Annotated in this window: 101 protein-coding genes and 2 pseudogenes (1 of these 103 cut by a window edge); 52 read left to right on the forward strand and 51 right to left on the reverse strand. The window is 66.3% G+C overall.

Annotated elements, in window-relative coordinates:
- Positions 1-113 precede the first annotated feature (113 nt).
- Positions 114-710: an exopolysaccharide biosynthesis protein gene (locus tag OCW50_RS03045; protein WP_262270603.1), complete on the reverse strand. Its 597-nt coding sequence runs from the start codon at positions 708-710 to the stop codon at positions 114-116.
- Positions 711-844: 134 nt separating this feature from the next.
- A complete protein-coding gene (locus OCW50_RS03050) occupies positions 845-1,114 on the reverse strand; it encodes an usg protein (protein ID WP_210806483.1) in 270 nt (89 codons plus the stop codon).
- Positions 1,115-1,310: 196 nt separating this feature from the next.
- Here OCW50_RS03050 and OCW50_RS03055 point away from each other — a divergent pair, with 196 nt between their 5' ends.
- Entirely contained in the window at positions 1,311-2,159 is an 849-nt protein-coding gene (locus tag OCW50_RS03055) for a methionyl-tRNA formyltransferase (protein ID WP_262296399.1), read from the forward strand.
- A 185-nt stretch (positions 2,160-2,344) separates the two neighbouring features.
- On the opposite strand, the gene OCW50_RS03060 is transcribed toward OCW50_RS03055, so the two are convergent.
- Together OCW50_RS03060 and OCW50_RS03065 are read right to left on the reverse strand one after the other, a co-directional pair.
- Positions 2,345-4,717 carry a PAS domain-containing sensor histidine kinase gene (locus OCW50_RS03060; protein WP_262296400.1) on the reverse strand — a complete coding sequence of 791 codons (2,373 nt, stop codon included), beginning with the start codon at positions 4,715-4,717 and terminating at the stop codon, positions 2,345-2,347.
- 544 nt (positions 4,718-5,261) lie between these two features.
- Complete coding sequence (locus OCW50_RS03065) at positions 5,262-5,789, reverse strand: flavin reductase family protein (RefSeq protein ID WP_262296401.1); 528 nt, start codon at positions 5,787-5,789, stop codon at positions 5,262-5,264.
- A 302-nt stretch (positions 5,790-6,091) separates the two neighbouring features.
- Here OCW50_RS03065 and OCW50_RS03070 point away from each other — a divergent pair, with 302 nt between their 5' ends.
- The 7 genes from OCW50_RS03070 to OCW50_RS03100 all read left to right on the forward strand — a co-directional run bounded on the left by OCW50_RS03070 (position 6,092) and on the right by OCW50_RS03100 (position 12,563).
- Positions 6,092-7,012 carry a branched-chain amino acid ABC transporter permease gene (locus OCW50_RS03070; RefSeq protein WP_262270599.1) on the forward strand — a complete coding sequence of 307 codons (921 nt, stop codon included), beginning with the start codon at positions 6,092-6,094 and terminating at the stop codon, positions 7,010-7,012.
- Between the two features lie 14 nt (positions 7,013-7,026).
- Positions 7,027-8,439 carry a high-affinity branched-chain amino acid ABC transporter permease LivM gene (gene livM, locus OCW50_RS03075; protein ID WP_262296402.1) on the forward strand — a complete coding sequence of 471 codons (1,413 nt, stop codon included), beginning with the start codon at positions 7,027-7,029 and terminating at the stop codon, positions 8,437-8,439.
- Positions 8,439-9,281: an ABC transporter ATP-binding protein gene (locus tag OCW50_RS03080; RefSeq protein ID WP_315974390.1), complete on the forward strand. Its 843-nt coding sequence runs from the start codon at positions 8,439-8,441 to the stop codon at positions 9,279-9,281. The genes livM and OCW50_RS03080 overlap by 1 nt, the downstream gene beginning before the upstream one ends.
- Positions 9,278-10,051, forward strand: a complete 774-nt coding sequence (locus tag OCW50_RS03085) for an ABC transporter ATP-binding protein (protein ID WP_262296403.1) — start codon at positions 9,278-9,280, stop codon at positions 10,049-10,051. Before OCW50_RS03080 ends, OCW50_RS03085 begins: the two co-directional genes overlap by 4 nt.
- Positions 10,051-10,413, forward strand: coding sequence for a DUF6867 family protein (locus OCW50_RS03090; protein WP_262296404.1), 363 nt, complete (start codon positions 10,051-10,053; stop codon positions 10,411-10,413). The genes OCW50_RS03085 and OCW50_RS03090 overlap by 1 nt, the downstream gene beginning before the upstream one ends.
- 240 nt (positions 10,414-10,653) lie before the next feature.
- Positions 10,654-11,781, forward strand: coding sequence for a branched-chain amino acid ABC transporter substrate-binding protein (locus OCW50_RS03095; RefSeq protein WP_262296405.1), 1,128 nt, complete (start codon positions 10,654-10,656; stop codon positions 11,779-11,781).
- Positions 11,782-12,176: 395 nt separating this feature from the next.
- On the forward strand, positions 12,177-12,563 hold the full coding sequence (locus OCW50_RS03100) for an ACT domain-containing protein (protein ID WP_262296406.1): 387 nt from the start codon (positions 12,177-12,179) through the stop codon (positions 12,561-12,563).
- On the opposite strand, the gene OCW50_RS03105 is transcribed toward OCW50_RS03100, so the two are convergent.
- On the reverse strand, positions 12,564-13,031 hold the full coding sequence (locus OCW50_RS03105; protein ID WP_262296407.1) for a DUF1203 domain-containing protein: 468 nt from the start codon (positions 13,029-13,031) through the stop codon (positions 12,564-12,566).
- Between the two features lie 269 nt (positions 13,032-13,300).
- Positions 13,301-14,029, reverse strand: a complete 729-nt coding sequence (locus tag OCW50_RS03110) for a cytochrome c biogenesis CcdA family protein (protein WP_262270591.1) — start codon at positions 14,027-14,029, stop codon at positions 13,301-13,303.
- A gap of 95 nt (positions 14,030-14,124) precedes the next feature.
- On the opposite strand from OCW50_RS03110, the gene OCW50_RS03115 reads away from it, so the two are divergent.
- Positions 14,125-15,126 carry a P1 family peptidase gene (locus tag OCW50_RS03115; protein WP_262296408.1) on the forward strand — a complete coding sequence of 334 codons (1,002 nt, stop codon included), beginning with the start codon at positions 14,125-14,127 and terminating at the stop codon, positions 15,124-15,126.
- A 149-nt stretch (positions 15,127-15,275) separates the two neighbouring features.
- Here OCW50_RS03115 and OCW50_RS03120 read toward each other — a convergent pair whose 3' ends face one another.
- Entirely contained in the window at positions 15,276-16,517 is a 1,242-nt protein-coding gene (locus OCW50_RS03120; RefSeq protein WP_262296409.1) for an NAD(P)/FAD-dependent oxidoreductase, read from the reverse strand.
- 211 nt (positions 16,518-16,728) lie between these two features.
- On the opposite strand from OCW50_RS03120, the gene rpe reads away from it, so the two are divergent.
- The 5 genes from rpe to OCW50_RS03145 all read left to right on the forward strand — a co-directional run bounded on the left by rpe (position 16,729) and on the right by OCW50_RS03145 (position 21,361).
- Complete coding sequence (rpe, locus tag OCW50_RS03125; RefSeq protein ID WP_262270588.1) at positions 16,729-17,400, forward strand: ribulose-phosphate 3-epimerase; 672 nt, start codon at positions 16,729-16,731, stop codon at positions 17,398-17,400.
- A gap of 58 nt (positions 17,401-17,458) precedes the next feature.
- Positions 17,459-18,772, forward strand: coding sequence for an adenylosuccinate lyase (gene purB / locus OCW50_RS03130; RefSeq protein ID WP_262296410.1), 1,314 nt, complete (start codon positions 17,459-17,461; stop codon positions 18,770-18,772).
- A 74-nt stretch (positions 18,773-18,846) separates the two neighbouring features.
- Positions 18,847-20,100 (forward strand): cyclopropane fatty acid synthase, encoded by a 1,254-nt coding sequence (locus OCW50_RS03135; protein ID WP_315974391.1) that lies wholly within the window; start codon positions 18,847-18,849, stop codon positions 20,098-20,100.
- A gap of 31 nt (positions 20,101-20,131) precedes the next feature.
- The gene (locus tag OCW50_RS03140) at positions 20,132-20,683 is read left to right on the forward strand and encodes an RBBP9/YdeN family alpha/beta hydrolase (protein ID WP_262270586.1); all 552 of its coding nucleotides are present in this window, start codon (positions 20,132-20,134) and stop codon (positions 20,681-20,683) included.
- 102 nt (positions 20,684-20,785) lie between these two features.
- Positions 20,786-21,361 carry a Spy/CpxP family protein refolding chaperone gene (locus OCW50_RS03145; RefSeq protein ID WP_262296411.1) on the forward strand — a complete coding sequence of 192 codons (576 nt, stop codon included), beginning with the start codon at positions 20,786-20,788 and terminating at the stop codon, positions 21,359-21,361.
- Positions 21,362-21,467: 106 nt separating this feature from the next.
- On the opposite strand, the gene rpsD is transcribed toward OCW50_RS03145, so the two are convergent.
- The 6 genes from rpsD to OCW50_RS03175 form a co-directional block, all read right to left on the reverse strand.
- Positions 21,468-22,085: a 30S ribosomal protein S4 gene (gene rpsD / locus OCW50_RS03150; RefSeq protein ID WP_009494134.1), complete on the reverse strand. Its 618-nt coding sequence runs from the start codon at positions 22,083-22,085 to the stop codon at positions 21,468-21,470.
- Between the two features lie 217 nt (positions 22,086-22,302).
- On the reverse strand, positions 22,303-23,175 hold the full coding sequence (murI, locus tag OCW50_RS03155) for a glutamate racemase (protein WP_262296412.1): 873 nt from the start codon (positions 23,173-23,175) through the stop codon (positions 22,303-22,305).
- Between the two features lie 171 nt (positions 23,176-23,346).
- Entirely contained in the window at positions 23,347-24,522 is a 1,176-nt protein-coding gene (locus tag OCW50_RS03160) for an alpha/beta hydrolase family protein (RefSeq protein WP_262296413.1), read from the reverse strand.
- A 65-nt stretch (positions 24,523-24,587) separates the two neighbouring features.
- Positions 24,588-25,334 carry an RNA methyltransferase gene (locus OCW50_RS03165; protein WP_262270582.1) on the reverse strand — a complete coding sequence of 249 codons (747 nt, stop codon included), beginning with the start codon at positions 25,332-25,334 and terminating at the stop codon, positions 24,588-24,590.
- A 20-nt stretch (positions 25,335-25,354) separates the two neighbouring features.
- Positions 25,355-26,251: an alpha/beta hydrolase gene (locus OCW50_RS03170; protein ID WP_262270581.1), complete on the reverse strand. Its 897-nt coding sequence runs from the start codon at positions 26,249-26,251 to the stop codon at positions 25,355-25,357.
- A 225-nt stretch (positions 26,252-26,476) separates the two neighbouring features.
- Complete coding sequence (locus OCW50_RS03175) at positions 26,477-26,764, reverse strand: hypothetical protein (RefSeq protein ID WP_262296414.1); 288 nt, start codon at positions 26,762-26,764, stop codon at positions 26,477-26,479.
- A gap of 256 nt (positions 26,765-27,020) precedes the next feature.
- Here OCW50_RS03175 and OCW50_RS03180 point away from each other — a divergent pair, with 256 nt between their 5' ends.
- Positions 27,021-27,401 carry a phospholipase A2 family protein gene (locus tag OCW50_RS03180; RefSeq protein WP_262296415.1) on the forward strand — a complete coding sequence of 127 codons (381 nt, stop codon included), beginning with the start codon at positions 27,021-27,023 and terminating at the stop codon, positions 27,399-27,401.
- Between the two features lie 110 nt (positions 27,402-27,511).
- Positions 27,512-28,726 (forward strand): NADP-dependent isocitrate dehydrogenase, encoded by a 1,215-nt coding sequence (locus OCW50_RS03185; RefSeq protein ID WP_262296416.1) that lies wholly within the window; start codon positions 27,512-27,514, stop codon positions 28,724-28,726.
- Between the two features lie 120 nt (positions 28,727-28,846).
- On the opposite strand, the gene OCW50_RS03190 is transcribed toward OCW50_RS03185, so the two are convergent.
- Positions 28,847-29,776 carry a diacylglycerol/lipid kinase family protein gene (locus tag OCW50_RS03190; RefSeq protein WP_262296417.1) on the reverse strand — a complete coding sequence of 310 codons (930 nt, stop codon included), beginning with the start codon at positions 29,774-29,776 and terminating at the stop codon, positions 28,847-28,849.
- Positions 29,777-30,166: 390 nt separating this feature from the next.
- Here OCW50_RS03190 and OCW50_RS03195 point away from each other — a divergent pair, with 390 nt between their 5' ends.
- The 3 genes from OCW50_RS03195 to OCW50_RS03205 all read left to right on the forward strand — a co-directional run bounded on the left by OCW50_RS03195 (position 30,167) and on the right by OCW50_RS03205 (position 32,401).
- Complete coding sequence (locus OCW50_RS03195; RefSeq protein WP_262296418.1) at positions 30,167-30,847, forward strand: response regulator transcription factor; 681 nt, start codon at positions 30,167-30,169, stop codon at positions 30,845-30,847.
- A 395-nt stretch (positions 30,848-31,242) separates the two neighbouring features.
- Positions 31,243-31,833, forward strand: coding sequence for a PAS domain-containing protein (locus OCW50_RS03200; protein WP_262296419.1), 591 nt, complete (start codon positions 31,243-31,245; stop codon positions 31,831-31,833).
- A gap of 103 nt (positions 31,834-31,936) precedes the next feature.
- Positions 31,937-32,401, forward strand: coding sequence for a GFA family protein (locus tag OCW50_RS03205; RefSeq protein WP_262296420.1), 465 nt, complete (start codon positions 31,937-31,939; stop codon positions 32,399-32,401).
- A 141-nt stretch (positions 32,402-32,542) separates the two neighbouring features.
- Here the strand turns inward: OCW50_RS03205 and alaS are convergent, their stop codons facing one another.
- The 3 genes from alaS to cckA form a co-directional block, all read right to left on the reverse strand.
- Positions 32,543-35,191, reverse strand: a complete 2,649-nt coding sequence (alaS, locus tag OCW50_RS03210; protein WP_262296694.1) for an alanine--tRNA ligase — start codon at positions 35,189-35,191, stop codon at positions 32,543-32,545.
- Between the two features lie 250 nt (positions 35,192-35,441).
- Positions 35,442-36,536, reverse strand: a complete 1,095-nt coding sequence (recA, locus tag OCW50_RS03215) for a recombinase RecA (RefSeq protein WP_009489491.1) — start codon at positions 36,534-36,536, stop codon at positions 35,442-35,444.
- A 172-nt stretch (positions 36,537-36,708) separates the two neighbouring features.
- A complete protein-coding gene (cckA, locus tag OCW50_RS03220; protein ID WP_262296421.1) occupies positions 36,709-39,240 on the reverse strand; it encodes a cell cycle histidine kinase CckA in 2,532 nt (843 codons plus the stop codon).
- A 388-nt stretch (positions 39,241-39,628) separates the two neighbouring features.
- Here cckA and OCW50_RS03225 point away from each other — a divergent pair, with 388 nt between their 5' ends.
- Positions 39,629-40,858: a hypothetical protein gene (locus OCW50_RS03225; RefSeq protein ID WP_262296422.1), complete on the forward strand. Its 1,230-nt coding sequence runs from the start codon at positions 39,629-39,631 to the stop codon at positions 40,856-40,858.
- A 76-nt stretch (positions 40,859-40,934) separates the two neighbouring features.
- Here the strand turns inward: OCW50_RS03225 and dksA are convergent, their stop codons facing one another.
- The 6 genes from dksA to OCW50_RS03255 all read right to left on the reverse strand — a co-directional run bounded on the left by dksA (position 40,935) and on the right by OCW50_RS03255 (position 47,027).
- Positions 40,935-41,354 (reverse strand): RNA polymerase-binding protein DksA, encoded by a 420-nt coding sequence (gene dksA / locus OCW50_RS03230; RefSeq protein WP_009489488.1) that lies wholly within the window; start codon positions 41,352-41,354, stop codon positions 40,935-40,937.
- 152 nt (positions 41,355-41,506) lie between these two features.
- Complete coding sequence (locus OCW50_RS03235; protein ID WP_262296423.1) at positions 41,507-42,493, reverse strand: YcjF family protein; 987 nt, start codon at positions 42,491-42,493, stop codon at positions 41,507-41,509.
- A complete protein-coding gene (locus OCW50_RS03240; RefSeq protein WP_262269756.1) occupies positions 42,490-43,938 on the reverse strand; it encodes a YcjX family GTP-binding protein in 1,449 nt (482 codons plus the stop codon). Before OCW50_RS03240 ends, OCW50_RS03235 begins: the two co-directional genes overlap by 4 nt.
- A gap of 69 nt (positions 43,939-44,007) precedes the next feature.
- Positions 44,008-45,069, reverse strand: a complete 1,062-nt coding sequence (locus tag OCW50_RS03245; protein WP_262296424.1) for a hypothetical protein — start codon at positions 45,067-45,069, stop codon at positions 44,008-44,010.
- 585 nt (positions 45,070-45,654) lie between these two features.
- The gene (locus OCW50_RS03250; RefSeq protein WP_262269754.1) at positions 45,655-46,179 is read right to left on the reverse strand and encodes a SixA phosphatase family protein; all 525 of its coding nucleotides are present in this window, start codon (positions 46,177-46,179) and stop codon (positions 45,655-45,657) included.
- Positions 46,179-47,027, reverse strand: coding sequence for an AAA family ATPase (locus OCW50_RS03255; protein WP_262296425.1), 849 nt, complete (start codon positions 47,025-47,027; stop codon positions 46,179-46,181). Before OCW50_RS03255 ends, OCW50_RS03250 begins: the two co-directional genes overlap by 1 nt.
- A 107-nt stretch (positions 47,028-47,134) precedes the next feature.
- On the opposite strand from OCW50_RS03255, the gene OCW50_RS03260 reads away from it, so the two are divergent.
- The 4 genes from OCW50_RS03260 to OCW50_RS03275 all read left to right on the forward strand — a co-directional run bounded on the left by OCW50_RS03260 (position 47,135) and on the right by OCW50_RS03275 (position 52,381).
- The gene (locus tag OCW50_RS03260; protein ID WP_262269752.1) at positions 47,135-48,421 is read left to right on the forward strand and encodes a cystathionine gamma-synthase family protein; all 1,287 of its coding nucleotides are present in this window, start codon (positions 47,135-47,137) and stop codon (positions 48,419-48,421) included.
- Between the two features lie 155 nt (positions 48,422-48,576).
- Positions 48,577-50,370, forward strand: coding sequence for a cation:proton antiporter domain-containing protein (locus OCW50_RS03265; protein ID WP_262296426.1), 1,794 nt, complete (start codon positions 48,577-48,579; stop codon positions 50,368-50,370).
- A 61-nt stretch (positions 50,371-50,431) separates the two neighbouring features.
- A complete protein-coding gene (locus OCW50_RS03270) occupies positions 50,432-51,607 on the forward strand; it encodes a vWA domain-containing protein (protein ID WP_262296427.1) in 1,176 nt (391 codons plus the stop codon).
- Between the two features lie 204 nt (positions 51,608-51,811).
- The gene (locus OCW50_RS03275; RefSeq protein ID WP_262296428.1) at positions 51,812-52,381 is read left to right on the forward strand and encodes a hypothetical protein; all 570 of its coding nucleotides are present in this window, start codon (positions 51,812-51,814) and stop codon (positions 52,379-52,381) included.
- A 414-nt stretch (positions 52,382-52,795) separates the two neighbouring features.
- On the opposite strand, the gene OCW50_RS03280 is transcribed toward OCW50_RS03275, so the two are convergent.
- Positions 52,796-53,221 (reverse strand): universal stress protein, encoded by a 426-nt coding sequence (locus OCW50_RS03280; RefSeq protein ID WP_262296429.1) that lies wholly within the window; start codon positions 53,219-53,221, stop codon positions 52,796-52,798.
- A 15-nt stretch (positions 53,222-53,236) separates the two neighbouring features.
- Positions 53,237-53,557 carry a 2Fe-2S iron-sulfur cluster-binding protein gene (locus tag OCW50_RS03285; RefSeq protein WP_262296430.1) on the reverse strand — a complete coding sequence of 107 codons (321 nt, stop codon included), beginning with the start codon at positions 53,555-53,557 and terminating at the stop codon, positions 53,237-53,239.
- 318 nt (positions 53,558-53,875) lie between these two features.
- Here OCW50_RS03285 and OCW50_RS03290 point away from each other — a divergent pair, with 318 nt between their 5' ends.
- Positions 53,876-58,507: an apolipoprotein A-IV repeat region-like domain-containing protein gene (locus OCW50_RS03290; RefSeq protein ID WP_262296431.1), complete on the forward strand. Its 4,632-nt coding sequence runs from the start codon at positions 53,876-53,878 to the stop codon at positions 58,505-58,507.
- A gap of 260 nt (positions 58,508-58,767) precedes the next feature.
- On the opposite strand, the gene OCW50_RS03295 is transcribed toward OCW50_RS03290, so the two are convergent.
- The 5 genes from OCW50_RS03295 to OCW50_RS03315 all read right to left on the reverse strand — a co-directional run bounded on the left by OCW50_RS03295 (position 58,768) and on the right by OCW50_RS03315 (position 65,331).
- Positions 58,768-59,523 (reverse strand): outer membrane protein, encoded by a 756-nt coding sequence (locus tag OCW50_RS03295; RefSeq protein WP_262296432.1) that lies wholly within the window; start codon positions 59,521-59,523, stop codon positions 58,768-58,770.
- Between the two features lie 1,569 nt (positions 59,524-61,092).
- Positions 61,093-61,767 (reverse strand): ABC-type transport auxiliary lipoprotein family protein, encoded by a 675-nt coding sequence (locus OCW50_RS03300; RefSeq protein ID WP_262296433.1) that lies wholly within the window; start codon positions 61,765-61,767, stop codon positions 61,093-61,095.
- Between the two features lie 24 nt (positions 61,768-61,791).
- Positions 61,792-63,369, reverse strand: coding sequence for an MlaD family protein (locus OCW50_RS03305; protein WP_262269742.1), 1,578 nt, complete (start codon positions 63,367-63,369; stop codon positions 61,792-61,794).
- Positions 63,370-63,377: 8 nt separating this feature from the next.
- The gene (locus tag OCW50_RS03310) at positions 63,378-64,181 is read right to left on the reverse strand and encodes an ABC transporter ATP-binding protein (RefSeq protein ID WP_262296434.1); all 804 of its coding nucleotides are present in this window, start codon (positions 64,179-64,181) and stop codon (positions 63,378-63,380) included.
- Between the two features lies 1 nt (position 64,182).
- Positions 64,183-65,331 carry an ABC transporter permease gene (locus OCW50_RS03315; RefSeq protein WP_262296435.1) on the reverse strand — a complete coding sequence of 383 codons (1,149 nt, stop codon included), beginning with the start codon at positions 65,329-65,331 and terminating at the stop codon, positions 64,183-64,185.
- 80 nt (positions 65,332-65,411) lie between these two features.
- Here OCW50_RS03315 and dgcA point away from each other — a divergent pair, with 80 nt between their 5' ends.
- Complete coding sequence (gene dgcA, locus OCW50_RS03320; protein WP_262296436.1) at positions 65,412-66,395, forward strand: N-acetyl-D-Glu racemase DgcA; 984 nt, start codon at positions 65,412-65,414, stop codon at positions 66,393-66,395.
- Here dgcA and OCW50_RS03325 read toward each other — a convergent pair.
- Positions 66,365-67,546: an MFS transporter gene (locus OCW50_RS03325; protein WP_262296437.1), complete on the reverse strand. Its 1,182-nt coding sequence runs from the start codon at positions 67,544-67,546 to the stop codon at positions 66,365-66,367. The genes dgcA and OCW50_RS03325 overlap by 31 nt on opposite strands.
- Positions 67,547-67,704: 158 nt before the next feature.
- On the opposite strand from OCW50_RS03325, the gene OCW50_RS03330 reads away from it, so the two are divergent.
- On the forward strand, positions 67,705-68,205 hold the full coding sequence (locus OCW50_RS03330; RefSeq protein WP_262296438.1) for a hypothetical protein: 501 nt from the start codon (positions 67,705-67,707) through the stop codon (positions 68,203-68,205).
- A gap of 6 nt (positions 68,206-68,211) precedes the next feature.
- Here OCW50_RS03330 and OCW50_RS03335 read toward each other — a convergent pair whose 3' ends face one another.
- Positions 68,212-69,219, reverse strand: a complete 1,008-nt coding sequence (locus tag OCW50_RS03335; protein ID WP_315974392.1) for a glycosyltransferase family 4 protein — start codon at positions 69,217-69,219, stop codon at positions 68,212-68,214.
- Positions 69,219-70,031 (reverse strand): UDP-2,3-diacylglucosamine diphosphatase, encoded by an 813-nt coding sequence (locus OCW50_RS03340; RefSeq protein ID WP_262296439.1) that lies wholly within the window; start codon positions 70,029-70,031, stop codon positions 69,219-69,221. Before OCW50_RS03340 ends, OCW50_RS03335 begins: the two co-directional genes overlap by 1 nt.
- A 615-nt stretch (positions 70,032-70,646) precedes the next feature.
- Between OCW50_RS03340 and OCW50_RS03345 the strand changes: the two genes are divergently transcribed.
- The 3 genes from OCW50_RS03345 to OCW50_RS03355 all read left to right on the forward strand — a co-directional run bounded on the left by OCW50_RS03345 (position 70,647) and on the right by OCW50_RS03355 (position 72,710).
- Positions 70,647-70,904 carry a CBU_0592 family membrane protein gene (locus OCW50_RS03345; protein ID WP_262269735.1) on the forward strand — a complete coding sequence of 86 codons (258 nt, stop codon included), beginning with the start codon at positions 70,647-70,649 and terminating at the stop codon, positions 70,902-70,904.
- 149 nt (positions 70,905-71,053) lie between these two features.
- Complete coding sequence (locus OCW50_RS03350; RefSeq protein ID WP_262269734.1) at positions 71,054-71,986, forward strand: DMT family transporter; 933 nt, start codon at positions 71,054-71,056, stop codon at positions 71,984-71,986.
- A gap of 106 nt (positions 71,987-72,092) precedes the next feature.
- The gene (locus OCW50_RS03355; RefSeq protein ID WP_262269733.1) at positions 72,093-72,710 is read left to right on the forward strand and encodes a helix-turn-helix domain-containing protein; all 618 of its coding nucleotides are present in this window, start codon (positions 72,093-72,095) and stop codon (positions 72,708-72,710) included.
- A 193-nt stretch (positions 72,711-72,903) separates the two neighbouring features.
- Here OCW50_RS03355 and OCW50_RS03360 read toward each other — a convergent pair whose 3' ends face one another.
- The 6 genes from OCW50_RS03360 to uraH form a co-directional block, all read right to left on the reverse strand.
- Complete coding sequence (locus OCW50_RS03360; protein WP_262269732.1) at positions 72,904-73,851, reverse strand: cytochrome c; 948 nt, start codon at positions 73,849-73,851, stop codon at positions 72,904-72,906.
- Positions 73,852-73,909: 58 nt separating this feature from the next.
- Positions 73,910-74,347, reverse strand: coding sequence for a c-type cytochrome (locus tag OCW50_RS03365; protein WP_262269731.1), 438 nt, complete (start codon positions 74,345-74,347; stop codon positions 73,910-73,912).
- Positions 74,348-74,483: 136 nt separating this feature from the next.
- A complete protein-coding gene (locus OCW50_RS03370; protein ID WP_262269730.1) occupies positions 74,484-74,801 on the reverse strand; it encodes a rhodanese-like domain-containing protein in 318 nt (105 codons plus the stop codon).
- A 70-nt stretch (positions 74,802-74,871) separates the two neighbouring features.
- On the reverse strand, positions 74,872-75,318 hold the full coding sequence (lysM, locus tag OCW50_RS03375; protein ID WP_262269729.1) for a peptidoglycan-binding protein LysM: 447 nt from the start codon (positions 75,316-75,318) through the stop codon (positions 74,872-74,874).
- Between the two features lie 78 nt (positions 75,319-75,396).
- Positions 75,397-76,839, reverse strand: a complete 1,443-nt coding sequence (puuE, locus tag OCW50_RS03380; RefSeq protein WP_262296440.1) for an allantoinase PuuE — start codon at positions 76,837-76,839, stop codon at positions 75,397-75,399.
- 2 nt (positions 76,840-76,841) lie between these two features.
- Entirely contained in the window at positions 76,842-77,195 is a 354-nt protein-coding gene (gene uraH, locus OCW50_RS03385; RefSeq protein WP_262269727.1) for a hydroxyisourate hydrolase, read from the reverse strand.
- Positions 77,196-77,397: 202 nt separating this feature from the next.
- On the opposite strand from uraH, the gene OCW50_RS03390 reads away from it, so the two are divergent.
- The 8 genes and pseudogenes from OCW50_RS03390 to ligD all read left to right on the forward strand — a co-directional run.
- Positions 77,398-78,624 carry a urate hydroxylase PuuD gene (locus OCW50_RS03390; protein ID WP_262296441.1) on the forward strand — a complete coding sequence of 409 codons (1,227 nt, stop codon included), beginning with the start codon at positions 77,398-77,400 and terminating at the stop codon, positions 78,622-78,624.
- Positions 78,625-78,666: 42 nt separating this feature from the next.
- A complete protein-coding gene (locus OCW50_RS03395) occupies positions 78,667-79,101 on the forward strand; it encodes a GlcG/HbpS family heme-binding protein (protein WP_262296442.1) in 435 nt (144 codons plus the stop codon).
- A gap of 171 nt (positions 79,102-79,272) precedes the next feature.
- On the forward strand, positions 79,273-80,859 hold the full coding sequence (locus OCW50_RS03400; RefSeq protein WP_262296443.1) for a peptide ABC transporter substrate-binding protein: 1,587 nt from the start codon (positions 79,273-79,275) through the stop codon (positions 80,857-80,859).
- An 85-nt stretch (positions 80,860-80,944) separates the two neighbouring features.
- On the forward strand, positions 80,945-81,865 hold the full coding sequence (gene oppB, locus OCW50_RS03405; protein ID WP_262269723.1) for an oligopeptide ABC transporter permease OppB: 921 nt from the start codon (positions 80,945-80,947) through the stop codon (positions 81,863-81,865).
- An 8-nt stretch (positions 81,866-81,873) separates the two neighbouring features.
- The gene (locus OCW50_RS03410; protein WP_262296444.1) at positions 81,874-83,016 is read left to right on the forward strand and encodes an ABC transporter permease subunit; all 1,143 of its coding nucleotides are present in this window, start codon (positions 81,874-81,876) and stop codon (positions 83,014-83,016) included.
- A 1-nt stretch (position 83,017) separates the two neighbouring features.
- Complete coding sequence (locus OCW50_RS03415) at positions 83,018-84,667, forward strand: ABC transporter ATP-binding protein (protein ID WP_262269721.1); 1,650 nt, start codon at positions 83,018-83,020, stop codon at positions 84,665-84,667.
- A gap of 214 nt (positions 84,668-84,881) precedes the next feature.
- A pseudogene (locus OCW50_RS33640) lies at positions 84,882-85,484 on the forward strand (DNA polymerase ligase N-terminal domain-containing protein); the annotation flags it as partial.
- 108 nt (positions 85,485-85,592) lie between these two features.
- Positions 85,593-86,462: pseudogene (gene ligD / locus OCW50_RS33645) on the forward strand (non-homologous end-joining DNA ligase); the annotation flags it as partial.
- Positions 86,463-86,464: 2 nt separating this feature from the next.
- Here ligD and OCW50_RS03425 read toward each other — a convergent pair.
- Positions 86,465-87,100: a glutathione S-transferase family protein gene (locus tag OCW50_RS03425; RefSeq protein ID WP_262296446.1), complete on the reverse strand. Its 636-nt coding sequence runs from the start codon at positions 87,098-87,100 to the stop codon at positions 86,465-86,467.
- 139 nt (positions 87,101-87,239) lie between these two features.
- Here OCW50_RS03425 and OCW50_RS03430 point away from each other — a divergent pair, with 139 nt between their 5' ends.
- Complete coding sequence (locus OCW50_RS03430) at positions 87,240-88,064, forward strand: polyphosphate kinase 2 family protein (protein ID WP_262296447.1); 825 nt, start codon at positions 87,240-87,242, stop codon at positions 88,062-88,064.
- 74 nt (positions 88,065-88,138) lie between these two features.
- Here the strand turns inward: OCW50_RS03430 and OCW50_RS03435 are convergent, their stop codons facing one another.
- A complete protein-coding gene (locus tag OCW50_RS03435) occupies positions 88,139-89,191 on the reverse strand; it encodes an ElyC/SanA/YdcF family protein (RefSeq protein ID WP_262296448.1) in 1,053 nt (350 codons plus the stop codon).
- Positions 89,192-89,329: 138 nt separating this feature from the next.
- Here OCW50_RS03435 and OCW50_RS03440 point away from each other — a divergent pair, with 138 nt between their 5' ends.
- Together OCW50_RS03440 and OCW50_RS03445 are read left to right on the forward strand one after the other, a co-directional pair.
- Positions 89,330-90,166 carry a universal stress protein gene (locus OCW50_RS03440; protein WP_262269716.1) on the forward strand — a complete coding sequence of 279 codons (837 nt, stop codon included), beginning with the start codon at positions 89,330-89,332 and terminating at the stop codon, positions 90,164-90,166.
- A gap of 18 nt (positions 90,167-90,184) precedes the next feature.
- The gene (locus OCW50_RS03445; protein ID WP_262296449.1) at positions 90,185-91,099 is read left to right on the forward strand and encodes an SMP-30/gluconolactonase/LRE family protein; all 915 of its coding nucleotides are present in this window, start codon (positions 90,185-90,187) and stop codon (positions 91,097-91,099) included.
- 110 nt (positions 91,100-91,209) lie between these two features.
- On the opposite strand, the gene OCW50_RS03450 is transcribed toward OCW50_RS03445, so the two are convergent.
- Together OCW50_RS03450 and OCW50_RS03455 are read right to left on the reverse strand one after the other, a co-directional pair.
- Complete coding sequence (locus OCW50_RS03450; RefSeq protein ID WP_262296450.1) at positions 91,210-91,608, reverse strand: ester cyclase; 399 nt, start codon at positions 91,606-91,608, stop codon at positions 91,210-91,212.
- A gap of 211 nt (positions 91,609-91,819) precedes the next feature.
- On the reverse strand, positions 91,820-92,275 hold the full coding sequence (locus tag OCW50_RS03455) for a PaaI family thioesterase (RefSeq protein ID WP_262296451.1): 456 nt from the start codon (positions 92,273-92,275) through the stop codon (positions 91,820-91,822).
- Between the two features lie 80 nt (positions 92,276-92,355).
- On the opposite strand from OCW50_RS03455, the gene OCW50_RS03460 reads away from it, so the two are divergent.
- From OCW50_RS03460 to greA, 7 genes are all read left to right on the forward strand, one after another.
- Entirely contained in the window at positions 92,356-93,291 is a 936-nt protein-coding gene (locus OCW50_RS03460; RefSeq protein ID WP_262269712.1) for a DMT family transporter, read from the forward strand.
- 221 nt (positions 93,292-93,512) lie between these two features.
- Positions 93,513-94,703, forward strand: a complete 1,191-nt coding sequence (locus OCW50_RS03465; protein WP_262296452.1) for a substrate-binding domain-containing protein — start codon at positions 93,513-93,515, stop codon at positions 94,701-94,703.
- Positions 94,704-94,709: 6 nt separating this feature from the next.
- The gene (locus OCW50_RS03470) at positions 94,710-95,489 is read left to right on the forward strand and encodes an ABC transporter ATP-binding protein (protein WP_262296453.1); all 780 of its coding nucleotides are present in this window, start codon (positions 94,710-94,712) and stop codon (positions 95,487-95,489) included.
- Positions 95,482-96,207 carry an ABC transporter ATP-binding protein gene (locus OCW50_RS03475; protein ID WP_262296454.1) on the forward strand — a complete coding sequence of 242 codons (726 nt, stop codon included), beginning with the start codon at positions 95,482-95,484 and terminating at the stop codon, positions 96,205-96,207. The genes OCW50_RS03470 and OCW50_RS03475 overlap by 8 nt, the downstream gene beginning before the upstream one ends.
- Complete coding sequence (locus OCW50_RS03480; protein ID WP_262296455.1) at positions 96,204-97,223, forward strand: branched-chain amino acid ABC transporter permease; 1,020 nt, start codon at positions 96,204-96,206, stop codon at positions 97,221-97,223. The genes OCW50_RS03475 and OCW50_RS03480 overlap by 4 nt, the downstream gene beginning before the upstream one ends.
- Entirely contained in the window at positions 97,220-98,338 is a 1,119-nt protein-coding gene (locus OCW50_RS03485; protein WP_262296456.1) for a branched-chain amino acid ABC transporter permease, read from the forward strand. Before OCW50_RS03480 ends, OCW50_RS03485 begins: the two co-directional genes overlap by 4 nt.
- A gap of 65 nt (positions 98,339-98,403) precedes the next feature.
- Positions 98,404-98,871 (forward strand): transcription elongation factor GreA, encoded by a 468-nt coding sequence (gene greA, locus OCW50_RS03490; RefSeq protein WP_262269706.1) that lies wholly within the window; start codon positions 98,404-98,406, stop codon positions 98,869-98,871.
- A gap of 145 nt (positions 98,872-99,016) precedes the next feature.
- Here greA and OCW50_RS03495 read toward each other — a convergent pair whose 3' ends face one another.
- From OCW50_RS03495 to OCW50_RS03530, 8 genes are all read right to left on the reverse strand, one after another.
- Positions 99,017-100,492: a sensor domain-containing diguanylate cyclase gene (locus OCW50_RS03495; protein WP_262296457.1), complete on the reverse strand. Its 1,476-nt coding sequence runs from the start codon at positions 100,490-100,492 to the stop codon at positions 99,017-99,019.
- A 186-nt stretch (positions 100,493-100,678) separates the two neighbouring features.
- Positions 100,679-101,122, reverse strand: coding sequence for a RidA family protein (locus tag OCW50_RS03500; RefSeq protein ID WP_373371298.1), 444 nt, complete (start codon positions 101,120-101,122; stop codon positions 100,679-100,681).
- Positions 101,119-102,345: an acyl-CoA dehydrogenase family protein gene (locus tag OCW50_RS03505; protein ID WP_262296458.1), complete on the reverse strand. Its 1,227-nt coding sequence runs from the start codon at positions 102,343-102,345 to the stop codon at positions 101,119-101,121. The genes OCW50_RS03500 and OCW50_RS03505 overlap by 4 nt, the downstream gene beginning before the upstream one ends.
- A 1-nt stretch (position 102,346) precedes the next feature.
- The gene (locus tag OCW50_RS03510) at positions 102,347-103,183 is read right to left on the reverse strand and encodes an enoyl-CoA hydratase family protein (RefSeq protein WP_262296459.1); all 837 of its coding nucleotides are present in this window, start codon (positions 103,181-103,183) and stop codon (positions 102,347-102,349) included.
- Positions 103,180-103,689, reverse strand: coding sequence for a MarR family winged helix-turn-helix transcriptional regulator (locus OCW50_RS03515; RefSeq protein WP_262296460.1), 510 nt, complete (start codon positions 103,687-103,689; stop codon positions 103,180-103,182). Before OCW50_RS03515 ends, OCW50_RS03510 begins: the two co-directional genes overlap by 4 nt.
- A 2-nt stretch (positions 103,690-103,691) precedes the next feature.
- The gene (locus OCW50_RS03520) at positions 103,692-104,459 is read right to left on the reverse strand and encodes an SDR family NAD(P)-dependent oxidoreductase (protein ID WP_262296461.1); all 768 of its coding nucleotides are present in this window, start codon (positions 104,457-104,459) and stop codon (positions 103,692-103,694) included.
- A gap of 1 nt (position 104,460) precedes the next feature.
- Positions 104,461-106,815 carry a bifunctional salicylyl-CoA 5-hydroxylase/oxidoreductase gene (locus OCW50_RS03525; RefSeq protein ID WP_262296462.1) on the reverse strand — a complete coding sequence of 785 codons (2,355 nt, stop codon included), beginning with the start codon at positions 106,813-106,815 and terminating at the stop codon, positions 104,461-104,463.
- 99 nt (positions 106,816-106,914) lie between these two features.
- Positions 106,915-108,564: a benzoate-CoA ligase family protein gene (locus OCW50_RS03530; RefSeq protein ID WP_262296463.1), complete on the reverse strand. Its 1,650-nt coding sequence runs from the start codon at positions 108,562-108,564 to the stop codon at positions 106,915-106,917.
- Between the two features lie 398 nt (positions 108,565-108,962).
- On the opposite strand from OCW50_RS03530, the gene OCW50_RS03535 reads away from it, so the two are divergent.
- From OCW50_RS03535 to OCW50_RS03550, 4 genes are all read left to right on the forward strand, one after another.
- Positions 108,963-110,138, forward strand: coding sequence for an ABC transporter substrate-binding protein (locus OCW50_RS03535; protein WP_262269546.1), 1,176 nt, complete (start codon positions 108,963-108,965; stop codon positions 110,136-110,138).
- Between the two features lie 138 nt (positions 110,139-110,276).
- Entirely contained in the window at positions 110,277-111,197 is a 921-nt protein-coding gene (locus OCW50_RS03540; RefSeq protein WP_262269545.1) for a branched-chain amino acid ABC transporter permease, read from the forward strand.
- Positions 111,198-111,206: 9 nt separating this feature from the next.
- Positions 111,207-112,238 carry a branched-chain amino acid ABC transporter permease gene (locus OCW50_RS03545; RefSeq protein ID WP_262296464.1) on the forward strand — a complete coding sequence of 344 codons (1,032 nt, stop codon included), beginning with the start codon at positions 111,207-111,209 and terminating at the stop codon, positions 112,236-112,238.
- Positions 112,231-112,586: the 5' portion of an ABC transporter ATP-binding protein gene (locus OCW50_RS03550; RefSeq protein WP_262296465.1), read on the forward strand. The gene runs 400 nt beyond the window's last position; only the first 356 of its 756 coding nucleotides appear in the window; the start codon lies at positions 112,231-112,233; the stop codon falls past the right edge of the window. The genes OCW50_RS03545 and OCW50_RS03550 overlap by 8 nt, the downstream gene beginning before the upstream one ends.

Consider the following 112,586-nt stretch of genomic DNA (forward strand, 5'->3'; position numbering starts at 1 on the left):
CCGCCGGGCGCCTCGTACCCCACCTGGCACACCACTTTGGGGACCGAGGCTCAAGTCTTTGAGCGGCGCACCGTTCGAGGCGAAAAACCGGGTCCACTTTTCCGCACGGTGCGCTAGATCAGCTTCTCGATCCCGGCGAAGATCGCGTAGACGAAGCCGAGGCTCAAGGTGAGGCCGATGGAGCCGATCACCAGGCCTCCCAGGATCACGAGGCCGTCGCGCTCCACCAAGCCCAATCCGACCAGGCACACGGCCAGGCCCAAGGGGATCTGCCCCACGAAAGGCGGCGCGAAGAGAAGCCCCAGGGCCAGGACCAGGATGACTGCGCCCATCAGACGCATGGTGAAGGGCGTGTCGAGGAAGGTCATCCGGGGCCGCGAGATGCGCTCCAGCCGACGGAAGACCGGAATGGCGCGCCCCACGGCGCGCTCCACGTCGGTCCGGGCGACCGACCTGTTCATGAGCTGGCGCGGCAGCCAGGGCGCGTCGCGGCCGAAGACGATCTGGATGGCGACCAGGGTCAGGAGCAGGCCGCAGACCAGCGGGATCGGCGGCGGCATGGGGAGGCAGTTCGGCAGGCCGAGCAGCACGATGAGAAGGGCGAAGGCCCTGTCCTGGAGCACTGCCATGATCTCGCGCACGGTCAGGCGTTCGCCGGGCTGGGAGGCAAGGGCGAGGAGGATTTGAGAAGTGCGCGCGTTGGAAAACAAGGAGCCCTGGCAGGTTCGGGGATGCTCAGGGCGCCTCTCTACCCGAGTTAGGGTCCGGGGCCAAGGCTCTGGGTCAAGGCTCTGGGTCAAGGCTCTGGGTCAAGGCTCTGGGTCAAGGCTCTCGGCTTCCGGCCTCAGTGGATGTTGATTTCTCCCTGAACGGCCCGGAACTCGGCGGGCTTGATGAGCTGCGCATGGGTGATCGTGACGGAATGCAGAGGACCGGCAAGCTCACGCTTCCAGAAGTCCAGGAAGTCGATCAGGACCGGAAACCGGGGGGCTAGGTCGTATTCCTGCCAGATATAGGTCTGCAGGAAGGACGGGTGATCGGGCATCCGGTAAAGGATCTTGGCGGTCGTCAGCCCGTAGCCTTCCATCTGGCGGATGAAGTCCTTCGATACCATGCGAACTCCTTCTCTCAAGCTCAAGCGAGCCGTTCCGACAGGTGTCCGCCCCGGTGGCACAGGCGGTTCCCTGCCCTATGCTCAAGGCTAAATCTTGAGTGCACACCGAAGTTCCTGCAAGGGGACGGGGTTGCACATCCACGCGATCTTGCGTTGATTGCCTGAACGGAACCACGAGACGAGGAGATCACCGGGAATGCGCTTTGCCTTCGCGGGAATCGATTTTCTCGGAGACGTTTTCGAGACGCTGCTCGCCAGGGGTTGGGAGCCTGTCAAACTCTTCAGCCGTCCCTGCGACGGGATCTACGATTTCAACGACGTGACGGTCGCCCGCGCCCGCGCCCTGCGGCTGCCGATCCAGATGTCGCGGATCCACTCGGCCGATCTCGCCGGGCTGAGAGCTCTGGGGTGCGAGGCCCTCGTGGTGGCGGGCTATCCCTGGCTGATCACCGGCTGGGAGCGCCACCTTCCCTATGCGGTCAACTTCCATCCCTCGCCTTTACCCGTCGGACGCGGGCCCTACCCGCTCTTCCAGGCCATCCTGGACGACCTGCCCGAATGGGGCATGACCGCCCATGTGCTGGAGCCCGCCTTCGATACCGGGGCCATCGTGGTCCGGAGGCGGTTCCCTCTGAGTCCGACGGAAACGCACGATACGCTGCTCGCCAAGTGCCAGATCGCCGCCAAGGAGATCTCCCAGGAGCTGGCCGACGACCTTCCCCGGCTCTGCGCCGAGGCGCGGCCGCAAGGCCCCGGATCCTACTGGCCGCGGATCACCCAGGCCCAGAGGACCGTCGATTGGACGGGGGGGATCCGGGACGTGCTGCGCACCATCCGGGCGTTCGGGTCCATCGAGACCTTCGCGCAGATCGATTCGCGCTACGTCTATGTTTGGGAAGCGGCCGGCTGGGAGGAGCCGCACGGGTACCGGCCCGGGACCCTGGTCCACAAGCATCGTCGGCACATGGTCGTCGCCGCCCGAGACGGCTTCATCCAGGTGACCGGCTGGAGCCCGTATGCGCCGGGGCCCGCCCGGGGAAAATAGCCGCTCGCTCCCGGGGGACGCGGCTCCTTCGTCACCGGCGGCGCTTCACCATCTTCCAGGCCTGGCGGAGGATGAGGAGGTTTCGGATCAGCTTGAACATCGGGTTTCCCTGAAGAACGACCTGCCCGTCAAGGAGAGTGCAGGCCCGAAGGTTCCGGCCCGATCCGGACCGGGAGCCGTCCGCCTCACGCCAGCGGCGCATCCACCGAGCAGACGATTCCCGCCGGCCGAAACGCGATCTGGGCGACCCCGTTGAGCTCCTGCGACAGACTGCGCTCGATGAGCCGGGAACCGAACCCGCGGCGGCCCGGGGGCTGGACCGGCGGCCCTCCGGTCTCCTCCCAGCGCAGATGAAGGCGAGGCGAAGGCGACACCTGCTCGACGTCCCAGGAAACCCTGACCTCTCCCGTGGCGTTCGCCAGCGCGCCGTACTTGACCGCATTGGTGGCGAGCTCCTGAAGCGCCATGGCCAAGGCCAGCGCCATGCGCGGCGACAGCCGGACCTCCGGGCCGCTCAGGTGGAGACGATCCTCTCCCCGGCTCGCATAGGGGGCCACCGCCTGGGCGACGATCTCCTGAAGTTCGGCGCCTTCCCAGCTTTCCCGCGTCAGCACGTCGTGGGCGCGGGCCAGGGCGATCAACCGCCCCTCCAGGGCTTCCTTGGCATCGCGCATGCTCGCCGCATTGCGAAGGGTCTGGGAGGCGATCGACTGCACGGTGGCCAGGGTGTTCTTGACCCGGTGGTTCAGCTCGTGAATGAGCAGGGTGCGCTGCTCCTCCGCGCGCCTGCGCTCGCTGATGTCGCGCTGGATCCCCCAGAGCCGCCGCAACTCGCCGTTCTCCACGATCCCCGTCATGCTGTTGTCGAAGAACTTGCGGTTCCCGGCAGCGTCGCGCTCGACGGATTCGACCCCGGTCAAGCTGTATCCGGAACGGATGACCTCGGCGAGGAAAGCCCGGGCCTGGGGATCGGACGACGGCAGCGGGAACTCGAGCGAACGGCCGATCATGTCCTCGGCCCGCGAGAGCCCGTACATCGCCGCCATGGCGTCGTTGCACTCGACGAAGCGTCCCCGGCGGTAGGCGAGTTCGACCTGCTCGTCCACCGGCAGAGACGTGTCGAGGGGAGGATCGAACTCGAGAAGCCAGATGCCCTCGGAGCTGTGCGCGATGAAGGTGCGGTAGCGGTCCTCGCTCTCGCGCAGGGCGGCCTCGGCGTCCTTCTCGGCCGTCACGTCCCACTGGGCGCCGAGCGAACGGACGAACCGCCCGTTGGCGTCCCGGATGAGCTTGGTCCGCGCGGTGACCCAGCGCAGCTCGCCGGTATCCGCCCGGAAGATCCGGAACTCGTAGTCGAGCTGGCGGCGCCCGGGATCGGCGACGGCCGCTCGCGTTTCCGCCTCGATCCGCGACCGGTCCTCGGGATGCACGAGGGCGATCCAGTCCTCATACGAGAAGAAGCCGGAGAGGTCTTCGTGCAGGCCGTAGAGGTCCAGATATTCCGGCGATGCGATCGCCTTGTTGGTTCTGCGGTCGAACTCGAAGCTGCCGATCCTGGCGGCCTCCTGGACCTGACGGAGCCGCTCCTCGCTTTCCCGGCGGGCATCCTCGGCCACCTTGCGCTCGGTGATGTCATCGAAGAGAACGGCGATCAGACGGCGCTCCGGATCGTCGATCCGATAGGCGAAGACATCGTACCACCGCCCCTGGGCGGGCGCCTCGTGCTCGAACCGCGCCGGTTCCCCGTTCAGCGCGACCCTGCTGTAGACGTCGTACCAGTACTCCTCGTGGGCGGGGCTCAGCGAGCGCATGCTCCTGCCCGCCACGTCGTGCAGGCCGGTCTGCGCCTCGAACACGGGATTGACCTCGATGAAGACGTAATCGACCGGACGGCCCTGCTTGTCGAAAACGGGCTCCAGGATGCAGAAGCCCTGATCCAGCGCTTCGAAGAGGGCGCGATAGCGCGTTCCCGTCTCGCGGAGCGCAGGCTCCCGGCTCGCACGAGGGCCATCTTCGGCAATAATCCTGCCGGTCGTCTCGGTGGCCGCGCAGTAGAAGCCGGCAACGCCCCCCGTCTCGTCCCGGATCGGGGTCCAGGAGAAGGTGAGCCATCGCGCGGGCCGGTCGGCACGGGCCGCCAGGACGACCGGACGATCGGTGACATGCTGCGCCTCGCCGGCCATCGTGGCCGCGATGACGGCGCGGTACTCGTCCCAGATTTCCGGCCATGCGGTCCGATACGGCTTCGCCAGCGCCGCCGGATGCCTGGTGCCGAGGATCGGCACGAAACCGTCGTTGTAGAGCGACGTGCATTCCGCCCCCCAGGCGATGCAGGCGGGTTGCCGGGACGCCAGCATGAGGTCGACGAGGGTCCGGAGGCTCTGCGGCCAGGCCTGGATGGGTCCCAGGGGCGTGCAGGCCCAGTCGTAGGCCCGGATGCGCTCCCCCATCTCGCCGCCGATCGCGGGCCAATGGGATCGGTCGGGCGTCGGGTGGGCCGGCACCTCCCGGTGCCCGGATGGCCGGGGGGTTCCCCCCTCGAGGGCGCCGTCGTTCATCGGGCGGCTGCCCGGGAGTGCGGCAGGCGACCGACCGTGGAAGAGCGAACCCGACGAGGCGCCCCGGCGTCCGAGACGAGGACTGATCTGGTCGGGCTTGCGGACATCCCCTGCCTCTTGGCTCGACGCGTGCCGTCGCGACGTTCCCGGGCAAAATAACGCCGCCGGAAAGGCGATCAAGGGATGGGGCGATCCTTGCCCGGACCGCCGAAAGTCTTGCCCGTCGCGAGCGCGCCGGCGACGGGCAAGAATTTCAGCGGTCCGGCGCGGAACCGAACGTCCGCTGGGGCATTGACCCGTCACGAAGGCCAATGCCCCCAGGTCTTCGAGACCCTCAAAGCCCTTCACCGCCCCCGTGAAGGGCTTTTTCTTTGGCCGGGCCGGAACGACCCGGACGACTGGAACTGCATGGCCCAGCTGAAACCGTCGCCCGCCTCGATCGTTGGGTTTCCTGAAGGCTGTCCTGTTGGCCTTCAGGACCGGGAGGCCTCCTCATGTGCCGGCGACGGCGGGTGAGGAGGCCTTTCAGTTCTGTCCACAGTTTTCAGAGCTTGTGGTAGTGCCGCCCCTGATAGATCAGGGTCGGCTTCCGCTCACCGAGCCGGATCCGGACGATCTCGCCGATGATGACGTGGTGGGTGGCGACCACCCGGGCGTCGCTGATCCGGCAATCGAAGGACACGAGGCTCGTCGCCAGGGCCGGCGAGCCCGTCACGAGCTTTTCCCACGTCCCGACGGTGAAGCGGTCCTGGCCCTGGAGACCGGTGCGGCCCGCGAAGATATCGGCGAGCGGCAGATCCTCGGCTCCCAGGGTGTTCACGCAGAAGGCCCGATTGGCCAGCAGGGCCTGCGCGGACCGGGACGCCGTATTGACGCAGACCAGCAGCGAAGCCGGGCTGTCGGTCACCGGGGTGACGGCCGTAGCCGTGAAGCCCGCCCGTCCGGCCTCCCCGTCGGTCGTGACCACGTGAACGGCCGCGGCCGCCCGGCTCATCCCCTCCCGAAAGAGGACGGCATCGGGGCTCTCAGTCCCTGTGGCGGCTGACGTGGGGGTGGCTTGAGACTTCGACATTCTGATCCGGAGCAAGCCTCTTCCACGCTTTTCCGCAGAGCACAAGGCTGTTCGGACCCATATGGCCCCTGGCCTTATCCTTTGGAAGCGGTAGGCAGAACGGAACTTGCCCAGTATTGCATCAGCGCCTGCCGCATATTCCATCATGGGTGGTGATAGGAAACTTAACAGAACGTTGTCGAACGAAAATCCGTTTGCTAGAGACACCAGCATCTTACGGCAGGCTTGGCGTTGCTCGGGCATCGTGCTTTCCTGCGGTGTTTCCCAAGAATGACCCCGATCCAGAGGGGCAAGGGTAGGACATGGAAATCTTTGTGCAGCAGCTCATCAACGGGCTGACTCTGGGGTCGATCTACGGCCTCATCGCCATCGGCTACACGATGGTCTTCGGCATCATCGGCATGGTGAACTTCGCCCACGGCGACGTCTTCATGCTCTCCGCCTTCATCTCGCTGATCTTCTTCCTCATCCTGACCACCTGGCTCGGGATCTCGTCCGTCGCGCTGGCGCTCCTGATCGTGCTCGTGGTCGCGATGGCGCTCACCTCCCTGTGGGGCTGGGCCATCGAGCGGATCGCCTATCGGCCCCTGCGCGGCTCGTTCCGTCTGGCGCCGCTGATCTCGGCCATCGGCGTCTCGATCTTCCTGTCCAACTTCGTCCAGGTGGCGCAAGGAGCGCGCAACAAGCCGACCCCGCCCATGGTCCAGGACGTGATCGTGCTCTTCCAGGGCGCGAGCGGCTACAACGTCGCCCTCTCCTACAAGCAGATCATCATCATGATCACGACCGCGGTGCTGCTGACGATCTTCTGGTACCTCGTCCAGAAGACGTCCCTGGGCCGGGCCCAGCGCGCCTGCGAGCAGGACCGCAAGATGGCCGCCCTGCTCGGCATCAACGTGGACCGGACGATCTCCCTGACCTTCGTCATCGGCGCCGCCCTCGCGTCGGTCGCTGGCACCATGTATCTGCTGTATTATGGCGTGGTGAGCTTCAACGACGGTTTCGTGCCGGGCGTGAAGGCCTTCACGGCGGCGGTTCTGGGGGGCATCGGCTCGCTCCCGGGCGCCGTCCTGGGCGGGCTGATCATCGGCCTCATCGAGACCTTCTGGTCGGCCTATTTCTCGATCGAGTACAAGGACGTGGCCGCGTTCTCGATCCTCGCCATCGTGTTGATCTTCATGCCCTCCGGTATCCTCGGGCGGCCTGAGGTCGAGAAGGTCTAAGGAGCCTGAGAGCCATGAACGCTCCTTCCATCACCACTGCCGAGCAGACCCAGGCCGTGACCAGAACCTTCGACCTGGGCGCCGCCCTCAAGGACTCGCTCCGGACCGCGCTGATCACGCTCGGCCTCTCGATCCCGATCCTGGCCTACAAGACGGACCAGTCCGGCGCCGACCTCTTCCTCACCCCGCGCTGGGGCCTGGTGGCGATCATCTGCGCCATCGTGTTCGGCCTGCGCATGGTGCTCCACGCCTTCACGGCGTCGCGCGCCTATCGTCAGGCCACGCCCAGCGCCCATCAGGCGACGGAGCCGGTCCATGCGGAGCCGAGCGCCTTCCAGCACGTGTCGAAATTCGCCATTCCGCTCTTTCTCGGGGTCGCCCTCGCGTTCCCGCTCATCATCTACCTGATCCAGGGCGGATTGAACGAGTCGCGCTACTGGGTCGATCTCGGCATCCTGATCCTCACCTACGTGATGCTCGGCTGGGGCCTGAACATCGTGGTGGGCCTCGCCGGCCTGCTCGATCTGGGCTACGTGGCCTTCTACGCGGTCGGGGCCTATTCCTACGCCCTGCTCTCGACCACCTTCGGCCTGTCGTTCTGGATCTGCCTGCCGCTGGCCGGCATCCTGGCCGCCTTCTGGGGCATGATCCTCGGATTCCCGGTGCTGCGCCTGCGCGGCGACTACCTGGCCATCGTGACGCTCGCCTTCGGCGAGATCATCCGCCTCGTGCTCATCAACTGGGTGGACCTGACCAACGGCGGCGCCGGCATCTCGTCGATCCCGCGCGCCACCTTCTTCGGCCTGCCCTTCACGGCCGGCGAAGGCGGGTTCGCCCAGACCTTCGGGCTCGAATTCAACGGCATGCACCGGATCATCTTCCTCTATTATCTGATCCTCGTGCTGGCGCTGATCACCAACTTCGTGACCATGCGCCTGCGCAAGCTGCCCGTGGGCCGCGCCTGGGAGGCCCTGCGCGAGGACGAGATCGCCTGCCGGTCGCTGGGCATCAACACCACCAACACCAAGCTCACCGCCTTCGCCATCGGGGCCATGTTCGGCGGCTTTGCCGGCTCGTTCTTCGCGGTGCGCCAGGGCTTCGTCTCCCCGGAGAGCTTCAACTTCCTGGAATCGGCCATCATCCTGGCCATCGTGGTGCTCGGCGGCATGGGCTCGCAGATCGGCGTGGCGATCGCCGCCATCGTGCTGGTCGGCGGCCCCGAAATCCTGCGCAACCTGACCTTCCTCCAGGCCATCTTCGGATCCGGCTTCGACCCGAACGAGTACCGTCTGCTCCTCTTCGGAGCCGGCATGGTGGCCATGATGGTCTGGCGTCCGCGCGGCCTCATCTCGGAACGTGAACCCTCGGTGATCTTGAAAGAGCGCAAGGCCATCTCCGGCTCGCTCGTGAAGGAAGGACACGGCTAATGCGCTGGCTGCAGGATCCCATCCTCGACGTACAGCATCTCACGATGCGCTTCGGCGGCCTCGTCGCCGTCAACGACCTCTCCTTCAAGGCCGGGCGCGGCGACATCACCGCCCTGATCGGACCCAACGGAGCGGGCAAGACCACGGTCTTCAACTGCATCACCGGCTTCTACAAGCCGAGCGAGGGCATGATCGCCCTTCGCAAGCCCGACGGCTCGCACCTGCTCCTGGAGCGCCTGCCGGGCTACGACATCAACTGGAAGGGCAAGGTCGCCCGCACGTTCCAGAACATCCGCCTGTTCTCCGGCATGACCGTGCTGGAGAACCTGCTGGTGGCCCAGCACAACCCGCTGATGATCGCCTCGGGCTTCACCTTCCTGGGCGTTCTCGGCATCGGCGGCTACCGCAAGGCCGAGAAGGAGGCCATCGAGAAGGCCAAGTACTGGCTGGAGAAGGCTCGCCTCATCCACCGGGCCGACGACCCGGCCGGCGACCTTCCCTACGGCGATCAGCGCCGCCTGGAGATCGCCCGCGCCATGTGCACGGACCCGCTCCTGCTCTGCCTCGACGAGCCCGCGGCCGGCCTCAACCCCCGCGAGTCCCTGGAGCTCAACGAGCTCCTCCTGTCGATCCGCAAGGACAACGGCACGTCGATCCTCCTGATCGAGCACGACATGTCCGTCGTGATGCAGATCTCGGACCACGTGGTGGTGCTCGATTACGGCACCAAGATCTCGGACGGCGCCCCCGCCGAGGTCAGGAACGATCCCAAGGTCATCGCCGCCTATCTCGGCGTGGCCGATGACGAAGTCGAGAAGGTCGAGGCGGAGGTCGGCGCATGAGCACCGCTGGAGCAAACATCGCGATGCAGAGCCAGGTCTCCCCGGCCCGCCAGCCGCTTCTGAGCGTCAGGGGCGTGAAGACCTATTACGGCAACATCATCGCCCTCAAGGGCGTGGACATGGACGTCCACGAGGGCGAGATCGTCACCCTGATCGGGGCCAACGGGGCCGGCAAGTCGACCCTGATGATGACGATCTTCGGCAACCCGCGGGCCCGCGAGGGCAAGATCACCTATGCGGGCCAGGACATCACCCGGACACCGACCCACGAGATCGCCCGCATGTCGATCGCCCAGTCGCCCGAAGGCCGGCGCATCTTCCCGCGCATGACGGTGTTCGAGAACCTGCAGATGGGCGCGTCCCTGCACAACATGGCCCATTTCGACCAGGACCTGGAGCGGGTCTGCACCCTGTTCCCGCGCCTGAAGGAGCGCCTCCAGCAGCGCGGCGGCACCCTGTCGGGCGGCGAGCAGCAGATGCTGGCGATCGCCCGCGCGCTCATGAGCCGGCCGAAGCTCCTCCTCCTGGACGAGCCGTCGCTCGGCCTCGCGCCCCTGATCGTCAAGCAGATCTTCGAAATCATCAAGGAGCTGAACGAGAAGGACGGGATGACCGTCTTCCTCGTGGAGCAGAACGCCTACCACGCGCTCAAGCTGGCCCATCGCGGCTACGTGATGGTGACGGGCAACATCACCATGAGCGGCACCGGCAAGGACCTTCTCAACGATCCGCAGGTCCGCTCGGCCTATCTCGAAGGGGGGCATCACTGATGCAGGGCATCCTGTACGAAGAGCCGTCGATCTGGCTCTTCCTTCTCATCACCGTGATCATGGGCGGCTGGGCGGCCTGGATGACCGGGCGGGCCATCGCCCTCACCTGGCGTCCGTTCTGGACTCTGATCCTCTACCTGTTCATCCTGGGCGCCGCGGTGCGGTTCATCCATTTCGCCCTGTTCGGCGGAACGCTGCTGTCGATCCACTACTACGCCATCGACACCATCGTGCTGCTGATCGTCGGGGCGCTCGGCTTCCAGTACCGCCGCGCCCGCATGATGACCACGCAATACCGCTGGCTCTACGAGCGGACCGGCCCGTTCTCGTGGCGGGAAAAGGCTTCCGCGACCGGATCCTAGCGCGTTTTGCGGGAAAGTGGCGCGGGCTTCCGGCGGGAGCGCTGCGCCGCTTTAAGAAGACCGGGCATCGGATTGATCTCAAAAGTGGTTTCCACTTTCGGGTATGATGCTCCGGCCAAAAAGATTCCCAGGTGACATCCGCTCAAAAACCAGCATGATGCAACCTTGGATGACGGGTCTACCGTCAAACCGGCCCCACGAGGAAGAGGGGCCTAAAAAACCACCCAGAGGAGTGACCTCATGAAAAAAATGCTGTTGACCGGCGTGGCGCTTGGTCTTGGCCTCGCCTTCTCCAGCGCAGCCAGCGCCCAGATCAAGATCGGCGTGGCTGGCCCCATCACCGGCCCGAACGCGGCTTTCGGCGCCCAGCTGAAGAACGGCGTCGAGCAGGCCGTCGAAGACATCAACGCAGCCGGCGGCATCAATGGCCAGAAGCTGCAGATCGTCGTCGGTGACGACGTGTCCGATCCGAAGCAGGGCGTGTCCGTGGCGAACAAGTTCGCCGCCGAGGGCGTGAAGTTCGTCGTCGGCCACTTCAACTCCGGCGTCTCGATCCCGGCCTCTCAGGTCTATGAAGAAGCCGGCATCGTCCAGGTCACCCCGGCCTCGACCAACCCGCAGTTCACCGAGCGCGGCATGTGGAACACCTTCCGCACCTGCGGTCGCGACGACCAGCAGGGCGCCGTCGCCGGCGGCTATCTCGCCGACAAGTTCAAGGGCAAGAAGGTCGCGGTCATCCACGACAAGACCCCCTACGGAAAGGGCCTTGCCGACGAGACCCAGAAGGCCATGAACGCGAAGGGCCTGAAGGAAGTCGTCTATGAAGGCGTGAACCCGGGCGAGAAGGACTACTCCGCCCTCGTGTCGAAGCTGAAGCAGGCCGGCGTGGACGTGGTCTATTTCGGCGGCCTCCACACGGAAGCCGGCCTCATCATCCGCCAGATGCGCGACCAGGGCCTCAACGCCCCGCTCATGTCGGGTGACGGCATCGTGTCGGCCGAGTTCGTGTCGATCGCCGGCCCGGGCGCCGACGGCACCCTGATGACCTTCTCGCCGGATCCGCGCAAGAACCCGAACGCGAAGGACGTGGTGGCCAAGTTCAAGGCCAAGAACTACGAGCCCGAGGCCTACACGCTCTACAGCTACGCGGCCACCCAGATCCTGGCGGATGCCGCCAAGCAGGCCGGCAGTGTCGACGGCAAGAAGGTCGCCGACATCATGAAGTCGGGCAAGCCGTTCAAGACCGTGATCGGCGACATCTCCTACGACAAGAAGGGCGACATCACCCGTCCGGACTACATCATGTACGTCTGGAAGAAGGGCGCCGACGGCAAGATCGACTACACCGGCAACGAACTCGCCATGTAATCGACCGGCCTGGCGGCCGACGGACAGACCCGCCCTGGCGACAGGGCGGGTTTTCTTATGGAGGGCTCCGACCGGACCCCGCCGGGATCCGGGCATGGGGCTTGTCCGCCGTCCGTGGCTAACGAAGGCGTCATGGCCGGGCCTGTCCGGCCATCCCGAAACGGAAAAGCGCGGCGCTCTCCACAAGCGGGATCACCGGCATGAGCCCGGTGATGATGCGAAAGCATCGGACCCAAAAGTGGACTTGCACTTTTGGGATTCATCCGATGCTTTCTTCTTGAATGAGAGCATCGGTCAGGACGGACCCAGCGGGCCGCGCCAGCGAAAACCGGGGCCACTTTTCCGTCCGATGCTCGAAAGCGATCGATCCGCCCCCTCTCACGGATGGAGCACAGATGCCCGCCCTCGATCTCTCCCTGCTCAGGGACGTCTACGCCGTCTGCCGGTATCCCGCGGGCTCCCCGGCCAAGGCTCCATCACCCGGATCCTTCTCGCTTCTGGTCCAGGCCGCCGAGGAAACGACCCTCGTCTGCCCGATCGAGGAGGCGCCGCCCGGATCCGAAATCGATGCCGGCTGGCGCTGCTTCCGGATCGGGCAGAGCTTCGATTTCAGCGTCCCGGGCATCCTGGCGTCCGTTCTCGCTCCCCTGGCCCAGGCCGGCATCGGCATCTTCGCCACCTCGACCTTCAGCACCGACTACGTGCTGGTGAAGGCCGGGGATGCACGGAAAGCCGTTGCGGCGCTCGAGGAGGCCGGACACAGAGTCGGTCGCCAGACCTGATCAGGCCCGTTCGATCCTGGCGCCAAAGCAGCCGCGCCGGGCGAAATGGGCATCGACATGCGCGACCCGAGAATTGGCGAGGAAGCGCTGGATCACCCGCAGCACCTCCGCCCCTTCGGCCACCTCGGCCTCCACGATGAAGGCCTGCTCATCGTAAGCCCGCAGGGACAGAAGCCGGTCCCGCAGCATGGGCGCCAGCTCGCCCTGATAGGTCCCGGTTCTGCCGGAGCGGCTGACGAAGATCGGGCCGGCTGCGCGATAGGGCGATGTCGGGGTCGTCTGATGGGCATGGTTGAGCAGCAGCAGCTCCTCCCCGACGGCGGCACGGGTCAGCGACACCCGGCAGGGGAAGGCATCGGGCTCGTCGGCGTAGACGCGCTTGGCCCCGTGGGTCTCAAGGTCGGCGTCGGCCATCTCGAACAAGGGGGCGAAAGGCTCGGCCTCGAGGCCGCGGATCCGGAACGACATGAGAGGTCTCCTTGATGGGAGCGCCAGAATGGCAAGCCGTGCCCGGCGGCACGACCCGATTCCTGTGCCGCCTCCTCGCCCGCATGCCGTGGCCGTTCTGCCCCTGGCCCACGTCATGGCCGGCCTTGTGCCGGCCATCTCGATACGGAGAAGCGCCGTGCCTCACCGCATCGAGATCACCGGGACAAGCCCGGTGATGACGTGGAGAACGTGGTCCGGGCCGGCGCCGACACCCTCCCAGGTCATGGCCGGTGGGCGCCAAAGTCCACCTATCCGAGCCGTCCGAGCACCGGGAACGTCTCCAGGAGCCAGAACGACAGGGTGGTGATCCAGCCGGTGAGGAACGCGACGCCGGTGAGGACGAGGAGCACGCCCATGACCTTCTCGACCAGGGCGAAGCGCGAGCGCATGCGCTTCAACAGCGCCACGAAGGGCCTCATGGCGAAGGCCGCGAGCAGGAACGGGATGCCGAGGCCCGCCGAATAGGCGGCGAGCAGCAGGGCTCCGCGGGACACGCTGTCCTCCGAGCCCGCCACGGTCAGGATCGCGGCCAGGACCGGTCCGATGCAGGGCGTCCAGCCGAACGCGAAGGCGAGGCCCATCACATAGGCGCCCCACAGGCCGACCGGCCGTTCGACGGTGAAGCGGGCCTCCCGGTAGAACAGCCCGATGCGGAACAGCCCGAGGAAATGCAGGCCCATCACGATAATGGCGATGCCGGCCACCGTGCTCAGGACATCGAGATATTGCCGGATAGCCTGACCCAGCGCGGAGGCCGTCGCGCCCAGCAGCACGAAGACGGTCGAGAAGCCGGCCACGAACAGCAGGGCGGCCAGGACGGCGCGCTGGCGCACGGCGCGGTCGTCGCCCGCGCTGAGCCGGTCGAAGGTGGTCCCGGCCAGGAACGACAGGTACGGCGGCACCAGGGGCAGCACGCAGGGGCTGAGAAAGCTGATGAGGCCGCCGAGCGCCGCGGCCGGATAGGAAACACTGAGCATGGGAGCCTTCTATCCTGTCGCGCCGTCACGAGAAAGGCGGTGAAGCGCCGGTTCGCCAGCTTGTGAAGGCGGCCGATTTCCGGTTTGCTCGCCCCATGACACAAAGCCGCAATCTCATCACCGACGTGTCCGGCCTTCGCATCGGCAATGCCCAGGACGCCCGTCTCGGCTCGGGCGTGACCGTGGCCCTCTTCGACGAGCCCGCCGTCGCCTCGGTCTTCGCCATGGGCGGAGCCCCGGCGACCCGGGAGACCGACCTGCTCGACCCGGACAAGATGGTGCCGGCCATCCACGGCGTGGTGCTCTCCGGCGGATCCGCCTTCGGGCTCGATGCGGCGAGCGGCGTCCAGGCCTGCTTGAGGGAACAGGGGATCGGCTTCGCGGTCCGCGACGCGCTCGTGCCCCTGGTGTCCCAGGCGTCCATCTTCGACCTCGTCAACGGGGGCGACAAGGATTGGGGCCGCTATCCGCCCTACCGGGAACTCGGCTACGAGGCGGCCCGGCAGGCCGGGCCGGACTTCGCTCTCGGCACCGCCGGTGGCGGCTACGGCGCCACGACGGCGAACCTGAAGGGGGGCCTGGGCTCGGCGAGCGCCCTGACCTCGTCGGGCCATACGGTCGGCGCCCTGGTGGTGGTCAACAGCATCGCCTCGGCGGTCATCGGAGACGGCCCGCATTTCTGGGCCGGTGCCCTGGAGGAAGGCCGCGAGTTCGGCGGTCACGGCCATCCCGCCCGGGTCGGCCCGGACCAGCGCAGGCTCGTGTGGAAAGGCGGCCCGCAGCCGGCCACCACCATCGCGCTGGTCGCGACCGACGCCGTCCTGACGAAGGCTCAGGCCAAGCGCCTCGCCGTCGCGTCCCATGCGGGTCTCGCCCGCGGGCTGCGCTTCTCGCACGCCCTCTTCGACGGGGACACAATCTTCGCCGCCGCCACGGGCCGCAGGCCGCTGGGCGACGAGGCGGCGGCGTTCACCGAACTGACGGCGCTCGCCGCCGACTGCCTCAGCCGCGCCATCGCGCGGGGCGTCTACGAGGCGACGGCCCTGCCCTATCCGGGCGCGCAGCCGGCGTGGCGGGATCGTTTCGCGGCCGCTTGAAGCATCGGACGTGTCATCGACCTCACGCCCGATGCTTCAAGCATTTTTCACGCAAAACCGGTTCCCGCTTTTGCACCCGATGCTCTCATTCAAGAAGAAAGCATCGGATGGATCCCAAAAGTGCAAGTCCACTTTTCACGTCCGATGCTTTAGAACCGCTCCGCCCGATAGGGCCTGGGGTCGACCACCGGGGTCTCACCCGTGATCATCTCGGCCAGCAGGCGGCCGGTGACGGGCCCGAGGGTCAGGCCGTGATGGGCGTGGCCGAAGCCGAACCACAGGTTCTTGTGCTTCGGGGCCGGACCGATGATCGGCATCATGTCCGGCGTGCAGGGCCGCATGCCCATCCACGGCTCCGGATCGACCCGCTCGCCCAGGGGGAAGAAGTCGCGGGCGATCGGCTCGGCGCGCTGGAGCTGGACCGGGGTCTTGGGCGCGTCGCGGTTGGCGAATTCCGCCCCCGTGGTGAGGCGGATGCCCTTCGACATGGGGGCCAGGAAGTAGCCGCGGTCGAAATCCAGGGTCGGCCGGTTGAGCACCGCATTGCCCTCGGGCTTGTAATGCATGTGGTAGCCGCGCTTGACCGCCAGGGGCAGGTCGTAGCCGAGCTTCGACGTGACCACGTCCGCCCAGGCACCGAGGGCGATGACCACGGTGTCGGCGTCCACGGGACCCTTCTCCGTCTGGATGCGCCAGCCGGTCGGCGTCTCCTCCAGGGTCCGGGCATCCCCGGAGGCGAGCTCGCCGCCGAGGCGCTCGAACAGCCCGACATAGCCCATGGTCAGCATGTGAGGATCCGACACCGAGGCCGGATCGGTCCAATGGATGCCGCCCTTCGTCTCCACCTTGAGATGCGGCTCGCGCTCGGCGACGGCCCGGGTGTCGAGGGCGTCGAAGTTGACGCCGAAATCGCGCTTCACATCCTCCGCGTCCTTGAACTGCTCGTCGCGGCTCTTCTCGTCCCGGAACACCTTCATCCAGCCGGTCGGGCGGATCAGGTGCGTGGAGCCGGATTCCTCCGCCAGGGCCATGTGCTCGGTGACGCTGCGCTCGATGAGCGGCGCGTACATCCGGGCGATCGCCTTGTGCTGGGCGGGGCGCGAGTGCATCCAGTATTGCCACAGGAACGGCGCCAGCTTGGGGATCGCCGCCCAGTGGTAATGGGCGTCGATGGTGTTGTTCAGGGCATAGCGCAGCAGGGCGCCGAAATCGTGCGGAAAGCCGTAGGGGTAGACGCCCTCGCGCTGGATCAGGCCGGCATTGCCGAAGGAGGTCTCCTCGCCGGGCTTGCGCCGGTCGACCAGCAGAACCGAGCGTCCGCGCTTCTGCAGATGGACGGCAATCGACACGCCGACGATCCCGGCCCCGAGAACAACCACATCCTTACGCATGAAGGCCCTGCCCCGTTCAAAGTCGCTTCCGGTCACGGGAAGCGTGTTCGTATCCTTGCGACGAGGCCATCTTTACTCCTGATGGATCGAGGCCGTCCATGGAATTCCTGTCGCAAAGGGGCCTCTCCCCAGCCAAGTGGTCTTGAATTGGTCGGGATCGGTGGCGCGATGCCCCGTTGCGGCCGGAAAACGCTCGTGCTACCGGCGCGGCATGACACGTCCCCTTCTCATCGCCCCTTCGATCCTCGCGTCCGATTTCTCCAAGCTCGGCGAGGAGATCCGCGCCATCGACGCCGCCGGAGCGGACTGGATCCACATCGACGTGATGGACGGGCATTTCGTGCCCAACATCACCATCGGGCCCGACGTGGTGAAGGCGCTGCGTCCGCACACCTCGAAGCCCTTCGACGTCCACCTGATGATCGCGCCGGTGGATCCCTACCTCGAAGCCTTCGCCAAGGCGGGCGCGGACATCATCAGCATCCACGCCGAGGCGGGGCCGCACCTGCACCGCTCCCTGCAGACCATCCGGAGCCTCGGCAAGAAGGCCGGCATCGTTCTGAACCCCGGAACGCACGAACGAGCCATCGAGCCGGTGATCGACGATGTCGACCTGATCCTCCTGATGACGGTCAATCCCGGCTTCGGCGGCCAGGCCTTCATCCCGTCCGTCGGCACCAAGCTGCGGCGGATCAAGGAAATGGTCGGCGACCGCGACATCGACATCGAGATCGACGGCGGCGTGACGCCAGAGACCGCGCCCCTGGTGGCCGAAGCCGGCGCCAACGTGCTCGTGGCCGGGTCCGCCACGTTCAAAGGCGGTCCTTCCGCCTATGCGGCCAACATGGCGGCCATTCGCGAGGCGGCCGCGAAGGCGCGTTGAGATCGAAGGGCTATCGTGCTACCGCGCGGGCATATCACCCGCGTGGAAGTGGAAAGCCATGATCCCCCGTTACAGCCGTCCCGAGATGGTGGCCATCTGGTCGCCCGAAACCAAGTTCCGCATCTGGTTCGAGATCGAGGCCCATGCCACCACGGCGCTGGCCAATCTCGGCGTCGTGCCGAAGGAAGCGGCGGAAACGGTCTGGGAGAAGGGCTCCAGGGCCACGTTCGACGTGGAGCGGATCGACGCGATCGAGCGCGAGGTCAAGCACGACGTCATCGCGTTCCTGACCCATCTGGCCGAGATCGTCGGACCCGAGGCCCGCTTCGTCCATCAGGGCATGACTTCGTCCGACGTGCTCGACACCACGTTCAACGTGCAGCTTGCCCGCGCGTCCGACCTGCTGCTGCGCGACCTCGACGAGCTGCTCGCCGCCATCAGGCGCCGGGCTTTCGAGCACAAGATGACGCCGACCATCGGCCGGTCCCACGGCATCCACGCGGAGCCCACCACGTTCGGACTCAAGCTCGCCCAGGCCTATGCCGAATTCGAGCGCTGCAAGCTCCGGCTGATCGAGGCCCGGCGGGAGATCTCCACCTGCGCCATCTCGGGCGCCGTCGGCACCTTCGCCAATATCGACCCGAGCGTGGAGGAATACGTGGCCGAGCAGATGGGCCTGCAGGTCGAGCCGGTCTCGACCCAGGTCATCCCCCGCGACCGGCACGCCATGTATTTCGCCACGCTGGGCGTCATCGCATCCTCCATCGAGCGCCTCGCCACGGAGGTCCGCCACCTGCAGAGGAGCGAGGTCCTGGAGGCGGAGGAGTTCTTCTCGGCGGGCCAGAAGGGCTCGTCCGCCATGCCCCACAAGCGCAACCCGGTGCTCACCGAGAACCTGACCGGGCTGGCCCGCATGGTCCGGGCCTATGCCATGCCGGCCATGGAGAACGTGGCCCTGTGGCACGAGCGGGACATCTCGCATTCCTCCGTCGAGCGCATGATCGGGCCCGACGCCACCGTGACCCTGGACTTCGCGCTGGCGCGGCTCACGAACGTCGTCGACAAGCTCGTGGTCTATCCGGAGAACATGCAGAAGAACCTGGACCGCCTGGGGGGTCTCGTCCACTCGCAGCGGGTTCTCCTGGCCCTGACCCAGAAGGGCGCTTCCCGCGAGGACGCCTACCGGCTGGTCCAGCGCAACGCCATGCCGGTCTGGCGCGGCGAAGGCGACTTCCTGACCCTGCTCAAGAACGACGCCGACGTGACGAAGTACCTGTCCGCGGACGAAATCGAGGCCTGCTTCGACCTCGGCTATCACTACAAGCATGTGGATACGATCTTCGCGCGGGTCTTCGGCGCGGGAGGCGCATAGCTCGGGGGCTGGAAATATTTCCACAATTTGCAACAATCCCCACTCAGGAGATCAACGGCGCGGGGATTGTTGCCATGCTGTCGGAGAAGCTTCTCGATCTTGCGTTCTCGCGGGCCGTGAAACACGGCACCCTGGAGATGACCACCGCCGAAGGCCGGCGGGTCACCTTCGGCGACGGGGCGGATCCCCACGTCTCGATCCGCTTCACGGACGCCGCGGCCCAGATGGCCCTCTGCCTGCATCCCGAGCTGAAGCTCGGCGAATTGTTCGTCGATGGCCGCCTCGTGATCGAGCAGGGCACGATCCTCGACCTGCTGCAGGTCCTCCTCCGGGACACCCATGGGGAACTCGACGAGCTTCCTCTTCATCGTCTGCGCAAGATCCGGGCCTGGATGATGCGCCGGGCCGAGAACGATGCGACCCGGTCCAGGCGCAACGTCGCCCATCACTATGATCTCGACGGCCGCCTCTATTCCCTGTTCCTCGACAGCGACCGCCAGTATTCCTGCGCCTATTTCGACCATCCCGACGCGAGCCTCGAGGAGGCCCAGATCGCCAAGAAGCGGCACATCGCGGCCAAGCTGATGGTCGATCCGGGCCATAGCGTTCTCGATATCGGCTCGGGCTGGGGCGGCATGGGCCTCTATCTGGCTCAGTTGGCCGGAGCGGGATCGGTGAAGGGCATCACGCTCTCGCAGGAGCAGCTGGAGGCTTCGCGCAAACGATCCGCGACCGCGTGCCTTCAGGACCGGGTGAGTTTCGAGCTCCAGGATTACCGGACCACCAGGGGCTCTTTCGACCGGATCGTCTCGGTGGGCATGTTCGAGCATGTGGGCGTGCCCTCCTACGACGCCTATTTCCAGGCGAGCCGGAACCTCCTCAAGGACGACGGGGTCATGCTCCTGCATACGATCGGCCGCTCGGGCACGCCCTATCCGACCAATCCGTGGATCACCAAGTACATCTTCCCGGGCGGACACCTGCCGGTCCTGTCGGAGATGATGCCGGCCATCGAGCGCGCCGGCCTGATCGTGACCGACGTGGAGATCCTGCGCCTGCACTACGCCTATACCCTTCAGGCCTGGCGCGAGCGCTTCATGGCCCACCGCGAGGAGGTGCTGCGCCTCTACGACGAGCGCTTCTGCCGGATGTGGGAATGCTACCTCGCCATGTCGGAATCCGCCTTCCGGTGGCAGGACGCGGTGGTGTTCCAGTTCCAGCTCGCTCGGCGCAACGACGTGGTGCCCCTGACCCGCGACTACATTGCCGAGCGCGAGGCGGTCCTGAAGGAGGCAGAGCGGAACATGGAGTTGAAGCGGAGCGCTTGAACCGGCCGGCGCGCGTCTTTATCTCCGTGGCATGAAAACCTCCGATTGCGACATCCTCATCGTTCCCGGCTACACGAATTCCGGCGAAGACCATTGGCAGAGCCGCTGGGAGCGCCAGCTTTCGACCGCGTGGCGCGTCGAGCAGGAGAACTGGGACGCTCCGAACAAGGACGCCTGGGTCGAGCGCATCGTGCATGACGTCGAACGGGCGGAGAAGCCGGTCGTGCTCGTCGGCCACAGCCTCGGCGTGCTGGCCATCGCCCACGCGGCCCCGCGCCTCGCCGGCGGAAAGGCGCGCGGCGCCTTCCTGGTCAGCCTGCCGGACGTGGAGAGGCCAGGCTTCATCCCGGCCATCGACCGGGCCTTCGCGCCGATTCCGCGCGACCCTTTCCCGTTCCCGTCCGTCCTGGTCGCCAGCCGGACCGATCCCCACTGCGATTATGCCAAGGCCGAGGACATCGCCTATGCCTGGGGAGCGGCCATCGTCGACGCGGGGGATGCCGGCCACGTCAACACGGAAAGCGGCCATGGCCCCTGGCCCGAAGGCCTGATGCGTTTCGCCGGGTTCCTGAAGAGGCTTTGAAGATCTGGCCTTGTCCACATGACGAAAAGTTCATGCAGCGGTCACCTGAGCGAGAGCAGGAGCGGAGCAATCTAATCCTATCGCCACACGGAGGATGTCCGCATGAAGACCATCGCCACCATTGCTCTTGCCGCCCTGCTGACCGGCACAGGCACCTATGCGATCGCCCAGCAGACTCCCGCGCCGAGCGCGCCGGCGGCTTCGCAGGATCAGACCCGGCAGGACCGCCGTCCCCGCATGAGCCAGGACGACTTCAACCGGCTCGTGGATGCCCGCATCGCCTCCATCAAGGCCGGGCTGAGGCTCTCCGCCGACCAGGATCGGCTCTGGGCCCCGGTCGAGACGGCGATCCGTTCGTCCGCCACTGAGCGTTACTCACGCTTCGAGCAGCGCCCGACCCGCGACCAGCGCCAGTCCATGGACTTCATGCAGCGCCTCGAGCGACGCAGCACCATGAGGACCGAGGGCGCGCAGCGCTCGGCTGCGGTCACCGCCGCCCTGCGTCCGCTCTGGGACAGCTTCAGCGAAGACCAGAAGCGGATCGCGCCGCGCCTCCTGCGCGAGGCGATCGACGTTGACGGGCCGCGCTGGGCCGAACGCGGCGGGCGCCGGGGTCATGACCGGGACCACCGCATGGGCATGCATCAGGGCGGGCCGCGAGGCCCCGTGCAGCAGTAGGCTCAGACAACAGAAAGGCCGCCCGATGGGCGGCCTTTCCGATTTTTGACCGGCTAAAGCATCGTTGGGCGCGGCCCCGGAGGGCCGCACGATGCGCCAACGCGGATTAGCGCGAGTAGAACTCGATCACGAGGTTCGGTTCCATCTGGACCGGGTACGGCACTTCCGACAGGGTCGGGATGCGCGTCACGCGGGCCGTCATCTTGGAGTGATCGACCTCGATGTAGTCCGGGACGTCGCGCTCGGCGAGCTGGCTCGCCACGACGACGACTTCGAGCTGCTTGGACTTGTCCTTCACCTCGATCACGTCGCCGGCCTTCACCTGATAACTCGGGATGTTCACGCGGCGGCCGTTGACCTTCACGTGACCATGGTTGACGAACTGACGGGCGGCGAACGGGGTCGCGACGAACTTGGCGCGGTACACGACCGCGTCGAGACGGCGCTCGAGCAGGCCGACCAGGTTCTCACCGGAATCGCCCTTCAGGCGGATCGCCTCCGCGTAGTAGCGGCGGAACTGCTTCTCGGTGATGTTGGCGTAGTAGCCCTTGAGCTTCTGCTTGGCGCGCAGCTGCGTGCCGAAGTCAGACATCTTGCCCTTGCGGCGCTGGCCGTGCTGGCCCGGACCATATTCGCGGCGGTTCACGGGGCTCTTCGGGCGGCCCCAGATATTCTGACCCATGCGGCGGTCAAGCTTGTGCTTGGCCTGAATGCGCTTCGACATCGCTGTTCCTCTGTGTTGTCGAATTTGCGAGGAACGCGCCCTCCTCTTCCCTTCATGCCCGAGGCGGCCCAAGGGGCCGTCTCGAGGGACGGGACGACAGGCCGACCGGAGCCGGGCCACGGGAGCGTAAAAAGTTACGCGGCCCGTGAGGACCGCGTGAACGGGAGGCATTTAGGCGGAAACCGCCGGAAAGTCAACCGGAGACGAGACGGTCGTGTCAGCCCACGGGCAGCGGCATCTCTTCGATGGTCACCAGCGGCAGGCCCTTGCCCTGCAGAGCCCCACGCAGCGCCGTGCCGATCGCGGCACCGCTCGTGAACACGGCCAGGGTCTCGTTCTCGTCGGCCTCGTGGCCGGGCACCGGCCCGCCGATCAGCTGGGTCACCCGGCGGGCAATGGCCGGAGCCGGGTCGATCCATGTCACCGGCCAGGGTGCCAGGGCTTCGAAGCGTTGGAGCAGCAGCGGATAATGGGTGCAGCTCAGCGCCACCACGTCGGTCCGGCCGCCCGGATCCTCCACGAAGCAGGGCCGCAGCTCTTCGAGCAGGTCCTCGTCCGGGACAGGGCTGCCGGCAAGCTCCGCCTCGGCGAAGCCGGCAAGGCGGCGCGAGCCCACGAGGTTGACCTTGCAGCCGGCCGCATAGGTCTCGACAAGATCGCGGGTATAGTCCCGGGCCACCGTGCCGGGGGTGGCGAGAACCGACACATAGCCGGTCCGGGTCATCCGGGCCGCCGGCTTGATGGCCGGCACGGTGCCGACGAACGGGATGGAGAACCGTTCGCGGAGATGGGGAAGAACGACCGTCGACGCGGTGTTGCAGGCCACCACGGCGATATCGGGACTGTGAAGGGCGATCAGCCGTTCCATCACGGCCACGACCCGCTCGGCCAGAACCGCCTCGCTCAGGCGGCCGTAGGGAAACCCCGCATCGTCCGCCGCATAGACGAAGCGCGCGTCCGGTCGGGCCTTGAGCACCTCGGAGAAGACCGTGAGGCCGCCGAGGCCGGAATCGAAGACCAGGATGGTGGGGACGGGAGACGGCATGACGGCGGGATTATAGGTTGCCCCTGCCAGAAGATCGACACGCATGACTCAACCCTTACGAACGCAACGTGGTCAGAAGTGCTAGCGCATCGTGCGGAAAAGTGGACCCGGTTTTCGCTTGCGCGGCCCGCTGGGTCCGCTCCGAACGATGCGCCGCTTCAGGAAGTGAGCATCGGATCGGTCCCAAAAGTGGGTCCACTTTTCCCGTCCGATGCTCTAGAGGCCCTGCTTGGATCCCGCAGCCGGGGTGTCGAGCCTGCGGCGCGGGCCGCGCTCCTCCTTCGCCTCCGGCGTCTCGCCTTTCGGCATCTGCGCCGACAGGCGCTTGACGGGCCAGCCGTCGCTCCAAGTGCTCATGTCGACGAATTTGGGGTCCCGCAGGAGCGCGCTCGCGTCCCTGCCGGCGAAGGCTGCCTCGGAGGCGATATCGAAGGTCTTCCAGAAGGCGAGGAAATCGAGGGTATCGGTGCCGTTGGTGCCGAGCTGCTGGGTCAGGATGGTCTGCGGCCCGCTGAGCGCCATGTCGGCGCTCCAGCGCCAGGTGTTCCGCTGCTTGGGATCGCGAGGCGGATCCGGGGGCAGCTTGATGGCGGAGGCGTCGTAATCGGCCTTGGGAGATCCGGGCGATGCCAGCGTCGCCGTCAGGGCCGGAAAGCCGTGGTCGTCGGATGACGCCCGCATGAACAGCTTGCGGGTCGAGGGAACGGCGCTCGCCTGCTGGAGCATCAGGCGGGAGGCGCGGTCGCTCGGCAGGTAATCCCGATCGCCGCTCATGGCGATGAGCAGGGTCGACGGATCGACGGTCGAGAGGTCCCGCAGCAGGATCCCGCGCTCCTTCTCGTTGGACGCGATGCCGCCCGGCATCAGGCCGAAGATCAGCTTCGGTGCCGGAACCTTGCCGGCGCCTGCTCCCGCGGCGATGTTGAGCGCGATCGGCATCCCGGCGGAATGGCCAATGAGGGCCAGCCGGTTCCTGTCCGGCTTGGCGTTCGGGTCGTTCTCCAGTTCCGCGAGAGCGTTCTGGATCAGGTCTTCGGCCAGGTTCGAGGCGTCGGCCGGCCGGGATCGGTTCACGTCCTGGAACCGGGGAAACAGAACGAGGTGGCCCTTGCGCGCCAAGTGCTCGATCCAGCCCCCGTAGAGCCCCGGATTCACGGCTCCCCAGGAATGCAGGAACACCACGACGGGGCGCGGCTTCGCCGGCGTGTCGGCGCCGTGGAAGACGAACGTCCCGCTGCTCGCCGTCCCGAGCGCCCGCTTGACGATCTCGGTCGAGCTGTAGTCGCGCCCGCCCGGCCCCCGCTCGGGCTGCGGCGGCGGCGTCGCCGCGTGAGCCCATGGACCCGCGACCGAGACGCCAAGGAGCAGAACAGGCAGCAGGGAGCGGCGCATCGTCGTCTCGAACTCTCTTCCCAACCGGGCAGATAGGGCCCTGTCTTTATAAAGCCACGATTTGCTTAAGGTTTTCTCAATCGTCTTCCTTCCGCAAGGGCACGAATCGCCCCACGCAAGGTGCGCACCTCCTGCTCGGTCATCTCGAGCCGGAGGAAGATGTCCCGCATGTTGCGGGTCATGGTCGGCTTCTTATCCTCGGGATAGAAGTTGACCGCGTCGAGCTCGGCCTCGACATAGTCGAAGAACGACGTGACCATCTCGCGATGGGCCGGCGGCGACTGCCGGCCCCCGTCGAAGGGCAGAGCCCCGCCGGTGGCGAGCTTGTACCATTCGTACGACACGAGAAGGACCGCCTGCGCAAGGTTGAGCGATGAGAATTTCGGGTCGACCGGGAAGGTGACGATCGCGTCGGCGAGCGACACCTCGTCGTTCTCGAGCCCCGTGCGCTCGCGTCCGAACAGGATGCCGATGCCCTGCCCGGCCGCGAGCCGCCTCTGCGCTTCCGTCATGGCGTCGTCCGGCGCGAAGACCCGCTTCATCTGCCCGCGCTCGCGGGCCGTGGTGGCGAAGACGAAGTTCAGGTCCGCTATGGCCTCGCGGACCGTGTCGTAGAGCCTTGCCCCCTCCAGCACATGGGTCGCGCCGGAAGCGGCGGAGTGGGCCCCCTTCTTGGGCCAGCCGTTCCGGGGAGACACGAGACGCAGCTCCGACAGCCCGAAATTGGCCATGGCACGGGCCACCATGCCGATGTTCTCGGCCAGCTGAGGCTCCACGAGGATGATGATGGGCTTCTGCGATGCATCGGTCATGGGTCGGGTCGCGGATCGGATCAGTTGGGGATGCCACGGTCGAGGGCTGCCCTCAGGCCCACATGGAACATGGAGCCGTGGTTCTCTCCGGGATAGGCACGCTGCGTTAAGACGATATCCGGCCTGGCAGCAAGCCTTTCGAGCATGTCGGCGCGCATCGCCCGCGCCTGGAGCATCCGCGCCTTCCGCCGTTCGTCGCCGCGCGGGTCCTGCGTCACATCGTAGAGAATGACCACGTCGGAGCGACCTGCGGCACGACGCGTGGATGTCTCCTCCCTGCGCAGCATCAGGGGCGCATGCCACGACAGGGACGGGCTGATCGCATAGTAGGACCGGAAGAGGTCGGGATTCCTGAACAGGGCGTTGATCACGAAGAGGCCGCCATAGGAATGGCCCCAAAGCGCGCGCCGCGCCGGATCGAGGGAGAAGTCCTTCGTCAGCTCAGGGAGCATCCGCTCGGCCACCAGGGCGAGGAAAATGTCCGCTCCTCCCACCTCCTCGGACGGGTCCGGATCGTCCGGACCGGCGCGGTCCTCCGGGGCCACGGGCGGCGTGTAGTCCTGCGTCCGGGTGTTCGCGTCGTGTGGCCCGCCGGTCTCGTAGCCGATGCCGATCAGGACGGTTCCCGGCACATGATCGAGATCCGCCTGACGGAGATCGTCGAAAGCCGCATTGCCGTCGAGCATGACGATTGCCGGCCAGCCCCCGGAAGGGGGATCGCCGAGCGGAACCGCGACGAACACCTGATAGTGACGCAGGCCGTCGACGGAATCGAAGTGCCTTTGCGCAAAGCGGTGGGTCGGAGACGGGGCCTCCCAGAGCGCGGTGCGGGAGCGAAGCCGCCGGTCCGGCTGAGCATGAAGAGCGGACAGTCCGGCGATGAAGGAGGCCGCGGCAAGGAAGCTTCGTCTGTGCATGATCGGACCGGCACACGCGATGGGAACTCCCGGTCGGTTTACGCCACCCTGGGCTGTTTGTCTCCACGCCAGGGCCGGCCGAGGGAAGAAACCGATGCCCCGCCCGGGATGCGGCCTTCCGGGCCGGCGCTCCTGCGATCACCCTCCGCCCGAGGCCCCATAGGAAAACCCCTCCGGGCATGCCCGGAGGGGTCTGTCGTCCGTGATCGCCCGACGATCGGCGTCTTACCAGCAGCCCCAGCCGCAATAGTAGTGCGGACGGGCGGCGGCCGCTCCGATGGCGGCTCCGCCGACCACGCCGACCGCGGTCCCGACGGCCACCTCGCTTGCGGCCGCGTTCGATTGCGCGACGTTGTTGCGGTAGTTCGCATTCCGGCAGCGCTCGAAGGTTTTCGTGCCCGGCTTCAGGCCCGATTCCATGCAAACCGAATCGGCATTGGCCATGGATTGCTCGGCCGTCTGGCAGCCCGCCAGAATCAAGGTGGCGGCTCCAAGAATGATAGCAAGACGCATGTCAGCTCCCTTTGTGTACAACAATAATCCCTCCGGCAGCGTCCTCGACCCGAGCGCCTCGGATCGGGTGCCTCTGAGGAGACCGCCGGAACGAAGGGATCTGAACTACGGATAAGCTTGGCCTTCCGTGCGGCAGCACACGTGCTGCGGTGAATTTTCCCCCGAGGGGAACTCAGACCCGTGGATATCCCTTATTTCCTGCAATCTTAACGTCATAATATCACGTCTCTCCCCCAACGTCACGGAGTATCTTGTGATGATGTTGCCCATCGTTGCGCTGAGCCTTTGCCTGGATCTGGGGCTTGTCCTTCCCGCTCATGCCCTCTCCGCGACAGGAGCCACGCCAGCCGCGTCTTCGATGGTCCATGGGAACTGGTGCGGGGCGGGCGACGCAAACCGGGCCGCTCCCATCGACGCGCTGGACCCGGCCTGCCGGGCTCACGACCTCTGTTATGAACAGGTCGGTCGCAGCGCCTGTCCCTGTGACCGGGCCCTCGTCAGGGCGACCGCGGCTCTCGTGAGAAGCCGGACAGTCCCGGAGACGATCCGGAGCAAGGCGGCCACCGTGAACTCGCTCTTCAGCGCGGCCGCATGCGTCGAGGCCCCGAAAATGCCGCAACAGGTCCGAAAGCGCTGAATTCCTGCCCTGCCCCCACCTTCCCCCCTGGCCTCAACCGCGCTATAGCCCCGGCAACCATCCTGCCGGACGGCAGGCATGTTCCAGCTCTTCAAGCGCAAGGTGAGATCATGGCGAAGATCAAGGTTGCCAATCCGGTCGTCGAACTCGACGGCGACGAGATGACCCGCATTATCTGGCACTTCATCAAAGAGAAGCTGATCCACCCTTATCTCGATATCGACCTGAAGTACTACGATCTCAGCGTCGAGCACCGCGACGCCACCAACGACAAGGTCACCGTCGAGGCCGCCGAGGCGATCAAGAAGTACGGCGTCGGCGTGAAGTGCGCCACCATCACGCCGGACGAGGCCCGGGTGAAGGAGTTCAACCTGAAGGAAATGTGGAAGTCGCCCAACGGCACGATCCGCAACATCCTCGGCGGCGTGATCTTCCGCGAGCCCATCATCTGCAAGAACGTGCCGCGCCTCGTGCCCGGCTGGACCCAGCCGATCATCGTGGGCCGCCACGCCTTCGGCGACCAGTACCGCGCGACGGACTTCAAGATCCCCGGCAAGGGCCGCCTGACCATCAAGTTCGAGGGCGAGGACGGCACCGTCATCGAGAAGGAAGTCTTCAAGTTCCCGGATGCCGGCGTCGCCATGGCGATGTACAACCTGGACGACTCGATCCGCGAGTTCGCCCGCGCGTCGATGAACTACGGCCTGATGCGCAAGTACCCAGTCTACCTCTCCACGAAGAACACGATCCTCAAGGCCTATGACGGCCGCTTCAAGGACATCTTCGAAGAGATCTACCAGAACGAGTTCAAGGCGAAGTTCGACGCCGCCGGCATCACCTACGAGCACCGCCTCATCGACGACATGGTCGCGTCGGCCCTCAAGTGGTCGGGCGGCTATGTGTGGGCCTGTAAGAACTACGACGGCGACGTGCAGTCCGACACGGTCGCGCAGGGCTTCGGCTCGCTCGGCCTGATGACCTCCGTGCTGATGACGCCGGACGGCCAGACGGTCGAGGCGGAAGCCGCCCACGGCACCGTGACCCGCCACTACCGCGAGCACCAGAAGGGCAAGGAGACCTCGACGAACTCCATCGCGTCGATCTTCGCCTGGACCCGTGGCCTCGCCCACCGCGCCAAGCTCGACGACAATGCGGAGCTCGCCCGGTTTGCCGCGACCCTCGAGAAGGTCTGCGTGGACACGGTCGAGGCCGGCTACATGACCAAGGACCTCGCCCTCCTGGTCGGCGCCGAGCAGAAGTGGCTCTCCACCACCGGCTTCCTCGACAAGATCGACGAGAACCTCAAGAAGGCGATGGCGGCCTGATCGGCGCCGCACCTCCTTGAGACGACAGAGAGCCCGGCCTCAGCGCCGGGCTTTTTGCTGTCTCGACCCTAACCGGATCGGATCTCGACAACATCGGGTTATGGTATCAGCACTCCTTTCTCACGGTGCGATCACGGTCAGCGGATGCTCGCCCAGCCCGATCTCGAGCGGGAGGCCCCCGCCGGGATCTCCGTCGAGCTGGGTCGGATCCCCATCAGGGCCGTCGATGCGGATCGCCCTGGCCGTCACCGTCCGGTAGCCGGGCATCCGGTCGAGATGCCCTGCGACCATGCCGATGACGTAGACGAGCGTGCTGAACCGCCCGCCGCGCAGGAAGAGGCAGACCTGGAGTTCCGGCCTCCCGATGGCGGCCTGTGGGGCGAGCTGAAATTCGCCGCCATAGAGCCGGCTCTTGGTCACGATGACGGAACTTGCCTCCACCACCTCCGACCGATCGATCTCCACGCGATAGCGGCGCGGCACGTTGGCCACGAGCTCGCGCAGTCCTTGCACGACATAGGCCAGCTTGCCGATCCTCTTCTTCAGGCGAAGGCTGGTGCGGCTGACGATATGCGCATCCATGCCGACACCGCACATGAGCGAGAAGTGGCGCCCATTCGCACGGCCGACATAGATGTTTCGCGTCTCCCCGCGGGCGAGCAGCTGTGCCAGCGCCTCCGCCTGTTGTGGAATGCCCAGATCGCGCGACAGAACATTGGTGGTGCCGATCGGGATGATCCCGAGCGCCGGCGACGACGACGGCTCCCGCGCCATCAGGCCGTTGATTGCCTCGTTGATCGTCCCGTCGCCGCCCGCCACCACGACGGCGCCGATGTCGGGACCGCACTCCCGGGCCACGCGCTCCGCATCGCCGGCACTTGCGGTCTCCCGCAACGCGACCTCGCTCCCCTGTCTCTCCAGCCCGTCGAGGACGGCCGCGAGGCGCCGGCGCCGGCGCCGCCCGGCAGCCGGATTGAAGATCACGAGCAGCCGTCGGGCCGGTGAAGCGCAGCGCTCCGAGGCTGCCGCGGAATCCCTTGTCCAGATCATTTCGGCGCCTTCGAAACGCTCGGTTGCCGGCGATGCCCGGCCGGTTCCTCGGCCTCCGGGCGACGGCGGCCCCGGTATGTCCCTCCAGGCCGCCGGTCGAGCGGTCGGACCGCGCTATTGAGCGACCTACGGGACATATCATAAAGGCGCCCCCAGGTCAGTCCTGGGCCGCAGCGAGTTCGACGGCGGGATCGGGCCGAGCACGCCGACCCGGCAAGCAGTACCAATCCCTTCGAGCGAGCGGCTTAACAGGTCGAACGAGAAACATTATAAGAGAGCGACTGCCCGCATCGCTCCACCCTGGTGCTGTTGCGTGCGTGCGGCAAAATGGCTAAGCCCTTGGCCCGGTGAGGGCCGCAATGCCCCGTCGTGGATCGGAAGCAGCATGCCATGCAGGTGAAAACGGTACTTCTGTGCAAGAGCTTCATGCTGCGTGTCGCTCTGGAACACATGCTGGCGGGAAGCGCTTTCGACGTTCAGAACGAGGCCGATGACGAGGGCGACCGGGACCGGCGCTCACAACGGAGCGGCGATCATCTGTTCATCCTGGATATTGCCCAGCCCCTCGACGAGACTCTAGCCGAAATCTCTAGTCTGAAGTCGCAGCATCCGGGCTCCCGCGTCGTCGTCGTGTCGGATTCCTTCGACGATGGCATCCTGGCGCGCCTGTGTGCCGACGGCGCGAACGGCTTCTGCCTGACATCCAGCAACGAAAGCGTCTTGGTCAAGGCACTGGAGTTGGTGATGCTCGGAGAAGTGTACTTTCCCTCGGCTTCCGTGCGGAATGTCCTGGACAAGACAGTGAATGCGGTCGCCTCGAGCCCGCCCACTCCACTCGGCGACCAAGGCCTCGTCGCCAGCGGCGCCCTCAAGGAGCAGCTGTCGAGCCGGGAGATCGAAATCCTCCGCTTCCTGATGAACGGGACGAAGAACCGGGATATTGCCATCAGCCTCAACCTTTCGGAAGCGACGATCAAAGTCTATATCCAGGGTATCCTGAAGAAGATCGGCGCACAGAACCGCACCCAGGCTGCCATGTGGGCGACGAGCGCACTCTTACCGAAAGCATAGCAGGCATCGAGCCCGCATGATGCCCGGACGCTTCGGCCGATCTGCTTCCAACAGGTTTTGGCTTACGCAGCGTCGATACTTTCGTCGAGTGCCGACGCGCATTTGATCCTCTTTACATTCGTCGCTGAACATCGACTTGGCCCTGCTGATCCGTTCGGTGTCATCGGTCTCGAGCATCGGACGTGACCCAGAGGGCCGCGTCAGCGACCCGAAGGGCCACGCCAGTGAAAAGTGGACCCACTTTTCACGTCCGATGCTCACGTCCTGAAGCGGCGCATCGTTCGGGGCAGACCCGGCGGGCCGCGCAAGCGACCCGAAGGGCCACGCTAGTGAAAACCGGGTCCACTTTTCTGCACGATGCGCTAGATGCGGCATTGTTCAGGCGAGAGGTGCATATGACCGACGAGGAGGTGGAGGCCGTTGCCCGGGGCTTTTACGAGAGCCTCGAGAACGCGCGAGGCTGGGCAAGCGAACCCCTATACCTCCAGGAGCGCTTCCGGGAGCACGCTCGCGTCGCGATCGCGGCAGTCGAACAATACGAAGCCATGACCGAGCCCACGACCGAGCCCATGATCGAGCCGCTGACCGTGGCGGTGCCGCTCGAGCAGGCCGGCGGCTATCTGATGCAGGCCGCCCATATCAGCGTCTTGCCGGGGTCGACGTTCCGTGCGGTGCTCAAGGGCCCGAGCCACATCTACCATGAAGCGAATGCCGACTATTTCAAACTGGTCGGACACCGGAATCTCTTTACCATGCCCGTGCGGGATGCCCTCCCGGAACTGGCCGGCCAGGGCTATTACGAACTGCTTGATCGGGTCTACAGGACGAGACAGACCTTCGTCGGCGAGCTTCTGCCGATCAGCCTGCAGATGGTGCCTCGGGGTCCGTTGGAGGAGCGCCGGATCGACCTGGTCTATCGCCCGATCCAGGATCGAGGCGGAGAGATGCTGGGCCTTTTCGTCGAGGGCTGCGATCGGACGCTGTGATCCTGCAAGGGCGACCGCATCCCTGCAAGCGCAACGGCCCGATGGGACTTGACGAAGGCCCGCTCCGGGCGCCCCTCTGACAAACAGACGCAGGAGTTCACCGATGACGGATAGCAAAACACCCGCGATGACCGGCGGCTGCCAGTGCGGCGCGGTCCGTTACGCGCTGATGTCGGAGCCGACCCATGCCAGCATCTGCCATTGCCGCATGTGCCAGAAGGCTTTCGGCAATTATTTCGCGCCGCTCACCGGGGTCCCGCGACGGGACCTGGTCTGGACCAAGGGGCGGCCCGGGATCTTCAAGAGTTCGGAGGCCGTGGAGCGCGGCTTCTGCCGGGATTGCGGGACTCCGCTCACCTTCGCCTATGTGGAGCGCGACCGGATCACCGTCTCGATCGGCAGCCTGGACGAGCCGGGCCGGATCACGCCGGAGATCCAATACGGGATCGAGAGCGGGCTTCCGGCCTTCGGAATGCTTCACACGCTCCCCGGCGAGCGGACCGAGGATGGCGCGACGCCGGAGGAGTTGCGCAAGATGGCCTCGCGCCAGCACCCGGACCATGAATGAGGGCGCTCCAGTGCGCCCCGGTCTCTCTCGGTCAGGTGCTGCGCTGGCCGGATCGTGATGGCCGGCACGAGGCCGGCCACGACATCGGTGCATCGTGGAACCGCCCACACCGGCTCGCGCCGTCCGGGACGGGTCGCGCGCTCAAGCGGCCGCCAGGGCAGCCTCGATGGCAGCCAGCGCCGCCTCCGCCCGGGCGCCGTCGGGGCCGCCGGCCTGGGCCATGTCGCGCCGTCCGCCGCCGCCCTTGCCGCCGAGCATTTCCGAGCCGACCCGCACGAGGGCCACCGCATCGACCTTCGCGGTCAGGTCCTCGGTGACGCCGACCACGATACCGGCCTTGCCGTCCTCGGCCACGCCGACGATGGCGACAACGCCCGAGCCGAGGCGCTTCTTGCCCTCATCGGCGAGACTCTTGAGATCCTTCATCTCGACCCCGGTGACCGCTCGGGCCATGAGCTTGATGCCGGCGATGTCCTTGACGGGATCGCTCTCGCCGCCACCGCCGCCCATGGCGAGCTTGCGACGGGCCTCGGCCAGATCCCGCTCGAGCTTGCGGCGCTCTTCCAGAAGCGCCGCCAGACGCGAGGAGACCTCGTCGACCGGCGTCTTGAGGAGGCCCGCGACCTCGCGCAATTTCCGGCTCTCCGCCGCGAGGTGACGCCGGGCGGCATCGCCCGTCATGGCTTCGACGCGGCGGACACCTGCCGCAACGGCATTTTCGCCCACGATGGTGATGACGCCGATATCGCCCGTGCGATTCACATGCGTGCCGCCGCAGAGTTCGACCGAGAAGGCCTTGTTGGTCTCGCCCTTGCCCATGGAGACGACGCGGACCTCGTCGCCGTATTTCTCGCCGAAGAGCGCGCGCGCGCCCGACTCGATCGCCTCATCGACCGCCATGAGCTTGGTGACCACAGGCTCGTTCTGGAGCAGCACCCTGTTGGCGATCTCCTCCACGCGGGCGAGTTCCGCGTCTTCGATGGGCTTCGGGTGACTGAAGTCGAAGCGCAGGCGCTCGGGCGCCACCAGGGAGCCCTTCTGGGCCACGTGATCGCCAAGCACCTGGCGCAGGGCCTCGTGCAGGAGATGGGTGGCCGAATGGTTGGAGCGCACGGCGAAGCGACGCTCGTGGTCGACGATCAGCTCCAGCGACTGACTGAGCTTCAGGGAACCGTGCTCGACGGTGACATGGTGCACGAAGAGGTCGCCGAGCTTCTTCTCGGTCCCCGTCACGAAAACCCGGGCGCCCTCGCCCTGCATGACGCCGGTGTCGCCGACCTGACCGCCCGATTCCCCGTAGAACGGCGTCTGGTTGAGGACCACGAGGCCGGTTTCGCCGGCCTTGAGCTCCGCCACCTCCTGGCCGTCCTTCAGGAGCGCCAAGACGATGCCTTCGGCAGTTTCCGTATCGTAGCCCAGGAATTCGGTCGCGCCGGTGCGTTCTTTCACCGAGAACCACACGGTCTCCGTCGCCGCCTCGCCCGAGCCGGACCAGGCCGCGCGCGCCTTCTCGCGCTGGCGCTCCATGGCAGTATTGAAAGCATCCGTGTCGACGCCGATGCCCCGGGGCTTGAGCGCATCCTGCGTTAGGTCGAGCGGGAAGCCATAGGTGTCGTAGAGCGTGAAGGCCGTGTCGCCGGAGAGGTTCTGGCCCTTGCCCAGCTCGCGGCTCTCCTCGTCGAGGATCGACAGGCCGCGCTCCAGGGTCTTGCGGAAGCGGGTCTCTTCCAGCTTCAGGGTCTCGGTGATCAGCGCCTCGGCGCGGACGAGTTCCGGATAGGCCTGCCCCATCTCGCGCACCAGGGCGGGCACGAGGCGGTACATGAGCGGGTCCTTGGCGCCCAGAAGCTGCGCGTGACGCATGGCCCGGCGCATGATCCGGCGGAGCACGTAGCCGCGCCCCTCGTTCGACGGCAGCACGCCGTCGGCGACGAGGAAGGACGAGGCGCGCAGGTGGTCGGCGATCACGCGGTGCGAGGCCTTGCGGTCGCCTTCGGGCGCCACCCCGGTGGCATGGGCCACGGCCTCGATGAGGGTGCGGAACAGATCCGTGTCGTAGTTCGAATAGACGCCCTGCATGATGGCCGAGATTCGCTCAAGGCCCATGCCGGTATCGATGGACGGTCGGGGAAGGCCGATCCGGTTGCCCGGCTCGATCTGCTCGTATTGCATGAACACGAGGTTCCAGAACTCCAGGAACCGGTCTCCATCCTCCTCGGGGCTTCCCGGAGGGCCACCCCAGAGCTTGTCGCCCTGATCGATGAAGATTTCCGAGCAGGGTCCGCAGGGGCCGGTATCGCCCATCTGCCAGAAATTGTCCGAGGTCGGGATGCGGATGATCTTCGAATCCGAGAACCCGGCGATCTTCTTCCACAGGTTCGCCGCCTCGTCGTCGTCGTGATAGACGGTGACGAGGAGCCTGTCCTTTGGCAGGTTGAATTCCTTGGTGATCAGCCCCCAGGCGAGCTCGATCGCCCGTTCCTTGAAGTAGTCGCCGAACGAGAAGTTGCCGAGCATCTCGAAGAACGTGTGGTGGCGCGCCGTGTAGCCCACGTTGTCGAGGTCGTTGTGCTTGCCGCCGGCGCGGACGCATTTCTGCGAGGTGGTCGCGGTGCTGTAGGGCCGCTTCTCGACGCCGGTGAAGACGTTCTTGAACTGCACCATGCCGGCATTCGTGAACATCAGGGTCGGGTCGTTGCGCGGCACGAGGGGGCTCGAGGCCACGACCTCATGGCCGTTCTTGGCGAAGTATTCGAGAAAGGCCGACCGGATTTCGTTGACGCCGTTCATGTTCATGGGTTTTCAAACTTAAGGTAAGGGCGCTTTTTGCCCGAAAGATCGAGGTGGTGGCTGGTTTTAGCCGTCTGCGCCCGCGCTGTCGAGGCGCGCGTCGTCTATTCTCCCGGGTCGTCCCAGCCTGCCGTCGGGGCCCGGGCCGGGCTCGGCGGTCCCAGGGCGGGATCCGGGCAGGGCGGAAAATGAAAAGACCGCCGCGATCTCTCGCGACGGCCTCTCTTTGCCCTTGAAGGAGAGCAAAAGCTTATTCTGCGGATCCTTCGTCCAGGTCGTCGGCGGTCGGGGTCGCCTGCTCCAGGATGCGGTCGGCGAGCAGACCGGCATTCTGGCGGATGAGGGCCTCGATCTTGCCGGCCACCTCGGGATTGTCGCGCAGGAACTGCTTGGCGTTCTCCCGGCCCTGGCCCAGGCGCTGGCTGTCGTAGGAGAACCAGGCACCGGACTTGTCGACGATGCCGGCCTTGACGCCGAGGTCGATGAGCTCGCCCACCTTCGACACGCCTTCGCCGAACATGATGTCGAACTCGACCTGCTTGAAGGGCGGGGCCACCTTGTTCTTCACGACCTTCACACGCACCGAGTTTCCGATCGGATCGTCCCGGTCCTTGAGGGTCGAGACGCGACGGATGTCGAGGCGCACGGACGCGTAGAACTTCAGGGCGTTGCCGCCCGTCGTGGTCTCGGGGCTTCCGTACATCACGCCGATCTTCATGCGGATCTGGTTGATGAAGATCACCATCGTGTTCGAGCGCGAGATCGAGCCGGTGAGCTTGCGCAGGGCCTGGCTCATGAGCCGGGCCTGGAGGCCCGGCTGGACCTCGCCCATCTCGCCGTCGAGCTCCGCCTTCGGGGTGAGCGCCGCAACCGAATCGATGACCAGCACGTCGACCGCGCCCGACCGGACCAGCGTGTCGGCGATCTCGAGCGCCTGCTCGCCCGTGTCGGGCTGCGAGATCAGGAGATCGTCCAGGTTGACGCCGAGCTTGCGTGCATAGACCGGGTCCAGGGCATGCTCCGCGTCCACGAAGGCGCAGACGCCACCCTTCTTCTGCGCCTCGGCGATGGTGTGCAGGGCCAGGGTCGTCTTGCCGGAGGATTCCGGCCCGTAGATCTCGATGATGCGGCCGCGGGGCAGACCACCGACGCCGAGCGCGATGTCGAGGCCGAGAGAACCGGTCGAAACGGTCTCGATCTCCACGGGCTGCTGGCCCTTGCCGAGCCGCATGATCGAGCCTTTGCCGAAGGCGCGCTCGATCTGGGACAGCGCCGCGTCGAGAGCTTTCGATTTATCTTTATCCATTGATGAGCTTTCCACCAGTCGCAGGGAGGACTGTGACATGACCTGACATCCTTATGGCATGGAGGAGGAGTGAATCTCAACGCGGTGTTGAGAGAATATATGTACTCACTTTGTTCCCCCTTACAAGTTCTTTTTTCGTTCTCGTCAGGGAATCCACAACTCTCGGGCCGGGCACGATGCCGCAGGGTTAAAATTCAGGAAATTCAGCAGGTTAGCGGACCATCACCTGCTTCACGATCTCGACCAGCTGGCGCAGGCTGAAGGGCTTCGGCAGGAAGTTGAACTCCTCCCCTTCCGGAAGGTTCTTGCGGAAGGCCTCCTCCGCATAGCCGGACACGAAGATCACCTTCAGGCCGGGGTAGAGCTTGCGCAACTCGCCGAGCAGGGTCGGGCCGTCCATTTCCGGCATGACCACGTCGGAGACCACGAGATCGACCGGGGCGCCGCGCTCCCGGATGATCTCCAGTGCCTCGACGCCGGAGGCAGCCTCGAGCACAGTGTAGCCGCGGGCGGAGAGCGCCCTGGCGTTGACCGCGCGGACGGGGTCCTCGTCCTCGACCAGAAGAATGGTGCCCTGGCCGGTCATGTCGGCGGCCGCCTTCCTGGGCGCATCGGCCTTAGCTTCCTCGGGCGCGTCCTGCACGTCGGGAACGTGCCGCGGCAGGTAGATGCGGAAGGTCGTGCCCTGTCCCGGCGTCGAGTCCACGTCGATATAGCCGCCCGATTGCTTGACGATGCCGAAGACCGTGGAGAGGCCGAGCCCCGTTCCCTTGCCGACTTCCTTGGTGGTGAAGAACGGCTCGAAGATCTTCTCGATTACGTCGGGCGTCATGCCCGAGCCCGTATCGGACACCTCGATGACCACGTAATCCGCCGGCGGCATCGCGCTCACGCCGAGCCGGGCGGCCTCCGCGGCCGCCACGTTCGCCGTGCGGATCGCGAGCTTGCCGCCGCCGGGCATCGCATCGCGGGCATTGACGGCGAGGTTCACCACCACCTGCTCGAACTGGTTGACGTCCGCCTTGACGAACCACAGGTCGCGGCCGTGGCTCAGATCGAGCTCCACGCGCTCGCCCAGCAGGCGCTTGAGCAGCATGGAGAGGTCGTAGAGCCGATCGTTGAGGTTGAGCACTTCCGGCCGCAATGTCTGGCGGCGGGAGAAGGCGAGCAGCTGACGCACCAGGCTGGCGGCCCGGTTCGCGTTCTGCTTGATCTGCATGATGTCCTGGAAGGACGGATCCGTCGGCCGGTGATTGGCGAGCAGCAGGTCGCTGTAGCCGATGATCGCCTGGAGCACGTTGTTGAAGTCGTGGGCCACGCCGCCGGCGAGCTGCCCGACCGCGTTCATCTTCTGGGACTGGGCGAGCTGCTCCTCCACCTTCCGGAAATCGGTCGTGTCGAGAGCGTACAGGATCGCCGTCTCGCCTTCGGCGCCCGTATCGCCGACGGGCGTCGCCCAGACCCGGACGGAGCCAGCGTTCTCTCCCACGGTCTGAAGCTCCAGGGGCGGAATGTCTCCCTTGTTCTCCGCCGCCGCCTTGAGGGCGATTTCGATGGGGCCGCGTTCGCGGACCGTGTCGAGGATGGATGCCCCGGTCACACCGCCCTCGCCCCCGCGGACCAGCGTGCCGAACAGCTTGGAGAACGGCGCGTTGGCATGAACGATCCGGCCGACCTGATCGACGGTCGCGATGGCGATGGGCGTGTTGTTGAAGAACCGGGCGAAGCGCACTTCGGCAGCCCGCTGCCCCTCGTCGACTTCTCCGCCGGCCGAGCGGTTGAGGACAAGGGTCCTGGAAGCGCCCATCCGGCCGTCCTGCCCGAAGGCGATCCGGTGGTAAAGGCGCACGGGGAGAAACTGGCCGTTGCGGCGGCGCAGGTCGAGATCGAACGTCTCCGTGCGAACGCTGCCCGGCTCCCCGGAAAACGACGTCATCATCGACACCACGTCGCGAGGCACGATGTCGGCAAGATTCAGCCCACCCGAGCCGACCTGGGCGAGATCGTAGTCGAGCCATGAGGCAAGAGTGGCGTTCAGGTAGATGATCGAGCCCTCGGGATCGACCGAGAGAAAGCCCGCCGGCGCGTGATCGAGATAGTCGATGGCGTGCTGGAGTTCCTGGAAAACGTTCTCCTGCCGCTCCCGCTCATGGGTCACCTCGCAGATGGTCCAGAGTGCCGCGAGCCGACCGTTGGGGCGCGGTACGGGACGCACGCGCACGCGGTACCAGCCGAATTCGTGGGCGCCGTTCAACGAGGGCGAGAGACGGATTTCCTCCGTGCCCGTACGATGCTCCCGCGCGGCCTGGGCCAGCCGGTAGATCGCCTCGGAGACTTCGGGCGCTCCCATGAACAGGCGCTCGACGGGACGCACCTCTCCTCCCTGCAGGCCTGCAAAAGACAGGTAGGCTTCGTTGGCATAGGTGATGCGCCCGTCATCCTCGATCACCACGAGGCCGTCCGTCGACGTGTCGGCCATCAGCTTGGTGATATCGTTGCGCGCCGTCCGTCCTGAAAACTGCACGACCCCGATCGACATGGCAAAGAGGAAGAACACGCCCGCCATGGCGAAGAACGCAAGCAGGCCGAGAATGAGGGGCTGGGCTTGGTCCATGCCCAGGAAACGCAGGCTCAGAGTCGCGCCGACGAGGATCCCAGCCAAGAGCAGGACCCACCCGATATGACCATGGCGGTCGGAACGGTCGATGGCCGAGATTTTTGGCGTGTCGCCCTCGTAAGCCATGGAATGTCAAAATCCTCAACGGAGGCGGTGGTGCCCTGTGGCGCCGGCCGCAATGTTGCAGCCAATCGCGTGATCTCTGCCGCTCATCTTACACACTAATCGTTGATCGACCTCTAAGGCGGAGCCACGATCCGACGCAAGGGCCCGGCTGCTCCGCGACCATCGCCCTATGACGATTTCGCCATAGGAATTCCCTATTTTCCTTGATGAAAGGGCGAACGGACCCATCTTGGTCCCATCGTCGAGGGCCGATCCTCATCCACATGCCGGTCCGCTGAAGCCCGCGTCCGTTAACCATTTGTTAACCTTGCGGCTGGCTTTCACGGGCAATGTGGTACAACCACCACGGAACGGGCCTGCACGGCCTGCAAACACTTGAGAGTACATCGTGTCATCTCTTTTCGGTATCGAAGCGTCACGGGCAGTCCAGTTCGCGATTGCATTCGCGATCATTCTGATCCTGCTCGTGCTCTTCGGCGTCGTCTTCCGCAAGCTGACAGGCGCCCGACTGATGATGCCCGGCAGCGATCGCGGTCGCGGCAGCCGCCAACCGAGGCTCGGCATCGTCGACGTCTACGATCTCGACCGGCAGCGGCAGCTTCTCCTTCTCCGTCGTGACAATGTCGAACACCTCCTTCTCATCGGCGGCCCCAACGACGTCGTCATCGAGACCAATATCGTTCGCGTCGCCGGTGCCCGCATTCCGGCACCGTCCAACGACACGGGCGTGGAACGGTTCGAGCCGACGCTCGATCAGCCTCCCCGCCCTCCTCAGGTCGAGCCCAACGGCCGCCCCTCCATCGAAACCCAGCTCGCCGCCCAGCTCGGCGCTTTCGTGCGGCGTCCTTCCGAGGATTCCGAGATCGACCAGGAACTCGCACCCGTCGCGTCGGTGAGCGCTTCCGTTCCGGCTCATCCTGAGCCGGCTCTGAAGCCTGACGCGGTCGCCGTTTCGGCTGCCCCGGCCATCCAGGGACTTCGCGCCGAGGCGCGGACGCCCACGGTTCAGACGGCTCAATCCGCTGCGGCCCCGCCCGTGGAGCGCCCGGAGCCGCGCCCGAGCATGGCGCCTCCCCCGTTCCAGTCGCGCCCGACACCGGTTCCTCCGCCCCCTCCGGCGCCGCCGGAACCGATCCGGGAACCGGCACCGGTCGACCGTCCAGCCGCGGCCGAGCGGCCCGGTCCCGGCGCGGGTCTCCTGTCGGACATGGCAAAGCAGCTCGAAGAGGCGCTGAAGCGCCCCGCGAATCCGGCTCCCGTACCCCCGGTCGCTCCGGCGCTTGGAGCCGGCGCCTCCGAGCCTGAGGAGGCCCGGGACGAAGACGAGATCCTCGAACCGACGCCCGCCGAAACGGAACATGTCGCCGTGTACGACCGCCAGGACGAAGACGATCGCCCGCCGGCCCCGGAGCCCGCGCCTCCGGCCAGACCAACGCCGGCCCCCGAGCCGATCCGGCCGGTGCCGCCTCCTCCGCCGATGACGGCCCCCCTCCCGCCGCAGGCGAAAGAGCCGCCCGCCGCCCCCCAGAAGCCGACGGACCCGTTTTCCGTCGAGGATATAGAGGCGGAGTTCGCCCGCCTCCTGGGACGTCCGCTCGACCCTTCCAAGAAGGGCTGACGCTTTCCGACGGACGCGAGACGCAAAGAAAAAGGGCTCCGCAAGCGGAGCCCTTTCGACGTTGCTTAAAAGGATCTCAGTCGTCCCGGTAGACTCGTTCGTTCCGCTCGTGACGCTCCTGCGCCTCGAGGGATAGCGTTGCAATGGGACGCGCTTCCAGGCGCTTCAAGGAGATCGGATCCCCGGTCTCCTCGCAATAGCCGTAAGAGCCGTCCTCGATCCGCGCGAGCGCGGCATCGATCTTGGCAATGAGCTTGCGCTGGCGATCCCTGGCACGAAGCTCGATGGCGCGGTCCGTTTCCGAGGAGGCGCGATCCGCAAGGTCAGGATGGTTCTCGTTCTCGCTCTGCAAGGTGGCGAGGGTTTCCTGAGCCTCTTTGAGGATGTCGTGCTTCCAACGGATCAGCTTGCGCCTGAAGTACTCCCTTTGCCGTTCATTCATGAAGGGCTCGTCTTCTGTCGGACGATAACCCTCATCAATCACGATGTCTGTCATGTTCAGCCGTTCTTCCCCGATGAACCGTGGCGCCCCTATATAGGCAAGCAGGGTCGGCGACAACGATATTAAGCGTCATCGATTTGTCTAAGAGGCCCGGGCACCTCTTTTGCACCTTGGAAAGGTCGGGCGTGCACGATTTGCCGCACCCGTCAGGAGGCCGCGGCCTCCGCCCGGCTGATCAGCTCCCCGGCGACATCGCCGATCTTCGGAGCCTCCTCGCGGATGAACGGGAGCGGACGGCAGACGGACAGGGCCGCGAGGCCGAAGCGGGCGGTCATGAGCCCGTTCAGCACCCCCTCCCCGAGCTTGGCCGAGATCCGCGCCGCAAGGCCCAGACCCAACACCTGCTGCATGAGGCTGTCGCCCACGGCCATGCCTCCCGTGACCGCGAGGTGGTTGAAAGCCGCCTTGGCGAGGCGCAGGAACCCGAACAGGCCGGGCCGCCCGCCATAGATTCGCGAGAGGGTCCGCAACAGCCGCACCGCCGCGAAGACCACGAAGGCCACGTCCACGATGGCCCGGGGGCTCACCGCCGTGACGAGAGAGACCTGCTTCGCCGCCCCGGCAATGGCCCGCCTGGCCTGCAGATCGAGGGGCGCCAGCAGCTCGCGTTCGGCGATGGCGAGCCGGTCGTCCGCATCGATGATCTCGTCGGTGAGGCCGCGCAGGCGCGCGCTCCCCGGCGCCGCAGAGGCGCGGCCGCCATACAGGGTCAGGAGATCGGACACGATGCTCTTGGCAGCCTTGTGGTCCTTCACAGCAAGCGCGTCGATCGCGGCCTCCCTCAGGCCTTCGATCTTCTGCTCGCGCCAGATCCCCGCCACCTCGCGGCCGATGATGGCAAAGAACGCCAGGAGGGCGAGGACAGCGAGGCCGAGCGCCACCCAGCCGAGCCACGGCGCAAGGGCATAAAGCTCGACGATCAGGTTCTCGACCGCGAGCCCGAGGCCCAGCACGAGGAGGCCCGACAAGGCGGAGATCAGGATGCCGAGCCACGGGGCACGGCGCTTCTCGCCCATGGGCACCAGCACGCCGTCCGCGGCCTCGATGGCGTCGAAAGGCTCCTCCGTGACCTGCACGGCGCCGGCCGTGACATTCGGATCGTCGAGGCGATAGGCGCGAGGTTGACGGCTCATGCGAAGCGATCCCCAAGGAGGAATTCAAGGGCCCGGTCGAGGCGGATATGGGGCATCTTGGCCATGCGGCCCGCCGCATCGACCGGCAGTTTCGGCGGACGAAAGCGCGGAAACCGGAACGATCCCGGCGGGATAGCGCCCTGGAACACGGCCTCCGGCGTCTCCGGCAGCTCGCCCGGAAAGATCGCCGCTTCCGCCTCGCCGTCGAAGATCTCGTCCCCGACCCGCTCGCCGGCCTCGGGAACTCCGGCGACCGCCCGCAGGGTCTCGCGGCCCTCGCGGATGGTCGTCTCGCGGGTCGCCCGCACGGAGGCGAGCGCCACCGTCCCGACCCGCGCCCCGGCCGCCTCGGTCCGGCGCGAGGCACGGTTCACGAGAAGGCGCAGGATCGCGTCCAGGCGGTCGTGGTCCGTGTGGTGGATGTGATCGGCCTTGGTGGCCGCGAACAGGACCCGGTCGGCCCGCGGGGAGAAAAGGCGCGACAGCAGCGTGTTGCGTCCGGTCCGGAACGCCATGAGCACCTGATCCAGCGCTTCCTCCAGTTCCGCGAGGGCCACGGGACCGGCGTCGATGGCCGCCAGCACATCGACGAGCACGATCTGGCGGTCGATGCGCTGGAAGTGATCGCGAAAGAAGGGTCGGACCACATGGGTCTTGTAGGCCTCGAAGCGTCGCTCCATGAGGGCCGCGAAGCTGCCCGGCGCGATCGGCTGCCCGTGAGGCAGATCGAGCGGCGCGAAGGTCAGGGCGGGCGAGCCCGCGAGGTCGCCCGGCATGAGGAACCGGCCCGGCGGCGTGGTGGCGACGGCCTCCGAGCCGGCGCGCAGGGCCGTGAGATAATCCTTGAAGGCCTCGCTCGCCTTCGACGCGAGCATCTCGTCGGACGCCCCTGAAGGATCGAGCGCTTTCAAGGTTTCGTGCCAGCTCCCGGCAACAGGAACGCGATCGCGCTTGCGGCTTGCTTCGATCGTCTGCCGGGACCACTCGGCGTAGCCGGCATCGAGGAGCGCAAGGTCGAGCAGCCACTCGCCCGGGTAATCCACGATGTCGAGGGCGAGAGAGGCCGGCCCCGGGCGCCAGCCGGACTTGCGCTCGTATTCCACATCCACGCGCAACTCGCTGATCCGGTTGGTGGATTGCGGCCAGCGCCGGCTCTCCGTGAGGGCCGCCATGTGCTCCTCGTAAGGAAAGCGCGGCACCGCGTCGTCCGGCTGATGGGCCAGATGGGCCCGCCGGATCCGCCCCTCGGCGGAAGCCCGGAAGGCGGGCAGGCTCGTGCCGCGGGTGAGGTGATGCACGAGCGCGGTGGTGAAGACCGTCTTGCCGGACCGGGCGAGCCCCGTGACGCCGAGGCGGAGGGAGGGCTGGATCAGCTGCCCGGAAGCCTCCCAGATCGATTGCGCGGCGGACCCGGCGCGGGAGGCGAGATCGGTGATGACGGACACGAAGATGAACCTAATGCTCTCAAGCCAAGCTCGAAGGTGGGGCTTGAAGTCCTAACGTGCAAGACAGCGTCAGCGCTCCACGCTCGGCGCGGGGGCCCGGGAGAGGTCGGCCTTCCTCTCGTCGGACTTCGCATTCTCCTTCAGCCGCGCGGCTGCCCGCTCGACGGCTTCCTCCACCAGGTCGGGGCTGGCGCGCAGCGCCCCGAGCTCGAAGGCCGACATCGCCAGCATCACGTGGGTCAGGTTCGGTTGAGGCGTGCCGTCCTCGGCGAACAGCTTGAGATCGTCGGTGGGCTTCAACCCGAGACCTTCGACCATGCGGCCCGCATAGTTGCGGTGGCGCTGCTCCTCGGACGGACAGGCGGCAGCCACCTGAACCGTCCGGCTGGGCTTCGGCGCCGCAGAGGCGGCAACCGCCGGCTCCATCGCCGGTCTGCGCCGGGCGATGGCCTGCGGCTGCGGCGCCTTCGCCTTCTCGCCCATGCCCTCGGCGATGCTCGGGACCCGGTACTGCGGCGACCGCGGCGCCATCGGAATCACCATGGACACCCGACCCGGCCTGCCTCCAGGGCCGGCTTTCGCCGTATAGCGCACGCCGCCGCCCGTCTTGCGGCGCGAGGCGAGGTACTGAGCCCGCACGGTGCCGCCGATGCCTCTCACCGCCAGCATGGCGATCCCGCCGATGCCCGTCGCGACGCCGCATTCGGCCGGAGCCCAGCGGCGAACGATGTCCAGGGCGGACTTGCGGTTGAATTCCAGGTAATAGCGTCGCAACAGGGTGGCGGCGGCGTCGGCTCCGTGATCGGCGGAGATGAAGCCGACATGGCCCTCGCCGTCGGTGGCGAGTTCGCCGTTCCAACGGGCGCTCTTGATGCACCAGTAGTTGTTGAGCTTGACGCAGCGGGTGACGAAGGGGCGCTCGGCCTTGAGAAGAGCCGCCATGGCCACGACGGGTTTCGGCTCCAGGGCCGCCATGGCCTCTCGGCGCCAGTTCGTGACTTCGCGACGCTCCGGCTCATAGCGCGCCTGCTGAGCGGCCGCCTCCCGGACAGGCCGCGAGGGAGTTTCGCCCGCCCCGTGATCGTCCCCGGGCAGGAGGGCACGCAGCGCAAGGGCGATCGCAAGAACCATCTGAGGCGTCATGGTAAGGATCAGCCCCCGCTTCGGCCGAAAAGGATGGAAAAGCTTTCAGGCAGAACGATGGTAGGGCCGATCGGTTCAGTCTCAATGCATGATGCTGGTCCTTCGGGCGCAATCGACGTCTCAAGCATCGGACGCGTCATCGACCTCACGCCCGATGCTGCGAGCTTTTGCTTGGGAGCATCATGCATACGAAAGCGGGCCATGAGCGTGCCCCACTCCACGTCATCACCGGCCTTGTGCCGGTGATCCCGATCGGAAGGGCGCAGCGCTTCTCCGTATCGGGATGGCCGGCACAGGGCCGGCCATGACGTGGGGAGGGTGTTGTCACCGGGCCAAACACACCACGTCATCACCGGGCTTGTCCCGGTGATCCCGATTGTTCGAGGCGCCGCGCCTCACCTTATCGGGATGGCCGGCACAAGGCCGGCCATGACGTGCGGAGGGTATCATCACCGGGCTTGTCCCGGTGACCTCGATCGCAAGACCGCCGAGCGCATCGTGCAGACGAAAGCGGGCCTCGAGCGTGACCCGAACGATGCGCCCCTTGAGGATGTGAGCATCGGATCCGATGCTCTAGTCGTCCTCTCCGTTCCCGAGGGATTTGGGCGTCACGAAGCGCTCGAGAGTCCCGGATTTCGGCTTGATCGCGCTCCAGGCCTCAAGCGGGAAGTCGATGACGGCAAGGCCGGCGGTCGGGTATTTCTGTCCGAGCCGCAGGATCCCGTCGACATCACCCTCGCCGATGAGAAGCTTCGCGAGTTCCTCGAAGCCGGGATTGTGGCCGATCATCAGCAGGGTCCCGACCCCGGGCTCCACCTCCTGCACGACATCCATGAGCCGCCCGACGGGCGCCTCGTAGATCCTCCCGTCGCGGCGGGTCTCGATGTCGCCGAGGATCGACTGAACCCTCTCCCAGGTCTCCTCCGTCCGACGCGCCGGCGAGAGGATGACGAGATCGGGCTCCAGCCGCTCCCTCTTGAGATAGGTTCCCATGACGGGAGCCGCCTCCTGCCCCCGCTTGGCGAGAGGCCGGTCCAGGTCGAGGACACCGGACGGCCAGCCGGCCTTGGCGTGACGGAGGAGCAGGAGGCGAAGCATCAGCGCCCGTCCCGTCTGGCGATGAAGGCCAGCTTCTCGAACAGCCTCACATCCTGCTCGTTCTTCAGCAAAGCCCCATGAAGCGGCGGGATGAGCTTGCGGGTATCGCGCTCCCGGAGTTGCTCAGGGCCGATGTCCTCGGAGAGCAGGAGCTTGAGCCAGTCGAGCAGCTCCGAGGTGGAGGGCTTCTTGCGCAGACCGGGAACGTCCCGCACCTCGAAGAAGATCTTCAGGGCCTCCTCGACCAACCGGTGCTTGATGCCGGGATAGTGCACCTCGACGATCCGACCCATGGTCTCCGCGTCCGGGAACCGGATGTAATGGAAGAAGCAGCGGCGCAGGAAGGCGTCCGGAAGCTCCTTCTCGTTGTTGGACGTGATGATCACGATGGGGCGTCGGGCGGCCTTCACGGTCTCGCCGGTCTCGTAGACGAAGAACTCCATGCGGTCGAGCTCGAGCAGGAGGTCGTTCGGGAACTCGATGTCGGCCTTGTCGATCTCGTCGATGAGCAGCACGGGCCGCACCTCGGACGCGAAGGCCTCCCAGAGTTTGCCCCGCTTGATGTAGTGGCGGATGTCGGACACCCGTGGGTCGCCGAGCTGGCTGTCGCGCAGTCGTGACACCGCATCGTACTCGTAAAGCCCCTGCTGGGCCTTGGTGGTCGACTTGATGTGCCAGGTCAGGAGCGGTGCGTTCAGGCTCCGGGCGATCTCCTCGGCCAGGACCGACTTCCCCGTGCCGGGTTCCCCCTTCACCAGAAGGGGCCGCTCCAGGGTGATGGCCGCATTGACGGCCACCGTCAGGTCCTCGGTCGCCACATAGGTGTCGGTTCCGGCAAAACGCGCCATTCTCACCATTCCTCGGTTTCTTCCAGACCCTAATTCCTGCCCCCGCCTTTCGGCAATCGCCTTCATAGGATAAGCCCATGACAAACGAACCGGGAGGACGATGACCTATGGCCAATAACCGCTACCACAAGGACCGCATCGGCAATCACAAGCTGCGCCCTGAGACCCTCATGCTGGGCTACGGATACGACCCGACCCTGTCGGAGGGCGCCGTGAAGCCCCCGGTCTTTCTCACCTCCACCTTCGTGTTCAACAGCGCCGAGCACGGCAAGGAGTTCTTCGATTACGTGGCGGGCCGCCGCGAGCCCCCGCAGGGCGAGGCCGCGGGGCTCGTCTATTCGCGCTTCAACCACCCCAATTCCGAGATCGTCGAGGACCGGCTCGCCATCTTCGAGGAGGCGGAGGCCGGCCTCCTGTTCTCGTCCGGCATGTCGGCCATCTCCACGACGATCCTGGCCTTCGCCCGGCCGGGCGACGTGATCCTTCACTCCCAGCCCCTCTACGGCGGCACCGAGACCCTGATCGCCAAGACTTTGGCCAACATGAACATCGGGTCCATCGGTTTCGGCGACGGCGTGGACGAGGCCGGCATCCGCGCGGCCGCGAAGGAAGCTCAAGCCAAGGGCCGGGTCTCGGTCATCATGATCGAAACGCCCTCCAACCCGCTCAACACGCTGGTAGACATCGCCCTGATCAAGAAGATCGCCGACGAGATCGGCGCGAGCCAGGGGCATCGCCCGGTGATCGTCTGCGACAACACCCTGCTCGGCCCCCTGTTCCAGAAGCCGCTCAAGGACGGGGCCGACATCTCGGTCTATTCTCTGACGAAATACGTGGGCGGCCATTCCGACCTGATCGCCGGCGCGGCGCTCGGATCCAAGGAACTGATGAAGACGGTGCGTCTGCTGCGCTCGGCCATCGGCACCCAGCTCGACCCCCATTCCTGCTGGATGATCGGGCGCTCGCTGGAAACGCTCGCCCTGCGCATGAGCGCGGCGAACCGGAACGCTGAAATCGTGGCGCAGTTCCTGCACGAGCACCCCGGTGTGGTGAAGGTGCACCATCTCGCCTATCTGCCCGCGGGCTCGCGGGCCAGAGAGGTCTATGAGGCCCAGTCCGACGCCCCCGGCTCGACCTTCTCTTTCGATGTCAAGGGCGGCGAGGCGGAGGCCTTCCGGGTGCTCAACGCGCTCCAGGTGTTCAAGCTCGCGGTGAGCCTCGGGGGCACCGAGTCGCTGATCTCGCACCCGGCCTCCACGACCCATTCCGGCGTGCCGAAGGCGACCCGGGATCGCCTCGGCGTTTCCGACGCCACGATCCGCGTCTCCATCGGGATCGAGCATCCGGACGACCTCGTGGCCGATCTGGCGCAGGCGCTGGCGACCCTGGATTAGCCATCGCCGCCGACCCTATCGGGATCCCCGGCCACGCCGATCGGCATGGAAACCCCATGCGCTCATGTCGCGCCCACCATGCCGCCGGGCGCGGCATTAACCCCTTGCGCATCACTTGGACCTAGAAGGACAATATCTCTGACCGGAAGGAAGCAATGGCCGCTGCGATAGACCTGCACGCCTATCAGGAACCCATTCTTTTTCTGGCAACGGCAGGCATCGTCGTCCCCCTGTTTCACCGGCTCAAGGTCAGCCCGGTCCTGGGGTTCCTGGCGGCAGGCGCGTTGCTGGGTCCCTATGGGCTGGGGCGGCTCATGCCGAGCTATCCCTGGGTCGACTGGCTGACCTTCACGGACCCGGAGGGGACCTCCCGGTTGGCCGAGTTCGGCGTGGTCTTCCTCCTGTTCACCATCGGGATCGAGCTGTCCTGGCAGCGCCTGCGCCTCCTGCGACGCATGGTCTTCGGGTTCGGGACGCTTCAGGTCGTGCTCTGCACCCTCGCCTTGAGCCTGTTCGCGTACAAGAGCGTCGCCACCGTGACGGCCGCCGCCATCATCGGCATCGCCCTGGCCCTCTCCTCCACGGCCATCGTCCTGCCGGTCCTCGCGGAACAGAAGCGTCTCAATACCTCGCCGGGACGCGCGAGCTTCTCCGCCTTGCTCTTCCAGGACCTGGCCGTGGCGCCGATCCTGCTCACCATCGCGGTGCTGGACGTCCGGCAACCGGAGGTGACCACCCTGACCCTGGTCATGTCGCTCCTCCAGGCGGCGCTGGCGCTGGCCGTCATCGTGGTGCTCGGACGCATCGTCCTGCGACCGTTCTTCCAGATGGTGTCGACGACGAAGAGCCCCGAATTGTTCATGGCCGCCTGCCTGCTGGTGGTGCTGGTCACGAGCCTGGTCGCCGCCGCAAGCGGCCTGTCGATGGCGCTCGGCGCCTTCATTGCCGGCATCCTCCTGTCGGAAACCGAGTACCGGCGGGCCGTCGACACGACGATCCAGCCGTTCAAGGGCCTCCTGCTCGGCGTCTTCTTCGTCTCGGTCGGCATGAACCTGGACGTCGTCCGGTTTCTGGAGGCGCCGCTGACGATCCTGGGGATCGCCACTCTGGTGATCACCGTCAAGAGCGTCATCATCTTCTGGCTGAGCCGCCCCTTCGGGCTCAATGCGGCCGAGGCCGCCGAGACCGGGCTGCTGCTCGGCCCCGGCGGCGAGTTCGCGCTGGTCATCCTCGGCAGCGCGATGGCGGCCGGGCTCGTCCCGGGCGAAGCCGGCCAGAGCCTCCTCATCGTGACCACGCTCACCATGGTGGCGATTCCCTTCTTCGCCCGGCTGGGACGCCGCCTGAGCCGCCGGCTGGAGAAGAAGCGCGCCCTCGACCCGGCGATTACGGTTCCACCCCCGCCCGAGGAGCCCGGGCGTGTCATCGTGGCCGGCTATGGCCGGGTCGGCCAGCTCGTCGGCGACATGCTCCAGCGGCACAAGGTGCCCTACCTCGCCATCGACCTCGACCCGGCCCGCGTGGCCGAACAGCGCCGGGCCGGCAAGCCGGTCTATTTCGGGGACGGATCCTATCCCGAGTTCCTGCGCGCCTGCGGCATCGAGCAGGCGCGGGCCCTCGTCATCACCCTCGATACGCCGAGCGCCATCGGGGCGGTGGTCGCGGCCGCCCGGCAGGAGCGGCAGGACATCACCATCGTGTCCCGGGCCCGCGACGACAAGCACGCCGCTCAGCTCTACGATCTCGGCGTCGACGATGCGGTGCCCGAGACCATCGAGGCCTCCCTGCAGCTGAGCGAGGCGGTCCTGACGGATATCGGCGTTCCGATGGGGTTGGTCATTGCCTCGATCCATGAGCGGCGCGACGAATTCCGCGAAGTTCTCAAGAAGAAGAACACCCGCAACCCGGAGCGCATCGAATTCAGGGCACGTCGGACGGTTGGAAAGTGAGGACCCGGTCCGTGCGCCGGATTGGCCTTGACCTTCCTCTCCATTGCCGGACACTGGCCCGATGTTCCTGACCTTCTTCACTGAGCTGCGCGCGGCCAAGGTGCCGGTTTCCTTTCGGGAATACCTGTCCCTGCTGGAGGCGCTCGACCGTGACCTCGCGGAGAAGAGCGTTGAGGAATTCTACTACCTCTCCCGGACCTGCCTGGTGAAGGATGAGCGGCATTTCGACCGGTTCGACCAGGTGTTCGCCCAGGTATTCAAGGGCATCGAGAGCATGGGCCATGCGCTCGACGCGAGCGGCATCCCCGAGGAATGGCTGCGCAAGCTCGCGGAGCGCTACCTCACGGAGGAGGAGAAAAAGCAGATCGAGGCCATGGGCTGGGACAAGCTCTGGGACAACCTCAAGGAGCGCCTGAAGGAGCAGAAGGGCCGCCACCAGGGTGGCAACAAGTGGATCGGAACCGCCGGCACCTCCCCTTACGGCGCCTACGGCTACAACCCGGAAGGCATCCGCATCGGCCAGGACAAGAACCGCAACTTCCGTGCCGTGAAGGTGTGGGACAGGCGCGAGTTCAAGGATTTCGACGACAGCGTGGAGCTCGGCGTCCGCAACATGCGCATCGCCCTGCGCCGTCTGCGCCGTTTCGCCCGGACCGGCTCGGCCGAGGAGCTGGATCTGGACGGGACGATCCACGAGACGGCTCACAGGGGCTATCTCGAGGTGCGTCTGCGCCCCGAGCGCCGCAATGCCGTGAAGGTTCTGCTCTTCCTCGATGTCGGGGGGTCCATGGACTGGCATGTGGAGGCCGCCGAGGAGCTGTTCTCGGCCGCGCGCCTCGAGTTCAAGCACTTCGAGCACTTCTACTTCCACAACTGCGTCTACGAGAACCTCTGGAAGGACAATCGCCGGCGCTTCGACGAGGTGATCCCCACCCTCGACGTGATCCGCACCTACCCGTCCGATTACCGGGTGGTCTTCGTGGGCGACGCTTCCATGAGTCCCTACGAGGTCACCCATCCCGGCGGCTCGGTGGAGCACTGGAACGAGGAGCCCGGCCAAGCCTGGATCCGGCGCATTCTCGACCATTTCCCGAAAGCCGTGTGGCTCAACCCGGTGCCGCAGCCGCACTGGGGCTACACGCAATCCCTCACCCTGATCCGGGATCTCTTTGCGGAGCGCATGTACCCGCTCACTCTCGAAGGCATCGACCACGCGATGCGGGAACTGGTCCGCTAGCGCATCGGACGGACCCAGAGGGCCGCGTCAGCGAAAAGCGGACCACTCTAGAGCCTCAGAGGCAGAGCCGGTCGGGTTCGCGGAACGGATGCTGCGCCGCTAGCGCTGATTCCATGTGAGTGGAAGCAGCTCTCTTCTTTGCCGAGCCGCATTTTCTGACGGTGGACCGGATCCACTTCACCGAAAAATGCTCTAAGAAGCCTCATGACCCAGACCTATACCCACAGCCCCAAGCCCTTCGGCGGGCCGATCTCCTTCACTCTCAGGGGCGAGAAGCTCACCGTGGACTCGGGCCGCAAGGTGCATGAGGTCCAGCTCGGGGCCGTCAGCACCGTTCGCATGACGTTCGAGCCCGGCCGGCTGGCGCAGAAATCGTTCCGCACCAAGGTCGTCATGAGGGACGGCAAGTCCTTCACATTCAACTCGCTCGACTGGAAGAGCCTGGTGGAGGCCCGGGAGCTGACCCGGGAGTACCGCGCCTTCGCCCAATCCCTCTGCGAGGCCATTGCCCGGGCAAACCCCCGGGCGAGATTCGTGGCCGGGAAGCCCTTGGGGCTCTGGCTGCCCACCTCGGCGCTTGCCATCGCGTCGCTCCTCGCCATGGCCTATCTGATCTGGCAGGCTCTGCGCATGGGCGCGACAGGGGTCGCGCTGCTGGGAGCGCTGTTCGCGGTCGTGGGGGTCTGGCAGATCGAGCCGATGATCAGGCTCAACAAGCCCCGCCCGTTCCGCGCCGGGGCATTGCCGGCGGAGCTCCTGCCGAAGGCTCCTTGAACGAGGGGCAATCCGCAACCCTGTGATCTCTCCGCGTCATCACCGGGCCAGGGCCGGCCATGCCGTGGAGGGCGGCGCCAGCCGAGTGTCTCATCCTCCCACGTCATCACCAGGCTTGTCCCGGTGATCCCGATGCGAGAAGCGCCGCACCCTCCCGATCGGGATGGCCGGCACAAGGCCGGCCATGACATGGGAGGGTATCATCACCCACCCATCCCACCTCTCCACGTCATCACCGGGCTTGTCCCGGTGATCCCGCTTCCGTAGAGCGCCGCGCCTCACCGGATCGGGATGGCCGGCACAAGGCCGGCCATGACGTGCGGAGGGTATCATCGCCGGGCTTGTCCCGGTGATCTCGATCGGTAGACCGTCGAGCGCATCGTGCGGCCCTTCAGGTCCGCACGCAACGAGGCTCTAGGCTCGCACCACCAGCACCGAGCACCGGGCATGGCGCACGACCGTGGCGGCATTGGATCCGAGCAGGTAAGTCGCCATGGTCGGCCGATGCGAGCCGATGACGACGAGGTCAGCCCCGGTCTTTTCGGCCTCGTCCAGCACTTCGTTGTAAACGGAGCCGAGCCGGACCACGGCGGAGACGCGCTCCGCCGGGAGCGCCACCTTGGCGGCGAGGTCCGCCAGTCGCTTCTCCGCCTCGCCCTGCTGCTCCTCGTCGAAGGTCGGCGGCATGAACTCCATGTAGGTCACCGGGACGATGGCGCGCACATAGATCAGGCGCAGAGTGCCGCCCGAAGCCATCGCAAGCTCCACCGCCTTGTCGATGGCGGGCTGCGCCGCTTCCACTTCCCCGAGGTCGACAGGCACCAGGATCGTCTTGAACATCGGCTTATCTCCGGATCAACCTTGGCGGGTCGGCGTGTGAACGACCAGTCCGTCGAGCTCGGGCCTGACGCGGATCTGGCATGACAGCCGCGAGTTGGGACGCACATCGTAGGCGAAGTCGAGCATGTCCTCCTCCATGGGCTGAGGCTGGCCCGTCGCGGCCTCCCACTCCTCTGCGACATAGACATGACACGTGGCACAGGAGCAGGCTCCCCCGCATTCTGCCTCGATCCCGGGAATGCCATTGCGGATGGCCGTTTCCATGACGGTTGCGCCCTCCTCCGCCTCCACGGTGCGGGCCGTGCCTTCGGCATCGATGAACGTAATATTGATCATTGCGGACCTCTGCTTGTCGGCGCATACTTATGACAGACTGCGCCGGAAGACGAGAGACGCATACGAAACCTGCCGTCTTTTCGCCGCAATTTTCCCCGGTAGAGCAGGTTACTAAGCCGTTAACGACGTTCATAAATGGCAGGGGACATCGGGTTCCCTTGTTTCAGATCGGCCGCTAGACTTGCTTGGTAAATGACAGATTACCGTGCGGAATTCCCAAGACAGGATCCCGCACCGGTTGGAGCCAGGCATTCACCTCGTCGTTGTAGGGAGTGAAGGCGGCTTCAACCATCATCAGTTGCGTCACGAGGGCGGATCATGGCGACCGAGAACAAGAAAATGAAGGACCCGGCCGAGGCAGCCTTGTCGGCTGTCGAGCAGGCGCTCAATCTTGAAGAGACTTTCGTGATCCACACACCGGAGCGCTCGGGCGGCAAGTCGTACGAGGAGCCGAAGCTGCCCGATATCGACGATCACGACTTCACCAAGGGTCCCTTCGGTCTCGGTTCCGATTCCCTGTCCGCCCAGGCAGACGACCACGACCCCAGGCTCGACGACATGGCCCGCTCCGGCTTCATCGCCCCCGACCGGAACTCCGTGGCCAATGACGACCGCCAGAACGTCGGCGTGATGCTGCAGGCCCTTCAGATCCGCCCCTCCCGCCGCGCTTACTGGATGGCCGCCCTCGCCACCCTGCTCTGGCTCGGGGGCGTCGGAGCCTTCGTCTATACGCAGGGCATTACGACTCCCGAACAACTGCTCGCCGCCTTCTCGACCTCGCAGCTGGCCCTCGCCGCCGTCGGGCTCGTGGCACCCGTCTTCCTGTTCTTCATCGCGGCGATGCTCACCGTCCGTTCGCAGGAGATGAAGATGGTGGCCCGCGCGGTCGGCGAAGTCGCCGTGCGTCTGGCCCAGCCCGAGAACTTCTCGACCGACGCGGTTCTCTCGGTCTCGCAGGCCGTGCGCCGCGAGGTCGCGGCGGTCGGTGACGGGGTCGAGCGGGCTCTCGCCCGCGCCGGCGAACTCGAAACCCTCGTGCGCAGCGAGATCTCGACGCTGGAGCGCGCCTATTCCGACAACGAGATCCGCATTCGCTCGCTCATCGACGAGCTCGTGGCGCAGCGCGAGGCCATCGTGTCGAACGCGGAGCGCGTGCGCGGCTCGATCACGGGGGTGCACCAGACCCTCATTCAGGATCTTGACGGCGCCAGCGAGCGCGTCGTTGCGGCCGTCAGCGGCGCCGGCGACAAGGTCACTGCCTCGCTGGAACAGCAGGGCGATCACATCACCCAGGCCCTCGGCCGCGCCGGGGAGCGCGTCGTCGAGGAAATGGCAAGCCGCGGCGTCGAGCTGGTGGAACGCCTCTCGGGCTCGAGCGAAGAGATCAAGAACGGCATCTCCGAAGTCGGCACCATCATCACGGGCGCGCTCGAGAGCAAGGCTCAGGACATCACGGGCGCCTTCGAGCGCACCGGCGATCTCCTGACCCGTCACCTCCAGGAAGGCGCGAGCCAGGTCACCCGCACTCTCGCGGAAACCGGCCGCGGCGTGATCGACGCGCTCGCCCAGCAGGGCAACGACGTGCGCGAGGCCTTCGAGTCGACGGCCCGCACCCTGGAAGACAGCTTCGCCCAGCGCGGCAGCGAGATCACGGAGAAGCTCGCAGCCACCGGCGGCGTGATTGCCGACGACATCTCGGCCCGTACCGCGGAAATGCGGGACCAGATCGCCGCCGCCGGCTCCGCCGTGGGCGAGGAGATCGCGACTCGCGGCGTGCAGGTCCGCGAGCAGCTCGCCGCCACCGGATCCGGCGTGGTCGATGAGATCGTTCTGCGTGGCAACGAGTTCCGGGAGCGCCTGGCGACGACCGCAGCCGACGTGACCCGTGAGATCGACCAGCGCGGCGCCGAGGTGCGCGAGCAGCTCGAGAGCGCGGTGCGCCTTGCCGACGAATCCATCGGAACCCGCGTGGAGGATCTCGCCAATCGCCTGGAGACGGCGAGCCAGCGGGTCAGCGAGTCCGTGACCGTCCAGGGTCAAGCCCTGGAGACCAGCCTGGCTCAGGCCGGCGAGCGCGTCTCGCTGCTCATGGGCCATCAGGTCGAGGAATTCCGCACATCCTTCGAGTCGCGAGGGGAGGAATTCGCGCAGGCCCTTTCCCGCCACACCGACGAAGCGCATACCCGCCTGGCCACGACTGCCAAGGACATCGTTCTCGCCATCGCGTCCCAGGGTTCGCGCGTCAACGACGTGCTCAACCGCACCGCGGAAACCCTCTCCGCGACGGTCGATACCCGCACCCGCGAGATGGAAGAAACCCTGGGCTCGCGTCTCACTGCCTTCGAGGGCGTCATGGCCCGCGGCGGCGAGATGGCCGAGCGCATGTCCCGGGACGTGGGCAGCCTGACGGAGACGATCAGCGGCCGCTTCGAAGAAATGGACCGTCTCATCACCGTGCAGGGCCGCACCGTGGCCGAGTCCTTCGCCGAGCGCGCCCGCGAGGCGACGACCGCGATCGAGACCCAGCTTGCGGCTCTCGAGGAGCATGCCACCCGCCGCACATCGGAGATCGCGGTCAACTTCGACACCATCGTCGAGCGGGTCGATACGGTTCTCGGTGCCCGCTCCACCGCCCTCAACGAGGCTCTTGTCATCCGCACCGGCGAAATGGCTCGTGTCATGGCCGAGGGCGGGCGCGACGTGGCGACCGCCCTCCAGGCACGCGTCGACGAGATCAGTCAGGCGATTGCCGCCAAGACCAATTCGATCGCCGATACCCTGGCGTCGAAGGCTGAACAGATCGGCGAGTCGCTGGATGGCCGCATCGCCACGATCAACGAGGTTCTCGGCACGCGCGCCGACGAGATCACGGCGACCCTGGGCACCCGCGCATTCGAGATCAACCAGACCCTCGGGAGCCGCGCGGATGAGATCGCCAACGCCCTCAACCAGAGCGTCGCGATGCTCGAAGACCGGGTCGTCAACCGTCTCACCGGCGTCGCCGAGACCATCGACGAGCGCGGACAGGCCGTTCTCGGCTCCTTGACCGGCCGCATCGACGAGATCCGCTCCCTCTTCGACACCCAGGGCACGTCCCTGGTCGAGAATCTCGGCACCCATGGCGACCTCATCGGCCGCGAAGTCGCAGCCATCAGCGAAGCCACCCTGCGCACCCTCGAAGAACGCAGCACCACCCTGCTCTCCTCCCTCCAGGAGCGCACGATGGAGATGACCGCCTCCTACGCGCAATCGACGGAGGCCATGCGCACCGCCATCGACGAAGGCACTCAGCAGAGTGTCCAGACCCTCGCCGGCACCAGCGACCGCCTGCGGGGCGAACTCACCGATGTGCTCGGCCGCCTGCAGGATGCCAATCGCCTGCTCCAGCAGGTTGCGGCCTCGGCCAGCAGCAATCTCGGCGCCGTCGAGGACGGGTTGGCCGGGCGGGTCCAGCACATCGAGTCGCTCCTCTCGGAAATCGCCACCCAGACGGGCCGTGCCTCCGACCAGGTGGCCGATCAGGTGGACGCGCTGCGCAATGTGTCCTCCGGGGCCATCCAGCAGGCGCTGGACCTGGCCCGGAGCCTCGAGGAGCGCGGCCGCGCGCTCACCGACACCACCCAGGATCAGGTGCGTACCCTCACCGAGGCGACGAGCGCTCTGGAGCGCGTCGAGGCGCGCATGAGCGAGGCCCTGTCCAGCCGCCAGCACTCCCTGGACGAGCTCCTCGCCCGGATCACGGACCGTTCGCAGGAACTCGAAGCCGTCACCCGGTCCTTCACGAGTCTGATGGAGGGTTCTCTCGAGAACGCCGATGCCAAGGCCCGGCAGCTCGGTTCGGTTCTTGCCGCAGCCGCGGAGACGACGACGAACGCCATCGGCGAGCAGTTCGAGCGCATCCGCGCCACCACGGGCGAGGAAAGCACGCGCACGGCGGCCGCCCTGCGCACCAGCTACGAACAGGCGGCGGCCGAGATGACCGAGGCGCTGACCAGCGCCACCGCCAGGTTCCGCGATACCATGGGCGAACTCCGCGGCATGACGGGTCAGATCCAGCGGGAGCTGGAAGCCACCCGCGCGGAACTCCGCCGCGGCGTCGTCGAGCTGCCGCAGGAGACGCAAGAGGCGAGCGCCAACATGCGCCGCGTCGTCGCCGATCAGATCAAGGCCCTCAACGAGCTGTCGGCTCTCGTGTCGCGCTCGAACCGCCTCGTCGATGCCGCCCCGGCTCCTCAGCCCCGCAAGGCGGCCGTCAACGAGACGCCGGTTGCCGCCACCATGGCGGCAGTCGCGGCCGCGGTCGAGCAGCGCATCGCGCAGACCCCGGCTCCCGGCCCGACGGTCGCCCGGCAGGCCGAGCCTAAGCCTCCGGCCGCTCCAGCTCCAAGCCCTGCTGCCGCAAGCCCCGCTCCGGCCCCAAACCCCGCTCCTGCGCCGGTCCGCCAGGCGCAGCCGGCCGAGCGCCCGGCCCCCCGGCGGGACCAGGTGCCGGCCCGTGATGCGGGCGGCCGCAGCGGCTGGCTCTCGGACCTTCTCAACCGGGCCTCCCGCGACGATGACGTGGAACCGGCCCGCGCGCCGGCCAAGACCGAGCGCGGCCGCACGGGCAGCCTTGAGTCCCTCGACTCGATCTCGGTGGATATCGCCCGGATGATCGATCACGAGGCCGCCGTCGAACTGTGGGACCGTTACCGTCGCGGCGAGAGCAACGTGTTCACCCGCCGTCTCTATACCCTGCAGGGTCAGCAGACCTTCGACGAGATCCGCCATAAGTACCGTCGGGATGAGGAATTCCGGCAGACGGTGGATCGGTATGTCGAGGAGTTCGAGCGGCTCCTGTCCGAGGTGGCCCGCGACGATCGCGACTCCATGCTGACGAAGACCTATCTCACGTCGGAAACCGGCAAGGTCTACACCATGCTGGCCCACGCGAGCGGGCGGTTCGAGTAGGAACTTTCAAAGCCGATCAGATGCGAAACGCGGCCTTCGGGCCGCGTTTCTGCTTTGCGGGCTTTAGAGCATCGGATGGATCCCAAAAGTGCAAGTCCACTTTTCATGTCCGATGCTTCAGGGTTCTTGCTGGTGCCGTTGCGGCAAATCGAAGGGAGCTCGGTGCCTGTATCCGGCTCGACCACCCGCGTCGGGCTGCCCCGCCCCGGGGGATGGGAAGAAACGTTCGGTCGTGTGAGGGGTCCGACCCGACCTTATTCTCAATCGAAGGTGTAGCGGACGCCGACGCGCACCTCGTGGGCGCCGATCGACTCCATCTCCAGTCCGGCACCGTTGTCAAAGGTGCGGGTTTTCACGTCACCCAAACTCACATAACGGTATCCGAGATCGAATGTGACATTCGACGACAACTGGTATCCGACACCGGCCATCAATGCCCAGGCCAGACTGAAGTTGTCGCCGCCGGCGATCGATTGCGAGTCGCCGACCCCGGTCTGCGGATCGTCGATCGTCAGCACCTGGTCAGAGAGAACGTTGTGGGCCACGCCGATGCCGGCGCCGACATAAGGCGTCACGCCCATCACCGGTCTGAAGTCCAGATAGCCGTTGGCCATGATCGTCGAGGATTGGAACCGACCGGAATCCGCAAGGGACGTCGTGCCGGGACCAGGGGCCAGCACGGCACCTTTGAACCGGGCGTCAAACGTGTGATCCAGCGTCATCTCCGCCCGGACATTGGCATTGAAGCGGTATCCGACCCCCGCGCCGACAACAGCGGCAGGGTCCAACCTTTCACGGCTGAGGTCACCGGTGACAGGCTGGGTTGCAACGTCCGCCTCCGGATGTTTGTATCCGACATAGCCGAGGGTCCCTCGCAGATACCAGCCGCGGGAGGTCTCCCGATAACCGCTCATTGCCGGGGAAGGCAGAAAGACGCGGGAGAGGTCGGCAGCCGAGGCAGCGGAACCTGCTGCGGCGAAAAGGCCAAGGACGGCCGCAATCTTGATGAATTGCATAGGGGATCTTCTTCACACGGCAAGCCACACGGACTGACGAGAACCCTCGGCAGCATCGTTATTATGTGTCTACAGCCTAAAGAAAACGTTAACCTTGAATCGCCGCATCGTGAGCCGCGCCCTGGCGAGGCCGAAACCCATCGACGCATACGGTCGTTGCAAGCTTTCACAGCTGCAAGTCGGCCGGACTCGTCAGTGTTCGCCGCCGGCGCAACCTCAACACTGCGCGCTTCATGAAGACGAGAGCATCGGATGTGAAACGTGGATTCACGTCCGATGCTCCACTCTTGGCCGGCGCATCGTTCGGGGCGGGCCCGGAGGGCCGCCTCAGCGGCCCGCTTTGGTCCGCAGGATGCGCTCCGCGGTCTTCCGATCGCGTTCACCGGGACAGCCCCGGTGATGACGGGGAGAAGGTGGCATGGGCCGGCACTGACACCCGCCATGTCATGGCTTGGCTCGTCCCGGCCATCCTGCGGCCTCACTGCCACCCTCCCCACGTCATGGCCGGGCTTGTCCCGGCCATCCCGATGCGGTGAAGCGCGGCGCCTCTCGTATCGGGATCACCGGGACGAGCCCGGTGATGACGTGGCGGGTTGTGTGAGGCGGTGCGAACACCCTCCCACGTCATGGCCGGGCCTGTCCCGGCCATCCCGATCGGAAGGGCGCGGCACCTCTCAGAAGCGGGATCACCGGCACGAGGCCGGTGACGACGCGGAGAAGGTGGTGAGGTCCGGCGCTGACACCCGCCACGTCATGGCCGGGCTTGTGCCGGCCATCCCGATTGCCCGATGCTCACATCCTGAAGGGGCGCATCGTTCGGGCCCCGAGCGTGGTCCGCTCGCGTCCGCACGATGCGCTCCCCCCCTCGGCGAGCAGTGCCGGGACAGTCCGGGCGGATCGATGTCCTTGCGGCTTGGCAATAGCAGCTATGCAATTTCGCAAGATGCGAGAGAAGTCTCGCTACGGAAGTGACTTCCAAGCCGGCAATTCGTCATCAAAGGAGTTTTCGCCTTACCGACCAGCTAAACCCTCGTAAACAATGAGATTTTATCGGCCATCGCCTCGTATCGGGCCATCAATGCTGGTGATCGGGCGCGATCTTTGTAACGCTTGTTCCAGGAGCGTCCCGCGGACGACCTTAGCAACTCGTCCATGTCCATTGTGCGTTCCCTATAATCCGCTCTTTGTTTCCCGCCGACGGAATGATAACACTATATCATTCTACAGCGCATTGACCTGAGCCGCGCGTCTGTCTGGAATCCTTCGCAACCGGGCTCACGTCCTTGCTCGAATCGCGACCGAAACGATGCATCAGCATTGGAGAAGGCCATGCGTATAGGGCCAGCGGGTCGACAAGGTGACGAAGGCCTACCTCAACGGCGGCAGCGCTACGGCCCCGACATCGCTGTCCATCGATCTCCCGCCCCTGAACGCGCCTTCTCCGGACGGTTCGGCTCCCCCGCAATAGGATGCGGAGCCGCAAGTCCGCGCAAGGCCATGACCGGACTACCGGATCTGGGCTCTGAAGACCTGGAGCCCAGATCCGGTTTTGAATGGCGGCGGGATCGGTCAGCTCGGGACTTTGTCCTTGTCGGGCGCCTGCGACTGGCTGCCGACTTCGCCGGGCTCCTCACGTCGGGGCAGCGGGCTTGAACTCACCCACCGCACGATGTCGAGCATGACGACCGACAGGGCCTCGTCGAGAGCGCGGGCGGCATTCGGCGCGTCCACGGCGCTGGCCGGGACGCTGGCGCGGAAGATGCGGCCGTTGACGATGCGACCGTTCTGATCGCTGACGATCTTCACGGATATCTCGGCCACGGCCATGTTGTCCGGAGTGGCGATCTCGAACCGGCGCAGCTCCGAGATGAGCTGAACGTCCGCGATGGCGCCGCTGCTCGGCCGCGAGACGCCCCGGAGCTGGGAAGCGTTCTCGAAGGTGTTGATCAGGCGGGTCTGGATCAGCCGCGGGAGATTGTCCGCCCACTGGCCTCCGCCGATGAACGACACGGAGCCGCTGGCATCCTTCACGAGGATCTGCTGGGTCGAGAGCGCCTGCAGGGCCGCAGGTTCGTTGACCAGGACCTGAACGCCTGCCGCGCCCCGGATTCGGGAGGTCGGCGCCGACAGGTCGAACGTGGCCGGCGCCGGCCCTGACGAGCAGGCGCCGGTCAAGGCGGCCAGAACCAACGCCGGGGCAAGGCCCCGAAGCAGGCAGGCTCGATTGTTCAGGGGGGTTAACACGGAGGATCCACGCATACTGGTTACTTAACGGCGTCCACTATACTCGGGGAGATTCGAACGGCCACCGAAAAGAAACTGCTGTGGATTACGCTCGATGCTCCTGACGGCGCGGCTGATGTCCCCCAGGGTGCGACGCCCCTCGACCGCCAGAGCCTCGTATTCCCTCAGGCCCGATTCCGTGAAGCGGTTGACGCCACCGAGAATGCCCTGGATGCCTTCGGTCCGGGTGTTGAGGTCGTTGGCGAGGTCACGCACGGCCACGGCCGCCGAGCGGATCTCGTCGAAGGCCCCCTTCCCGGCCTCCCCGGACGCCGAGCCGAGGAACTTCTCGGCCCCGGCCAGAACGGCATCGATCTTGTCGGCGGACTTGTTGAGCTTCTCGGTGATCGAGCGCGCCTCCTGGATGGCCTTGTCGATGTCGGGGCTGCGGCGGCTCAGGGTCTGGGTGAAGGTGTCCACGTTCTCGACCGTACGGCCGATCTTGGCCGGGTCGACCGCCTTGGCGATCTCGGCGATCTCCGCCACGGCCGAATCGAGCTTCGGGGCGGTCTCGTTGAGACGGTCGATCAGGCTCGCCGCGTCCTTGAGAGCCTCGCTCACGACCTGGCGGTTCTCCCCGAGGGCCGCGGTGAAGTTGTCGACATTCTCGACGATGCGGGAAACGCGCTGGCCGTCGATGGAATTGGCCACCTCTTCGACCTTGTCCACGGTGCGCCCGACCTTCGCCGGATCGATGGCCTTCGCGATGTTCGAGATATCTCCGACGGCGCTGTCGAGCTTCGGGGCGGTCTCGTTGAGACGGGCCACGAGGCTGTCCGCATTGCGCAAGGTGTTGGTGATGGCCTGCCGGTTCTCGCCCAGGGACTGGGAGAAGCCCTCGACGTTCTCGACGATGCGGGTCACGCGCTGCGGATCGACGGCGCGCACCACCGCGTCGACATTGGTCGCCAGGGTCTCGAGCTTCTCGGCCAGAGGCCCGACTTTCTCGGCCGCCTGCCCGATCTGGGCCAGGAAGCGGTCGATGCCCTCCGAGTTCTCGCCCAGAGCCTGGGAGAAGCGCTCCACGTTCTGGATCGTCCGGCTGATGGCCCCCTCGTTGTCGGAGACGACCCGCCCGACCCGCTCCAGGACGTCGTCGGCCCGGCGCGCGATGTTGCGCGCCGTCTCGATCAGATCCTGGAAGTCCGAGCGGTCGGCGAAGATCGTCGGCATGGGCTGGCCGGGACCGGCCACGAGCGGCGGGGCGCCCGGTTCGCCGCCGGACAGGCCCACATTCGCCACGCCGGTCAGGCCCTGGTATTCCAGGCGGGCGCGGGTGTCGGACCGGATCGGCGTATTGCTGTTGACCGTCGCGATGGCGACCACGCGGCGGGGATCCTCCGGCAGGAGGTCCAGGCCCGTCACCTCGCCGACGCGCAGGCCGTTGAAGGACACGCTGGACCCTTGTGAGAGCCCGGAGACCGAGCCGGAAAACACGATGCGGATGCTCTGGCGCGCCTGCCCCCGCTCGCCTCCGGAGAACCAGTAGACGAAGCCGAAGGCGGCTGCGATCACCGCCAGGGTGAAAAGGCCGATCAAGGCGTAGTTTGCACGCGTTTCCATCGTTACCCTTACGCGCCGCCGGCCATGACCGCGCGTGCCCGTTTCCCATGAAAATAAGAGCGAAGCCACGGGTGATCCGATTCCAGCATCACCTCGATGGGACCCTCGGCAAGAATTTTTCCCTCGCCGAGAGCCGCTATCCGGTCGCAGACCGAATAGAGACTGTCCAGGTCATGGGTTACCATGAATACGGTCAGGCCTAAAGTCCGCTGTAACGTCGCAATCAGGTCGTCGAACTCGCCTGCTCCGATGGGGTCCAGCCCCGATGTCGGCTCGTCGAGGAAAACGATCTCAGGGTCGAGGGCCAGCGCCCTCGCCAGGGCGGCGCGCTTGATCATGCCGCCGGACAGCTCGGAGGGCAGCTTGTCGGCCGCGTCGGGGTTCAGCCCCACCATCTCGATCTTGAGCATGGCCAGTTCGTCGAGCAGCCGGTCCGACAGGTGCAGATATTCCCGCATCGGGACCTGGATGTTCTGCTTCACGGTCAGGGCCGAGAACAGCGCACCCTGCTGGAACAGCACGCCCCAATGCCGCTCGAGCTGGCGGCGTTCCTCGGGAGACAGGTCGTCGAGGTTCTGACCCAGCACCTGGATGGTGCCAGCCCGCTTGGGCACGAGCCCGAGGATGGCCCGTGTGAGGACCGACTTGCCCTGGCCCGAGCCGCCGACGAAGCCCAGGATCTCGCCGCGGTAGACGTCGAGATCGAGCCCCTTGAGGATCGTTCTCTCTCCGAAGCCGACCTCGACCCCCCGGACGCTGATGATCACGTCGCGGTTCTTGGTCGGGTCGGAGGGGCGCCGTTCGAGCATCATGTCAGTAATTTATCGCTGCGAAGAACATGGCAAAGACGCCATCGAGCACGATGACCATGAAGATGGCCTTCACCACGGAGGACGTCACGTGACGCCCGAGGGACTCGGCCGAGCCCTCGACCGCCAGGCCCTCCAGGGTGGCGATGATCCCGATCACCAGCGCCATGAAGGGGGCCTTGATCATGCCGACCAGGAAGGTGTTCAGGCTGACCGCGGCCCGGAGGCGGTTCAGGAAGATGTCCGGGCTGATATCGCCATAGACCCAGGTGGTCAGTCCGCCGCCGACGAGCGCCGCGATCGACGCGATGAAGGTGAGGAGCGGAAGCCCGATCACCAGCGCCATGATTCGCGGCACGATGAGAACCTCGATGGGATCGAGGCCCATGACCCGCAGGGCGTCGATCTCCTCCCGCATCTTCATGGAGCCGATCTCGGCCGTGAACGCGGATCCGGAGCGGCCCGCGACCATGATCGAGGTCAGAAGGACTCCCAGCTCGCGCAAGACCAGGATGCCGATGAGGTCGATGACGAAAGGGGTCGCCCCGAACTTCACGAGCTGGAAAATGCCCTGCTGCGAGACGATGCAGCCGACCAGGAACGAGATCAGCACGATGATCGGAACGCCCCGATAGGCGATCTGCTCCAGCTGGTTGATCACCGCCGTCCCGCGGAAGCGGCGGGGATGGACGATCACGCGGATCAGCGCGGCAATGAGCTCGCCCAGGAACCCGACGCCGCCGACCATGTCCCGGCCGGCGCCGGCGACGCTCCGACCCACATCGACGAGGAAGTCGACCACCCGGGAATGCCGTGGCTTCGACGGGCCCTGGAAGTCGCGGAAGGCCGCTTCGTCCAGCAGGATCTTCTGCTCCGGCGTGGCATTGGCGAAATCGACCTGTCCCTTGCCGGACATTTCGTGGCGCGTGCGGTTGAGCGTCCAGGCGCCGAGGGTATCGAGACGCTCGACGCCGCTCAGGTCGAGGACGAGGGGAAAGGCTTCCGCGTCCGTTTCGATCTCCTGGACCAGGGATTCGACCGTCTGGGCATGAGGCGCCGTCCACGGACCGGAGAGCCGGACCGTCGTCTGCCCCCCGGCGCGGTCGATTGCGACTTCCGGCTTTCGAGCCAAGGTGCCCTGCGCCACGATCATCCCTTCGGCATTGATTCCGCTTGGTGATAGCGTGTCATTGCGCCACAAGTCGAGACGAAGTTAAGCAGAGATCGAAGAGAATGCGCACCCTCACCGTATCCATCGACCGATTCCCGATTGCCGGAACATTCACGATCGCCCGCGGCTCCCGCACGGAAGCCGTGGTGGTCACCGCGGCGATCGCCGAGAACGGGGCGGTCGGCCATGGGGAATGCGTGCCCTACCCCCGCTACGGCGAGACGGTCGAGGGTGTGGCGGCAGCCATCGAGGCCATCCGGCCGCAGATCGAGGCGGGACTGAGCCGAGAGGCGCTGCAGGGCCTCATGCCGCCTGGCGCGGCGCGCAACGCGGTCGATTGCGCTCTCTGGGACCTGGACGCGAAGCGCTCCGGAATCCGCGCCCACCTGACCGCCGGGCTGACCCGATGGCCGCCGGCGACCACTGCCTACACGATCAGCCTCGGCTCGCCCGAGAGCATGGCGGAAGCCGCCGCCAAAGCGGCCGACCGGCCGATCCTCAAGGTGAAGTTCGGCGCGCCCGACGGCGATATCGACCGGATCAGGGCCGTCCGCCGGGCGGCGCCCCAGGCCACCCTGATCGCCGACGCCAACGAGGGCTGGACCGAGGAGAACCTGGAGCGACACCTCGCGGCCTGTGCCGACGAGGGCTATGCCCTGGTGGAACAGCCTCTGCCTGCCAAGGCCGACGGGCATCTCGGCCGGATCTCGCGCCCCGTCCCGATCCTGGCCGACGAGAGCGTCCATGACCGGGCGAGCCTCGACCGGCTCGTCGGCCTCTACGAGGTCGTCAACATCAAGCTCGACAAGACGGGCGGCCTGACGGAAGCCCTGGCGCTCGCCGACGCCGCGGAGGCCAGAGGCTTCTCCCTCATGATCGGCTGCATGGTCGGCACCTCGCTCGCCATGGCGCCGGCCCTGGTTCTCGCGCCGCGCGCGCGCTTCGTCGATCTCGACGGTCCTCTCCTCCTCGCGAAGGACCGGGAGCCGGGCCTGCGCTACGAGGGCAGCATCGTCTATCCGCCGGAGCCGGCCCTCTGGGGCTGACCCCTTTGGAGGCGGACCACGACCAGCATCAGGATGAGCCCGATGGCGCCCAAGGGCGCCATCGCGGCGAAGACGCCGGCCCCCGCCTGGCTGTAGATCATGCCGCTGACGATCGTCGAGGCCGCAATCGCAAGAGCCGTCAGGGAGCCGTAGATTCCCTGCGCCCGCCCCCTCGCCTGCATGGGCGCCATCGCCGCCAGGGCCGCCATGGTGCCGATATGGGTGGCCGCGAAGGACAGGCTGTGCATGGTCTGCAGCACGACCGTGACCTCCGCCCCGGGCCCCAGGGACATGATGCTGAACCGAACAACCGCGGCGGCCGATCCCAGCAGGATCAGGCCGATGCCCGACGTTCGGCCGACATGGCGCCCGAGATAGAGGAAGACCAGGATCTCGGCGATCACGCCGGCGGCCCAGAAATAGCCGATGACCGCGTCGGAGAAGCCGGCGGAGCGCCAGTAGATGCTGGCGAAGGCGTTGAGCGCCCCATGGCTCGCCTGCGTGGCGGCTCCTGCGATCAGCACCAGCCACAGGATCCGCGGGAGCTTGGCCGGAGCTGTCGCGTGCGGCGGGCCGCTGGGGCCGGCGGGTTCGGGAACCTCCTTCGGGACGGCCATGAGCGTGGCCGAGAGCCCCAGGACCGGAATGAGTGTCAGGGCGACGATCACGACGTCCGGACCGAAGGCGCCGACCAGATATCCGCCCACGATGTTGGCGATGAAGAACGCGACCGAACCGGCGCCCCTGATCCGGCCATAGTTCAACCCCGGATGGCGCTGGACCGCGTTGGTCGAGACGAGATCGTTGCCCGGGATGACGCAGGATTGCGCGACCGCCACGAGGGCCACCAGGACCATGATCAGGGCCGCATTGTCGACCAGCAGGAACAGCGGAAAGCCGATCAGCTGGCCGAGATGGCTGGCCAGAAGCAGGCGCCTTGCCCCGAACGACCGGTCCGCCAGGCTCAGGAGCGGCGCGGTCGCCAGGATCCGTACGATGATCGGGATGGCCACCACGAGCCCGATGACGGTCGGGGACAGCGCCTTGCTCTGCAACCACAGGGGAAAGAACGGGAGGTAGATTCCGTGGCTGGTGAAGCTGGCGGCCTGCAACGCGCCCAGGCGGAGTTCGAGAGCTTTCAGCGGATGCATCAGGACAATGGTCTTCTGAGGTCTGTCAACGGAGCGAAAGGAGCAAGAACGCGGTGCAAGACTACCCCTGAAGGCCTTGCAGGGGTTGAGCTTGCGAGCGCTTTGCGCACATCTGTTGGGGACAGGAATCAAACCCGGCCGAGATGGATTGCGCAACCATGCCCGATGAAGAGACCAACGTCACGTTCGGCGACCTGGATTTCGACACCATCGAAACGGCCGTCATGGAGACGGCGCGAGGCCGCTGGTTCCTGAAGGAATTCGCCAGGCGCAACCGCCATGCGGACACGCAAGCCATCCTCGAGGCGCTGAGCCGCCTGAAGGAAAAGCCGCTCGACGCCGGGGCGGCCGAGCCCTTCAGGGCCGTTCTCGAGAAGCTGGTTGCCCTGATCCGGCAGACCAAGGCGGAGGTCCGGTCCTTTCCGGCGCTCGACGCCGGCGACCCCATGAACGGCCTCTCGGAGGCGGAATTCCAGGAAGCGGCCGAGCAGCGCATCCGGCGCCTGGTGTCGACGCTTCATGACGTGGAAACCGCGGTCCAGAGCCTGATCGATCACAGCCGCGTGGAGATCGACCGGACGGAAGTCACCTTGGAAGCCGGCCCTTTCGAGGGTGAGAAGGCCCAGCATCTCCACCCGCACCCTGCCTTCCTGATGTAGAGGCAGCTAGTGATCGGAATGGGCCTTCTCGATATTGGAGAAGAACTGCCGGGCGCTCTCCTGCCAGGTGAAGGTCTCGCCATAGGCCCGACACCGCTCCTGCGGGATTGCGAGGGCCCCGAGGGCGGCCTCCCGCAGATCCCATGAGAGGACGCCGCAGCCCGACGGTCCGATCACGTCGAGCGGGCCCGTGACCGGGAAGGCCGCGATCGGCAGGCCCGACGCCAGGGCCTCGATCAGCACGATGCCGAACGTGTCGGTCAGGCTCGGGAACACGAAGACGTCCGACGAGGCGTAGACCCGGGCCAGATCCTCGCCCGTGAGAGCCCCGAGGAACCGGGCCTCGGGATAGGTCCGCTCGAGGTCCATGCGGGCCGGGCCGTCCCCGACCACGACCTTCGCGCCGGGCAGGTCGAGGCTCAGGAACGCGTCCAGGTTCTTCTCCACCGCGACGCGCCCGACATAGAGGAAGATGGGCGCGGCCGCGTCCAGGATCCGGTCGGTTCGGGGCCGGAACAGGCCGGTATCGACGCCCCGGGTCCAGCGCATGATGTTCCCGAAGCCGCGCCCGGCCAGCTCCCGCTCCAGGGACGGCGTGCTCACCATCATGGCGCGGGCGGCCCGGTGGAAGCGCCTCAGCGCCCCGTAGGACCAGGCCTCCGGGATCCTGGTGCGGGCCGCGACATATTCCGGGAACCGCGTGTGGTAGCTCGTGGTGAAGGCCCGCTCCTGGCGGGCGCAGGTCAACCGGGTCGCGAGCCCGATGGGTCCTTCCGTGGCGATGTGGACATGGGTCGGCCGGACGTCCTCGAGAATTCCCGCGACGGATCCGGGCCCCACCAGGGAGAGGCGGATCTCCGGATAGGTCGGCATGGGGACGGAGCGGAACCGCTCGGGCGTGAGGAAGACGACCTCGGCGCCGAAGCGCGGCGCCTCGAAGGCCATGTGTTCCAGGGAGCGGACGACCCCGTTGATCTGGGGCCGCCAGGCGTCGGTTGCGATCAGGAGGCGCATCAGGCGGCCTTTTCGCTGATGGCCGGGGCGGCCAGGTCCGGTTTCCGGGTCACCTCCAGCTGGACCTCCGTCCATCGGATGAGCTGGAACGAGCCGTCGTAGTGCTCGACCACGGCCGTGCAGGACTCGACCCAGTCACCCGTGTTCACGTAGGCGACCCCGAACTGGTCATGCATGGTGGCGTGATGGATATGCCCGCAGATCACCCCGTCGGCCTGCTGCCGGTGCGCCTCCGCGGCGAGAAGCTCCTCGAACCGGCTGATGAAGTTCACCGCGTTCTTGACCCGCAGCTTGGCCCAGGACGACAGCGACCAGTAGGTCAGCCCGAGGCGGCGCCTCACCATGTTGAGATAGGTGTTGACGAAGAGCGCCGCCGAATAGGCTCCGTCTCCGAGGAGGGCCAGCCAGCGCGCATGCCTGACGACGAGATCGAACTGGTCCCCATGGATCACGAGGTAGCGCTTGCCGTCGGCGGTTTCGTGCACCGCGTAATCGGCCAGCTCGATCCCGCCCAGATTGACCCCGATATAGTCGCGCAGGAACTCGTCGTGATTGCCCGGCAGGTAGATGAGGCGGGCGCCTTTGCGAACCTTGCGCAGGAGCTTCTGGACCACGTCGTTATGGGCCTGCGGCCAGTACCAGCCGGATTTCAGCTTCCAGCCGTCGACGATGTCGCCCACGAGATAGATCGTGTCGGCGTCGTAGGCCTTGAGAAAATCCAGCAGCGCGTCCGCCTGGCAGCCCTTCGTGCCGAGATGGAGGTCGGACAGGAACAACGTCCGTACGCGCAGAGCATTCACATCCTGAGCCATGGGCTTCTCCGGCGGGCTTGCTGGAGAACAGCCAAACGGATTCGCGTCTCGTCGCCGTGACGGTTTTCCTGCAGATTTGTGACGGCAGCCCCTGCCCCGCAGTCCAGGGCCGGTCCGACGGAGCGCGCCCTCCCTCTGCCGTCACCGACAGGAACGCCACCGTCTCCCCGTCATCACCGGGCTTGTCCCGGTGATCTCGATACGGTGAAGCGCCGCACCTCACCGCATCGGGATGGCCGGCACAAGGCCGGCCATGACGTGCGGAGGGTGGCGGGACAGGCGGGGGGTGCCATGACCGGGAGGTTGTTGTCACCGGCCCTTGCCACCCTCTCACGTCATCACCGGGCTCGTCCCGGTGATCCCGATGCGGTGAGGCGCCGCGCCCCAAAAGATCGGGATGGCCGGCACAAGGCCGGCCATGACGTGAGAGAGTGGCAGGACAGAGAGGGGTCAGGGTGGCCCGGCCATGACGTGCGGAGGGGCGGAGGAAGGGGCAGCTTGAACGGGCGAGCGCGGACAGGCGCTGCGTCCCGGTCCCGCCTCGGGCGAAAAGTCCGGTTCCCAGAACGGTCGGTTTGCCGTAGAGCCGTGTCGTCGGATCGGCGGAGATCGTGGATGAACGGACCTGACATCGTCGGGCTGGTCGGGGTTGTGGCCTACCTGTCGGCCTATGGGCTCTTGCAGCTCGGCGCCCTGAAGGTCGAGGACAACCTTTATGCCCTCCTCAATGCCCTGGGAGCGCTGCTGATCCTCTACTCCCTGCTGTTCGACTTCAACCTCGCGTCCTTCGTGACCCAGACGGCATGGCTGATCCTGACGGCGATCGGATTCGTCCGATCCCATGTCAAGCGCTCGCGGGCGGTCCAATCCTGAACCCTTGCCCTCACCCCCTGCCCTGAAGCCGCATCCGAACCCATGCGCCGGGCGCAGGGGTTTGCGCACCGATTGGGGGTTCACGGGACGGCCCGTCCGTGGTTGGCTGCACCCTTCCAAGCGACGCCAGCCGTGAAAACCCCTCTCCCGTGAAACCTCTTCTGGGGATCTCCCTCAAAGTCACCTCCGCCGTCGTCTTCACGATGATGTCGGCGACCCTCAAGACGCTCGCCGCCCGCTACCCTGTCGGAGAGATCGTCTTCTTCCGCTCGGCCTTCGCCCTGCTGCCGCTGCTGCTGTGGCTGGGATGGCAGGGAGACCTCGTCAACGCGGTGCGGACGCGGAACGTGGTCGGTCACTTCAAGCGCGGGTTCATCGGCACGGGTGCCATGTATCTCGGGTTCGCCGCCCTCTCCTACCTGCCGCTCCACGACGCCATCGCGATCGGCTATGCGTCCCCCCTGATCGCGGTGATCCTGGCGGCGCTCCTCCTGAAGGAGACGGTGCGCGCCTACCGGTGGACGGCGGTCGGCATCGGGTTCGTGGGCGTGCTGATCATGCTGTCGCCCTATCTGAAGGTCGGGACTTTCGGCGCGGACCTGAACGCCGGTCCCACGCTCGGCGCCATGCTGGCCCTCACCGGCGCCTTCTGCTCGGCGGGCGCCATGATCCAGGTCCGGCGCCTGACCGACACGGAGAAGACCGGCGCCATCGTGTTCTACTTCTTCATCATGGCGTCCGGCCTGTCGCTCTGCACCCTGGCGCTGGGCTGGCGCATGCCGGATTCCACGGACCTCGCCCTGTTCGTCCTCATCGGCATCCTGGGTGGCGTCGGCCAGATCCTGGTCACGCAATCCTACCGTTATGCGGACACCTCGGTGATCGCGCCGTTCGAATACACCACCATGATCTGGGCGCTCCTGTTCGGCTGGTTCATGTTCGGTGACCTGCCCACCCTGACCGTGCTGGTCGGCGCCGCCATCGTGGCCGCGACCGGCCTCTTCATCGTCTGGCGCGAGCACCGGCTCGGGCTCCTCCGGACCAGGGCCCTGCAGGTCGCGCCCCAGAGGCCCGGGGTCTGAACCTGAAAAGCGACGGCCATGCGCCTCCGGCGCTTGACCCGTTCGGCCGATTCCCGCACAACCGTTTTGAGGAACGAACGTTCTCTATTTCGGAACAGAGGCAGTGATGGGCGTCGAGGGCAAAGAGCGGAGCCGGGACCTGGAGACGGGTGCGCAGGTTCTGTCCGGCAACATGGGCAAGACGATCCAGCGGCTGCGCAAGGCCTACAACCTGTCCCTGTCGGAACTCGCCGAACAATCCGGCGTGGCGAAGTCGATCATCAGCCAGATCGAGCGCAACGAGACCAACCCGACGCTCGCCACCATCTGGCGGCTGAGCCAGGCTCTGGACGTCTCCATCGAACGGGTTCTCGCCTCCGGGGACGAGGAGCCCTTCATCGAGAAATCCTCCAAGGCCGACACCCCGATCCTCGTGTCCGAGGACGGCAAGATGCGCCTGGCCATCATCGGCTGGCTCAAGACCATCGAGTGGCTGCAATGGTACGACGTGCAGTCGGAGCCCGGCGGGGTGCTCGATTCCGACAGCCACCAGCGCGGCTCGGTGGAATGCCTGTCGGTCCTGGAGGGCGAGTTCGAGGTCGAGGTCGGCGGCGTGATCCAGCAGGCGAAGGCCGGCGAAAGCCTGCGCTATCGCTGCGACCGTCCCCATTCGGTGCGCTGCATCGGCGATGCGCCGGGCCGGGCCACCATGGTGTGCATCCTGAAGGCCGCCGTGATGGATTGACGCCCGGGGCTTCGCTTCCCGGGTCGTCCAGGTCCGACACTCTCCGACGTCATGGCCCGGCTCGTCCCGGCCGTCCCGATCCGGCGAGGCTCCACGCTTCAGACAACCGGGATCACCGGCACGAGGCCGGTGATGACGGAGGGAAGCAATCGATGGAGCCGTCCCCGACGCGGTCGAGCGCCGAACCGCCCCGTCACTCCGGCTTCTTGAAGCCCTGCTTCGGCGGCAGCGACAGGAGGTATTCGGCCATGGCCCGACGGTCCCCGTCGGGCAGGTGAGCCGTATTGGCCACCACGGCGCCCATCGGTCCGCCGACCGTGTCGAAATTCGGCGTCTCGCCGGTCTTCAGCAGGGTCGTGAGGTCGTCCGGCGTCCAGCCGCCGATTCCGGTCGGATGCGGGGTGATGTTCGGCACGGTCCCACGCCCCTCCGGATCGGGGCCGCCGGCGAAGCGCCGTTCCTCGATGATGGCTCCCGCCATGTTGCGCTCGCTGTGGCACTCGGCGCAGTGGCCCGGCCCGTTCACCAGATAGGCGCCCCGGTTCAGGCTCTCGGACTTGGCCGGATCCGGCCGGAAGGCTTGGCCGTCCAGGAAGGCGAGCTTCCACAGGCCGAGGCCCCGGCGAATGTTGTAGGGGAACGGCAGCTCGTGGTCCGGGGCCCGCCCTGCGACCGGCTGAAGCGTCATGATGAACGCGAAGAGGTCGCCGAGATCCTCGGGGCTCATGCGCTGATAGCTGGTATAGGGGAAGGCCGGATAGTAATGGCGGCCGTCGGGCGAGAGGCCCTGGCGCATGGCGCGGACGAAATCCGCCGTGGTCCAGGAGCCGATGCCGTCCTGCTTGTGGGGCGAGATGTTCGGGACGTGGAAGGTGCCGAACGGCGATTTCAGCGCATAACCTCCCCCGAGCCGCAACTTGTCGTCCTGGTTGGGCACCGCGTGGCAGGAGGTGCAGCCGCCCGCGAAGAACAGGGTGCGGCCGTTCTCCGTGTTGGGCTGGCGGGCCGGCCCGGAGGCGGCTTCGGGAGAGGCCTGGCCGTTGCCCCGGATGAGGGCGTAGGCCGCCGGAGAGGTCAGGCCCCAGAAGCCCCCCGCCCCGACCAGGACCAGAACCAGAAGTGCCACGATCGCCTTGCGCATGCCGTTCTCCAAACGAAACGGGCGGCCGACGGCCGCCCATTCTAAAGCTTCTCAGGCCTTACGAGCTCTTCTTGCGGAACTCGTTGTGGCAGGTGCCGCAGTTCTGCAGCACCTTCGGCATCTCCGTCTTGAACGAGGCCTCGTCCTTGATCGTCGCCAGGGCGGTCTGGGCATCCTGGCTCATCTTGTTCCCATAGGACTCGAACTTGGCCTTGTTCTCCCAGACGGACGGCAGGGCCTCGGTCTTGGGCGCGTCCTTCGAGTTCTCGGGGAACAGGGCCACGAACTTCTTCGGGTTCTCGGCGAGGACCTTCAGGCTGGCCTGAACCTTGGCGAGATCGAAAGGCTCCTGGCCGCGCATCATGCCGCCGATGGGCCGGGTCTGGGCGGCCATCTCCTTCATGAGACCCTGGCGCTGCTCGACCACATTGCTTTGCGCAATGGCGGCCGTCACTCCGAGCGCCAGAAGGCTGGCGACGAGAATAGTAGACTTCATATGTTCCTTCCCCTCATGGGCGCGATCGATGCGGTCCGGACGAAGCATCGTCAGCGGGCCGGCATTAGGGCACATCTCGCCAAGCTTGAGCACTCTACCTTAGAACACATCTATGTGAGGTGCGCGTCCCGGGAGCCTATTCCACAGGCTCGCCGGAGGCGGCCCAATCCTTGAACCCGCCCTTGTAGTGCTCGCGGATGTCGCGGCCGGCCGCCTGGGCGAATTCGATGGCCCGCACGGATCGGACACCGGCCGCGCACGAGAACACGATTCGCTTGCCCTCGGGCAGCGCCGACGGATCGAAGGAGGAGAGCGGATGGGACACGGCCCCGGGGATGTGGCCGGCGGCGAATTCGTGCGGCTCGCGGACGTCGACGAGCACGAACGAGCCCTCCTGCAGGCCCTGCTTGACGGCCTCGCGGTCGAGATCGATGACTTTGGGCGCTTCGCTCATGAAAAATCCTCCCTGCGGCGGGTCACACTCATACCGGCTTCGCAGGGAGGAGCGCAATCGGGCCGCCCCGTCAGGCGAGCGGCGGAATCCGCAGCACCCAGCCGGGCTGAATCATGTCCGGATCCTTGACCGGCGGAGAGTTCGCCTTGACGATCTCGGTGTATTTCGCGCCCTTGCCCTTGCCGTAGTGCTTCTCGGCGATCTCCCAGAGGGTGTCGCCCTTCTGGACCGTGTACATGGTCGAGGTCGGCGCGGGCTGCTGCACCTGGAGTTCGCTCGTGTCGACCTCGGCCACCCCATAGGTGTTGCCGAGGGACAGGATGATCTTCTCGGCCTCCTCCTGGTTGGTCGCCTGGCCGGACAGCTTCACCTTGTCGCCTTCGACCTGGATGCCGAGCTTGCTCGCGTCGAACCCATGGCCCTGGACCTCCTGCTGCAGCTTCTCGGGCGTGGCCGCGGCCGCGCTGCCGCCGAAGATCTTCGCTCCGGCCTCCTTGATGAACTTGAACAGACCCATATCGTCCTCCTTTGGCTCCTGCCCGGCTCATGATGGCCAAGCTGGGAGGAAGACGCGCGGTGATCTCAACGGTTCCGGTCAGGCCAGGGACGAGAAGACGTCGGCGAGCGATGGCAGGCGATCCTTGAGCCGGAGCAGTCCGATCAGCTCGATCTGCGCGATGGCGGTCTCGAATTCCACGTCGGTCTCGTGATCGAGCCGCTCCTCGAAGGCCGCGAGGATCTCCTCCTTCGAGCGCCCCTTCACGGCCATGATGAAGGGGAAGCCGAATTTCTGCCGGTAGGCGTCGTTCAGCTTCAGGAACCGGTCGCGGTCCGCCTCGGTCAGGCTGTCGAGCCCGGCGGAGGATTGCTCGCTGCGGGAATCCGCCGTGAGGTCGGCGAGCTTCAGGCGGCCGGCCAGATCCGGATGGGCGTTGATCAGCGCCTGCTTCTGCTCGTGGGTCGCCTCCGAGAGCACCTGCACCATGGCGGCATGAAGGCCCTCCGCCGTATCCTGCCCGGCGGTCAGCCCGGCCTCGTAGGCGTGCTCGGCGATCCAGGACGAATGCTCGAAGATGTCCCCGAAGAGCTCGACGAACACCACCCGGCTCATGCGGCTGGGCCTCACGTCGGCCGGGCGGTGACGGCGGATCCAGTGGCGCGCGATGTCGACGCGCCGCGTCACCCAGACCTTCTCGTGGGACGCCACGTAGTCGAGGAAGCGGGCGAGCGCCGCGGCCCGGCCGGGGCGGCCGACGAGCCGGCAATGGAGGCCGACCGACAGCATCTTCGGCGCGGTCTCGCCCTCCGCATAGAGCGTGTCGAAGCTGTCCTTCAGATAGGCGAAGAACTGGTCGCCCGCGTTGAAGCCCTGCGGGGTGGCGAAGCGCATGTCGTTGGCGTCGAGCGTATAGGGCACGATCAGCTGGGACCGGTCCCCGTGCTGCTCCCAGTAGGGCAGCTCGTCCGCGTAGGAATCGGCGCTGTAGAGGAAGCCGCCCTCCTCCGCCACCAGGCGGTTGGTGTGCTCCGAGGTGCGGCCCGTGTACCATCCGAGAGGCCGCTCGCCCGTCACCTCGGTGTGGATGCGGATCGCCTCCTTGAGGTGCGCCCGCTCCTCCTCGGCCGAAAAATCCCGGTAGTCGATCCATTTCAGCCCGTGGCTGGCGATCTCCCAGTTCGCCTCCTTCATGGCGGCGACCGCGTCCGGGTTGCGCATGAGCGCCGTGGCGACCCCGTAGACGGTCACCGGCATGTTGCGCTGCGTGAACATGCGCCACAGGCGCCAGAAGCCCGCGCGGGAACCGTATTCGTAGATCGACTCCATGCTCATGTGCCGCTGGCCGAGCCAGGGCTGGGCTCCCACGATCTCCGACAGGAACGCCTCGGAGGCCCGGTCGCCGTGCAGGATGCTGTTCTCGCCGCCCTCCTCGTAGTTGATCACGAACTGGAGGCAGATGCGGGCCCCGTTGGGCCAGCCGGCATCGGGCGGGTTGCGGCCGTAGCCGACGAGGTCGCGGGGATAGGAGGTATCGGGCAAGGTCAGCTTCCTCGATAGGTGGAATAGCTCCACGGCGAGACGAGGAGCGGGACGTGATAATGCCCGTCGGGCTCCGCGATGGTGAAGCGGATCGGCACGACGTCCAGGAACGGCGGATCGGCCGTGGCGGTGCCCAAGGATCTGAAATAGGCCCCGACCGCGAAGACGATCTCATAGGTTCCGGCGTGGAAGGCCTCGCCGATCATCAGCGGCGCATCCGTGCGCCCGTCCGCATTGGTGGTCGTGCGCATGACCGAGCGGCGCTGGGTCCCTTCGAGGGCGAAAAGCTCGATGGCCACGCCCCTGGCGGGTGTGCCGTTGGCGGTATCGAGAACGTGGGTGGACAGGCGTCCCATGAAACCTCGCGGCAGGTCTTGCGTCCTTCGGGCCGTGGACTCTTCCGGGACCATGCTCCGCCGTCAAGCGCATCCATAAGTCTAGTTGCACAAGTCTTGGGCTTCCGCGACAGGGATCCTGTTGAAAAACCGGCAGGACGGGCCTTCCGCCAAGGGAGGCCGGGGCCTAGGCTGTGACGTCCTTCTCTGACCAAGTGGCTGCATGATCGACCCGCAAATCTCCGAATGGATCAGCCAGCTCATCCGCTGGGTCCATGTGATCACGGCCATCGCCTGGATCGGCTCGTCCTTCTATTTCATCCATCTGGACCTCAGCCTCAAGAAGCGCGAGGGGCTGCCCGAGGGCGTCGGGGGCGAGGCCTGGCAGGTCCATGGCGGCGGGTTCTACAACATGCGCAAGTATCTCGTTGCGCCGCCCGAGCTGCCCAAGGAGCTGACCTGGTTCAAGTGGGAGAGCTATTCCACCTGGATCAGCGGCTTCTTCCTCATCGTGTGGGTCTACTACCTCCACGCGGACCTCTACACCATCGACCCGACCGTGCGGGCTCTCGAGGCCTGGCAGGCGCCGGCCATCGGGATCGGCGGCATCGCCCTGAGCTGGCTGGTCTATGAGGGTCTCTGCCGGTCGCCGTTGGGCAAGAACGGCGTCGTCCTGGGCGTGGCGCTCTTCGCCTATATCCTGCTCGCGGCTTTCGCGTTCACGCAGGTGTTCAACGGACGCGCGGCGTTCCTTCATACCGGCGCCATGATCGCCACCTGGATGTCGGCGAGCGTCTTCTTCATCATCATCCCGAACCAGAAGAAGGTCGTGGCGACCCTGCTCGCCGGCGGCTCGCCCGACCCGAAGCTCGGCAAGGAAGCCAAGCTGCGCTCGACGCACAACAACTACCTCACGCTGCCCGTCATCTTCCTGATGCTGTCGAACCACTATCCGCTCGCCTGGTCGTCGCGCTACGCGGTCGCCATCATCGGGCTGATCGTGATCGCCGGCGCCGTGATCCGGCACTTCTTCAACGCGCAGCATGCGGGCAAGGGCTCGCCCTGGTGGACCTGGGCCGTGGCGGCGCTCTGCGTCTGGGCCGCGATCTGGCTGTCGATCATCGGCAAGCCGGGGAACGCCAACCTGGCGGCGGCCCCGCCTGATGCGACACCCGCGACCGTCGCGGCCGCCTTCGACGAGGCCGTGCTCACCATCCAGTCGCGCTGCTCCATGTGCCATGCGGCCGAGCCGGTCTGGGAGGGGATCACGATCGCCCCCAAGGGCGTGCGCCTCGACACGCCCGAGGAGGTCGCCCGTCATGCGGAGATAATCCGGGTCCAGAGCGTGCTGACCCACGCCATGCCGCCCAACAACGTGACCGAGATGACCCTGGACGAGCGCAAGGCCGTGGCAGCCTGGCTGGCCGCCAGGGACATCGCCACGCGCTGAAGCACAACCCTGCACCGACAACGACAACCCATGGAGGATCCCGTGACCGAACTCACCCTCGAGACGGCTCAGAAAATCGCAACCGCCACCCTCAAGACCGCGCGGGAAAAATCCTTCAAGCCGCTGTCCGTGGTCGTGTACGACGCCCGCGGGGCCCTCAAGGCCCTCCTGTCCGAGGACGGCACCAGCCTCAAGCGGGCGGAGATCGCCATGGGCAAGGCCTATGGCGCCCTGGCCCTCGGAGTGGGCTCCCGCGCCCTCCACAAGATGGCGACCGACCGGCCCTATTTCGTCGCCTCCGCCACCCATGCGGTCGGCGGGCAGCTCGTGCCCGTTCCGGGCGGCGTTCTGATCAAGGACGGACAGGGGCAAACCCTGGGTTCGGTGGGGGTCTCCGGCGACACCTCGGACAACGACGAGATCGCCGCAGCCGGCGGGATCGAGGCCGCCGGACTGGTGTTCGACACCGGCGCCTGAATCCTTTCCCGAACGTCAAGTACTTGAAATCAATGGACTTTATTGACTTTTCGGGATAGTACTGGACATAAACAGTTGATTGATCAACAAATAGGGCAAGGTCACTGCCCTAAAGGTCCTGACCGAGATAATCCAGAACCCTGAAATATAATCAGAAAGGGAACGCGTCCGATGTCATCATGGATCAAACGCACGGCTCTTGCCGCCGTCGCCACGGCCGCCCTCATGGGCGCCGCGTCGGCTGAAGTCGTCTACAACCGCGCCAATTCGGGCGAGCCGGAAACGCTCGACACCCACAAGACCTCGACCGTCCAGGAATCCCACATCCTGCGCGACATGCTCGAAGGCCTGGTGACCTACAACGCCAAGGGCGAAGCGGTTCCAGGCCAGGCCTCGAAATGGGAGATCAGCGACGACGGCAAGACCTATCGCTTTACGCTCCGTGATGGCCTGAAGTGGTCGAACGGCGATCCGGTCACGGCCGAGGACTTCGTCTATTCCTACCGCCGCATCATGGATCCGGCGACGGGCGCGAAATACGCCAACATCCTGTATCCCATCAAGAACGCCGAGAAGATCAACAAGGGCCAGGGCAAGCCCGAGGAACTCGGCGTGAAGGCGCTCGACCCCAAGACGGTCGAGATCACCCTCGAGGCGCCGACCCCCTACTTCATCGAGCTTTTGACCCACCAGACCAGCCTGCCGGTTCACAAGGCCTCGGTCGAGAAGTTCGGCAAGGACTTCGTGAAGCCGGGCAACATGGTGACGAACGGCGCCTACAAGCTGGTCGAGTTCGTGCCGAACTCCCACATCAAGCTCGCCAAGAACGAGAACTACTACGACGCCAAGAACGTCCAGATCGACACGGTCAACTACTTCCCGACTCCGGACTTCGCCGCCATGGTGCGCCGCTACGAGGCAGGCGAGCTCGACACCACGGACGACGTCCCGGCAGACCAGATGAAGTCGCTCAAGGAGCGCTTCAAGGATCAGGTCCGCCTCGGCCCGTATCTCGGCACCTGGTACATGGTGGTGAACTCCTCCAAGGCTCCCTTCAACGACGTGAAGGTGCGCCAGGCTCTGTCCATGCTGATCGACCGCGAGTTCATCGCGGAGCAGATCTGGGGCCAGACCATGCAGCCCGGCTACTCGTTCATGCCTCCGGGCGTGGGCAACTACGGCGACCCGGCCTACATGTCCTACAAGGACCAGTCGCCGATCGACCGCGAGGACGCCGCCAAGAAGCTTCTCACGGAAGCGGGCTTCGGCCCGGGCAAGCCGCTGAAGGTCGAGATCCGTTACAACACCACGGACAACAACCGGAACACGGTCATCGCCATCTCCGAGCAGTGGAAGCAGGCCGGCATCGAGACGTCGTTCATCAACACGGACGGCAAGACCCACTTCGCGCATCTGCGTGACGGCGGCGACTTCGACGTGGCCCGCTACGGCTGGATCGCCGACTACTCGGATCCGAACAACTTCCTGTTCCTGCTCAAGAGCGACAACAAGGGCTTCAACTACGGCAAGTACAACAATCCGCAGTTCGACAAGCTGCTCGACGATGCCGCCAAGGAGCTGGACCTGAAGAAGCGCGCCGACATGCTCAAGCAGGCCGAGGCGATCCTCATGAAGGACATGCCCTGGATCCCGATCATGTACTACGGCAAGAGCAACCTGATCTCGCCGAAGATCAAGGGCTTCGTGCAGAACACCCGGGGCGTCTATCCGACGCGGTTCCTGTCGAAGACGCAGTAAAAATAAATCTGATAAGGGGGGCGGTCTGCTCGTCAGGCCGCCCTATTCTTTTATTGTTATGCTGTAGCAGCAGGAGGAGCTTCCCATGCTCTCCTTCATCTTTCGCCGCTTCCTGTCGGCCATCCCTACCCTTTTCATCATCGTGACGATCTCGTTCTTCCTGATCCGGCTCGCCCCCGGCGGGCCGTTCGATCTGGAGCGGCCGCTCGAGGCCAAGGTGATGGAAAACCTCAACCGGATCTACCAGCTCGACAAGCCGCTCTTCCAGCAGTACCTGCTCTATCTCGGCGCGGTCGTTCGGGGCGATTTCGGGCCGTCCTTCATCCTGCGCGACTTCTCGGTGGGCGAGCTGTTCGCCCGTGGGCTTCCGATCTCGATGACCCTGGGCGCGCTCGCGCTCTCCTTCGCCGTCCTCGTCGGCGGCACCCTCGGGTCCATCGCGGCCCTGCGCCAGAACAGCACCGTCGACTACCTGGTCACGGGAATGGGCGCGCTCGGCCTCACCATCCCGAACTTCGTGGTGGCGCCGATCCTCCAGATCGTCTTCGGCCTGGCGCTCGCGTGGCTTCCGGTGGCCGGGTGGGCGAACGGCAACGTCCGCAACCTCATCCTGCCGGTTCTCGTGCTGTCCCTGCCGCAGATCGCGGTCGTCGCGCGCATGACCCGCGCGGCCATGATCGAGAACCTTCGTTCCAACCACATCCGCACCCTGCGGTCGCTGGGCCTGCCCACCCGGGTGATCGTGGCCCATGCCCTGCGCGGCGCGGCCCTGCCGGTGGTGTCCTATCTCGGACCGGCGGCGGCGGCCCTGCTCACCGGCTCGGTCGTGGTGGAGACGATCTTCGGCCTGCCGGGCATCGGTCGCTACTTCGTCGAAGGCGCCCTCAACCGTGACTACACCCTCGTCATGGGCACGGTGGTCGTGGTGGCGGTCTTCGTGCTGCTCTTCAACCTCGTGGTCGATATCCTCTACGCCCTTATCGATCCGCGCATTCGCTACGAGTGAGATCTCCCATGGCCGAAGGCGCCGTTCTTCCCGTCGAGACCATGACGGGCCCCATCACCGGACGTTCCCTCTGGGCCGAGGCCCGGGGCCGTCTCATCCGCAACCGCGCGGCGCTCACCAGCATCATCGTGCTGGGCCTGATCGCCCTCGCCTGCATCTTCGGACCGTTTGTCACGGGCCATCCCTTCGACCGGGTCTACCCGGATTACGTTAAGGTGCCGGCAAGCCTGGAGGCCTATCCGAAGGCCGACCAGATCGAGCCGAACATCGAGCGCATCGGCGCCCGCGTCCGGGCCAAGGCCGAGGGGATCACGGTCGGCGACGACGTCGTCCACATGACGCTCGTCAGCTCGAGCAGCCGGCCGATCGACGAGCGGCTTCTGGCCTATTTCGAGCGCTCGGACCTGTTCGGGCCGGCGCGCGTCGTCGAGAAGCAGCAGGAGGGCCAGCGTCTCGTGGTCGACGTGCCCCTGAAGCGCCAGTATTTCTTCTTCGGCACCGACACCAACGGGCGCGACCTTCTCACGCGCACCATGAAGGCCGGCCAGGTGTCGCTCGCCATCGGCCTGCTCGCCACCTTCGTGGCGATCCTGATCGGGGTGATCTACGGCGCCACGTCGGGCTATCTCGGCGGGCGCGTCGACCTCGTGATGATGCGCGTCGTGGACATCCTCTACTCGCTGCCCTTCATCTTCTTCGTGATCATGCTGGTCGTGTTCTTCGGCCGCAACTTCGTGCTGATGTTCATCGCGGTCGGCGCGGTCGAATGGCTCGACATGGCGCGCATCGTCCGCGGGCAGACGCTGTCCATCAAGCGGCAGGAATACGTCCAGGCCGCCGAGGCTCTCGGCGTCGAGACGAAGGGCATCATCCGCCGCCACGTGATCCCCAACACGCTGGGGCCCGTCGTGGTCTACATGACCCTGCTCGTCCCCAAGGTCATCCTTCTGGAGAGCTTCCTGTCCTTCCTGGGGCTGGGCGTCCAGGAGCCCAACACCAGTCTCGGCGTGCTGATCTCCGAAGGCGCCAAGAACATCCAGGGCGCGACCTGGATGCTGATCTATCCCTCCATCACGCTCGTCGCGATCCTCTTCTGCCTGAACTTCATCGGCGACGGCCTGCGCGATGCTCTCGACCCGAAGGATCGCTGACATGAAGGACGCCACCATGGCCGAACCGGTTCTTTCCGTCCGCAACCTTCACGTCCGTTTCCGCACCGGCGACGGCATCCTCCATGCGGTGAAGGGCATCGACCTCGACATCAACCCGGGCGAGACCGTCGCCATCGTGGGCGAATCCGGCTCGGGCAAGAGCCAGACCATGATGTCCGTCATGGGGCTGCTCGCCTCGAACGGCTGGGCCGAAGGCTCGGTCAAGTATCGCGGCGACGAGCTGGTCGGCCTCTCGCCCGACAGGCTCAACGCCTATCGCGGCTCCAAGCTCACCATGATCTTCCAGGAGCCGATGACCTCCCTCGATCCGCTCTACCGGATCGGCGATCAGCTGAGCCTCCCGCTCACCACCCACGGGGGCCTGAGCAAGGCGCAGGCGCGCAAGCGCGCCATCGAGCTCCTGGAGCTCGTGCGCATTCCGGACCCGGCCCGGCGCATCGACGCCTACCCGCACGAGATGTCGGGCGGCCAGCGCCAGCGCGTGATGATCGCCATGGCGCTCGCCAACAACCCGGACGTGCTGATCGCCGACGAGCCGACGACCGCCCTCGACGTGACGGTGCAGGCCCGCATCCTGGAACTCCTGGCGGATCTCCAGAAGCGGCTCGGCATGTCGATCGTGTTCATCACCCACGACCTGGGCGTGGTGCGCCGCTTCGCCGACCGCACCTACGTGATGAAGCGCGGCGAGGTGGTGGAGAGCGGCGCCACCGAGGCGATCTTCGCGTCCCCCAAGCATCCCTACACGCAAATGCTCATCGACGCGGAGCCGACCGGCCGCAAGGAGCCCGTTCCATCGACCGCCCCGGTGGTGCTCGATGCGCGCAACATGGCGGTGCAGTTCACCCTGGAGAAGAGCTTCTTCGGCAAGGCCACCCACGTGCTCAAGGCCGTCGACGACGTCAGCCTGCGGGTGCGTGCCGGCGAGACGGTGGGCGTGGTGGGCGAATCAGGCTCGGGCAAGTCGACCCTCGGTCGCGCCATCCTGCGCCTGCTGCCGGCCTCCGGCCTCGTCCGGTTCGAGGACCGCAACCTCATGCCCCTCGACCGGGGCGGCATGCGCCCCCTGCGGCGCCATCTGCAACTGGTCTTCCAGGATCCGTTCGGTTCCCTCTCGCCGCGCATGACGGCGGGCGAGATCGTGACCGAGGGCCTCCTCGTCCATGAACCCAGCATCTCCCGCAAGGAGCGCGACCGGCGGGCCGCCCAGGCGTTCGAGGAGGTGCAGCTCGACGCAGGCTGGCGCAACCGCTTCCCGCACGAATTCTCCGGCGGGCAGCGCCAGCGCATCGCCATCGCGCGCGCCATGATCCTCCATCCGAAGCTCGTGGTGCTCGATGAGCCGACCTCGGCGCTCGACCGCTCGGTTCAGAAGGAGATCGTCGACCTGCTGCGCAACCTGCAGAAGGCCCACGGCCTCGCCTACATCTTCATCAGCCACGACCTGGCGGTCGTGCGCGCGCTCTCGGACGAAATCATGGTGATGAAGAGCGGCAAGGTGGTCGAGCGGGGCACCGCGGAGGAGATCTTCGACAGGCCGCAGGAGGACTATACCCGCGACCTGATCGCCGCCGCGTTCCTGACGGAGCGCAACGGGGCCGAGCCGGCCGTACGACCGCTGGCTTCCTGAGACCCAGGCATCCACGTCCTCACGTCGTCACCGGCCTTGTGCCGGTGATCCCGGCGGGAAGAGCGCCGCGACTCACAGCATCGGGATGGCCGGCACAAGCCCGGCCATGACGACAGGGGGCCGGACGCTCAGGCGGAGAGCCGCGCAGGCGCGACCTTGCGCTCTCCACCCCAACCTGGAACCAGATCGCCGGGCGCGGATTTGACTCCGCGCCATGGCAAAGCTCGCAGCCTATCGCGCCAAGCGCGACTTCACCAAGACCTCCGAACCGGCAGGCAAGGCCTCCCGGCGCCGGGGCGCCTCCTTCGTCGTCCAGAAGCACGACGCCTCCCGGTTGCACTACGATTTCCGCCTGGAGCTCGACGGCGTCCTGAAGAGCTGGGCGGTGGCCAAGGGGCCGAGCCTCGTCGCGGGCGAGAAGCGCCTCGCGGTCCATGTGGAGGATCACCCGCTCGATTACGGCGACTTCGAGGGCACCATCCCGGAGGGCCAGTACGGCGGCGGCACCGTCCTGCTGTGGGATCGCGGGACCTGGGAGCCGGAAAGCGATCCTCAAGAGGGCTACGACAAGGGACGCCTCACCTTCCGCCTGGAGGGCGAGAAGCTGCACGGGGCATGGCATCTCGTCCGCATGGCCAAGCGCCCGCGCGAACGCCAGGAATCCTGGCTCCTGATCAAGGCGGACGATGCCGATGCCCGTGGCGAGGACGATCCGGACATCCTCGACGAGGCACCCCTGTCGGTGAAATCGGGGCGCGCCCTTGAGGAGATCGCGCCCAGCCGTCCGGCCAGGAGTTCCGCGTCACGAAAAGCGCCGGCAAAGACGACGACCTCGCCGAAATCTGACAAGCCCGCGAAGCGAGCCGCGCCGAAATCCAAGGGCCTCGATGACCCTCCGACCGACGTCGCCGGCGTATCCCTGACCCATCCGGAGCGCGTGCTGTGGGAGGACCAGGGCCTGACGAAGCAGGAGCTGGCGGCCTTCTATGCCGGCATCGCCGATTGGCTCCTGCCCCATCTGGTCGACCGGCCGCTGACGCTGATCCGCTGTCCTGGCGGCGCGGAGAAGAAGTGCTTCGTCCAGCGTCACTCCTGGGCGGGCATGAGTTCGTTCATCCACGCGGACACGGTGAAGGATGGATCGGGCAAGCAGGAAATCCTCACCGTCCGCGACATCCAGGGCGTTGTCGCTCTCGTGCAGGCAGGCGTGCTGGAAATGCACGTGTGGGGGGCGATTCTGGCCGACCTGGAACGACCCGACCGCCTCATCTTCGATTTCGACCCCGGCGAGGGCGTGGACTGGCCGGCGGTAATCGACGGCGCGCGTGCCGTCCGCGAGCGCCTCAAGGCGCTGGGGCTGGAGAGCTTCGTGAAGACGACCGGCGGCACGGGCCTGCACGTGGTCGTGCCGCTCAGGCCGAAAGCGCCGTGGAAGGATGCGCTCGCCTTCACGCGGGAGGTTGCCGAAGCCATGGCGGCCGACGAGCCGGACCGCTACACGACCACCTCGGTCAAGCACGAGCGCGAGGGCCGGATCTTCATCGATTACCTGCGCAACAACCGCGAGGCCTCGGCGGTCGCGCCTTATTCAACCCGGTCCCGGCCGGGCGCTCCGGTGGCCACGCCGGTGGCCTGGGAAGAGCTAGGGCCGGGTCTCAAGCCCAACGGCTTCACGGTCGAGAACCTGAGCGAGCGCCTCAAGGCGCTCAAGCGGGATCCCTGGGCGGACATGAGCAAGGTCGACCAGGTGCTGCCGGAGCGCGCGCGGTCGAAGCGCGCGCCACGGAAGAAGTAGCGTCAGAAGATCGGAGCCTTGAGCCCTTCCGCCTCGAGCGCCTTCTGGACGGCCGGGCGCGCCAGCACGCGCTCGGCCAGCGCGTTCAGGTTCGGGATGCTGCGCGGCGGGCGCGGCATGCCGCGTCCCCAGCGGATCAGCATGAACAGGAAGAGGTCGGCGGCGGAGAAGCGCTCGCCGAGAAGCCACGTCTTGTCGGCAAGCTGCGCGGAAATCACGTCGAACATGCGGTCGAGACGCTCGCCCGCCGCCTGCCTGACGGTCGGCGCGGCGGCCTCATCGGCCACGTGCTCGTGCGGATAGAACCAGGCGCGAAACTCCACCTGCGGCGTGTTCGTGAGGTGGATGATCCACTTGTAGAACTCGGACCGCTCCACCGTTCCGACCGCGGGAGCAAGGCCCGATTCGGGGAACCGGTCGGCGAGATGGAGCACGATGGCGGCGGTCTCGAAGAGCACGAGGTCGCCCTCCATGAGAACCGGAATGCGCCCGCTCGGATTGAGTTTGAGATAATCAGGGCTTTTCTGGGCGTTCTGCCCCCGATCCACGAGGCGCAGTTCGAATTCGGCGCCGATTTCCCGCAGCATCATGTGCGGCAGCAAGCTGGCATTGCCGGGATAATAGTAGAGTGTAAGCATCGTGGCAGCCCCTTCTGATCTGACTGGCAGGTCTCTGGTAAGTCCTGCCGGGAAGCCCGTAAAGAGCGCGCCGGCCGCGATCCCAGCCTTCCTTTCAAGCCGTCGTGCCCTATCGTCCTGAACACATGGAGGATCGCGAATGGCGGATCAGGAACAGGACTTGCGGAAGAAGCTCCGGGTCGAGCCCGGCGAGAAGGTCCGGCTGAAGGACCGCAACCCGCGGGACAAGGCCTCGTTCCAGGACGGCGACGAGACCAAGGCGGCAACCGCCGCCCTTGCCAAGGACATCGACATCCTGCAGGACAGGCTCTACGCGGAGGGCTCCCGCGCCCTGCTCGTCATCCTTCAGGGAACGGACACGTCGGGCAAGGACGGCACGATCCGCGGCGTCTTCAATGCGACCGGGCCCCTGGGCGTCTCGGTCCATGCCTTCGGCCCGCCCTCCCGGCTCGAACTCGAGCACGATTATCTCTGGCGCGTGCATGCCGCCTGCCCCCGGCGCGGCACCATCGGCATCTTCAATCGCTCCCACTACGAGGACGTCCTCGTCGGCAAGGTCAGACACCTTGCGCCCGACAATGTCATCGAGCAGCGCTACGAGCAGATCAACGCGTTCGAGAAGATGCTCGTGGAGAACGGCACGACCATCCTCAAGTTCATGCTGCACATCTCGAAGGACGAGCAGAAGGAACGGCTGCAGGAACGGCTCGACGACCCGACGAAGCACTGGAAGTTCAACCCCGGCGACCTGGAGGACCGGGAGCACTGGGACGATTATCAGGAGGCTTACGAGATCATGCTCAACCGCTGCTCGACGCCGTGGGCGCCCTGGCACATCGTCCCGGCCGACCGGAAATGGGTTCGCAACGCGGCCATCGCGACCATCGTCAAGGCGACTCTCGAGGAGATGAACCCGCAATATCCGGACGTCTCCTGGAAGCCGGGAGACTTCAAGGTTTTCTAAAGCATCGGACCCAAAAGTGGACTTGCACTTTTGGGATCCATCCGATGCTTCACGCGTCGAAGAGCATCCCGGCGCTACTGCTGGATGCCCGGATAGGCCCACAGGCCCGAGACGCGCATGAGATCGCGGTAGATCACCATGCGCTCGTCCTTCGAGACTTTGGCCGCCTCCTCGACGGACGGCGCATCGAGGGCGACGACGGGCAGGATCGGCGCGTCGATGCCGTATTGCCGGAAGGCGTCCTCCAGGAGCGTCCGGGCCCGGCGCATGTGGCTGGAACTCGTCACCAGGATGACCGCATCGGCCGTGTGGCGCTTCAGGAGATTGGCGACGTTGAGCACGTTGCCGACCGTATCCTTGGACTTGTCCTCGATCAGGATGCGGTCCCGGTCGACGCCCCTCTCCACCAGCCACTTGGTCATGACGTCGCCCTCGGTGACGCCCGCCTGAGGCTGGCCGCCGGTGACCATGATCCGGGCCGTCGGATTGGCATTGGCGGCCCTGAGGGCCACGTCGAGACGGTCGAGGAGCGGCTTCTCGGCCGTGCCGTCCTTGGCCAGCGCGTAGCCGAGGGCGACGATCATCACGCGGCCCGGAACCGTCGGCACCTCCGTATTCGGGCGCTCGGCCATGATGGCCTCGGCGCGGGCGAAGCGCTGACGATAGGAGTCCGAGCGCGCCCGGTCGAGAGCCGCCAGGGCCTGATCCGTCAGAGCGGCCTCGTCGGCCTTGCCCTCGATCCGGGCGAGCGCCGCGAGCCAGGCCTGCGCGTCGAAGGAGGCTGGATCCCTGGCCAGGATGTCCTCATAGGTCGCGCGGGCGCCGGCCAGGTTCTTCTGCAGAATCTGGGACGACGCGACGGCGAATCGGAAATCGAGGCGCTCGGGCGCCAGGGTCGAGGCCTCGGCGAAGGCCTTCTCCACCACGTCGTAGCGGCCGTGCAGGGTGATGCCCTTGAAAACCTCCGTCTCGGCCTTCTTCACGTCGCCGCCCGACCAATAGTATTGCATGCCGGTATCCACCAGCGTCTTGATCCGGCTCGTATTGCCCGGATCGAAGGCGAGCGCTGCGAACGAGGCGGAGAACGTGAGGAGAGCGGCTGCCGCGAGGGGCGCGATCTTGCGCATGGAAGGCTCCTTGATTGTGCCGGGCCGTTCAAGCTGGAGCCGACGACGACCGGATGTCAAACCGATTTCCGTCCACAGCCCGGGGTGAACTTTCGGATGGTCTTGCCGAGCCTGGGTTTAAGCGCGACAATAATCCTTATGAAGAGCATTCTCGTTCCGATCGAAGACCACGGCATCGTCGAGCCTCAGCTGCAGGCGGCTCTGCATCTCGGCCGCCTGTTCGACAGCTATATCGAGGGGATCGCGATCACCCCCGATTACCCGGTCGTCCTGCCGGTGGACATCGCCATCGGCGTGCCCTCCCCGATCACGCCGGAGAACCGCCTGGAAATGGCCCGCGCCTGCCGCGAGCGGTTCGAGGCCTTCATGACGACGCAGCAGATCGCGCGCGCCTCCGCGGGCCTGCCGGGCCTGAGTTCCGGCTGGCGCCAGGACGGCCTGATGGAAGACGCCTTTTTGGGCGCCTACGGCCGGGTGTTCGATCTCGTGATAGTGGGCCGGCCGGACGGCTCCAACGGCCAGACCCGCCTGTCCACCGTGGAGGCGGCCCTGTTCGAGACCGGCCGTCCCGTTCTCATCGCGCCTCCGAGCGCACCCAGGACCTTCGCGGAGACCGCCGTGATCGCCTGGAACCGGAGCACGGAAACCGCCCGCGCCGTGCTGGGATCGATGCCGCTGCTCAAGAAGGCCCGGCGCATCGTCGTGCTCGAACTCGAGGATTGGGGCGTGCCCGGCCCGTCGGGCTCGGAGCTCGCCCGGCATCTGAGGATGCATGATCTGCCGGCGGAAGCCGTCACGGCGGCGGATCCTTCGAACAGGGCCGGCGAGACCATCCTGTCCGAAGCCGGCGCTCTCGGCTGCGACCTCCTCGTGAAGGGCGCCTATACCCAGAGCCGCCTGCGGCAGATGTTCTTCGGCGGCGCCACCAGCCATATCCTGAGCAACACGACGATTCCCGTCCTGATGGCTCACTGACAGAGAGTGCCCCTCGCCATGTTCAGAGACGTCGCCGTCGTTCTCGACGATCGCTTCCAGCACCTGTTCAAGGGATCGGCGCGTCTGGAGAAGCTCTACGAGGGCTGCCGCTGGGCGGAGGGCCCGGCCTATTTCCCGGCCGGCCGCTATCTCGTGTGGAGCGACATCCCCAACGACCGGATGATGCGCTTCGACGAGACCTCGGGCGCGGTCAGCGTGTTCCGTCATCCGGCCGGCTATTCCAACGGCAACAGCGTCGACCGGCAGGGCCGCCTCGTCACCTGCGAGCACGGCAACCGTCGGGTGACCCGCACCGAGCACGACGGCTCCGTCACCGTGCTGGCGAGCCACCATCAGGGCAAGCGCTTCAACTCTCCCAACGACCTGGTGGTGAAATCCGACGGCTCGATCTGGTTCACGGACCCGGCCTACGGCATCGATTCCGATTACGAGGGCCACAAGGCGGACAGCGAGATCGGCGCCTGCCACGTGTACCGCATCGATCCGCAATCGGGCGATGTGCGCATCGTGGCCGACGATTTCGTCCGCCCGAACGGGATCGCCTTCTCGCCCGACGAGTCGCTCCTCTACGTGGCCGATACCGGCGCCACCCACGTCAAGGATGGCCCGCGCCATATCCGGGTCTTCGACGTGAAAGCCGATGGCGGGCTCTCGGGCGGCACGGTCTTCGCCACCTGCACGGCGGGCCTGTTCGACGGCTTCCGGCTCGACGAGGCCGGGCGGATCTGGACCAGTGCCGGCGACGGTGTCCATTGCTACGACCCCGACGGCACGCTGATCGGCAAGATCCTGGTGCCGGAAGGGGTCGCCAACCTGGTGTTCGGCGGGCCGAAGCGGAACCGGCTCTACATCTGCGCCACCACGTCGCTCTACGCCATCATGCTGCCGGTGAACGGGGCCCGGACGTTCTAGAGCATTTTTCGGTGACGTGGATCCGGTTCACCGACAAACGATGCGGCTCGGCCAAGAAGAGAGATGATTCCATGTGAGGGGAAGCAGCTTCAGGTCCCGGCTCGGTGAGATCAGCGGACACCCTGGATCTGGGCTTCGACCGCCACCTTGTCGATCACCGACCAGACCTGCACGATTCTGCCCTCCCGGAACTCGTAAAAAACGTTCTCCGTGAAGGAGATACGCCTTCCGTCGACGGGAAGGCCGAGCAATTCTCCCTTGGGCGTGCAGTCGAAGCGCAATCGGCTTGCGATACGCGGCGGATCCGAGACCAGCAGGTCGATGGCGAAGCGGAGATCGGGGATCGCCCGCACATCCTTCTCCAGCATCGCGCGATAGCCCGCGAGACCGATCTGCCGGCCGTTGTAGACGACGTTCTCATGGACGAACCGCTCCAGCCCCGACCAGTCGCGCTCGTTCAGACAGGCGATGTAATCCCGGTAGAGGTCGGCAAGGTCGGTTTCGGTCACGACGATGGCTCCGTGGTTCGCCGGCGCAAGAAAGGGAATTTGCCGCCTGGCGGACCGATTCAAGGGACGATGATGACCTGCTCCGCCGGATCCTGTCCCCGGTCCTATCGCGGGTCGGCGGATTCGTTCTCGGCCTGCTTCTGCCGGACATGCTCCACTCCGTCATCACCGGCACAAGGCCGGCGATGGCGAACCGGGTTCTCGCTCCCGGCTAATCGCTCACGCCCTCGCGGCCCTCGACGGCCATGAGAGTGGCGGTGAGCAGCGCGATCTGCTTCTCGCGGCCCTCGTGGACGGCGAACACGTCGCTCTGGGCCAGGGTGAGCGTCCGGCCCGCCTTGACGACCCGACCCCGCGCGACGATGCGCTCGCCGATCCCGGGCGCCAGGAGGTTGATCTTGAACTCGGCCGTCAGGACGCCGGCGCCGGGCTGCATCAGGGTCAGGGCCGCATAGCCGGCGGCGGAATCCGCGATGCCCGCGATGGCCCCCGCATGGACGAAGCCGTGCTGCTGAGACAAAGCCGGGGATGCCGGCAGGGCGATTTCGACCAGCCCGGGAGAAACGCGGACCAGGGACGCGCCCAGGGTCCGCATCAATCCTTGAGCCGTGAAGCTCGCCCGAACCCGCGCCTCGCAGCCTGGATCCTTCGGTGCCGTATCGTTCATGGAGGTCTCCTCGCGGTTCGACCAAAATCGGCGATCAAAAGCCTTGGAATCAAGCGGCTTTTCCCCCATTGATCCGCCCCATGAGGCATTCCGGTTCGTCTTCCGCCCCAAAAGTCCGCTCTGGCATTCTCGTCGGCATCGGCCTGATGCTGCTGGGCGTGTTCATGTTCGCCATGAACGACGTCATGGGGAAATGGCTCGTCGCCACCTATTCGGTCGGCCAGGTCCTGCTCCTGCGCAGCGTTGCGGCCCTGGCGGTCCTGCTGCCCGTCATGCGCCGGCGCAGGGTGCCCTTCGCCATCCCGCCGCGGCCGGGGCTGCACGCGGTGCGAATCACCCTCTCGACCCTCGAGGTCGCCTGCTTCTACTGGGCCGTCACCTATCTGCCGCTCGCCGACGTGATGACCTATTATCTGGCCGGGCCGATCTACGTGGCGGCCTTCGCGGCCTTCTGGCTCGGGGAGAGGATCGACAAGCCGCGCATGCTCGCCATCGGGATCGGCTTCGTGGGCGTGCTGATCGCCCTGCGCCCGTCGCCCGCCACCCTGTCCCTGCCGGCCCTCATCGCGCTCGCCGGCAGCCTGTTCTATTCGCTCCTGATGATCACGACCCGCAAGCTGCGTGAGACCGACGACGCCACCCTGGTGTGCGGCCAGATTCTCGGTGCGCTCATCTTCGGCCTCGTCACGGCGCCCCTCGCCTGGGTGACGCCCGGGCCCATCGAGCTGGCGGGTCTGTTCCTGCTCGGCATCGTGTCCATGGCGGCGCATGTCTGCGTGAACCGTTCGCTCAAGATCGCGCCCGCCTCCGTGGTCGCCCCGTACCAGTACACCCTCATCGTCTGGGCCATCGTGCTGGGCTATCTGGTCTTCGGCGACGTCGTGGGGTTCTGGACCCTGGTCGGCGCCACCGTCATCTGCGGCGCGGGTCTTGCCCTGATCCTGCTCGAACACGAGGCCGCGCGGCGCGGCCGCGTGGCGAAGGACATCGAGACGCCGGTGCTGCCGGAGGCTTGATCGTCTCGAGGCGCCGGCGCATCATGCCATCCGCCACGTCATGGCCGGGCTTGTCCCGGCCATCCCGATTGCTTGGAGCGCCGCGCCTCTCATCATCGGGATCACCGGCACGAGGCCGGTGATGACATCCGGACGGCGCAGCGCCCGCCCTGGTCCGAGAGTCGAACTTGACATGCTGCACGGCGCAGCCGTCAATGACCCGATAAGACACGGGGAGTCCGATGCGCCTGAAGCTCACAATCGCCGTCGCTGCGGCAGGAATTTTCTTTGCATCCGCGGCCTTCGCCCAGGACATCAAGATCGCCCTCATCGCCGGCAAGACCGGGCCGCTCGAGGCCTATGCCAAGCAGACCGAAGCCGGCTTCATGATGGGGCTCGAATACCTCACGAAAGGCACGATGGCGGTGAACGGCCGCAAGATCAGCGTCATCGTGAAGGACGACCAGCTCAAGGCCGACCTCGCCAAGACCCTGCTCGAACAGGCCTACAACGACGACAACGTGGACCTCGCCGTCGGCACCACGTCGTCGGCCGCCGCGCTCGCGATGCTGCCGGTGGCCGAGGAGAACGGCAAGGTGCTGATCGTCGAGCCGGCCGTGGCCGATGCGATCACCGGCGAGAAGTGGAACCGCTTCATCTTCCGCACCGCGCGCAACTCGACCCAGGACGCCTATGGGGCGGCGGCCGCCGTCCCGGCGAGCGGGGACGTCTTGATCGCGACGCTCGCGCAGGATTACGCCTTCGGCAAGGACGGCGTCGCGGCGCTCAAGAATGCCCTCGCGGAGATCCGCCCGAACGCCAAGGTGGTGTTCGAGGAATACGCGCCGCAGAACGCCACGGACTTCACCGCGTCGGCCCAGCGCATCTTCGACGCGCTCAAGGACAAGCCCGGCAAGAAGATCATCAACATCATCTGGGCCGGCCAGCATCCCCTGCCCAAGATCGCCGACCTGAAGCCGGAGCGCTTCGGCATCGAGATCGCGCCCGGCGGCAACATTCTGCCGGCCATGCAGATCTACAAGAACTATCCCGGCATGGAAGGCGCGGTGTACTACTATTATGCCTTCCCGAAGAACGCCATGAACGACTGGCTCGTGGCCGAGCACCAGAAGCGCTACAACGCGCCGCCGGATTTCTTCACCGCGGGAGGCTTCGCGGCCGCGTCCGCGGCCGTCACGGCGATCCAGAAGGCGGGCGGCACCGATCCGGAGAAGCTCATCGCCGCCATGGAGGGCATGACCTTCGAGACGCCGAAAGGGCCAATGACCTTCCGCAAGGAGGACCATCAGGCCCTGCAGGAAATGTATCACTTCAAGGTCAAGGCCGACGGCAAGGACGCCAACGACCTGCTCGATCTCGTCGGCGTCATCCCGGCCGACAAGATGCCGATCCCGGTCCGCAACAAGCGCTGAGCCGACGTGGTTTCATCGACGACAGCGACGCCCGCGCTCGAGACGCGCGGGCTGACCGTTCGCTTCGGCGGCCATGTGGCGGTCAACGACGTGTCGTGCCGGTTCACGCCGGGCACGCTCACGGCGATCGTCGGCCCCAACGGCGCCGGCAAGACCACCTACTTCAACCTGATCTCCGGACAGCTGCGCGCCACGTCCGGGCAGGTGGTCGTCGCGGGCGAAGACATCACGCGGCTGTCCGCCTCGGCCCGCACGCGCCGCGGTCTCGGACGGGCGTTCCAGCTCACGAACCTGTTCCCGCAGCTGACCGCGCTCGAGAATGTGCGCCTCGCCGTGCAGAGCCGGGCCGATGCGGGCTGGTCGATGCTCAGGGTGTGGAACGCCCGCCGCGACCTGATCGATAAGGCGGAGAGCGTGCTGGAACGGGTGCGGCTCGCCGACAAGCGGCATGTGGCCCCGAAGGCCCTGTCGCATGGCGACCAGCGCAAGCTCGAGGTGGCGCTCCTGATCGCCATGGAGCCCAAGGTCTTCATGTTCGACGAGCCGACCGCCGGCATGAGCGTCGACGAGGTGCCGACCGTGCTCGAGCTCATTCACGATATCAAGGAGCGCCGCGACGCCACGGTGCTTCTCGTCGAGCACAAGATGGACGTGGTGCGCTCGCTCTCCGACCGGATCATCGTGCTGCACAACGGCACTCTCGTGGCCGACGGCGAACCCGCCGCGGTCATCGCCTCGCCGGTGGTGCAGGAGGCCTATCTCGGCATGGAGGCCGCCCGTGGCTGAGCCCCTTCTCCAGCTCGCCGACGTGCACACGCATATCGGCCCCTACCACATCCTGCACGGCGTGGACTTATCCGTGCCGGCCGGCGGACTGACCATGCTGCTCGGCCGAAACGGCGCCGGCAAGACCACGACGCTGCGCACGATCATGGGCCTCTGGCAGGCCTCGTCGGGGCGCATCCGCTTTGACGGCCGCGACATCACGAAAGCCGCCACGCCGGACATCGCCCGCTCGGGCATCGCCTACGTGCCCGAGGCCATGGGGATTTTCACGGATCTGACCGTGCGCGAGAACATCGTGCTCGCGGCCCGGAGCGGGCCGGTCGACAGGAACAGGCTCGACTGGATCCTCGGCCTGTTCCCCGCCCTCAAGCGCTTCTGGAACCTGCCGGCCGGCAACCTCTCCGGCGGCCAGAAGCAGATGCTCGCCATCGCCCGCGCGATCGCGGAACCGCGCCGCCTGCTTCTCATCGACGAACCGACGAAGGGTCTCGCGCCCGTGATGGTGCGCTCCATGATCGAGGCCTTCAAGGCGCTGAAGGCGTCCGGCGAGACGATCCTGCTGGTGGAGCAGAACTTCTACGCCGCCTCGGCGCTCGGGGACAATGTGGTCGTGATGGACGACGGGCGCATCGTGCATGCGGGCGCCATGAGCGACCTCGTCGCGGACACGGTCCTGCAGCAGCGCCTGCTCGGCCTTTCCCTGGATGCGCACCAATGAGCGACATGACCGCCGACACCGCCGCCGTCGAGCTGCCGCGCGCTAGGACCGACTGGCTGCCGCTCCTTCTCGTTCCCGCCCTCGGCCTCCTGGCGCTGCCCTTCGTCGGCAGCCCCTCGACCTGGGTGACGCTCACGGTGGCGGGGCTCGCCATGGGGATGATGATCTTCCTCATGGCCTCGGGCCTCACCCTCGTGTTCGGCCTGATGGACATCATCAATTTCGGCCACGGAGTCTTCATCTCGCTCGGCGCCTACGCGACGCTCCTCGTCCTCGGACCGCTCGCCGGCTGGGCGACGGCGGATTCCCTCGGCCTCAACCTCGCGCTCCTGCTCCTGTGCATCCTCGTCGCCATGGCGGTGACGGGCGTGGTCGGCGCGGTCTTCGAGCGCGTCATCGTGCGCCCGGTCTACGGCAGCCATCTGAAGCAGATCCTCGTCACCATGGGCGGGCTGATCGTCGCCGAGCAGCTGATCCATGCCATCTGGGGCGCCTCGCCCATCCCGATCCCGCTGCCGCAATCCCTGCGCGGCGCCTTCGTGGTCGGCGACATCGTCATGGAGCGCTATCGCGTCGTGGCGGTCGCCATCGGGCTTCTCGTCTTCGTCGGGATGCAGCTCCTGCTCAACCGCACCCGCCTCGGCCTGCTGATCCGGGCCGGGGTCGAGAACCCCGAGATGGTCGAGGCGCTGGGTTACCGGATCCGGCGCCTTTTCGTCAGCGTCTTCATCGCCGGCTCGGCGCTGGCAGGTCTCGGCGGCGTCATGTGGGCCTTCTACCGCCAGACGCTCACCGCCGGCATGGGCATGGAGGTGATGGTGCTGGTGTTCATCGTCATCATCATCGGCGGTCTCGGCTCCGTGGGCGGCTGCTTCGTCGGTTCGATCCTCGTCGCGCTGGTGGCCAACTACGTCGGCTTCATCGAGCCCAAGCTCGCCCTGATCTCCAACATCCTCGTCATGGCCCTGGTGCTGATCTGGCGTCCGCAGGGCCTGTTCCCGGTGGCCCGCCGATGAGCACGTCTCCCGCCCTCGCACTCCCGTTCGACGAGACCCGCCGGCGCGGCGGCTTTTGGAACGCGATCCTGTCCTCGGACAGACCGCGCTCCAAGGTTCTGAGCGCCATCCTGCTGGCCATCCTGCTGCTCCTCGCCGCGACGCCGTTCCTGTTCTCCGGCAGCCAGCCCTTGAGCACCGCGGCGAAGATCTGCGTCTTCGTCGTGCTCGTCGCGAGCTACGACCTCCTGCTCGGCTATTCGGGCATCGTGTCCTTCGCCCACACCATGTTCTTCGGAATCGGCGGCTACGGCATCGCCATCGCGCTCGAACGCCTGGGTCCGACCTGGGGCTCGGCCGCCGTCGGCCTGGCCGCGGCGCTCGGCCTGTCGGCCGTGCTCGCCGTCGCCATCGGCCTCCTGTCGCTCCGGGTCCGCGCCATCTTCTTCTCGATGATCACCCTGGCGGTCGCCTCGGCGGCGGCCGTCCTGGCGTCGCAGCTGTCGGACGTGACCGGCGGCGAGGACGGCTTGTCGTTCCAGCTGCCCCCGGCCCTGCGCCCCGCCTTCCGGCTCCTGTCGGAGCCTCTGTTCGGCACCCCGGTCAACGGGCGCCTCATCGCCTATTACCTCGTCTTCTCCGTTTCGCTCGTCGTCTTCCTCGTCCTCCTGCGCATCGTGAACTCGCCCTTCGGACGCGTCCTGCAGGCCATCCGCGAGAACGAGTTCCGGGCCGAGGCCCTGGGCTACCGGGTCGTCGCCTACCGGACGGCGGCCTCGGTGATCTCGGCTCTCGCTGCGACGGTCGCCGGCGCGCTCATGGCCCTGTGGCTGCGATATAACGGCCCCGACACCACGCTCTCCTTCTCGATCATGATCGACATCCTGCTCATGGTGGTGATCGGCGGCATGGGCACGATGTACGGCGCGGTGGTCGGGGCCGCCCTGTTCGTCCTCGCCCAGAGCTACCTGCAGGTCCTGATGGCCGCCGGGAGCGCGGCGTTGGCGGGCCTGCCGATCCTGCCGAACCTGATTCATCCGGACCGATGGCTCCTGTGGCTCGGCGCCCTGTTCGTCATCAGCGTCTACGCGTTCCCGGGCGGCATCGTCGGACGGCTGCGGCAAGCCGGGCAATAAAGGTTAGACCCGGAAACCTTCGCGAGCCCCGAACCGTTTTCACTCCAAAGAGCGGAGGAGACGTAATGAGCCGTGCCTTTGTTCGTGAAACCGAGGGTGGCGAAGCCTTCGAGGACCTTCCCGACCGGATGATCAGCCCGCATCATCTCGTGACGCCCTCGGGGCTGGCCCAGATGGACGCGGAAATCGAATCCCTGCACAAGCGTCTTGCCGAGGCTCAGGCGGCCGACGACAAAGCCGAAGTGGCCCGTCTCAACCGCGACCTGCGCTACTGGTCGGCGCGCCGGGCCTCCTCCGAGGTGGTGCCGCCCCCCACGGACACGGCTCACGTCCGCTTCGGCGCCCGCGTCACCTTCGAGCGCGAAGACGGCCGGCGCCAGACCTACCGGATCGTGGGCGAGGACGAGGCCGACCCGGCGAAGGGCAGCCTGTCCTACGTGTCACCCCTGGCGCAGGCGCTCATGGGCAAGGAGATCGGCGACGTGGTGCCCATCGGGCAGACCACGGCGGAAATCGTCGAGATCGAGTTGTAGCCTCCCTGTCATCACCGGCCTCTGGCGGGTGATCCCGCTTGTCTGAAACGCGAGCCTTGCCGGATCGTGATCGCCAGCGTGATCGCCAGGACAAGCCCGGCCATGACGGGAGAAGGTGCCTGCGGGATTGGAGCAGCGCTGCTCCCTACTCCGCGGCCGTCGCGTAATAGGCGCGCTTCGCCTGGTACATCAGCAGATCGGCGCGCTTGACCACCGCCTCCAGCCTCTCGCCCGGCTGGCTGGTGGCCGCTCCCATGGCGAAGCTGAGGGGCAGGCCGGTATAGAACTGGTTGTTGACCTCGAGCATGTTCTCGATGCCCTCCATGACCATTGCGGCCTCGCGCTCGTCGGTGCCCGGCATCAGGAGCGCGAACTCGTCGCCTCCGATGCGCGCCGCATAGGACGGCTTGTCGACGGCCTTGCTCAGCACCTCGCCGGCCCGGCGCAGCAACGCGTCGCCCGCCGCATGGCCGAGCTGGTCGTTCGCCGCCTTCAGGCCGTTGAGATCGATGATCGCGATGCTGACGGGAAACGGTCCCTTGCGCTCGAGGCGGTTGAGCTCGTCCACGTAGAAGGTGCGGTTGTAGAGCTTGGTCAGCACGTCGTGCTTGCCGAGATATTCGAGATAGGCTTCGGCGCGCTTGCGGGCCGTGATGTCGGTCAGCGCCACCTGGACCAGCGACCAGTCCTTCTCATGGCCGGGCAGCACGGAGAACTGCAGGTGAAGGTGCATCTCGTCGCCCGTCAGGGAGTAGTTGACGACCTCGCGCTGCTGGAAGGTCCTGCCGTTCCACAGGTCGATCAGCTGCTCTCTGAAATGCTCGCGCATCTCGTCGCGGAACACGTCGCCGAGGCGCATCAGCAGGGTCTGCTTGTCCGGCGCGGCGAACAGATCGAGCGTATGCCGGTTCACGTCGATCACGCGGATCTCGCTCATGCAGCGCGAGACGAACTCGGGATGGACGTCGGTGAAGACGCGGAAGTCGCTGATCCCCTGTCGGCGGGCATCGTCGAGAAGGTGTTTGACGCAGCTGAAATCCTCCACCCACAGGGAGACGGGCGAGTGCTCGAACAGGCCGCGGGCATAGGTCTCGCTGGTCGCGAGCTGCCGACGGGCCGTCTCGCGCTCCGTCACGTCTTCGATGGCGATCAGGACGCGGTCCCACTGATCCTCGTGCCCGGGCAGCACGCCGCCCCTGAGCTGGATGTCGAGCCTCTTCCCCGACAGGGTGTAGTTCACCGTGTTGCTGAAGAACTCCGTCTCGCCGTCCCAGAGCTGAACGAGCTCCTCGATGTGCGTCTTCAGCATGTCATTGCGGAAGATGCGGCCGAGATTGTCCACCAGCTGCGGCAGATCCGCGGCCTCGTACAGGCTCAGGGTCTTGCGGTTGACCTTGATGACGCGGATCAGGCTGGAGCAGGATTCCACCCGCGCCGTGTCTGCGAGCAGGTGATCCCGCAGCGAGGTCACGCCCTCGGCCCGCCACTGCGCGAACAGCCGCTTGAGGCCGCTGTAATCCTCGAGCCACAGGGAGACGGGCGCCAGTTCGAACATCTCGGCATCGTCGGCGCGGTCGCCTGTCGGCCGGGCGGTGGAACGGTCTGCTTTGGAGGACAGCATGGAAGGCCTGCGGATCAACCCAATCTCGGGCGCAATTCACCCCAGACCCGCAATGTAATACTAGGCCAGAAACGGCGTTTTTTCAGGCAGAGTGAAAGATGTCCAGGAAACAGGCATTCTTGCAACACTGCCGTTTTGTCGCAATGGAGCCGGACCTCTCTCGACCCATCCCGGGCCCGCCACCTGCTATCGCCTGTTCGGAACGATCGCCGTCGCCTCGACCTCGAGCCGGGCGGCCTTCTCCACGAGCCGCACGACCTGGACCAGAGCCATGGCCGGGTAATGAGCGCCGAACACGTCCCGGTAGGCCCGGCCGAGCTCGCGGAGATTGGCCAGGTACTCGTCGATGTCGACCACGTACCAGGTCAGGCGCACCAGGTGCCGGGGCTCGGCCCCTCCCTCGGCCAGAATCGCCCGGATGTTCTCGAAGATCTGACGGGCCTGGGCGACGAAACCGTCGGCGAAGGTTTCGTTCTCGTCCCAGCCGACGATGCCGCCCGTCACCACGACCCGGCCCTGGGCCGCCATGCCGTTGGCGTAGCCTTTGGGCGCACGCCAGTGCTTCGGATTGAGAACCTCCGGCCCATCGTCGATGACGGTCATGGGAGCGCCTTCCAGTGCCGCTGTCATTGTCGTTCTCCCCCCTGGCGAATGGCGACGGAGCCGAGCTCACCAAAGCGTCGGCTCTCCAGCATCTTCAGAAGCTCGCGCGCGATCACGACCTTCTGGACTTCGGTGGCGCCCTCGTAGATGCGCAATGCACGGATTTCGCGATAGAGCTCCTCGACCTTGACGCCCTTGGTGACGCCGAGGCCTCCGAAGATCTGCACCGCCCTGTCGATGACGCTCTGCGCCGTTTCGGTGGCGTGCATCTTCGCCATGGCGGCCTCGCGGGTGACGCGCGGCGCGCCCTGATCCTTGGTCCAGGCCGCCCGATAGACGAGAAGCGCCGCGCTGTCCACGCCGGTGGCCATGTCGGCCAGCGCGCCTTGCGTCATCTGAAGATCGCCGAGCGGCGCACCGAAGAGCTTGCGCGAGGCGGCGTGCTGCAGCGCGTCGGCCAGGGCGCGGCGCGCCAGACCGAGCGCCGCGGCTCCGACCGTTGAGCGGAACACGTCGAGGGTCGCCATGGCGACCTTGAAGCCCTCGCCCGGTCCGCCGATCCTTTGCGAAAGCGGCACACGACAGCCATCGAAGCGCAGGGTCGCGAGGGGATGAGGCGCGATCACGTCGATACGGTTCTCGATGCTCAAACCCGGGGTCTGCGCATCGACCACATAGGCGGACAGGCCCTTCGCGCCGGGCGCCTCGCCCGAACGCGCGAACACCACGTAATGATCCGCGATCCCGCCGTTGGAGATCCAGGTCTTCACGCCGTCGATCCGCACATGGTCCGAGCCGTCCGGCGTCGCCGTGGTGCTCATGGCCGCCACGTCCGACCCCGCCTCCGGCTCCGAGAGCGCGAAGGCCGCGATGGCGTCTCCCCGCGCGACCGGCGGCAGGTAACGGTCCTTGAGCGCATCGGAACCGAACAGGGTGATCGGCCCCGTGCCGAGACCCTGCATGGCGAAGGCGAAATCCGCCAGCCCCTCGTGCGCGGCAAGCGTTTCGCGCGCCAGGCACAGGCTGCGTACGTCGAAGGACGGAAACAGGCCGCCATAGGCTTCGGGCACCACCGCCTTCAGCCATCCGCCCTCGCCCAATCGGCGCACGAGGCGGCGGCAGGAGGCGTCCACGTCGTGGTGGTCGACGAGAGGCCCGACCTCCCGGGCGGCCCAGGCACTCAGCCCGGCGGCGAAATGCCGGTGTCGGTCCTCGAAGAACGGCCAGGAGAGAAAGCTCGCATCGATCACGTCAATCTCCCTTGAAGACCGGCGTCTCTTTCGCCGCGAAGGCGTGATAGGCGCGGGCGAAATCCTCGGTCGTCATGCACAGGGCCTGCGCGACCGCCTCCGCCTCGATGGCCTCTTCCACCGACATGGCCCATTCCATGGCGAGCATGCGCTTCGTCATGGTGTTGGCGTAGGTCGGGCCGGTGCCGATCGCGCGCGCGAGCTTCCCCGCCTCCGCGAGGAGGTCGCCGGCCGCGACGAGGCGGCTGAAGAAGCCCCAGCGCTCGCCTTCCTCGGCGCTCATGAAACGTCCCGTGTAGAGCAGTTCCGACGCGCGACCCTGGCCGATGATGCGCGGGAGGATCGCGCAGGCGCCCATGTCGCAGCCCGCAAGCCCGACCTTGTTGAACAGGAACGCCACCTTGGCGCCAGGCGCCGCAAGCCGGATGTCGGACGCCATGGCGATGATGGCGCCGGCTCCCGCGCAGATGCCCTCGACCGCCGCCACGATCGGCTGCGGCGCGGCGCGCATGGCCTTGACCAGTTCGCCCGTCATGCGGGTGAACGCCGTGAGGCCCTTGGTGTCCATCGCGACGAGGGGACCGATGATTTCGAACACGTCGCCGCCGGAGGAGAAATTGCCGCCTGCTCCCGTGATGACCAAGGCCTTGACGTCGTCGTCATTGGCACAGGCGTGGAAGAAATCGGTCAGCTCGCGGTAGCTCTCGAAGGTGAGAGGATTTTTCCGGTCCGGGCGGTTCAGGGTGACGGTCGCCACGGGACCGTCGACGGCCAGGAGGAAATGACGCGGCTCGTAGGACGCGAGCGGCAGGGTGACGGAATTGGCAAACCGGGTCACTGATCGTCTCCCATGATGGCGCGCCGGGCGGACAGCTTGGTCTTCGCGAGAAGCCGCATGAGATCGGTGCGGTCCTTGGCGTTGAGATCGCCGAAGAGATCGGCGATCCAGTGTTCGTGCTCGCCCGCCATGGCGCGGAACTCGGCGCGGCCTTCGTCCGTCAGGCTGATCACCATGGCGCGTCGGTCGGTCGGCGATACGGTGCGAACCACATGGCCGGACACGACGAGCCGGTCGACGAGGCCCGTGAGGTTGCCGTTCGACACCATCATGCGCTTCGAGAGATCGGACAGCATCATGCCGTCCGGTGCCTTGTCGAGTTGCGCCATCAGGTCGAAGCGGGGCAGCGTGACGTCGAACCTCTCGCGCAGGCGGCGGCGCACCTCGCCCTCGATCAGGGTGGAGCAGGTGAGAAGCCGCAGCCACAGGCGCAGCTCCTCCCGGTGGTCCTCGGGCTGCTCGACGGCCTTGGTCTCGGCATCGAGCGGAATGACCTGGTCGTCCATCGTCACAGTTCTCCCCCGGCCACCACGATGGCCTGTCCCGTCACGGAGCGCGCGCCCTCGCCGCACAGCCAGAGCACGGCGTCGGCGATCTCCGCGGGATCGATCAGCCGACCCTGCGGGTTGTGCTTCACGAGTTCGGCGAGCGCCTCGTGCCGGGTCCTGTTGGTTTTCGCCATGATCCGCTCGAGGCTCTCGGCCACGAGATCGGTGTCGGTGAAGCCGGGGCACACGGCATTGACGGTCACGCCGGTCTTCGCCGTCTCGAGCGCGAGCGCGCGCACGAAGCCGATGACAGCGTGCTTTGCGGCGCAATAGGCGCTCACATACGGATAGCCCTTGAGGCCTGCCGTCGAGGCGACCGCCACGATGCGCCCGAAGCCGCGCTCCATCATGGTGCCGAGCACGGCCTGCGTCATCGTGGTGACGCCGAGGAGGTTCACGTCCAGCATCTGCCGGAACATGTCGGGCCCCGATTTCAGGAACGGCGCGGAGGCGGCCGAGCCTGCATTGGCGATCATCAGGTCGACCGGGCCATGGCGCTGGACCGCGTCCCGCACGGCGCGCTGGATCGCCTGCGGGTCCGTCACATCGGCCACGGCAGCCGCATGGGCGTCGCCCTGCGCGACCGCCTGTTCGAGCGACGCGGGAGACCGTCCTGCGACGGTGACCGTCGCACCGGCCTTGACGAGCGATGCCGCGATGGCGCGGCCGATCCCGCGACCGCCGCCGGTCACCAGGGCATGCCGCCCCGTGAGAGGTGTCATGGTCATCTCATTCCGCCGCGAGAGGCTTCTCGCCGGCCTCCATCTTCAGCTCCGCCCGGGTCTTGGGCTTCGCTTTCACTTTGAGCTCTTCCAGATCCTGCCGGTCGCGCACGGCGTTGCGGAAGATCTGGTCCTTGCCGGCGAGGTATTGCGGCGGGCATTGAATGTCCTTGGCGCCATACCAGGCGGCGGCCTTCATGGTGAAGAACGGATCGACCAGATGCGGACGGCCGAGGGCGACGAGATCCGCGCGGCCTGCGGCCAGGATCGTGTTCACCTGATCGGCCGCCGTGATGTTGCCCACGCACATGGTGGCGACCCGCGCCTCGTTGCGCACCTGGTCGGAGAACGGCGTCTGGAACATGCGCCCGTAGATCGGCCGGGCCTCGCGGACGGTCTGCCCGGTCGACACGTCGACGAGGTCGACGCCATGCTCCGCGAAGGCGCGGGCGATCTCCACGGCGTCGTCGCCATCGATGCCGCCCTCGGCCCAGTCGGTCGCGGAGATGCGCACCGACATGGGCTTGTGCGCGGGCCAGACCTCGCGCATAGCGTCGAACACCTCGAGGGGAAACCGCAGCCGGTTTTCGAGAGAGCCGCCGTATTCGTCCGTGCGCCGGTTCGTGAGCGGCGACAGGAAGCTCGCCATGAGGTAGCCATGGGCGCAGTGCAGCTCGAGCATATCGAACCCGGCCCGTTCGCCGCGCCTGGCGGCCTCGACGAATTGCGACTTGATGAGGTCCATGTCGGCGCGGGTCGCCTCGCGCGGCACCTGGCTGTCCTCGAAATAGGGGATCGGGGACGCCGAGCAGATGTCCCAGGCGCCCTCTTCGAGCGGCCGGTCGATGCCCTCCCACATGAGCTTGGTGGCGCCCTTGCGGCCGGAATGGCCGAGCTGAAGGCAGAACTTCGCACCCGAATTGGCATGGACGAAGTCGACGATCCGCTTCCAGGCGGTCTCCTGCTCGTCGTTCCACAGGCCCGTGCAGCCGAGCGTGATGCGCGCCTCCGGCGACACGCAGGTCATTTCCGTGAAGACCAGTCCGGCGCCCCCGGTGGCGCGCGCGCCGTAATGCACGAGATGGAAATCGCCCGGCACGCCGTCCCGGGCCGAATACATGTCCATCGGCGAGACCACGACGCGGTTGGGAACGGTCATCTCGCGAAGGCGGAAGGGCTGGAACATGGGGGCGTTCGGGCCGTCCATGGACACGTCGAAGCCCTGCTGCCGCACCTGTCTGGCGAAGGTCCGGTCGACGGCCGCCACGAAGTCGGGCGCGCGCAGGCGCAGGTTGTCGTAGGTGATCGCCTTCGCGCGGGTCATGACGCCGAACGCGAACTGCACCGGATCGAAATCCCAGAAGCGCGCCACGTGCTCGAACCAGACCAGGGATACATCGGCCGCGTGCTGGGTCTTCTCGACCTCTTCGCGCCGTCCGGTCTCGTAGAGCGACAGCGCACCCGCGACGCTCGGGTCGCGGCGGAAGGCCTCGTAGAGCGCGATCGCATCCTCCATGGCGAGCTTCGTGCCCGACCCGATGGAGAAATGCGCCGATGCCTTGGCGTCGCCGAGCAGCACCTTGTTGCCCATGACCCAGCGCTTGTTGCGGATCATCGGGAAGTTGCGCCAGATCGACCGGTTGGTCAGGACGCGATGCCCACCCAGGAACCAGCCGAAAATCTTCTCCATGAGCGCGGCCGACTCGGCCTCGCTCATGTCCTTCAAGCCGGCCCGCTCGAAGGTCTCCGGATCGGTCTCGAACACCCAGGTCGAGCGGTTCGCCTCGTACTGATAGGCATGGGCGATGAACGGCCCCCACTCCGTTTCCTGGAAGATGAACGTGAAGGCATCGAGCGGCTTCGTCGAGCCCATCCAGGTGAACTTGTTGGGCCGTAAGTCCACCTCCGGCTGGAAGTGGTCCGCATAGCGTTCGCGGAAGCGGCTGTTGATGCCGTCTGCCACGACCACGAGATCCGCGTCGGCGAACAGGCTCTCGTCATCCACATCCGCTTCGTAGCGCAGGCGGACGCCGAGTTCCTCCGCGCGATCCTGCAGGATCAGGAGCAGCGTGCGGCGGGAGCAGCCGCAGAAGCCGTTGCCGCCGATGCGGTGCTCGGTGCCGCGGAAATGGATTGCGATGTCGTCCCAATAGGCGAATTCCCGCACGATGCGCTGGTAGCTCGGCAGGTCGTACTTCTCGAAATTGTCCAGGGTCGCGTCGGAGAACACGACCCCGAAGCCGAACGTCTCGTCGGCGCGGTTGCGCTCATAGACCGTGATGTCGGAATCCGGCCGAAGCTTCTTCAGCAGGATCGCGAAATAGAGCCCCGCCGGGCCACCGCCGATGATCGCCGTCTTCATGAGAATCCCACCCGAGAATTGCGCTTATTGTTTTAAGCTTAAAATAATTGCAGATCAACCTGTCCGCCCGATCCTCTGCTGTTCCTGGCCATCGGACGGTCAAGCGCTCATCGCCTCCTGGTGGTCGTCGGCCTCCTGGGCGATCTGGCGCAGGGCAAAGCGCTGCAGCTTGCCGGTCTGGGTGCGCGGGAGGGCGTCCACGAACTCGATGAGCCGCGGGTACTTGTAGGGCGCGATCTCGGCCTTCACGTGATCCTGGAGCGCCTTCGTCAGGTCCGGACCGGGGGTCTGGCCGGGGCGCAGGACCACATAGGCCTTGACCACCGTGCCGCGTCCGTCGTCGGGAGCCCCCACCACGCCGCATTCGGCCACGGCCGGATGGGTGAGGAGCGCGGCCTCGACCTCCGGACCGGCGATGTTGTAGCCGGCCGAGATGATCATGTCGTCGGACCGGGCCTGGTACCAGAAGTACCCGTCATCATCCATGAGGTAGGTGTCGCCGGTGACGTTCCAGCCGTCCTGCACGTATTTGCCCTGCCGCTCGTCCGCGAGATAGCGGCATCCGGTCGGCCCACGGACGGCGAGGCGCCCGATGCTGCCGGGGGGAAGGTCCCGCCCCTCATCGTCCACCACCTTGGCCTCGTAGCCCGGAACCGGCCTGCCCGTTGCGCCAGGACGGATCTCGTCCTCGGTGGCGGCGATGAAGATGTGCAGCATTTCCGTCGCGCCGATCCCGTCCATGAGCCGGATGTTCGTAGCGGCCTTCCAGGCCTCGAAGGTTCCCTTCGGCAGCGGCTCGCCGGCCGAGACGCATTTGCGCAGCGAGGAGATGTCATAGCCTTCGAGCTTCGACAGCATGGCGCGATACGCAGTCGGCGCCGTGAAGCAGATGGTCGCCCGATACTGCATGATGGCTGGGAGAAGATCGTCCGGTCCGGCCTTCTCCAGCAGCACGGTGGAGGCACCGACCCGCATGGGGAACAGCACGATTCCGCCGAGCCCGAAGGTGAAGGCGAGCGGCGGCGAGCCGATGAAGCGGTCGTTCGCCTCCGGCCGCAGGACGTTCCTGGCATAGCCGTCGCAGATCGCCAGCATGTCCCGGTGGAAATGCATGGTGCCCTTGGGCTCGCCGGTCGTGCCGGAGGTAAACCCGATCAGGCAGACGTCGTCCGCCGCCGTATCGACCGCTTCGAAGTCCGGCGACACCTCCGCCATCAGGGCTTCGAGACTGTCGGATTGGCCCGAGCCCCAGTACACCACGTGCTGCAGATCCGGCGCCATTGCCCTGGCCCGCTCCATCTCGTCCGCCAGCCGATGGTCGCAGAACGCGATGGTGATCTTCGCCTTCCTCAGAGGATAGGCGATCTCCTTGGCGCGCAGGAGCGGCATGGTGGCGACCACGACCCCGCCGGCCTTCAGGACCGCCAGATAGGCCGCCACCATCATCGGATTGTTGGCGGACCGCAGCAGGACGCGGTTGCCGGTCACGAAGCCGAGCTTGTGGACCAGCACGTTGCAAATCCGGTTCACCCGCTCCTGCAGCGCCCGGTAGGTCAGGGACTCGGTCGGGCTGATCAGGCAGGGCTCGTCCCCCCGGCCCTCATCGACCCATCGATCAAGGAACGCGACGGCGCAGTTGAGCCGCTCGGGATACTGGAGCTCCGGCCGCGAGAACCGGAAGTCCGGCCACTGATCCCGAGGCGGAAGATTGTCTCTCGCGAAGGTATCCACATGCGCCGTGTCGGCCATCGTCCGCTCCTCTGTCTTATTATGAGCCGGGAGGACGCCGCGCCTTGAGCTTGGCCGAGCCGGGGCGGCACGCCGAGGGATCGCGCTGTATGGCGAACCCCGTGCTGCCGCCCATCCGCCGCCAATCACGCGCTCGTCATTCCGCCTGCCTTCCCGTGCGAAATAATCCGCTTGAAGAACCCGAGAAATATTTTAATCTTAAAACAATCCTTGGCAATCCCAAAGATTGGGCAAAGGCTGGGGATGCCGGGGGAAGGGCTCCGACAAAGGGAGTGTTCGGCCGAAACGATTTGCGGCAGAGTAGCGCCGCCTTGTCCGTCGAGACGCGCCGCGTCCCGCCGGGAACAATCACGCAGCACAACAAATGTGCGCAGGGAACAGCCACTCGGGAGACAATGATGAACGTGACGATCAAGACCCTTGGCCTCGCAGCCGCCGTCGGATTGGCGGCGGTGCCGGCCATGGCGCAGGAGAAGCTGAAGGTCGGCCTGCTTTTGACCCTCTCCGGTCCTTCGGCCGTGCTCGGCCAGCACGCCCGCGACGGCTTCCAGCTCGCGGTCAAGGACCTCGGCGGCAAGCTCGGCGGGCGCGATGTCGAGGTGATCGTCGTCGACGACGAACTGAAGCCCGACGTGGCCGTGACCAAGGTGAAGGGCCTTCTGGAGCGCGACAAGGTCGATTTCGTGGTCGGGCCGATCTTCTCCAACGTGGCGGTCGCGACGCAGAAGCCCATCGTCGACGCCAAGACCTTCTACATCAGCGTGAATGCCGGCCCTTCGAATCTCGCCGGCAAGAGCTGCAGCCCGTACTTCTTCGCGACCTCCTACCAGAACGACCAGAACCACGAGGTTCTCGGCAAGGTGGCGCAGGACCGCGGCTACAAGAAAGTCTATCTGCTCGCGCCGAACTATCAGGCCGGCAAGGATGCGCTCGCCGGATTCAAGCGCCACTACAAGGGTGAGATCGTCGAGGAATCCTACATCCCGCTGAACACGCTCGACTTCCAGTCCGAGCTCGCCAAGATCGCCTCCATGCAGCCGGACGCGATCTTCACCTTCATGCCGGGCGGCATGGGCGTGAACCTGGTCAAGCAGTACCGCGCGGCCGGCCTCGCCGACCGCATCCCGTTCCTCTCGGCCTTCACCGTGGACGAGACCAACCTGCCGGCGCAGCAGGATGCCGCCATCGGCATGCTGAGCGGGTCGAACTGGGCTCCGAACTTGGACACCCCGGAGAACAAGAAGTTCGTCGCGGCCTACGAGGCCGCCTACAACACGGTGCCGGCGTCCTACGCCATGCATTCCTACGACGCGGCCCTGCTGATCGACTCCGCCCTCAAGGCGACCGGCGGCAAGACCGACGACAAGGAGGCCCTGCGCGCCGCGATCAAGAAGGCGGAGTTCAAGTCCCTGCGCGGCGACTTCAAGTTCGGCGCAAACGGCTTCCCGATCCAGGACTTCTATCTGGTGAAGGCAGCGAAGCGTCCCGATGGCAAGCTGGAGACGGAAATCGTCGAGAAGGTGTTCGACGACTACACCGACGCCTATGCCAAGGAATGCGCCGCCACGAACTGACGCGCACCGGGCTGACGATCGATCCGTGCTCATGGGCCGGATCGATACCTCTTCCAGGACGCAATCGTCCGGGTGCTTGCGCGTGGAAGCGCCCGAGCGGGACTTGATCGATGCAGGCCTATAGCCGGTGACGTGCCGATGAACGCAACTCTCCTCTTCGTCCAGGCTCTGAACGGCCTTCAATTCGGCCTCATCCTCTTTCTCATCGCGGCCGGGCTGACCCTGGTGTTCGGCGTGATGGACTTCATCAATCTCGCCCACGGCGTGCAGTACATGGTCGGCGCCTACCTGGTGGCGGCGTTCGCCGCCTGGACCGGGAGCTTCGGCTGGGCGCTGCTTCTCGCCCTGCCGTCCGCGCTGGCCTTCGGACTTCTGCTCGAAGTGCTGGTCTTCCGTCATCTCTACGACCGCGACCATCTCGACCAGGTGCTCGCGACCTTCGGGGTGATCCTGTTCCTGAACCAGGGCGTCAAGTTCGTCTGGGGCGCGGCGCCTCTGAGCGTTCCCGTTCCCGAGCTCCTGTCCGGCTCCATCGAGATCGCGAGCGGGCTGCTCTATCCCGTCTACCGCCTCGCGATCATCGCGGCCGGGCTCGTGGTCGCGGCCCTGCTCTACGCCCTCGTCAACCATACGCGCGTCGGCATGCTGGTGCGCGCCGGCGCCAGCAACGCCGCCATGGTGTCGGCGCTGGGCGTCAACATCCAGCGGCTGTTCATGGTCGTGTTCGGCTTCGGCGCCATGCTGGCGGGCTTTGCCGGCGCGATGGTGGCGCCGATCCTGTCCGTCGAGCCGGGCATGGGCGACAACATCCTGATCCTCGCCTTCGTGGTCATCGTGATCGGTGGGATCGGATCGATCCGCGGGGCGTTTCTCGCAGCCCTCCTGATTGGCCTCGTGGACACGGTCGGGCGCAGCTTCGCGCCGAACCTGCTGCGCCTCGTGCTCGATCCAGCGGCCGCGAGCCAGACCGGCCGGGCCCTCGCCCCGATGCTGATCTACATCTTCATGGCTGCGGTGCTCTTCTTCCGCCCGTCCGGCCTGTTTCCCGTGAAGCGCTAGGGTGCGTCCATGACCGAACTCGCCGAAACGCAGGCCGCTCCCATGTCTTCCCTCAGGCCACGGCTCAAGATCGTTCCCATCGTGCTCTTTGCCGCCTTCGCGGCCGCGCCCCTGTTGGCCATGGCGTCCGGGGCCGAAGGCTATGTCCTGTCCCTGCTGACCCGGGTGATGATCTTCGGCATCGCCGCCATGGCGCTCGACCTCATCCTCGGTTACGGGGCGCTCGTGAGCTTCGGCCACGCGGCCTTCCTGGGCATCGGCGGCTATGCGGTCGGCATCCTCGCCAGCCATGGGGTCGAGGATGCCCTCGTGCAGGTTCCCGTGGCGCTCGCCGCCTCGGCGCTCTTCGCCCTGGTCACGGGGGCGATCTCCCTGAGGACCAAGGGCGTCTATTTCATCATGATCACCCTGGCCTTCGGGCAGATGCTGTACTTCCTCGCCACGTCACTGGCGGCTTACGGCGGCGACGACGGCATGACCCTGTCGTCGCGCAGCCTCGTGGCCGGGTCGCGCATTCTGGAGAGCGATTTCGCCTTCTACTGGGTGTGCCTGCTCTGCCTTCTCGGCGCCTATGCGTTCTCGCGATCCGTCGTCGCGTCCCGGTTCGGCCGCGTCCTGCGCGGCACGCGGGAGAACGCCGTGCGCATGGAAGCCATCGGGTTCCAGCCCTTCCGGTTTCAGCTCGTGGCCTATGTGGTCAGCGGCATGTTGGCAGGTCTCGCCGGCTGCCTCCTGGCCAATCAGGCGGAGTTCGTCAGCCCTGCCTTCATGACGTGGCAGCGCTCCGGCGAGCTGATCTTCATGGTCGTGCTCGGCGGGCTCGGCTCCCTGCACGGCGCCATCGTGGGCGCGGCCGCCTTCCTGCTGCTGGAGGAGTTCCTGCCGGAGATCCTGCATGGCCTGAGCTTCTTCCTGGGCGACGCGACGCGTGCTCACCTCGCCGAGAACTGGAAGATGGTCTTCGGTCCCCTTCTCATCCTGATCGTGCTGTTCGCCCGAGGCGGGATCATGGGCCTGCTGCGGAGGCCTCACCATGGCTGATCCCCTGCTCGAACTCCGCCATCTGCGCAAGGCATACGGCGCTCTCGTGGTCACGGACGACGTCAGCCTCTCCGTTCAGCCGGGCGAGCTGCATGCCATCATCGGACCCAACGGCGCGGGCAAGACGACGCTGATCCATCAGATCTCGGGAACGTTGTCATCCGACTCCGGATCCATCCTGTTCGCCGGGGAGGACGTGACGGCTCTTTCGATGCCGCAACGGGTCCGGCGCGGGCTCGCGCGCTCGTTCCAGATCACGTCGATCCTGCCCGGTTTCTCGGCCCTCGAGAATGTGGCGCTGGCCGTGCAGGCGCGCGCGGGATCGAGCTTCCGCTTCTTCGGCAACGC

Source organism: Microvirga sesbaniae (genome assembly GCF_025460805.1).
GTDB lineage: Bacteria > Pseudomonadota > Alphaproteobacteria > Rhizobiales > Beijerinckiaceae > Microvirga > Microvirga sesbaniae.

Excerpts from the sequence above, each read along its gene's own strand:
- OCW50_RS03525 (WP_262296462.1), bottom strand. The coding sequence starts at position 106,815 with ATGAAGACGGCGATCATCGGCGGTGGCCCGGCGGGGCTCTATTTCGCG.
- OCW50_RS03050 (WP_210806483.1), bottom strand. The coding sequence starts at position 1,114 with ATGGTATCGAAGGACTTCATCCGCCAGATGGAAGGCTACGGGCTGACG.
- OCW50_RS03200 (WP_262296419.1), top strand. The coding sequence starts at position 31,243 with ATGACCGACGAGGAGGTGGAGGCCGTTGCCCGGGGCTTTTACGAGAGC.
- OCW50_RS03180 (WP_262296415.1), top strand. The coding sequence starts at position 27,021 with ATGATGTTGCCCATCGTTGCGCTGAGCCTTTGCCTGGATCTGGGGCTT.
- OCW50_RS03535 (WP_262269546.1), top strand. The coding sequence starts at position 108,963 with ATGAACGTGACGATCAAGACCCTTGGCCTCGCAGCCGCCGTCGGATTG.
- OCW50_RS03325 (WP_262296437.1), bottom strand. The coding sequence starts at position 67,546 with ATGCATCCGCTGAAAGCTCTCGAACTCCGCCTGGGCGCGTTGCAGGCC.
- OCW50_RS03330 (WP_262296438.1), top strand. The coding sequence starts at position 67,705 with ATGCCCGATGAAGAGACCAACGTCACGTTCGGCGACCTGGATTTCGAC.
- OCW50_RS03185 (WP_262296416.1), top strand. The coding sequence starts at position 27,512 with ATGGCGAAGATCAAGGTTGCCAATCCGGTCGTCGAACTCGACGGCGAC.
- rpsD (WP_009494134.1), bottom strand. The coding sequence starts at position 22,085 with ATGTCGAAGCGCATTCAGGCCAAGCACAAGCTTGACCGCCGCATGGGT.
- OCW50_RS03440 (WP_262269716.1), top strand. The coding sequence starts at position 89,330 with ATGAAGAGCATTCTCGTTCCGATCGAAGACCACGGCATCGTCGAGCCT.
- OCW50_RS03360 (WP_262269732.1), bottom strand. The coding sequence starts at position 73,851 with ATGCGCAAGGCGATCGTGGCACTTCTGGTTCTGGTCCTGGTCGGGGCG.
- cckA (WP_262296421.1), bottom strand. The coding sequence starts at position 39,240 with ATGGCTTACGAGGGCGACACGCCAAAAATCTCGGCCATCGACCGTTCC.
- OCW50_RS03170 (WP_262270581.1), bottom strand. The coding sequence starts at position 26,251 with ATGCACAGACGAAGCTTCCTTGCCGCGGCCTCCTTCATCGCCGGACTG.
- murI (WP_262296412.1), bottom strand. The coding sequence starts at position 23,175 with ATGCGTGTCGATCTTCTGGCAGGGGCAACCTATAATCCCGCCGTCATG.
- OCW50_RS03455 (WP_262296451.1), bottom strand. The coding sequence starts at position 92,275 with ATGAACGATACGGCACCGAAGGATCCAGGCTGCGAGGCGCGGGTTCGG.
- OCW50_RS03195 (WP_262296418.1), top strand. The coding sequence starts at position 30,167 with ATGCAGGTGAAAACGGTACTTCTGTGCAAGAGCTTCATGCTGCGTGTC.
- OCW50_RS03175 (WP_262296414.1), bottom strand. The coding sequence starts at position 26,764 with ATGCGTCTTGCTATCATTCTTGGAGCCGCCACCTTGATTCTGGCGGGC.
- OCW50_RS03400 (WP_262296443.1), top strand. The coding sequence starts at position 79,273 with ATGTCATCATGGATCAAACGCACGGCTCTTGCCGCCGTCGCCACGGCC.
- OCW50_RS03540 (WP_262269545.1), top strand. The coding sequence starts at position 110,277 with ATGAACGCAACTCTCCTCTTCGTCCAGGCTCTGAACGGCCTTCAATTC.
- OCW50_RS03065 (WP_262296401.1), bottom strand. The coding sequence starts at position 5,789 with ATGTCGAAGTCTCAAGCCACCCCCACGTCAGCCGCCACAGGGACTGAG.
- OCW50_RS03120 (WP_262296409.1), bottom strand. The coding sequence starts at position 16,517 with ATGCGTAAGGATGTGGTTGTTCTCGGGGCCGGGATCGTCGGCGTGTCG.
- livM (WP_262296402.1), top strand. The coding sequence starts at position 7,027 with ATGAACGCTCCTTCCATCACCACTGCCGAGCAGACCCAGGCCGTGACC.
- lysM (WP_262269729.1), bottom strand. The coding sequence starts at position 75,318 with ATGGGTCTGTTCAAGTTCATCAAGGAGGCCGGAGCGAAGATCTTCGGC.
- OCW50_RS03255 (WP_262296425.1), bottom strand. The coding sequence starts at position 47,027 with ATGGCGCGTTTTGCCGGAACCGACACCTATGTGGCGACCGAGGACCTG.
- OCW50_RS03245 (WP_262296424.1), bottom strand. The coding sequence starts at position 45,069 with ATGGTTCTTGCGATCGCCCTTGCGCTGCGTGCCCTCCTGCCCGGGGAC.
- OCW50_RS03410 (WP_262296444.1), top strand. The coding sequence starts at position 81,874 with ATGGCCGAAGGCGCCGTTCTTCCCGTCGAGACCATGACGGGCCCCATC.
- OCW50_RS03290 (WP_262296431.1), top strand. The coding sequence starts at position 53,876 with ATGGCGACCGAGAACAAGAAAATGAAGGACCCGGCCGAGGCAGCCTTG.
- OCW50_RS03115 (WP_262296408.1), top strand. The coding sequence starts at position 14,125 with ATGACACAAAGCCGCAATCTCATCACCGACGTGTCCGGCCTTCGCATC.
- alaS (WP_262296694.1), bottom strand. The coding sequence starts at position 35,191 with ATGAACGGCGTCAACGAAATCCGGTCGGCCTTTCTCGAATACTTCGCC.
- greA (WP_262269706.1), top strand. The coding sequence starts at position 98,404 with ATGAGCCGTGCCTTTGTTCGTGAAACCGAGGGTGGCGAAGCCTTCGAG.
- OCW50_RS03480 (WP_262296455.1), top strand. The coding sequence starts at position 96,204 with ATGAGCGACATGACCGCCGACACCGCCGCCGTCGAGCTGCCGCGCGCT.
- OCW50_RS03060 (WP_262296400.1), bottom strand. The coding sequence starts at position 4,717 with ATGAACGACGGCGCCCTCGAGGGGGGAACCCCCCGGCCATCCGGGCAC.
- OCW50_RS03435 (WP_262296448.1), bottom strand. The coding sequence starts at position 89,191 with ATGCGCAAGATCGCGCCCCTCGCGGCAGCCGCTCTCCTCACGTTCTCC.
- OCW50_RS03305 (WP_262269742.1), bottom strand. The coding sequence starts at position 63,369 with ATGGAAACGCGTGCAAACTACGCCTTGATCGGCCTTTTCACCCTGGCG.
- recA (WP_009489491.1), bottom strand. The coding sequence starts at position 36,536 with ATGTCACAGTCCTCCCTGCGACTGGTGGAAAGCTCATCAATGGATAAA.
- dksA (WP_009489488.1), bottom strand. The coding sequence starts at position 41,354 with ATGACAGACATCGTGATTGATGAGGGTTATCGTCCGACAGAAGACGAG.
- OCW50_RS03390 (WP_262296441.1), top strand. The coding sequence starts at position 77,398 with ATGATCGACCCGCAAATCTCCGAATGGATCAGCCAGCTCATCCGCTGG.
- OCW50_RS03250 (WP_262269754.1), bottom strand. The coding sequence starts at position 46,179 with ATGCTTCGCCTCCTGCTCCTCCGTCACGCCAAGGCCGGCTGGCCGTCC.
- OCW50_RS03055 (WP_262296399.1), top strand. The coding sequence starts at position 1,311 with ATGCGCTTTGCCTTCGCGGGAATCGATTTTCTCGGAGACGTTTTCGAG.
- OCW50_RS03110 (WP_262270591.1), bottom strand. The coding sequence starts at position 14,029 with ATGCTCAGTGTTTCCTATCCGGCCGCGGCGCTCGGCGGCCTCATCAGC.
- dgcA (WP_262296436.1), top strand. The coding sequence starts at position 65,412 with ATGCGCACCCTCACCGTATCCATCGACCGATTCCCGATTGCCGGAACA.
- OCW50_RS03280 (WP_262296429.1), bottom strand. The coding sequence starts at position 53,221 with ATGTTCAAGACGATCCTGGTGCCTGTCGACCTCGGGGAAGTGGAAGCG.
- OCW50_RS03085 (WP_262296403.1), top strand. The coding sequence starts at position 9,278 with ATGAGCACCGCTGGAGCAAACATCGCGATGCAGAGCCAGGTCTCCCCG.
- rpe (WP_262270588.1), top strand. The coding sequence starts at position 16,729 with ATGACACGTCCCCTTCTCATCGCCCCTTCGATCCTCGCGTCCGATTTC.
- OCW50_RS03310 (WP_262296434.1), bottom strand. The coding sequence starts at position 64,181 with ATGATGCTCGAACGGCGCCCCTCCGACCCGACCAAGAACCGCGACGTG.
- OCW50_RS03080 (WP_315974390.1), top strand. The coding sequence starts at position 8,439 with ATGCGCTGGCTGCAGGATCCCATCCTCGACGTACAGCATCTCACGATG.
- OCW50_RS03345 (WP_262269735.1), top strand. The coding sequence starts at position 70,647 with ATGAACGGACCTGACATCGTCGGGCTGGTCGGGGTTGTGGCCTACCTG.
- OCW50_RS03275 (WP_262296428.1), top strand. The coding sequence starts at position 51,812 with ATGACCCAGACCTATACCCACAGCCCCAAGCCCTTCGGCGGGCCGATC.
- OCW50_RS03335 (WP_315974392.1), bottom strand. The coding sequence starts at position 69,219 with ATGCGCCTCCTGATCGCAACCGACGCCTGGCGGCCCCAGATCAACGGG.
- OCW50_RS03160 (WP_262296413.1), bottom strand. The coding sequence starts at position 24,522 with ATGCGCCGCTCCCTGCTGCCTGTTCTGCTCCTTGGCGTCTCGGTCGCG.
- OCW50_RS03495 (WP_262296457.1), bottom strand. The coding sequence starts at position 100,492 with ATGCTGTCCTCCAAAGCAGACCGTTCCACCGCCCGGCCGACAGGCGAC.
- OCW50_RS03105 (WP_262296407.1), bottom strand. The coding sequence starts at position 13,031 with ATGTCGTTCCGGATCCGCGGCCTCGAGGCCGAGCCTTTCGCCCCCTTG.
- OCW50_RS03140 (WP_262270586.1), top strand. The coding sequence starts at position 20,132 with ATGAAAACCTCCGATTGCGACATCCTCATCGTTCCCGGCTACACGAAT.
- OCW50_RS03430 (WP_262296447.1), top strand. The coding sequence starts at position 87,240 with ATGGCGGATCAGGAACAGGACTTGCGGAAGAAGCTCCGGGTCGAGCCC.
- OCW50_RS03485 (WP_262296456.1), top strand. The coding sequence starts at position 97,220 with ATGAGCACGTCTCCCGCCCTCGCACTCCCGTTCGACGAGACCCGCCGG.
- uraH (WP_262269727.1), bottom strand. The coding sequence starts at position 77,195 with ATGGGACGCCTGTCCACCCACGTTCTCGATACCGCCAACGGCACACCC.
- OCW50_RS03190 (WP_262296417.1), bottom strand. The coding sequence starts at position 29,776 with ATGATCTGGACAAGGGATTCCGCGGCAGCCTCGGAGCGCTGCGCTTCA.
- OCW50_RS03235 (WP_262296423.1), bottom strand. The coding sequence starts at position 42,493 with ATGAGCCGTCAACCTCGCGCCTATCGCCTCGACGATCCGAATGTCACG.
- OCW50_RS03070 (WP_262270599.1), top strand. The coding sequence starts at position 6,092 with ATGGAAATCTTTGTGCAGCAGCTCATCAACGGGCTGACTCTGGGGTCG.
- OCW50_RS03355 (WP_262269733.1), top strand. The coding sequence starts at position 72,093 with ATGGGCGTCGAGGGCAAAGAGCGGAGCCGGGACCTGGAGACGGGTGCG.
- OCW50_RS03445 (WP_262296449.1), top strand. The coding sequence starts at position 90,185 with ATGTTCAGAGACGTCGCCGTCGTTCTCGACGATCGCTTCCAGCACCTG.
- OCW50_RS03545 (WP_262296464.1), top strand. The coding sequence starts at position 111,207 with ATGACCGAACTCGCCGAAACGCAGGCCGCTCCCATGTCTTCCCTCAGG.
- OCW50_RS03285 (WP_262296430.1), bottom strand. The coding sequence starts at position 53,557 with ATGATCAATATTACGTTCATCGATGCCGAAGGCACGGCCCGCACCGTG.
- OCW50_RS03145 (WP_262296411.1), top strand. The coding sequence starts at position 20,786 with ATGAAGACCATCGCCACCATTGCTCTTGCCGCCCTGCTGACCGGCACA.
- OCW50_RS03090 (WP_262296404.1), top strand. The coding sequence starts at position 10,051 with ATGCAGGGCATCCTGTACGAAGAGCCGTCGATCTGGCTCTTCCTTCTC.
- OCW50_RS03530 (WP_262296463.1), bottom strand. The coding sequence starts at position 108,564 with ATGGCCGACACGGCGCATGTGGATACCTTCGCGAGAGACAATCTTCCG.
- OCW50_RS03460 (WP_262269712.1), top strand. The coding sequence starts at position 92,356 with ATGAGGCATTCCGGTTCGTCTTCCGCCCCAAAAGTCCGCTCTGGCATT.
- OCW50_RS03515 (WP_262296460.1), bottom strand. The coding sequence starts at position 103,689 with ATGGACGACCAGGTCATTCCGCTCGATGCCGAGACCAAGGCCGTCGAG.
- OCW50_RS03095 (WP_262296405.1), top strand. The coding sequence starts at position 10,654 with ATGAAAAAAATGCTGTTGACCGGCGTGGCGCTTGGTCTTGGCCTCGCC.
- OCW50_RS03500 (WP_373371298.1), bottom strand. The coding sequence starts at position 101,122 with ATGACAGCGGCACTGGAAGGCGCTCCCATGACCGTCATCGACGATGGG.
- OCW50_RS03165 (WP_262270582.1), bottom strand. The coding sequence starts at position 25,334 with ATGACCGATGCATCGCAGAAGCCCATCATCATCCTCGTGGAGCCTCAG.
- OCW50_RS03520 (WP_262296461.1), bottom strand. The coding sequence starts at position 104,459 with ATGACCATGACACCTCTCACGGGGCGGCATGCCCTGGTGACCGGCGGC.
- OCW50_RS03260 (WP_262269752.1), top strand. The coding sequence starts at position 47,135 with ATGGCCAATAACCGCTACCACAAGGACCGCATCGGCAATCACAAGCTG.
- oppB (WP_262269723.1), top strand. The coding sequence starts at position 80,945 with ATGCTCTCCTTCATCTTTCGCCGCTTCCTGTCGGCCATCCCTACCCTT.
- OCW50_RS03270 (WP_262296427.1), top strand. The coding sequence starts at position 50,432 with ATGTTCCTGACCTTCTTCACTGAGCTGCGCGCGGCCAAGGTGCCGGTT.
- OCW50_RS03205 (WP_262296420.1), top strand. The coding sequence starts at position 31,937 with ATGACGGATAGCAAAACACCCGCGATGACCGGCGGCTGCCAGTGCGGC.
- OCW50_RS03135 (WP_315974391.1), top strand. The coding sequence starts at position 18,847 with ATGCTGTCGGAGAAGCTTCTCGATCTTGCGTTCTCGCGGGCCGTGAAA.
- OCW50_RS03265 (WP_262296426.1), top strand. The coding sequence starts at position 48,577 with ATGGCCGCTGCGATAGACCTGCACGCCTATCAGGAACCCATTCTTTTT.
- purB (WP_262296410.1), top strand. The coding sequence starts at position 17,459 with ATGATCCCCCGTTACAGCCGTCCCGAGATGGTGGCCATCTGGTCGCCC.
- OCW50_RS03295 (WP_262296432.1), bottom strand. The coding sequence starts at position 59,523 with ATGCAATTCATCAAGATTGCGGCCGTCCTTGGCCTTTTCGCCGCAGCA.
- OCW50_RS03370 (WP_262269730.1), bottom strand. The coding sequence starts at position 74,801 with ATGAGCGAAGCGCCCAAAGTCATCGATCTCGACCGCGAGGCCGTCAAG.
- OCW50_RS03465 (WP_262296452.1), top strand. The coding sequence starts at position 93,513 with ATGCGCCTGAAGCTCACAATCGCCGTCGCTGCGGCAGGAATTTTCTTT.
- OCW50_RS03315 (WP_262296435.1), bottom strand. The coding sequence starts at position 65,331 with ATGATCGTGGCGCAGGGCACCTTGGCTCGAAAGCCGGAAGTCGCAATC.
- OCW50_RS03415 (WP_262269721.1), top strand. The coding sequence starts at position 83,018 with ATGAAGGACGCCACCATGGCCGAACCGGTTCTTTCCGTCCGCAACCTT.
- OCW50_RS03425 (WP_262296446.1), bottom strand. The coding sequence starts at position 87,100 with ATGCTTACACTCTACTATTATCCCGGCAATGCCAGCTTGCTGCCGCAC.
- OCW50_RS03100 (WP_262296406.1), top strand. The coding sequence starts at position 12,177 with ATGCCCGCCCTCGATCTCTCCCTGCTCAGGGACGTCTACGCCGTCTGC.
- OCW50_RS03340 (WP_262296439.1), bottom strand. The coding sequence starts at position 70,031 with ATGGCTCAGGATGTGAATGCTCTGCGCGTACGGACGTTGTTCCTGTCC.
- OCW50_RS03365 (WP_262269731.1), bottom strand. The coding sequence starts at position 74,347 with ATGAAGTCTACTATTCTCGTCGCCAGCCTTCTGGCGCTCGGAGTGACG.